The organism is Mesorhizobium sp. P2_B11 (assembly GCF_056404855.1).
Genome location: NZ_JBFUDF010000005.1, coordinates 57154 through 165830, shown reverse-complemented (window position 1 = coordinate 165830; position 108677 = coordinate 57154). Strand labels below are relative to the sequence as shown.

Sequence of the window (108677 nt, the reverse complement as noted above, 5' to 3'; positions counted from 1 at the left end):
CCGCAGCCAGGCTGAGATGCGCCAGGTCGATGCCGATGGACGCCAGGATGCGGTCGTACTTCCGTTCGATGTCGGCGTCGAACAGAAGCTCCGGCGTGGCCGGGCAGGTCAGCCAGCCATTCTCGGCGATCTCGGTTTCCAGCTGGCCGGCGCCCCAGCCGGAATAGCCGAGCGCCATCAGCGCGCGGCGCGGGCCGCGGCCGGACGAGATGGCGCGCAAGATGTCGACGGTGGCGGTCAGGCAGATGTCGTCAGAGACGGTAAGCGAGGATTCCACGCGGTAGTCGCCCGAATGCAGGACGAAGCCGCGGCTGCGGTCGACCGGGCCGCCATTGCGCACGACGAAGTCGCGGGCCTGCGCCGGCAGACGGATCGCTTCCTGCTCGTTCATGATGCCGAGTTGCACCAGAAGATCGGGAAACAGCATCTGCTGCGTCTGGTTGATGATCAGGCCCATGGCGCCTTCATCGCTGTGCGCGCAGATGTAGATGACCGAGCGCGTGAAGCGGTCGTCCTTCATGCCAGGCATGGCAATCAGGAACTGGTCGTCGAGAAAGCCGCGTCCGCCGGCCGTCTTCTTGTGGCGCAACAAGTCCATGGAGGGAGCGTAACGCGTTTCCGGGACGCCGAAAAGATGCGCCGCGCGCGATTCGCCGAAAGCCCAATGGCTGGCGCAAACGATTCTTCAGCTCAAATCGACCCTGGCGGAATGCTTGAACGCGACTGTTCCTCGCCCAAAGGTCACGCAAATATGATACGCAGAGCGCCATGAAAACATTGCGCGGCCATGAACGGACGATCAAATCACCGCCATGCAAAGCTTGAAAATCCTGCTGCTCGCCGCCGCCATCGGATGCGGAGCAACCCTGCCCGCCGCAGCCTCCTCTTCCGACTGGTACAACAGCGAAGGCGGCAAGGTGCGGCTGGTGACATCAGGCAAGGCCGACGAGGCCGGCCGCATCCACGGCGTGCTCGATATTGCGCTCAAGCCCGGCTGGAAGACCTATTGGCGCGATCCGGGCGATGCCGGCGTGCCGCCGCAGATCGATGTCTCGGCCAGCACCAACATCACCGATGCGGCGTTTTCCTTCCCGCCGCCGCAGCGCCATGACGACGGCTACGGCAAATGGGCCGGCTACAACCATCCGGTCTCGCTGCCGGTGACATTCACCGTGTCGTCGCCTGGGGATGCGGCCGTCATCGATGCCGATATCTTTCTCGGCATCTGCGAGACGATTTGCATCCCGGTCCAGACGCGGCTGAGCGTCGATCCCGCCGCCGATCCCGACAATGCCGAGGATGCGGCGCTGGTGAAGGCGGCCCTTGCCACCCTACCCGCCCCTGCCAAGGCCGATTTCGGCATCAAGGTCCTGCCCGGCGACCACGAGACGCTGGTCGTCGAGGCGACCTTTCCCGGCGATCCGGAGGCAGCGGATTTCTTCGTCGCCGGTGAACGCGACTACATGTTCGGGGCGCCGTCGCGCAGCGAAAAGGACGGCCGGCTGGTGTTTACCATCCCGATCCTCGACCGGCCGTCGGCAACACCGACCGATGGCGGGTTGTATTACACCCTGACAAGTGCGCAAGGCGCGGTCGAGGGCGTTCTGCCGTTCCCCTGATACACGTCCCGATCCAGGCTTTCCCTTGATCCAGGTCTTGTCGGCGGTTGCGGGAGATGCCTGATTTCGCTATCGCAAGGAACCTTCCCTGCTTTGACACGAGGACCATCATGACCATTGCCGTTGGCGACAAGCTGCCCGATGCGACCTTCAAGGAAATGACCGCCGACGGCGCCAAGGTGATCACCTCGGCCGAGATCTTTGCGGGCAAGAAGGTCGTGCTGTTCGGCGTTCCCGGCGCCTTCACGCCGACCTGCAGCAACAACCATCTGCCGGGCTATCTCGAGAACCACGACGCCATCCTGGCGCGCGGCGTCGACACCATCGCCGTCGTCTCGGTCAACGATGCCCACGTCATGGGCGCCTGGGCCAATTTCACCGGCGGTCAAGGCAAGATCCTCTATCTCGCCGACGGCAATGGCGATTTCGCCAAGTCGGTCGGCCTCGATTTCGTAAGCAACGATATGGGGTTACGCGCGAGACGCTTTTCGATGATCGTCGACAATGGCAAGGTCACCGCGCTCAATGTCGAGACCAAGCCCGGCGTCGACACATCGGGTGCGGCTCACATTCTGAGCCAGCTCTAATCCCGGATTGCCATAACCTGGCGATCGCGCCCGCCCGGCGCGATGGCCTGCTTTTGGGGGATATCGACGATGTTCGACATCATCTGGCGCAGTGTTGCGATCGGCATCGGTGCCACGGTGCTGATGGATCTCTGGGCGCTGTTCCTGCATCTGGCGCTCGGCCAGCCGCGGCCGAATTGGGGGCCGCCCGGCCGCTGGGTCTGGCATCTCAGGGACGGCAAGGTCTTCCACGACGACATCGCCCATGCCGCGCCGTACGCGCATGAGACGGCGCTGGGCTGGGCCTTCCACTATTTCACCGGCATCGTCTACGGCGTCATCCTGGTGGCGCTGGTGGGCAAAGCTTGGCTGGACGCGCCGACCTTCCTGCCGGCCTTCATCCTCGGCATGGTCACCATCGGCGCCGGCTGGTTCCTGCTGGCGCCGGGCATGGGTGCCGGCTGGGCCGCTTCAAAGCGCCCCAACCCGATGCAGATCCGCGCCTTCAACGTGATCTCGCACACGGTGTTCGCGCTCGGCCTCTATGGCACCGCCCTGCTGATCCGCTGAGGATTTATTCGCTGACCACGCGCGGCTTCATCGCGGCGACGGTGTCGATGATCTCCCGACGCAGCGCGTCTTTCTCCGCCTCGAATTGCTCGCGCGTGATGCTGCGGCCGCCGGTGGCGGTGACGCCGAATTCCTCCAGCGTCGATTCATAGCGCGCCTTCCAACGGAGCACGTGACCGGTCATGGCCTGGGAGAGTGCCGGGACTGAACCCGGATGCGTCGGCAGGCCGCAGGATTGCGTCGTCCGCGCATCCGCCGCCAGCATGACGACGTTCCAATCGTCGAAGCCGATGAGATCCATCTGGGCATAGAGGAACGCGCCGTGCTCGCCGTCCCAGATCGACTGGTCGATGACCAGAAAGGGCATGGCGCGGCAATAGCCATGGCGCGCCGCCATCTCAGCGTTGAAGGTCTCGGTGCGCACCTGAAGCCGGTACCTGGCCGCGGCGAAAAGAGCGATGTAATCATCCGCCGTGCGCATGATGTTGCGCTGATCGTCCGGCGCGAAGCCGGCCTCGCGCAGGAATGAACCGATCTTCGGATCGTCCCAGAGCTCCTTTGAGAAAACGCGCGTCACGCCATCGGCATCCGGCGTCGGACGCATCATTTTCTTGAGATCGGCAAAGCTGTGCTGCTGCTTGCCGAAAGTCCTGCGTCCGAACATCGCCACGCCTCATCGCCAAGATCGATTGCGCCGTTCTATCACCCGGGGATGAAATCGACTTTAAGCCAAAGCCTAAATTGCTGGCTTCCGGCCATCAATTGCCGTGGCGTGGCTTGTCGATCGGCCGCCATCCGTGGAGGATGCTGTGCGCGCCGACATCATAGGCGAAATAGTTGCCGCCGCCGGCCGGCTGGTCCGCCTCGCGGCTGATCTCGCGGCCGCTGAGCGACAGCAATAGGAGCGTTCCGACGCCGCCATGACCGACGAAGGCAATGTCGCTGCTGTCGGCGGCACCGAGCACGGCCTCGGCCTCGCTCAGGATGCGTTGCTGGGCATCGATGGCGCGCTCCCAGCCGCGAATGCTTTTGTGCGGGTTTGCGAAGAATTGGTCGGCGACCGCCTCGAACTCCGGCGGCGGCAGGAAGCCTGTCGCGGACCGGTCGTTCTCATGCATGCGTTCGCGCACCTCAACCGTGAGGCCAAGATGCCTCGCCAGTATCTCGGCGGTTTCGATCGCCTTGCGCTCGGCCGACGAGACGATACGGCGGACCGAGCCGACCCATGGCTGCTCGAGCATGGCCAACGCCCGCGCCCGTCCGATCTCGGACAGTCCCCACTCCGGCACGGGAACGTTGGCATCGATCCGGACCTGCGGATGGGTGATGTAGTATGCAGTCGGCACGGGTGAGGTTTTCCTGCCGAGAAGCCTAAACTCAATAGCTCTGGGTCGAGCGCCGTGCCCTTGGCGCCGCAGGCTGCTTCTGGGATGCTGCCGGCTTCAACGCCGCTGCAGGCTTCGGTGCCGCAGGCGTGGCCGAGCCCTTCTTGAACGGCGCCATGCCTTCGCGTGCGAGTTCGTCGGCGCGTTCGTTCTCGGTGTGGCCGGCATGGCCCTTGACCCAGTTCCAGGTCACCTTGTGACGCCGGTTGGCCTCGTCCAGCGCCTGCCACAGTTCGCCGTTCTTGACCGGCTTCTTGTCGGCGGTCTTCCAGCCGTTTTTCTTCCAGCCGTGGATCCACTTGGAGATGCCGTCCATGACATATTTGCTGTCGGTGTGAAGCTCGACCGTGCACGGCTCCTTCAGCGCGTTCAGCGCCGAGATGGCGGCGAGCAATTCCATGCGGTTGTTGGTGGTCTCGGCCTCGCCGCCCGACAATTCCTTGGTCTTGCCGTTGAAGCGCAGGATGGCGCCCCAGCCGCCAGGGCCGGGATTGCCCGAGCAGGCGCCGTCGGTGAAGATCTCAACCTGCTTGGTCATGTCAGTCCATATTCCGAAGGGGACCTGATGGCGCGATGGAAGCGCATGCGGCGGATATATTCGGTCGGATCGCGCTTCATGACCAGCCCGCCATCGGGAACGGTCAGCCAGTCATAGAGCCTGGTCAGCATGAAGCGCAGCGCCGAACCGCGCGCCAGCATCGGCAGCGCCGCTTTCTCATCGTCGCTTAGCGGCCGCACGCTCTGATAGCCGGCCAGCAGCGCCGTGCCCTTGGTCAGGTTGAAGGAGAAATCCTTCTCGAAACACCAGGCGTTGAGGCAAGTGGCGACGTCATAGGCGTAGAGGTCGTTGCAGGCGAAATAGAAGTCGATGAGGCCGGATAGTTTTTCGCCGAGGAAGAAGACATTGTCGGGGAACAGGTCGGCATGGATGATGCCTGCCGGCAGGCCCTGCGGCCAATGGCGTTCGAAATCGGAGAAATCGGCGTCGACCTCGGCCGCCAGTCCAGGCTCGACCTCGTCGGCGCGGTCGCGCGCGGCGTTCCAGAGCTTGCGCCAGCCGTCGATGGCCAGCGCATTGTCGCGGGTCATCGCAAAATCCTGGCCGGCGAGATGTAGGGCGGCCAGCGCCTTGCCGACCTCCGCGCAATGCGCAGCTGTCGGCCGCCGCAGCGACAGGCCTTCGAGGAAGGTGATGATGACCGCCGGGCGGCCGGCCAGCGTGCCGATGACGGTACCGTCATGCGCGGTTACCGGCAGCGGACAGGAAATGCCTTTCCTGGCGAGATGGCCCATCAGGCCGAGGAAGAACGGCAGGTCGGCCTTGTCGACACGCTTTTCGTAGAGCGTGAGGATGTAAGACCCGCTCGATGTGTGCAGCAGAAAGTTGGAATTCTCGGTGCCCTCGGCAATCCCCTTGTAGGACAAGAGTTCGCCGACCGGATAGGCCCTGAGGAACGCGCCGAGTTCGCCCTCATTGACATCGGTGTAGACCGCCATGGGCTGTTCACGCGGCTCCGTTGACGAAGGCCATGTCGGCCCGCGTCAGTTCGACATCGCGCAGAACCCGCATGACTGGAAAATCCTCCGTTTCGGTCGCCGTGATCGCGAGATCGATGGTCACCTCGAAGCGCTGGCGGAAAGCGTCGATGATCTCGTCGACGATGATCTCCGGCGCCGACGCGCCAGCCGACAGGCCGAGCGTCGAGATGTCAGCGATGTCATTCCATGGAATTTCGGCAGCGCGCTGTACGAGAAGCGACATGGTGGCGCCGGCGCGCTCCGCCACTTCGACAAGACGGCGCGAATTGGAGGAATTCGGCGCGCCGACGATCAGATAGAGATCAGCGCCCGCGGCGGTTTCCTTGACCGCTTCCTGGCGGTTGGTGGTGGCGTAGCAGATCGATTCGGCGGCCGGCGCATGCAATTGCGGGAAGCGCTCCTGCAGCGCCCGGATGATGCCGGCGGTGTCCTCGACCGACAGCGTCGTCTGGGTAACGAAGCCGAGCGCTTCGGCGTTGGCGGGCGCAAAGGTTGCGGCGTCGGCTTCGGTCTCGATCAGCGTCACGGCGCCTTCCGCGAGCTGGCCCATGGTGCCGATCACTTCCGGGTGGCCGGCATGGCCGATCAACAGCACATGGCGGCCGAGCCGCTGATGGCGCATCGCCTGCTTGTGCACCTTGGAGACCAGCGGACAGGTGGCGTCGAGATAAAAGAGTTCGCGCGCCTGGGCGTCGGCGGGAACCGATTTCGGCACGCCATGGGCGGAAAACACCACCGGCGACTTGCGATGCTCGGGCGGGATCTCCGACAGTTCCTCGATGAACACCGCGCCAAGGCTTTGCAGGCCCTCGACGACATAGCGGTTGTGCACGATCTCGTGGCGGACATAGACCGGCTTGCCGTATTTCTTCAACGCCAGCACGACGATCTGGATGGCGCGATCGACGCCGGCGCAAAAGCCGCGCGGCTGGCAGAGCCGGATCGTCAAAGGAGGCTTGGTCTTGGTGTGAAGCATCTAATCCGGCCGGTTGTTCAGAGGCGAAATGAGGTGTGCACCCCCGCCCTGTCAAGGGCAGGTCTCTGTTGGAGCATGATCTTGTCCGAAAACCGGTTCCCACTTTTCGGGATCATGCTCGGGATCATTCCGGTTTTGCCGGACGGCGCAGCCTGATGATCAGCACCGCTGCAAGGGCGGCTGCCAGGCCATACCAGGTGAAGGCATATTGCAGATGAGAATTCGGCAGGTCGATGATGGTGACGCCGCCGACCGGCAGCCCGCCGGGGTTCGGCGCCTTGTCGGCGTCGATGAAGATCGGCACCAGCACGGCACCGGCGGGCAGGCCCGCGCTTGTCGCCATGGCGTCGCGGTCCTTCCAGTAGAAGATGTTCTTGGCCACATCATTGTCGGGCAGCATCATCGACGGCTTGGCCGGCAGCGGATTGCGCGCCAGCCCGGTGACCGTGACCTTGCCCGCCACTTGCCCTTGCGGACGCTTGGCAGCGTCCTTGAGATCATAGGGCACGAAGCCGCGGTTGATCAGCACGAAGCGGCCATCGTCGAGCGCCAGCGGCGTGTAGACATTGAAGCCGGCGTCACCGTCCCAGGTCGCGTAGAAATGCCGCTCGCCCGAATGCAGGAACGTGCCGCTGACGGTGACCGGCGTGTAGTCGACATCGCCGGTGGCGGCGAATTCCTTCTCGACTTCCGCCAGTGGCCTTGGCGCCGAATGGGTGCGCTGGTCGATCGTCGCCAGCAGCCCTTCCTTCCAGTGCAGGCGCTGCACCTGCCAGGTGCCAAGCCCGAGCAGGATCACGAACAGCACCAGGCCAAGGCCGAGCAGCAAAGCCGTCTTCGGCCGCGAACGGCCGGTGGTTTTCGCCAACGCCTCGCTCATTGTCCTTGGTCCAGCCGGCCTTCAGCCGCCTTGTTGGCGTATTGCAGCGTCAGCAGCACGCCCTTGATCAGCCTGAGTGCCGTCAGGCAAAGCGCCACCGCCAGCGGTATCCAGATGATGAAATGCAGCCAGAGCGGCGGGCTCAGCGTCACCTCCACCCACAGCGCCAGCCCGACGATGATGAAGCCGATGATCAGGATGACGAACACCGCCGGGCCGTCGCCGGCATCGGCGTAGGAATAGTCGAGGCCGCAATTCATGCAGCGCTTGCCGACGGTCAGGAAGCCGGAAAACAGCCGCCCCTCGCCGCAGCGCGGACAGCGGCCGTGCAGGCCGGCCGAGATCGGCTCGATGGGTGGCCAGATAGCCTTGTCTTCGCTCATGCTCTACGGCTCGATTTCAATCGGCGTTCCATCCGGCACCATGGTCCAGATTTCATCCATGTCGGAGTCGGTAACCCCAATGCAGCCGTCGGTCCAGTCGACCAATTGAAGCAGCCAGCCCAATGGGCGCCAGAAAGAAGAAAGGCGGCCGCGTTGCCGCAACCGCCTTCCTGATTCTTCGGGGTCGTTTCGCCGGCGAAAGCTGTCAGTGGCCTTCGATCAGCGCGCCGGACGATCCCCAGACATAGATCGCGCTGAACAGGAACAGCCAGACGACGTCGACGAAGTGCCAGTACCAGGCAGCCGCCTCGAAGCCGAAATGCTGCTTCGGCGTGAAGTCGCCCTTCATCGCACGGATCAGGCAAACGAAGAGGAAGATGGTGCCGATGATCACATGGAAGCCGTGGAAGCCGGTCGCCATGAAGAAGGTGGCGCCATAGATGGAATCCTTGAAGCCGAATGGCGCGTGAATGTACTCGTAGGCCTGCACCATGGTGAACAGCATGCCGAGGCCGACGGTCAGCACCAGGCCGTTGATCAGCCCTTTGCGATCGCCATGGATCAGCGAGTGGTGCGCCCAGGTCACCGTGGTGCCGGACAGCAGCAGGATGATGGTGTTGTAGAGCGGCAGGTGGAAGGGATCGAGGACCTCGAGGCCCTTCGGCGGCCAGACGCCACCGGTAAAGGCGGTGCGGGCATATTGCTGCGCTTCACTCGGGAACAGGCTGGCGTCGAAATAGGCCCAGAACCAGGCGACGAAGAACATCACTTCCGAAGCGATGAACATGATCATGCCGTAGCGCAGATGCAGCGACACGACGCGCGTGTGGTGGCCCTCATGCGCTTCCTTGATCGTATCCGACCACCAGGCGAACATGGTGTAGAGGACGATGACCAGGCCGACGAAGAACAGCCATGGATTGGCGATGTTATGGCCGAAGATCGGGAAATCGCCGTTCTTGAGATACTGCATCCAGGCGACGCCGCCGACGGCGGTGACCAGCGCGCCGATGGACCCCAGGAAGGGCCATGGGCTCGGGTTGACGAGATGGTAGTCGTGTTGTGGTTTTGCGTGCGCGTCTGCCATATCAACCCCCGAGATTTGCTTCGGTATCGGAAACTTTGGTGGTGCTGTCCGGCGCCGATGAAGCGACCGGTTTGTTCTTTTCGACCGGGAACATGGTGTAGGACAGGGTGATCGTCTTCAAGTCCTTCAGTTCCGGCACGTTGACGATGTCTGGATCGACATAGAACACGACCGGCATGTCCAGCGTCTCGCCGGGCTTCAGTGTCGTGTCGGTGAAGCAGAAACACTCGACCTTGTTGAAGTAGGGGCCCGCCAGTTCCGGCTGCACGTTGAAGGTGGCGCGGCCGGTGACGGGGCGGTCGAACTTGTTGGTGGCGCTGTAGTGCGCCTGCGTCGTCTCGCCGATCTTGATGGTGACCGAGCGGGCGACCGGCTGGAACTGCCAGGGAATGCCATTGGTGTTGGCGTCGAAACGCACGGTGATGTCGCGATCCAGGATGCGGCCGGCATATTGCTTCTCGGCGCGCTGCGTGGTGCCGCCATAGCCGGTGGCCTGGCAAAACATCTTGTAGAGCGGCACCGCGGCGTAGGCCATGCCGATCATGCCGCCGAAGAAGGCGACGCAGAGGGCGGCGACAACGCGGTTGGTGTTCTTCTTCCTGGGGTCGGTCACGGTCGGGCGGGTCATCATCGGCCTCACATCGATCCGCTATGGCCGAATTTGACGATGGTGATGACGTAGAAGACGACAACCAGCGCCGCCAGCGCCAGGCCGATGGCCGCCGAACGGTTGCGCTGCGCCTTCTTCTGGCTTTCGGTCAGCGTGACCAGTTCAAGCTTCTTGTCGATCATGGTCATGCCCCACCGATGGCCAGAGCGCGACCGACGACACAGTCGGCCAGATAGATGGCGAAGATGGCGAAGAGGTAGAGCAGCGAATAGGCAAACAGCGCCTTGGCCGGCTTCATGGCGCGGTCGGCGTCGGTCATGCGCAGCACCTTCCAGGCATACCAGACAAAGCCGGCGCCGAGCGCCAGCGACGCGATGCCGTAGCCGGCGCTGGTGAAACCGAGCACCCAGGGCAGCACGCCGATCGGGGCGAGGATCAGCGCATAGGCAAAGATCTGGCGGCGGGTCGAGGCCTGGCCGGCGACATTGGGCATCATCGGGATGCCGGCCTTGGCGTAGTCGTCGGACTTGAACAGCGCCAGCGCCCAGAAATGCGGCGGCGTCCACAGGAAGATGATCAGGAACAGGACGAGGCTTTCGAGGCTGACCGTTCCGGTCACCGCCGCCCAGCCGATCACCGGCGGAATGGCGCCGGCGGCACCGCCAATGACGATGTTCTGCGGCGTCGAGCGCTTCAGCCACATCGTGTAGACGACGGCGTAGAAGAAGATGGTGAAGGCGAGCAGCGCCGCCGACAGCCAGTTCACCAGCACGCCAAGCGTCATCACCGACAGCACCGACAGCACAAGGCCGAAACTCAGGGCTTCGCCGGGCAGGATGCGGCCGGACGGAACCGGGCGGCCGGCGGTCCGGCTCATCACGGCATCGATGTCGGCGTCGTACCACATGTTGAGCGCGCCCGAGGCGCCGGCGCCGATGGCGATGGCCAGGATGGCGACCATCGCGATCAGCGGGTTGACGGTCACAGGTGCCGCCACCATGCCGACAAAGGCCGTGAACACCACCAGCGACATGACGCGCGGCTTCAGCAGGGCGAAAAAATCGCCCGCCGTGGCTTCCGAAATTCGAAAGCCCGCTTCGTCAATCAATGGGTCGTTGACCAGGGCCATGCGTAGTTGAGTCCAATCATTCCGTTGGCCGAAACCGCCGGCGGGCCGGCGGTTTCGTATTCAGGCTGCCTTACTTGATCTTCGGCAGCTGTTCCCACTGGTGGAAGGGCGGCGGCGAAGGCAGCTGCCATTCGAGCGTCGTCGCACCCTCGCCCCATGGATTGGCGCCGGCCACCCGCTTCTTCTGGAAGGCTTCGAAGACGCCATAGAGGAAGATCACCACGCCGACGGCCGAAATATACGAGCCGTAGGACGACACCATGTTCCAGCCGGCAAACGCGTCGGGATAGTCGATGGTGCGGCGCGGCATGCCGGCGAGGCCGAGGAAATGCTGCGGGAAGAAGATCAGATTGACGCCGACGAAGGTGACCCAGAAATGGGTGTTGGCGATCACCGGCGAGTACATGTAGCCGGTCATCTTCGGGAACCAGTAGTACCAGCCGGCGAAGATGGCGAAGACCGCGCCCAGCGACAGCACGTAGTGGAAGTGGGCGATGACGAAATAGGTGTCATGCAGCGACCGGTCGAGGCCGGCATTGGCGAGCTGGACGCCGGTGACGCCGCCGACCGTGAACAGGAAGATGAAGCCCAGCGCCCACAGCATCGGCGTCTTGAACGAGATCGACCCGCCCCACATCGTCGCGATCCAGGAGAAGATCTTCACGCCTGTCGGCACCGCGATGACCATGGTGGCGAAGACGAAGTAGCGCTGCGTGTCGAGCGACAGGCCGGTCGTGTACATGTGGTGCGCCCAGACGATGAAGCCGACGGCGCCGATGGCGACCATGGCGTAGGCCATGCCGAGATAACCGAACACCGGCTTCTTCGAGAAGGTCGAGACGATGTGGCTGATGATGCCGAAGCCCGGCAGGATCAGAATGTACACTTCAGGATGACCGAAGAACCAGAACAGGTGCTGGAACAGCAGCGGGTCGCCGCCGCCATCCGGGGTGAAGAATGTGGTGCCGAAATTACGGTCGGTGAGCAGCATGGTGATGCCGCCGGCCAGAACCGGAAGCGACAACAGCAGCAGGAAGGCGGTGACCAGCACGGACCAGGCAAACAGCGGCATCTTGTGCAGCGTCATGCCGGGCGCGCGCATGTTGAAGATGGTGGTGATGAAGTTGATGGCGCCGAGGATCGACGAGGCGCCGGCAATGTGGATCGACAGGATCGCCAGATCCATCGCCGGCCCGGGCTGGCCGGAGGTCGACAGCGGCGGATAGAGCGTCCAGCCGCCGCCAACGCCGTAGGCGCCGGGCGCGCTCGGCATGAACGCCGAAGCGATGAGCAGGATGAAGGCCGGCGGCAGCAGCCAGAACGAGATGTTGTTCATGCGCGGGAAAGCCATATCCGGCGCACCGATCATGATCGGCACCATCCAGTTGGCGAAGCCGCCGATGAGCGCCGGCATGACCATGAAGAAGATCATGATCAGCGCGTGCGCGGTGCCGAAGGCGTTGTACATGCTCTTGCCGCCGTCGATGGCGGCATCGCCGTTCATGCCATAGACCATCTGCGCCAGACCGGTGAAGATCTGGATGCCGGGCTCCTGCAGCTCCATGCGGATGACGACCGAAAGCGCGCCGCCGACGATGCCCGCGAAGATCGCGAAGATCAGATAGAGCGTGCCGATGTCCTTGTGGTTGGTGGAGTACACCCACCGGACCCAGCCATGGTAGGGCTTGTGGTCGTGATCGTCGTGAGCTGCAGCTTCTGCCATGGTCGGCTCCGTTCCCTAAATCTTGCTAACCCGCGGCATCAATTGCCGGCGGCCGCTACCTTGTTGGTACCGTCGACCTCGGCCATCAGCGCCTTGTTGGCGCCGGGAAGGTCGGTCTTGGCTGCTGCCAGCCAGGTCTTGTACTGCGCGTCGGAGACGACGCGGATGGCGATCGGCATGAAGGCGTGGTCCTTGCCGCAGAGCTGCGAGCACTGGCCGTAATAGAGGCCTTCCTTCTCCGCCTTGAACCAGGTCTCGTTGGTGCGGCCGGGAACCGCGTCCATCTTGATGCCGAAGGCCGGCATGGCGAAGGAATGGATGACGTCGGTTGCGGTGATCAGGACACGGGTCATGGTGTTGACCGGCACCACCAGCTCGTTGTCGACGGCCAGGAGACGCGGATAGACCTTGCGGTCTTCCTTGCCGATCGCGGCGCGGTCGGCGTCCTGCAGGATGGCCGAGTTGAAGGAGAGCGTGTTCTCGGTCTGGTACTCATAGTCCCAGTTCCACTGATTGCCCGTCGCCTTGACGGTCAGCTTGGCCTCTTCCGGCGGCGTGTACTGCGCGGTCAGCAGCTGGAACGAGGGGATGGCGATGAAGAGCAGGATGACGACCGGACCGACGGTCCAGATCACCTCGATCAGCGTGTTGTGGCTGGTCTTGGACGGAACCGGATTGACGCTGGCGCGGAACCTGAAGATGCACCAGGCAAGCAGAGCCAGAACCAGGACAGTGATCGGGACGACGAACCACATCGTGTAGTTCCCGAACCACTCGATCTGCCGCATCATGTCGGTCGCCGGCGGCTGAAAGCTCATCTCCCACGGCTGCGGCTGGGCCGCATGAGCGGAGGCGCCGGCGAAAAATGCGGCTGCAGCGCCTGCTGTTGCCATCAATTTGGCGCTTGCTGGGAATTTTCTCATCGCCCTCATCATCTCCCGGTTCCTCGCGATCGCGCGCAAGAATATCGAACAATGCCGGGATGGGAATCCCGGACAGTCCCAAGGCTGGTTCAAACCATACTCTATTTCCCTCCGCAAGAAAGGAGCGGGCGAAACCGTGCGGCATTTTTGCGCGCAGCCGCGACCGCGCCGTTTCAGCGACCTTTTGCCCGGCGCGCATCATCGACAGATGAGCTATGCGGGCTTGCGGCCGGAATGCGCCCGACGGTCGCAATTCGGGCGAATTTGCTAGGGAAAAGCGCATTATTGCGCTTGTCGGGGCTGACCGGCGGTCGCCCTATCCTTTACTTGGCCTTGGCGCGGCTTAAAGTGCCGTGATTCGCTAATGGAGCCGTCATGACCTCTTGGCTTTCGAGAAACTCCTGGCATTCGAAAGGCGCTTGGCTTTCGAGAAGCGGGGCGAAGGTCATCTTTCTCGCCGCCCTGATCGGTATCGGCGCGTCCGCAGCCGGCATCGCCAATGCAGCGCAGCCGAGCGGCACGGTCAAGTCGACGCATGGCGCGTGGTCGATCATCTGCGACACCCCGGCCGGCGCGACGTCGGAACAGTGCGTGATGATGCAGAACGTCGTCGCCGAGGATCGCCCGGAAATGGGACTTTCGGTGGTCGTGCTGCGCACCGCCGACAACAAGGCCGAGATCCTGCGCGTGCTGGCGCCGCTCGGCGTGCTTTTGCCCAACGGCCTTGGCCTCAATGTCGACGGCAAGGATATCGGCCGCGCCTATTTCGTGCGCTGCTTCCAGGACGGCTGCTATGCCGAGGTCATTCTCGAAAAGCCGCTGCTCGACACGCTCAAGACCGGCACGTCGGCCACCTTCATCGTCTTCCAGACGCCTGAAGAAGGCATCGGCATCCCCGTCGACCTCAAGGGTTTTGCAGACGGTTTTGCCGCCCTGCCCTGAGCTTGATGCTTGCGAAAAGGCCGACCCTGACGCAGAATTCCCACGGGTTTGATTTTTGGCTGTGGGGGTCGTCATGCGTGCTTTTTCTCTGCTTCTGTCGACCGGTCTGATCCTGACCGGCGCCATTTCCGTCGCCTTTGCCGAGGATACCGAAATCATCACGGCGCCAGACCCGGCGGTCATTCTCGAGATTGCGAAGGGCTATGGCTCGGCCAAGATGGACAAGGACGACGGCGGCGATCCGATGATCTCCGGCCGGCTGCAAGGCATGAAATATGTCGTCTACTTCTATGGCTGCGAAAACCACGAGAAGTGCAAGTCACTCCAGTTTTCCTCCGGCTATACCGATCCCTTCACGGCCGACCAGGCCAATGAATGGAACAAGAAGTATCGCTGGGTGAAGGCCTTCTCCGGTGACGGGTCGAACTTCAAGATGGATGTCATGTTCAGGGGTGGGGTTACCCGCTCCTATCTCGAGGAGCAGTTCTCGAACTGGGATTCGATGACCAGCGACATCAAAGACTTCGTGAACGAGAAGTAGGCCTGAGCGCTCCACGGTCCGGCTGCGGATTGTCATTGCGGATTGTGCAGGCGCGTCTTCGCGCCTACATCGTGGCAAACAACCATTCCTGTGAACGGACCTGCCATGAACAGCCTGATCGGCCAATTCGACATTTCAGACGATCGCATCAAGCGCATCGTCGCCGACACCCTTAACGGCGCCGATGATGGCGAGCTGTTCCTCGAATACAGCGAGAGCGAAGCGCTGATGTTCGACAATGGCAAGCTGAAGACCGCCAATTTCAACACCGACCAGGGTTTTGGCCTGCGCGCGGTGGCCGGCGAGGCCAGCGGCTATGCCCATTCCAGCGACCTGTCCGAGGCGTCACTGCTGCGCGCGGCGGACGCGGTGTCGACCGTCAAGGGCGGCTATTCCGGCACGCTTGCCGCCGCGCCCGCGCGCACCAACCGCCATCTCTACGGCGACGAGAACCCGATCCCCTCGCCTTCCTTCGAGGTCAAGGCCAAGCTATTGCAGGAAATCGACGCCTGGCTGCGGGCCGAGGATCCGCGCGTGCGCCAGGTGACGGCCTCGCTCGCCGCATCCTGGCAGCATGTCGAGATCGTGCGCGCCGACGGCCAGATGGTGCGCGATATCCGCCCGTTGGTCCGCATCAACGTTTCCGTCGTCGTCGGCGATGGCGACCGCCAGGAAAGCGGCTCCTACGGCATGGGTGGGCGCAAGGCGTTCGGCGAGTTCCTGCTCGAGGACGCCTGGAAGCATGCGGCCAAGGAGGCGCTGCGTCAGGCGCTGGTCAATCTCGAAGCCATTCCGGCGCCGGCCGGCACGTTCGACATCGTTTTGTCCAGCGGCTGGCCGGGCGTCATGCTGCACGAAGCCGTCGGCCATGGGCTGGAAGGCGATTTCAACCGCAAGAAGACGTCCGCCTTTGCCGGCCTGCTCGGCCATCAGGTGGCGGCCAAGGGCGTCACCGTGGTCGATGACGGCACCATGCCTGAGCGGCGCGGCTCGCTCACCGTCGATGATGAAGGCACGCCTTCGGCCCGCAACGTGCTGATCGAGGACGGCAAGCTGGTCGGCTACATGCAGGACCGCCAGAACGCCCGGCTGATGGGCATGAAGGCGACCGGCAACGGACGGCGCGAAGGCTATGCGCACCAGCCGATGCCGCGCATGACCAACACCTACATGACATCGGGCGACATGGAGCCGGACGAGATCATCGCCTCGGTCAAGAACGGCATCTATGCCGTCTCCTTCGGTGGCGGCCAGGTCGACATCACCTCGGGCAAATTCGTGTTCGGCTGCACCGAGGCCTACATGATCGAGAACGGCAAGGTGACGCAGCCGATCAAGGGCGCCATGCTGATCGGCAACGGGCCGGACGCCATGCACCGCGTGTCGATGATCGGCAACGACATGAAGCTCGACAATGGCATCGGCATGTGCGGCAAGGCCGGCCAGGGCGTGCCGGTCGGCGTCGGCCAGCCGCATCTGAGGATGAACCAGATGACGGTCGGCGGCACCAGGGTTTGAGGACGGCTGCGCGTTCCGGTAGCATCGCTGTCCAAACGATGTTTTCCGGGTGCCGGCGGCCGCAACCATGTCCAAGATCGTCATTCTGACAGGAGCCGGCATTTCGGCGGAATCGGGCGTCGCCACGTTCCGCGATCCCGACGGCGTCTGGGCGAAATTCAACCTCGAAGACGTTGCGACACCGCAAGGCTTTGCCCGCGACCCAGCCAAGGTGCAGGATTTCTACAATATGCGCCGGCGGCAAATGGGCAGCGTCGAGCCCAATGCCGCCCATATCGCGCTCGCCCGGCTCGAGCGGGAACTGCCTGATAGCGTCCTGCTGGTCACGCAGAACATCGACGACCTGCATGAACGCGCCGGATCGCAAAGACTGATCCACATGCATGGCGCGCTTGGCCGCGCGCTGTGCCAGGCCTGCGGGGCAAAGCAGCGCCTGGGCCGACGACATCGCCGTCCAGTCGAAATGCCCTGCCTGCGGCGCGGAGGGCCGGTTGCGACCGGACGTGGTCTGGTTCGGTGAAATGCCCTACCGCATGGAAGAGATCGGCTCAGCACTTGCCGGCTGCGACCTGTTCGCAGCGATCGGCACCAGCGGCAGCGTCTATCCGGCGGCGGGTTTTGTCGAGGAGGCGCGCGCCGCCGGGGCGCTGACGGTCGAGCTCAACCTGAAATGCGCCGGCTGGGCTTCGCGTTTCGACGAGCAGCTGGAAGGGCCGGCCACGCAAGTGGTGCCGGGGTTCGTGGAGCGGATTTTGTCAGGGACGGGCTGACGCTGGCGTTTCCAGATTGAATCCTCTGGGCACCTTGAAGTGAACACAATTCCATTAGGAAATTGGTAACTGTTCAACTGCCTGGGCTGCCGTTCCCGCACAAACGCAGTACCTGCTTCCTCGTTGCGGTGTTGGTGTTGGTGATGGCAATGCGACGTTCCCCCGGCGTCCTGACTCTCCTCCTTGGCTTCGTTTCTTTGGTCGGCGCGACAGCGCTGCAAGCCGGTCCGGCGGCAGCGCAGTCGACATGGTTCAAGGCGCGGTCGACGCAATCCGCCGCCGCTGTCGGCGCAAGCACCAGCGTTCCCTACGGTTGGGTCGATTTCTGCCACCGCCGGCCAAAAGAGTGCAAGGTGCCCGCTTTGCCGGCCGCCGACGTCAAGCTGACCGCGCAGAAGCTGAGCATCCTCAAGCGGGTCAATCTGAAGGCGAACAGGTCGATCAAGCCGGTCAGCAATTTCGATCACTGGGGCACGATGGAGGACCACTGGGACTATCCGGTGGACGGCAAAGGCGACTGCAAGATCTACGCGCTCTACAAGCGCAAGTTGCTTCTGCAGGCGGGGTTCCCCCGGCAGGCGCTGCTGATGACGGTGGTGCGCGACCTCAACAATGAAGGCCACACCATCCTGACGGTGAAGACCGACAAGGGCGATCTTGTCCTCGACAATCTGGTCGATGAGATCAGGCCGTGGAACGCCACGGGCTATTACTTCCTGAAACGCCAGTCGCAGCAGAACCCGAACACCTGGGTGTCGATCAATCAACGCGGCGGCACATCGAAGCGACTGTCGCCAAGTTAGGCTTTGTTTTTATGCATGTCGTTCTCTCAAAACCGGGGCCACTTTTGAGCGACATGCATTAAGCCTACCGCCGCCGCTTCGGCTTCTCCAGCAGCGCCACCGCCTCGACATGCGGCGACCACAGGAACTGGTCGATCGGCGTGACGCTTTTCAGCATGTAGCCGCCATCCATGAGGATGCGTAAATCCCGGGCCAGCGTCACCGGATTGCAGGAGACGGCGGCGACGAACGGCACGTCGGAGCGGGCGATCTGCTTCGACTGGTCCTCGGCGCCGGCGCGCGGCGGGTCGAAGACGACGCCGTCAAAGGCGTTCAGCTCCTTGAACGTCAGCGGGCGCCGGAACAGGTCGCGGCGTTCGCCGGTTACGCGCTTCAGACCGGTGGCGAAGCGTGATCCGCGGTCGAGCGCCGACAGGGCGGCCGCATCGCCTTCGACCGCATGGACCTCGGATTTCGCCGCCAGCCGAAGCGCAAAGCTGCCGCAACCGGCGAACAGATCCGCGACTTTCTTGGCGCGTTTGAGATGTCCGCCAACGAGGTCGGCCATCGTCTGCTCGGCGGCTTCGGTTGCCTGCAGGAAGGCGCCGGGCGGCACGGCGACAGCGACGGTGCCGAACATGACCACCGGTTTTTTCGGCTCGATGACGATCTCATCGTCGATCGAAAGCCGGGCAAAACCGTTGGCCATGACGAAGTTGGAGGCGACCCGGCGCTGGTTCTCGCCCAGCTTGCCTGACTCATAGACCGCGACATCGAGGCCCGAACCCGTCACCGTGACCGCCATTCGGAACGATTTGGTGGTGGCGCAAACCAGGTCGGCGACCGATCGCAAGCGATCGAGCGCGGCGACGATCTCCGGCAACGAGATCGGGCATTCCTCGATGGGGATGATTTCGGGCGACAGATGGCGATGGAAGCCAAGCAGCATGCCGGTGTCGGCGCGCCGGGCGGCAAGCACGACGCGGCGGCGTGTTGCCGGTGCACACGGCACCAAGGCGCCGATGTCGCCGGCAATGCCCTTCAAGGCGTGCACGACCTTGTCGCGTTTCCATTGCTGGTAAGCGTCGGCTTGCAGATGCTGGACGGCACAGCCGCCGCATTCGGTGAAATGCCGGCAGGCCGGCTCGATGCGCAGCGGCGACGTCTCCAGCACCGCCATCAGCGTGGCGCGATCTTTTTCGCGCGCTGCGGTAACGACCTCGCCCGGCAACGTGAAAGGAATGAACAGCTCGCCGGTTTCCGTCTCAGCGACGCCATCGCCCTGCGAGCCCAGTCTCTTGATGGTGAAGCGCGTGCTCATCGGTCCTTGATCCCACCGAGCAGGAATTCGCGGTTGCCGTCGCCGCCTTCGATCGGCGACATGTGCAGACCCAGTGTGCGCCAGCCAGGGACGCCTTCGAGCCATTCCTGCAGCAGGCCGGCAACGCGGGCGGCGTCATAGGGGTCTTTAAGCAAGCCACCTTTTCCGATCGCCTCACGGCCGGCCTCGAATTGCGGCTTGACCAGAAACACCGCGCGCGCTCCCGGCCTGGCGATGGCGAGCGCCGGTGGCATCGCCAGTTTCAGCGAAATGAAGCTGACGTCGGAGACGATGAAATCCGGGATCCGGCCGCCGAGATCGGCAGCCGTGAGCTCGCGGGCATTCAAGCCCTCGATCACGGTGACGCGCGGATCGGACGAGACATCGGGATGCATCTGGCCGTGGCCGACATCGATGGCCGTGACGTGGGTTGCCCCACGTTCGAGCAGCACCTGGGTGAAGCCGCCGGTCGAGGCGCCGATATCGAGTGCCTCGCTGCCCGAGGGGTCAAGGCTGAAATGGTCGAGCCCGGCGATCAGCTTAAGCGCCGCGCGGGAGACATAGCCCTGTGCGGGATCGTCGATGACTATGAGGCATTGCGGCGTAACGGTCTGGCCGGGCTTGCGGGCAACCACGCCGTCGACCGTCACGGTGCCGCGCTCGACCGCGTCGCGGGCGCGAGAGCGGCTTGCAAACAGGCCGCGCTGGACGAGCAATTCGTCGAGCCGCTGGCGTGTGCTGGCTGGCAGAGGGGAGTTCATCGGCCTTCATGGCGAAAGCCGGCCACGAAGGCAAGGACATTGGATAAGCGGGACACTGGAACCGGAGACGCAGATCAGTCCACCGGTTGAATATCGCAGCAAGTCCGGCAAGATGTAAGGGGCGCTCGGGCAATGCAGAGGAGGACGAATGCTGACGGGAACCTGCCATTGCGGCGCCGCCCACTGGACCCTGGAGGGCGACCCCGGCCCGATCACCGCTTGCAACTGCACGCTTTGCCGCCGCTACGGCACGCTGTGGGCCTATGATTTTGTCGATGAGCGCATCCGCGTTGCGGGAACCATGCAGTCCTACACCCGCGCCGGCAAGGACACGCCGTCGCTCGAAATCCTGTTCTGCCCGACCTGTGCCTGTGTGCTCGCCTGGCGCGGCCTGCGCACCGGCTCCGGCGGCCGCACGCGGATCGCCGTCAATGTCAGGCTGGCGCCGCCGGAGGCGGTCGCCGACCTGCCGATCGATCATTTCGACGGCCTCGATACTTATGACGACCTGCCACGCGATGGCCGGTGCGTACGCGATATGTGGTTCTAAGCATGATCCCGAAACGTGGGAACCGGTTTTCGGACAAGATCATGCTCAAGCAAAAGAGATAGAGCCCCATCCCGATCCCATCGGGATGGAACAGGCTCTAGAAAATCGTGCGCGAAACCTGCCGTTCGACGGCCGGCATCAGGCCGTCGCCCGCATCGCCCGAGGCCTGCTTGCGCGGCGGCTCGACGGGCGTAGCCGGTACGTCGGGCACGACGACGAGCTGCGGCACCTGCCTGTAGGAGAAGCCGCCCCTGATGTTGCCCATCTTGCCGGCGACGATCTCGACCACCGCCTGTTCGAGCTTGCGGTCATAGCGGGTTTCGGCCATGGCCGGCGCGGCGATGACGGCCAAAAAGGCCACGCCGCACAAAAGAATTCGCATTGTTTTTAACTCCCTGCCTTGGTCGGGTTCTAGCAGGGCGGCGTTGAAAAACGGCCAAAAGACACGGTAAGCGAAACGCCAAACAGAAGCGTTAACAGGACGTTACGACAGCAAGCCGGCAAACCGCTTCAAAGGCTTGAGATTTTGATTCAGGCGCGCTGGGCGCGGGCTGAATGGCCAAGCGCGACAAACACGGTGCGCACGATGCCGGCGGCATCGAGCCCGGCGTCGGCATACATTTTTTCCGGCTTGGCGTGGTCGGTGAACTCGTCCGGCAGCACCAGCGGCCGCACTTTCAGGCCGCTTTCCAGCAAGCCTTCATGGGCGAGGAACTGCAGCACATGGCTGGCGAAGCCGCCGACAGCGCCCTCTTCCACCGTCACCAGCACTTCGTGCGAACGGGCAAGCCGGCGGATCATATCCTCGTCGAGCGGCTTGGCGAAGCGAGCGTCCGCAACAGTCGTCGAAAGCCCGGCCGCACCGAGTTCCTCGGCGGCGATCAGGCAGTCCTGCAGCCGCGTGCCGAAGGACAGAAGCGCCACCTTGGTGCCTTCCTTGACAATGCGGCCCTTGCCGATTTCAAGCACCGAGCCGCGCTCCGGCATGTCGACGCCGACGCCATTGCCGCGCGGATAGCGGAAGGCGATCGGGCCTTCGTCATAGTAGGCGGCGGTGCGCACCATGTGGCGAAGCTCCGCCTCGTCGGCTGCAGCCATCACGACAAAGCCCGGCAGCGTTGCCAAAAAAGTGGTGTCGAAGGCGCCGCAATGGGTGGCGCCGTCGGCGCCGACAAAGCCGGCGCGGTCGATGGGGAAACGCACCGGCAGTTTCTGGATCGCCACATCGTGGACGACCTGGTCATAGGCGCGCTGCAGGAAGGTCGAATAGATGGCGGCGAAAGGCTTGTAACCTTCGGTGGCGAGGCCGGCGGCAAAGGTCACCGCATGCTGCTCGGCGATGCCGACATCGAAGGTTCGGGTCGGAAACGCTTCGCCGAACAGGTCGAGGCCGGTGCCGTTCGGCATGGCGGCGGTGACGGCGACGATACGGTCGTCCAGGCGGGCTTCCTGGATCAGGCTTTCGGCGAACACCTTGGTGTAGGCAGGCGCGTTGGCCGGGGCCTTTGTCTGCGCGCCGGTGATGACGTCGAACTTGTTGACGCCATGATACTTGTCGGGCGCAGCCTCGGCCGGGCCGTAGCCCTTGCCTTTCTGGGTCACGACATGGATCAGCACCGGGCCGTCGGCATGGTCGCGGACGTTCTTCAGCACCGGGATCAAATGCTCGAGATTGTGACCGTCGATCGGGCCGATATGGTAGAAGCCGAGCTCCTCGAACAGCGTGCCGCCAGTGACGTAGCCGCGCGCATGCTCGACCGCCCGCTTGATGGCGCGGTCGGCGCGCTTGCCGAGATAGGAGGTCAGTTTCTTGCCGAAATCACGCAAGCCGAGATAGGTCTTGCCGGAAGCGAGCCGCGCCAGATAGGCGCTCATGGCGCCGGTCGGCGGGGCGATCGACATGTCGTTGTCGTTGAGGATGACGATCAGGCGGGCATCGAGCGCGCCGGCATTGTTCAATGCCTCGAAGGCCATGCCCGCCGACATGGCGCCGTCGCCGATGACGGCAATTACATTGTTGTTGCCGCCTGAGAGGTCGCGCGCCATGGCCATGCCGAGGCCGGCGGAAATCGAGGTCGAGGAATGCGCGGCGCCGAACGGGTCGTATTCGCTCTCGGCGCGGCGGGTGAAGCCGGACAGGCCGCCCTCCTGGCGCAGCGTGCGAATGCGGTCGCGGCGACCGGTCAGGATCTTGTGCGGATAGGCCTGGTGGCCGACGTCCCAGATGACGCGGTCTTCCGGCGTGTTGAAGACATAGTGCACCGCCACGGTAAGTTCGACGACACCGAGGCCGGCGCCCAGATGCCCGCCCGTATGCGAGACGGCATCGATCAGCTCGGCGCGGAGCTCCGAGGCCAGCTGCGGCAGCTCGCTTTCGTCAAGCTTCTTCAGGTCGGCCGGAATGCGGACCTTGTCGAGAAGCGGCGTATGCAGCGTTGCGTTCACTGTTTAGGAGCCTGCCCAGCTATTTTCGTTCATGCACGTTGATCATGGGCGAAATATGCCTGCGCCGCCCGAATGTAAATGCGTGTCAGTGACGCGGGTGTTGCTGGCGTTAATTGTCCGGTAACGGAATGAACTCTTCCTCGTCTCCTGGAACGATGTCGAAGCGGCCCGTCTTCCATTCCTGCTTGGCCTGCTCGATGCGCTCCTTCGACGACGAGACGAAGTTCCACCAGATGTGGCGTGGCGAGCCGAGCGAAGCCCCGCCGAACAGCATGAAATGGGCACCGCGCTCGGACGAGACGACGAGTTCGTCGCCAGGCCGGAACACCAGCAGACGCTCGGCCGGAAAGCGGTCGCCCGAGATCGAGACATCGCCGTCCAGCGTGTAGATGGCGCGTTCCTCGGCGTCAGCGGGAATTTTCACGCTGGCGCCGGGCGCCAGGCGCAGATCGGCGTAAAGCGTTTCGGTATCGGCTCTGACCGGCGAGCGCAATCCCTGGAAATCGCCGATCACCACGCGCCCGGAGACGCCTTCGGCGTCGATTTCGGGCAGAAGGAGTGCTGCGGTGTTCTCGAACACCGGCGCCACTTCCTCCTTGCCGTCGGGCAGCGCCAGCCAGGTCTGCAGGCCGGAGATCGACATAGGCGCACCGCGCAATTCCTCGGGCGTGCGCTCGGAATGGACGATGCCGCGGCCGGCCGTCATCAAATTCACGTCGCCCGGCTGGATGACCATTTCGGTGCCGAGCGAATCGCGGTGCCTGATCTTGCCGTCGAACAGATAGGTGACGGTGGAAAGCCCGATATGCGGGTGCGGCCGCACATCCATCGCCTGGCCGCCGCGCAATATGGCCGGACCCATGCGGTCGAAGAAGATGAAGGGACCGACCAGGCGCCGCCTTGCCGTCGGCAGAGCGCGGCGAACCTGGAAGCCGCCAATGTCCTTGGCGTTCGGAATGACCATCAGCTCGATCTGGTCGCTGGCGAAAGCATCGCCAGGCTCAGGATCCTTGCCGGGGAAGAAGCTCATCTGGATGTCCTCATGCGAAGCGCAGCGCCGATTTGGCTTTCGCCTTGGCTGCCACCTCCTCGCGATTGCGCGGATGATGGTTGGTTTCGAGCGAATGCAGCAATTCATGCGCCGATTCAGCGATCGCCTCGACGGCACGGTCGAAGGCCGCCTGGTTGCGTTGCGAGGGGCGCGTCGTTCCGCTCAATTTGCGCACGAACTGAAGGGCCGCGTCGCGGATCTCGTCATGGGTTGCCGGCGGATCGAAATTGAACAGGGTCTTGATGTTTCTGCACATGCTTGAACTCCTTACCTGCTTTCTCTGCCCGCCCCGTTTGACAAATTATTCCGCGTCGAGCGGCTCCGTTCCCACCGGCTTGCCGTCACGCGACAACCTGATCTTCTCGACCTTGTCTTCGGCCGACTTGAGCAGCCGGTCGCAATGGGCCTTCAGCGCCTCGCCGCGTTCATAGATCTTGATCGACTGATCGAGCGGCACGTCGCCGCGTTCGAGATCATCGACGATCTTTTCCAGCGCGTCGAGTGCCTGCTCGAAGCTCATCGCCTTGACGTCTTCGTTTGCTTCGCCAGCCATACTTTATCCCTTCATCAGCCGCCCGACATGGGCGGCGACCGAAAATGCCAATCCTTGCAGATCGTAGCCGCCCTCGAGCAGGCTGACGAGCCGGTTGCCGCTGTGGCGCCCGGCGCGTTCCAGCAACTGGCCGGTCGCCCAGTCGAAATCATCCTCGCTGAGGTTGATCTCGGCCAGCGGGTCGCGATGGTGGGCGTCGAAACCGGCGGAAATGATGATCAGGTCCGGCGCAAAATTGTCGAGCGCCGGCAGGACGCGCGACAGCAAGGCGTCGCGGAACATGTCCGAGCCGGTCTGCGGCGCCAGCGGCGCGTTGACGATGTTGCCGGCGCCGGTTTCGGTCTTGGCGCCGGTGCCGGGATAGAGCGGCATCTGGTGCGTCGAACAATAGAGCACCGAGGGATCGTCCCAAAAAATGTCCTGCGTGCCGTTGCCGTGATGCACATCCCAGTCGACGATGGCGACGCGCTCGGCGCCGTGTTTCTTCTGCGCGTAACGCGCCGCGATCGCTGCAGTGTTGAACAGGCAGAAGCCCATCGCCGTGGTCTTTTCGGCGTGGTGGCCGGGCGGACGCGCGGCAACAAAGGCGTTGGCGACACGGCCCTCGAAGACATCGTCGACGGCTGCATTGGCCGCGCCGATCGCGGTGACCACCGCCTGCCAGCTTTTCGGGCTGGCGCTGGTGTCGGCGTCGATCGAGGCGATGCCGCTTTCAGGGATCGCGGCGCGGACGCGGGCGACGAAATCCTCAGGGTGGGCATAAAGAATGGTGGCCTCGTCGCCTTGCGGCGCCGTGACCCGGTCGAGCGCGGCAAAAGCCTCGTCGTCGAGCACGCGCTCGATGGCGCGCAAGCGATCTGGCCGCTCGGGATGACCGGGCGGGGTCAGATGTTCGAGAAAGATCGGATGGGTGTAGAGCCTTGTGACCATGACCCGATATAGGCGCGCCCGGCCGCTTTGACCATGGTTTGACGCCATACCACCCCGACGTTCAACAGGGATTAGGTGGTCGGCTGAGTCCAGCGCGAACCACCAAAGGAGGCCAGCGCCTTGTCCCTGAGTTCCCTGAACTTGGACGACGCCTCGGCCAACCGCTGGTCCCATTCGGCATTCGGCACCTGGCCTTCAATGGTCTTGAAATAGACCTGCATCAGGCAAGCGATGGCGAAGGGCTCGATGAAGGCCGCCTTGAAGGCCCAGGCAAGGAGGATGGCGAGCACGAAAGCCCAGCCGCCGAGCTGCCCCGGGATGAACCACATGATGGCGGCGGCCGGCGCCAGCATCAGCAGGAAGATGACGAAGGACACGCCCCACATGATGACCGCCAACCAGACGGCGTTCTTGACCATGGTCTTGCCATTCTGGGCGTAGAGCACGACGCCTTGCCTGGCGGTCTCGAAGGGCGAGGTCGAGTTGATGCGGATGTTGTAGCCGAGGATGATCTCGTCGACATAGGTTAGCGAAAGGCGGATGACCGTGTTGATGAACGAGACCAGGCCGCTCAGCCCCGGAATGGGCAGGAAGGCGGCGATGCCGCCGATCAGGCCGGTGATGGCGCGAATGGCGCCCTTGACCAGCTGGTCGACCACGAAAAGGATGTTGGCCTCGGCGAAACGCTCCTTCACCACATCCTTGGCGTAGGCGATCTGGTCCTGGCCATTGGGGATGTCGCGGCCGTCAATCAGATGGACCATGACGGCGATATGGCCGGCCTTGACGACATAGAGGATGTATTCGCGGATCCAGTAAAGCGCGATCGAAACGACGCCGATGCCGACGATGCCGCCCCAGAGCGCGAAGGACAGCGGCCCGTCCGGATCGGTGGAGATGTGGCCGACGCCATAGCCGACAGAGGCGCCGCTGCCGGTCGCCACGATATAGGCGAGCGTAATGCCGAAATAGACGATCATGCGAAAGACGATGAACGGCCATGTCCTGATCATGATGGACACCGACCTGCCGATATCGAAATCCCACATGCCCGAATCTCCCCTCAGAGAATGGACGGCGAGGATGATCCTGGACCTGGAATTGTCAACATCGGCAAATGCCGGGTCTCGGATCAGTTTGGAGTCAAAGTGTCGATCTCTGACGCAAGCCGCCTCAAAGCGGCGACAAGCATTCCGCTCTCAAAGGTCTCGGCCAGGGCACTGTCGACCCAGCGTTCATCGGCTATGGTCTCGCGAAGACGCCAGTAGATTTCATCAACGCCCATCGACGACAGGTCGTCAGGAGAATCGTTCGGCAACCAGCATTGGCGTGCCACGGGATGCGCTTCGCGAATGTGCGCCACTCGATCCGGATCCACTTGGAAAGCACCCGCGAGCGCCACAATATCCTCGTGGACTGCGTGACACTCCTGCGTTTCTTCATTGCAGAACTGAACGGGCTGCAGGGTGCAGAGAGTTGCGAGAATCTCTTTGATTTTTTGCGGCCAATCCGTCGTCATCGGACATCCCCCTATTGTCGACTGAAGGCACTATCCAGCGCCGACGCGATCCCAAACGACGTTTTAGGTATGCGTCAGCCAGGCTTTCTGAGCAGCCCTTCCAACAGCTGCTTGAAGGCCGCCACCACGGTTTTGGACGTCGCTTCGGGGTCGTTCGAATTGGCGATGCGCTGCGCCGCCTGGCTGCTGGCGCCGTTGATCAGCCGTGCGGCAGTCTCGGGGTCGACGCCGGGGACGACCACCCCCTCGTCCTGCAAACTGGTCAGATGATCGGTCATTGAACCGACGCAGGCATTGGCGTTCGGCCATTGCGCCGGGTCGCCGAGCACCGCCGGACCATCGCGGAACATGATGCGCTGGATTTCCGGCTCGAGCGCCATCTCGATATAGGTCGTGCATTCGTCGACGAAACGTTGCCAGCGGGTCGGGGCTTTCGACGCAATCTCATTGATGCGAACCGCCATTTCGCCGTCGATTTCGGCGATCACCGCCTCCAGCAGCCCCTTCTTGTCGCCGAAATGGTGATAGAGTGCGCCACGCGTCAGCCCAGCCGACGCGGTGAAATCGTCCATCGACGCCTCGGCATAGCCGATCGTGCCGAAGGCATTGCGGGCCGCCGTGATCAGCTTGGCGCGTGTCTCGGCAATCATCTCCTTGCGGGGTCTGTGCATGGCTCTGGACCTACTTACATACGCGTCGTATGCCAATTGACATACGCGACGTATGACCTATCTTACAATCATACGCATCGTATGTAATTGTCGAATTGGCCTTTGTCGAGGAACCAAGCCATGCAAAACCCCTACGCCGAAATCTTTCGCGCCCCTGGAGCCAAAGGCTTTGCCGCCGCCGGCTTCCTGGCCCGCCTGCCGATCGCCATGGCGCCGATCGGCATCGTGGCGATGCTGTCGCAAACGCGCGGCGAATACTGGCTGGCGGGTGCGGTCGCGGCGGCCTTCGCGCTGAGCAACGCTTTTGTGGCGCCGCAAATCTCACGGCTGGTGGACCGCCTTGGCCAAACGCGCGTCGTGGTGCCTACCACCATCGTTACCGTGCTGGCCTTCGCGGTGCTGATCGCGGCAGCCAATCAGGACTGGCCGGTATGGACGCTGTTCGTATCGGCGCTGGCGGCTGCGGCCATGCCCAGCATGCCGGCCATGGTGCGCGCGCGCTGGACCGAGATTTTTCGCGGCCGGCCGCAGATGAACACCGCCTTCGCCTTCGAGTCAGCGGCTGACGAGCTGGTCTATATTGCTGGGGCGTCGCTGTCGGTGGGCCTGAGTGCTGCGCTGTTCCCCGAAGCCGGTGTTCTGGTCAGCACGTTGTTCCTCGCCATCGGCTCGACAGCCTTCATCCTGCAGCGTTCGACTGAACCGCAAGTGCGGCCGGTGGACCACGGCTCGAGCGGCTCAGCAATCCGCTTGCGGCCGGTGCAGATCATCACCTTCGCCCTGATCTTCATCGGCGCGACCTTTGCCACGACGGAGGTGAGCACGGTGGCGATCACCAAGGAGCTCGGCCAGCCCGGTGCCGCCAGCCTCGTCATCGGCGTCTATGCGCTGGGATCGTTCGTGCTCGGTCTCGTTGTCGGCGCGCTCAATTTGACGGCGCCGCTGCAGCGTCAGTTGGCCATCGCGGTCGCCCTCGTCGCGCTCGGCACGCTGCTTCCGCTCACCGCCGGCACGGTGCCGCTGCTGGCGCTGACCGTGTTCATCAGCGGCGTGGCGATCTCGCCGACCTTCATCACCGCCTTCGGCCTAATCGAACGCCACGTGCCGGAAGCGATGCTCACCGAGGGCATCACCTGGGTGATGACGGGGATCGGCATCGGCATGGCGCTCGGCTCGTTTGCCGCCGGCGCGATGGTGGATGAATTCGGCGCCCGGAACGGGTTCTGGGTCTCGGTGGCTTCAGGCACTATTGCACTGGTCACCGTGCTCGCCGGCCAGCGCAGCCTGGCCACCCATGAATGCGAGCTGGACGGATGCGACGCCGCCGCCGTTCCTGCGGAGTGATTACGGTCTGAATGGCTTAGGCCAGCGCGACTTCGTCATCCACGGGCGGAGCGACGCGAAGCGGAGCGCAGACCCGAGGATGACGAAGTCGCGGGGCTTTCAGCCAGCTAGAAAATTTCCGTCTTGGCGATGTGAATGCCAAAGCCTTCGAGACCGACATAGTGGCGCTCGCGCGAGGCGATCAAATTGATCGAGGAAATGCCGAGATCCTTCAGGATCTGCGCGCCGAGGCCGATTTCGCGCCATTCGTTCTCGCGGCGGCGGGCCTCTTCGTGATCTTCGCGGTCGCCGCTCAGCGGCCGCTTGCGCTCCTGATGGGCGACGCCGACGGAACCCTCCCTGAGATAGACGATGACGCCGCGCTTGCGCTCGCCCATCGCCTTCATGATGCCGTCGAGCCGGTGGCTGGTGCCGAACACGTCGGTGACGACATCCTCGGAATGCAGGCGCACCGGCACCTCCTCGCCGTCGCGGATATCGCCATAGACGATCGCGACGTGGTGCATCGAATCCCAGGGCAGCGTGTAGGTGAAGACCTGCGCCTTGCCGCCCGCCGTGTCGATGTCGGAACAAGCGACGCGCTCGACCAGCGTTTCCTTGCGCTGGCGGTAGGCGATGAGGTCGGCGACCGAAACCTGCTTGAGGCCATGCTCTTCGGCGAAAGCCTGCACCTGCGGGCCGCGCTTGACGGTGCCGTCGTCGTTGACCAGCTCGGAAATGACGCCGATCAGCGGTAGGCCGGCCAGCTTGCAGAGGTCGACCGCGGCCTCGGTATGGCCGGAGCGCATCAGCACGCCGCCTTCGCGGGCGATCAGCGGGAAGATGTGGCCGGGGCGGACGAAATCGGAGGCGCCGACATTGCCATTGGCAAGGTTGCGCACAGTCAGCGTGCGGTCGTCGGCCGAGATGCCGGTCGTGGTGCCGTGCTTGAAATCGACGCTGACGGTAAAGGCGGTGGTGTGGGCGGAATCATTGTCGGCGACCATCGGCTGCAAGTTGAGCCGCTTGGCCTCCTCGCGCGGCATCGGCGTGCAGACGATGCCGGAGGTGTGACGGATGATGAAGGCCATCTTTTCCGGCGTGCAATGCACGGCGGCAACGATCAGGTCGCCCTCATTTTCGCGCCCGTCATCGTCCATGACGACGACGATCTCGCCGCGCTCGAAAGCGCGCAGGGCTTCGACGATTTTCTTCTGGTCGTAAGGCATTGGCTCGCTTCGCTCGCAGGGCAGTAGGGGAATAGGGCAGTAAGGCAGTAGGGAAAAGGAAAATCTGGCTGTGTTCGGCGGGCTGCGTAACATATTGCCCTACTGCCGTACTGCCCTATTCCCCTCCCTTCCCCGTCTGTCCTCGATGCCGCAGATAGTGGTCCGCGATCGCGCAGGCAACCATCGCTTCGCCGATCGGCACCGCACGGATGCCGACGCAGGGGTCGTGGCGGCCCTTGGTCATGACATCGACGTCGTTGCCATCCTTGTCGATGGATTTGCGCGGCGTCAGGATCGAGGAGGTCGGCTTGACGGCAAAGCGGGCGATAATCGCCTGGCCGGTCGAAATGCCGCCCAGAATGCCGCCGGCATTGTTGGACAGGAACACCGGCTTGCCGTCATTGCCCATGCGCATCTCGTCGGCATTCTGTTCGCCGGTGATGCGGGCGGCTTCGAAACCATTGCCGATCTCGACACCCTTGACGGCGTTGATCGACATCAGACCGGACGCAATGTCCTGATCGAGCTTGGCGTAGATCGGCGCGCCGAGGCCGGCCGGCACGCCGTCGGCGACGATCTCGATCACCGCGCCGACCGAGGAGCCGGATTTGCGGATGCCGTCGAGATATTGGGTGAACACCGGAACCGAGGCCGGATCCGGGGTGAAAAACGGGTTTTCGGCGTCGCCAATGAAATTCCAATTCCAGTTGGCGCGGTCGATCGATTTTTCGCCCATCGAGACCAGCGCGCCGCGCACCACCATGCCGGGCACCACCTTGCGGGCGAGCGCGCCGGCAGCCACGCGCGCTGCCGTCTCACGCGCCGAGGAGCGGCCGCCGCCGCGATGGTCGCGCACGCCGTATTTGACCTCATAGGTGTAGTCGGCATGGCCGGGCCTATACTGGCGGGCGATCTCGCCATAGTCCTTGGAGCGCTGGTCGACATTCTCGATCAGCATCGAGACCGGCGTACCGGTGGTGATCATCGTCTCGCCGTCCTCGTCGAGGATGAAGCCTGACAGCACCTTCACTTCATCCGGTTCGCGGCGCTGCGTCACAAAACGTGACTGGCCAGGACGGCGCTTGTCGAGTTCGGCCTGGATTTCGGCCCGCGTGAAGCGGATGCCGGGCGGGCAGCCGTCGACGACACAGCCAAGCGCGGCGCCATGGCTTTCGCCCCAGGTGGTGACGCGGAACAGATGGCCGAATGTGTTGTGAGACATGGATTTTCGCCCTGCCCGGCATGACAGCCGGATCAAGGTCGCCTTCTATTGGCGTTTTCCACAGCGGTCAAACTGTGATCTGGCGGTTTTAGTTTTGACACATTCGGTTGGTTTCTGCTCTCTTCCATCCGCCCGTTGAAAGCTCGCCGCCACCCCGTGCAGGCGCAATGACAAAGAGGACGACGATGCGTACCCTGATTGGCGCTGCTGCCGCCATGTTGCTGATTTCCACCGCCGCCTATGCCGGCCAGACCGAAGGTCTGATCAAGAAGGTCGACAAGGACGCGCTGACACTGACGCTGGAGGACGGCAAGTCCTACAAGCTCAACGCCGAGACCGATCTCGACTCGCTGAAGCCGGGCATGGATATCGTCATCGCCTATGACGTGACGAATGGCGAGAATGTCGTCACCGACATGGAACTGCCGGATACCGAGTAAGGCCGGTACCGAGTAGGCCGACACCGAACAGGACGGCATCGAACAGGATTTTCGCCCTGCGAACAAAACAGGGCGGACGTCCTGTTTTGTTCGGCTGTTTGAAGCTTAGGCTTCCAGCCTCACAGCCACTCCAGACGTCCGCCCTGCAGCCTGAGCAGGCGGTCTTGCCATACTTCCAGGTTCGCCGCCTCGTCTTCGGAAACGCCCTCGACCATCCTGAACAGGGTCCGTATGACCCCGCCATGGGTGACGCAGACGGTCGGGCGGTCCAGCGCGTCGAACCAGGGTTTTACCCGCTCGAGCAGCATCTGGTAACTTTCGGCGCCTTCGCCCGGCGGCTGAAAATTCCATTTGTCCCGCGCGCGAGACTTTTTTGCGCCGGGAGACTGGGTCTCAAGTTCGGCAAAGGTAAAACTCTGCCAATCGCCGAAATTGACCTCGATCAGCCTGGTATCGGTTCGATAGGCGAGCGGATCGAGCTTCATCGCGGCGCGGATGCGCTCCATCGTTTCGCGCGTCCGCCGCATCGGGCTGGCCACGAAATCGAAATCCCAGACATCGTTTATCAGCTCGGCCAGCCGATGCCCGTTCGCGGTCGCCTGCTGGCGGCCAACCGCATTGAGATCGGTATCCGCCTGTCCCTGCAGGCGGGCCTCGGCGTTCCACGCCGTCTGGCCGTGGCGCGCGATATAAACCAGCGGGTACATCAGGTCTTCCGGGGTCAGGATCAAAGCGCGTCGCGCTGAAACGGATTCATGCGACGCGCTTTAAGTCTTTGTTTTGATGCATGTCGTTCTCTCAAAACCGGAGCCACTTTTGAGCGACATGCATTAATGACGGTTGGCGGGTGCTATTCCTTGACGGTCGAAATATCCGGCGCGTCGACCGCCTTCATGCCGACGACATGGTAGCCGGAATCGACATGGTGGACTTCGCCGGTGACGCCACGCGACAGGTCCGACAGGAAATAGACGCCGGAATCGCCGACTTCTTCCTGGGTGACCGTCTGCTTCAGCGGCGAATTGTACTCGTTCCACTTCAGAATGTAGCGGAAATCGCCGATACCCGAGGCAGCCAAGGTCTTGATCGGGCCGGCCGAGATGGCGTTGACGCGGATCTTCTTGCCGCCGAGATCGACGGCGAGGTAGCGCACGCTAGCTTCGAGCGCGGCCTTGGCGACGCCCATGACGTTGTAATGCGGCATCACCTTTTCGGCGCCGTAATAGGTCAGCGTCAGCAGCGAGCCGCCATCGGTCATCAGCGCCTCTGCGCGCTTGGCGATGGTGGTGAAGGAATAGACCGAAATGTCCATGGTGCGCAGGAAATTGTCGCGCGTCGTCTCAACATAGCGGCCGGTCAGCTCGTCCTTGTCGGAAAAGGCGATGGCGTGGACGAGGAAGTCGAGCTTGCCGCCCCAATGCTTGGCGACATTGGCAAAAACTTCGTCCAGGCTTGCCGGATCGGTGACGTCGCAATGGCCTGCGACAAAGGCGCCCAATTCCGTCGCCAGCGGCTCGACGCGCTTCTTAAAGGCTTCGCCCTGATAGGTCAGCGCGATCTCGGCGCCATGGTCGACGCAGGCCTTGGCGATGCCGTAGGCGATCGATCTGTTGTTGGCGACGCCCAGTATAAGCCCGCGCTTGCCGGCCATAAGGCCCTGTCCACCCGCCATGTCAGCGCTCTCCGAAAGATTTTCTGCTTTGGAGTGCCTATCGCACAGGCAGAAAGGCGCATCAAGCGCAGACGGGGTGAGAGATCAATTCAGACACTGGGCAAACAATGATTGAGGGTGTGTAACGTATTTGTGAGCTTCAAATGGCTCACGCGGCCGGCGCGCCTCCCCGGTCCAGGCCCGCGACCGACCAGCCGAATCGGCCGGTCGGAACCGGACATCGCCTTATTCCGTCACTTTGCGCCAGGGGATGAGCATTCCCACCTGCTTGCGGTAGCGGCGGTACTGATCGCCGAACATGGCGACGAGATCGCGTTCCTCGAGGAAGATGCCGAGCAGGATGTATCCGGTGCTGCCCGCCGCGAAGAGGAGATGGCCCCATGTCATGGACGGCGTCGCCCAGAAGGCCAGGAGAAAGCCGACATAGATCGGGTGCCGGACCCATTTGTAGAACAGCGGCGTCCTGAACACGGGCTCCGGCAGTTCGCTCTTGCGCAAAGCCGCGAAGACCTGGCGCAGGCCGAACAGTTCGAAATGGTTGATCAGGTAGGTGCTGATCAGCAAGACAGCCCAGCCGAGCCAGAACACGCCATGGAGGACGGCAACCCAGAACGGGTTCTCGACCGTCCAGACCGGGCCGGGGATCGGCCGCCATTGCCAGTAGAGCAGCAGCAGGATGAGGCTGGCCAGTAGCACATAGGTGCTGCGTTCGGCCGCGTGCGGGACAATCCGCGTCCACCAGCGTTTGAACACCGGCCGCGCCATGATGCTGTGCTGGGCGGCGAAAAGGCCGAGCAGAAGCGCGTTGACGATGACGGCTTCGACCGGACTTCCTGCGATCCCTGAATCGATCGATTTCGGCACGGCAATGTTCCCAACGAAACCAACCGCATAGAGAAACGAACCGAGAAATGTCAGGTATGCGGCAACGCCGTAGATAAGGGTGACTACGCCCGCCATGACTGCCCCTCCTGCCAAGCACCAAGATTCGGTCGGTCGACCGAATTCGACGCCAAAAACCATAAATTTCATGACGAGTCAACTTGATCGGTCGCTCGACCGAGATAGAGTGGGGAGACGTCCAGCCCGGACAGGAGAGTTCATGACCCGCCCAGATTGTGCCGCTACGACCGGTAAGCACGCCGCATGACGAACGCTGCCGAAGCCGTCGCCCCACCCCAGAACAAGCCAAAGCGCGACACGCGCGCCGAATTGATTTCGGCGGCCGAGCTATGCCTCTACAGAGGCGGCTATGCCGATTTGTCGACGCGCCGTGTTGCCGAGATCGCCGGCGTTCCGCTCAGCCAGATCCACTATCATTTCGGTTCCAAGGAGCGGCTGTTCCTGGCCCTGCTCGACCATCTGAACGAGGGCCTGTTGAAACGGCAGGCGGAAACCTTTGCAGCACCCATGCCGCTCTGGCAGCGTTGGGAGCGCGCCTGCGATTTCCTCGATGACGATCTCGCCTCCGGCTATGTCCGGATCCTGCACGAGATGATCGCGGCAAGCCTGTCGAGCCCCGAAATCGCCAAGGCGGTGCGCCGCGACCTACGCGGCTGGTTCGAACTGTTGGCTGGGCTGGCGCAAGAGGCGGAACAGCGGTTCGGCGGCCTTGGGCCATTCTCCGCCGCCGAAGTGACCAGCCTGGTCAGCGCTGCCTTTCTTGGCAGCGAGACGATGATCCTGCTGGAGATCGAGAGCCCGCACGTTCCGGTGCGGCAGGCGTTGCGCCGCTTCGGCGAGACCATCCGGCGGCTGGAGGAAGTCGCGACCTAGCTGGCGGCCGCGTCAGCCTTTGCGGCCGCGCATCAGCGCTTCTAGCTCGCTGTCGCCGCCTTCCGGCAGCATGATGCGGACATGGGCGTAGAGATCGCCATGGCCGCCGGCTTTTTCCGGCAAGCCCCTGCCCTTGAGACGCAGAACCTTGTCCGAGCTCGACCAGGCCGGGACATTGACCGCCAGCCTTCCGGTCGGCGTGTCGACCGGCACCTTGGCGCCCAGCACCGCATCGGCCAACGCTACCTCCAGATCGGCATGCAGGTCGCGGCCCTCGATGCGATAGCGCGGATGCCTGCGGATATGAAGCTTGACCAGCGCATCGCCCGGCTGTCCCGGGCCTTGCTCGCCCTGGCCCTTCAGCCGGATGGTCTGGCCTTCCTCGACATAGGCCGGCAGCTTGACCGCCATCTTGCGGCCGTCGGGGAACATGGCGGTCACCTTCTCGGCGGTCGCGATCTCCTCGATGGTGACGTCGAGCGTCACGTTGAGGTCCGCTGCCTGCGCCGGCTGGCGGCGGTCGCCGGCACCAGCGCCGCGCGCACCGGAAAAGGCGTCGCCAAAGATCTGGCTGAAGATGTCGCTGTTGCCATCGAACGGATCGCCGCCCGGACGCCCCGAGCGGAATTCGAAGCGCGAGCCGCCGGCGCCCTGCTGGCGGCGAAAGCCGCCGAACGGGTCGCCACCGGCAGCACCTTCAAAACCCTGGAATTTCGGCTTGCCATCGGCGTCGATCTCGCCGCGGTCGAACGCCGCACGGTTCTTCTCGTCGCCGATCACCTCGTAAGCCTGGTTGGCGGCGGCAAAGCGGTCCTTCGCCTTGGGATCATTCGGGTTCTGGTCCGGATGATGCTTCTTGGCGAGTTTGCGGTAGGCCGATTTTATGTCCTTGGCCGATGCGTTCTTGGCAACGCCCAGCACCTCATAGGGGTCGCGCATGCGTCCTGCCCTGGAAAAAGAGTTAAATCCACGTTGCCCCCTATATGCGCTCGCATAGGAAGAAATTCCAGTGGCGCAGAGGCTTATCGACGGCTGAAATTACGGCGCCTGCAATGCCCTGAAATCAGAGCGGTTTGAAGTCCTGCATGTGCCAGCCGCCGGCGCCGGCCATGCACAATTCACCCCTAAACAAGGCGACGCCGTCGAAGCTTTCGCGCGAGGCGGTGAAGCTGCGGCAGGTCTGGCCGTTGTCCTGCAACTCGGCCAGTTCGGTGATCGAGCCGCGCGAGCCGGTATCGGCATTCGCCCATGGCACGGCCTGGCCACGCAACTCCTCGATGTCGGCTGAAGAGACCGCATTGCCAATCGTGGTCTGGTCTGAGGCACTGTCGGCATCGCTTGACGTCACTTTGGCCGGCGCGCTCGAGGTGACGATGGAACGGTCGACCTCGGCCTTTTCCAGGCTGAAACCGCCGGCGCCGCAGGCGGCAAGCGGCAAGGCGACGATCACGATCGCGGCTTTCGAACTGGCCGAAGCGATAGCGCTCCATTGCCCGCTGTCAAAAGCTTGCGCGATACGCGACAATCGGCAACCTCCTGAGATTCGAGACAATTTGAGAAAAACTATGAGTGACACTGAGTTAACAACTGGTGACTTTACCGAGGCTGCCGAGCCGTTCCGCCTCTTTGCCGGCTGGCTGGAGGATGCGACCAAGAGCGAGATCAACGACGCCAACGGCGTTGCGCTGGCAACCGTCGATGCCGACGGCATGCCGGATGTGCGGATGGTTCTGCTCAAGGGGTTCGATGAAAGCGGCTTTGTCTTCTACACGAATTTCGAGAGCGCCAAGGGCCGCGAGATTCTTGGCAGCATGAAGGCGGCGATGTGCTTTCACTGGAAATCGCTGCGCCGCCAGGTGCGCATTCGCGGTCCGGTGGAGATCGTCAGCGACGCTGAAGCCGACGCCTATTACGCGACGCGGCCGCGCGGCAGCCGCATCGGCGCCTGGGCCTCGAAACAGTCACGCCCGCTGGAAAGCCGCTTCGCCCTGGAAAAGGCGGTGGCCGAGTACACGGCGCGCTACCCGATCGGCGAAATTCCCAGGCCAAAGCACTGGTCGGGCTTCCGCATCGTGCCGCAGGCGATCGAGTTCTGGCACGACCGGCCGTTCCGACTGCACGACCGCCTGGTCTTTTCACGCAACGCCGAAGGCGGCTGGGACAAGACGCGGCTTTACCCCTGACGGGTTGTGAAATGGCGCGGGCATCCTAGCTGATCTGGCTGCAAAGGGAGAATCCAATGAGCCTGTTCCTGGCCTTTCTCGGTGTCTCTTTCATCGTGCTTGCGACGCCCGGTCCAGACACTGCCATCACCATCCGCAACACGCTGCTTGGCGGGCGTGCGGCCGGCGTCTTCACCGCGCTCGGCATCTCCAGCGGCCAGACGATCTGGGCGCTGGCCACCAGCGCCGGTATCGTCGCCCTGCTGGTTGCATCAGAGCCGCTGTTTCTTACGGTCAAATATGCGGGTGCCGCCTATCTCGTCTATCTCGGCTTCAGGGCGCTGCAGGAGGCGCTATGGCCGTCCCACCAGCAAGACATGGCTGATGTCACGAAGCCGGCACGGCGGCTGACGGCGGCGACCGCCTACCGCCAGGGGCTGATCAGCGATCTCGGCAATCCCAAAATGGCAGTGTTCTTTGCCAGCCTGCTGCCGCAATTCGTACCGCCCGGCGGGGAAAGCTTTGCGGCGCTGCTCGGTCTCGGCGTGGTGTTCGCCGTCATGACCTTCACCTGGCTGGCGCTCTATGCAACGGTCGTCGCCAAAGCGGGGGATTTCCTGCGCCGGCCATCGATCCGCCGCGCCATCGAAGGCGTGACCGGAATTGTGCTGATCGGCTTGGGCATCCGTATCGCGACCGAACACCGGTAGCGGCTCATCCCGTCCAGGCGGCATCAGTGACAGTGTGGGAGATCAATCCTTTTCCAGCTGGAACAGCAGGAAATGCGGTCGTTCGCTGCCGAGCCCGAGCGCCGGCCGTATCGTCTTGGTCGCCGCCTTCGGCACCAAAAAAGTTTCGCGCAGATTGAGCGTGTCGCCGGTCTTGGCGCCGGAGAAGATCGCCGAAATGCAGGTCTGCACATCATCCGGCGTTCTCAGCGAGACAATGGACGTCGGCGACCAGCGCCGTCCCTCGGCATCGATCAGCATGACCTTGCAGCCAAGCCATAGCTTCTGCAGATCGGGATCACCGACGGTCACCGAAAAATCGGCCAGCACCGGTACGGAATCAGGCGGCAGGTTCTTCATGCCGAAGGCGCCGCGCAGATCGGTCAGTTTCCAGTCGCTGCCGCCGAAATGCGCGCTCTGGCCCCAGGCGACGCGGCGCTCAAGCAAATCATTGTCGGCCAGCAACGCCTTGACGCTGTCATAGGCCTCCACGGCCAGGGTCAGAGGGACCAGCACAAGCAGCGCCCAAAGGCTGCGGCGCCGCCACTTTTTCTCGCCAACGCCACTGTCCGGAACCATACTCTGCGCTGTCATTTCGGTTGCCCATCAATCGGCTGCGACAGATCGAGCGTGTCGACGGTGCCGGCAGGCATGCCGTCGGCCGAGGCAGCGACCGGCCCGAGCGAAATCTCGGCCTGCGAATCGAGCGCCGCCAGCAGCTTGCTCGAGATGAGTAGCGTCGCGTTGCCGACCTCCTCCGGGCTCACTTCGAAGACCAGCCTGGCCTTCCTTGGCAGACCGGGATCGACAGTGACCGGGAGAAAGCCGTTGTTGATGAAGGACAGCCGCTCGGTGTGGTCGTAAGTCAGCCCCGACGATCCGCGCCAGGACGCGACCGCGACGGATGTCGATCTGTCCGTGGCCGCGAACGCCACCGTGACCACCGCCCACACGCCGCCGGTGGTCAGCACCTTCGTCTCGCCGAACCGATCCGTCTTGAGCTTGCGCGCAAACTCCAGCTTTTCAACGCGCACCTCGAAGCTGCTGCCGACGATGGTCTCTCCTACCTTGCCGCGTATCGGGACAGGAGCGATCAGCTCGGCATAATGCGGCTTCGAAACCTGCAAGCCGTAGCAGAATGCTACGGCGACAAGCAGCAAAACGAGGTTGGCCAGTCTGCGCATCATGGCTGGCCTCCCGTATCGGCTGCGACAGGAATGGTCAGTGTGCCGACCGGGCTCGGATTGAACCAGCCGGGCAGGCCGTAGAGGTTGTCGCGCTGTTTGTAGATCTTGCTCATGACCTTGAGGTCGAGGCTTGCCGGGGCGGCAGCACCTTCCGGCAGATCCCAGATATAGGCCATGCGCTCCGGCATGCCGGGGTGCAGTTCCGGCGACAGCGTCTCGTCGCGCGTCAGCACGATGTAGGGTTTTGTCGCCGGGTCGAGCGGCGGCCGGGTTGCCTGAAGAAGAAGAAAGTAGTCCTTGGTGGATTTCGCGGTTCGGTTGGTCAGGTCGACCTCGAAGACCAGCGCTTTCGTGCCGGGTTTGCGCAACGTGCCATAGACGTATTTCTCGCCGCTGACATAGGCTTTCACCGGCCGGAGCAGCCATTGTCCGGTTTCGATCGGGCCAGTTGGAGCCAGAACCGGCACTTGCGTATGCCTTGCCCCGAAGGCGCCGAGCACACCGGCAACGGCAATCGCCGCCGCCGTGCCGATGCCGGCGGCGAGCCATGCTTTCAGCTTGGAGCGAGCGGTCTCAAGCATCTTGCGCCGCTCCCGCCGGGCCGACCGGCTGCGCCATCTCGCCGGTCTGGCGCTTGGGCAGCGCGAAGGCGGTTTCGAGGATCGCGGCGAGGAAGCAGATGCGCAGCGGCTCGACCAGAATGCCGGTGGAAGAGTCCTGGAAGGCGCTGCCGAACAGCAGCGAGACGCCCTGCGACAGCACCTGCCAGGTATCGAGGTCGTGCGGGCCGATGAGGCGGGTCGCGCCGAGCCACGCCCAGGCCGCCAGCCAGTCGATCAGCCGGTAGCCAACGATCAGCGTGACGATGAGCATGAGGCCGGAGCTCAGCGTCAAGCGCACGCCATTGGCGATCGGCAGATAGCGCGAGCGATAGCCCGAGATGAAGTGCTCGACGAAGTCGCGCATGAACTTCGGAATGGTGCGGTAGCGGGCGCCGAGACGCTCGACCCGTTCGTGCACGCGCATCAGTTCCTTGTCGTCGCGCACGTCATAGCCATAGATCAGCGCCGTCATGACCAGCCAGATCACCGGCAGCAACATGAAGAAGAACAGCGCGATGAGCTTTGTCGACGTATCGATGGAGGTGACCTCGACCGGAACCATCGGATCGGCAAAGGCTTTTGCGACAGGGTGGGCCACGCCGTCGGCCGCGGCCTGCAGGACGGAAAAAATGTTGCGGCTCATGATCCAGCCGACGATGTCGTCCTTCCAGCGCGAGATGACGTAGAGACCGACGAAGATCCAGTTGGTTTCGCAGATCACCACGACAATCTGCCAGAAGGATTTTGCGCCGCCGCGTTTCTGCATGGCCTGGGCCAGACGCCTGACCAGCCAGGAGATGACGACCGAAAATACCAGCCAGCGCGAATCCAAGACATCGAGCACATTGCCGGCCCCTTCGCCGAACGGCGCCATGTCGAGGGTGACGCGCGAATATTGCCGCACCGTGTCGCCGAGAAAACCCCAGGCGGCGTAGTAGGCGAAGAAGGGTAAGAGCGCGACGGTGACCATACGTGCCAGCCGCGTGGCGCCGCTGCTCGTTTCGGCAGACGATTTATCGGATGCTTTGTCCCGCGCCGCCTGTTGCGCGGCGCGAATCGCCGGCAGGCCGGGAAGCAGCGTCTGGAACATGGCGACGGTGACGATGAGCTGCGTCAGCGCCACAAGGGTCAGCAGTGCCAAGCCCGCCATATGATTGAGCAAGGCGGTGCGCGCGGCGATCTGCATGAACAGATCGCTGCCCACAATGCCCAGCAGCACTGTGGCGACCAGTTGCGGCCAGAAACGCCACCAGAGCCTGAACGTCAGGCCGAGCGGCTTCACAACATCGGCAAGCATCGAACGCTCAATCCGTCAATGCAGGCCTCTTGGCATTTCGGAAGGTTGCTTTGCTGGCAGCGACGTTGCGGGCCATGTCTTCTCCCCGACCAAGCCCCCGCCCGCCGGACTTGTGAGATAGGATGTGAAAACTGCCGTGTACAGGTCAAAAACACGCACCTGACGTGTGTTTCGCTCGCACCTGACACACCCTGCCAGTGTCGAGGTATCGGCTACGCTTTCTTGCGTGTCATGAATGCGGTCAGCGCGGCGCGCGCTTCATCGGACTTCAACCGCTCAAAGAAATGCTCGCTCTCCACCTTGATGCGGGCGAGAAGTTCGTCGCGCGGCGCGCGCATAAGGTCACGGGCGATCTTCAGCGCCTGCGGCGGCTTGGCGGCGATTGCACCGGCGGCAGCCAGCACAGCGGCTTCCAGCGCGTCCTCCTCGACCACCTCGTAGATCAGGCCGGCGGCCTTGGCGCGTTCGGCTGAAAAGCCTTCGCCCAGGCCAAGCAGGGCGAAGGCGCCCTGACGGCCGAGGATGAGCGGCGCCAGCAGGCTGGAGCCTGCTTCCGGCACCAGGCCGAGGTCGACGAAGGGCGTACGGAACACCGTGCGCGGCGTGGCGAAGGTGAGGTCGCAATGCAGGTTAAGCGTGGTGCCGATGCCGACCGCAATGCCGTCGACGCCCGAGACCATCGGCTTCTCGGTCTTGGCCAGCGCCATCAGGAAGTCCCAGACTTCGTTGCCGCCCTCGCCGCCGGTGGCGATAACGAGGAAATCGGCGAGGTCGTTGCCGGACGAGAAGGCGCCTGAAACACCGAGGAAGACATGGACGCGGATCGCCGGGTCGGCGTCGCCTTCGGCCAACGCCCTGGACATCGTCGCGTACATGGCGCGCGTCAGCGCGTTCTTCTTGTCGGGGCGGTTCATGCGGATGATCTTAATGGCGCCCTGGCGCTCGACGAGAATATGGTCTGTCACGGTCATTTTTCCCTGGTAAGCGCTTTTAAGTATTCAGGCTGAGATCAGCGTCTTGCCGGCGGCAGCGAGGCTTTCGGCGCCATCGATCACGCGGTCCTTCAAGGCGCTGACTTCGCCAAGCAGGTTTTCGGCGAAGAAGCGGCAAAGGGCGATGCGGTTTTGCTCGGCAAGCCCGCCGCGCGCCAGATAGGCGCCGCCGGCGGCAAGCGAGATCAGCCTGAGATAGGGCGTCGCGCCCGCCTGCGCTTCGTCCAGCCGGCCTTCGACCAGCAGCTTCTGCAGGAAGCGCGTCGCTTCGATGAGATCATCGAACGCGCGGTCGAGGGTCTCGGCGGTGCGGCCGAACCCTTGCAGGTTCGAGGTCCGCACCTCATCGGCGACCGCCTTCAGTTCGGCGATGTAGCCACGCACATGCTCGCCGCCGCCGAGCGGCAATTTGCGCGCCACGAGATCGATCGCCTGGATGCCGTTGGTGCCTTCATAGATTGGTGCAATGCGCGCATCGCGATAAAGCGCCGCCGCCCCGGTCTCCTCGATGAAACCCATGCCGCCATGCACCTGGACGCCGAGCGACGCGACATCGACACCGACATCGGTGGAGAAGGCCTTGGCCAACGGCGTCAGGAGATTGGCGCGGTCGCGCCAATGCGCGGCTTGATCGCCCGCCGAGACCCGCGCAAGGTCGATGGCGTGTGCGCAGGAGTAGGATATGGCGCGGGCGATCTGGGTCAGCGCCTTCATGGTGAGCAGATTGCGCTGCACGTCGGGGTGGTGGACGATCGGGGCCATGCCGGCGCCCGAATAATCCGACGCCTTGCCCTGGCGGCGCTCATTGGCATAGGCGATCGCCTTCTGCGTCGCGGCTTCGGCCACCGCCACGCCCTGCATGCCAACGCAAAGCCTGGCGTTGTTCATCATGGTGAACATGCAGGCGAGACCCTTGTTCTCCTCGCCGATCAGCCAGCCTATGGCGCCGGGCGTCGCACCCTGAAAGCCATCGCCATAGATCATGGTGCAGGTCGGCGAGGCATGGATGCCGAGCTTGTGCTCGAGGCCCGAACAGAAGACGTCGTTGCGGGCGCCGAGCGACCCGTCATCATTGACCAGGAATTTCGGCACCAGGAACAGCGAGATGCCGCGCGTGCCGGCCGGCGCATCCGGCAGCCGCGCCAGCACCAGATGGACGATGTTGTCGGTGAAATCGTGCTCGCCATAGGTGATGAAGATTTTCTGGCCGAAGATGCGGTAGGTGCCGTCGCCGGCAGGTTCGGCGCGGGTGCGGAGTGCTGCGAGGTCGGAACCGGCCTGCGGCTCGGTCAGGTTCATCGTCCCCATCCATTCGCCGGAGACGAGTTTTGCCAGATACGTTGCCTTGAGCGCCTCCGAGGCGTGCTTGTCGAGCGCCTCTACCGCGCCCATGGTCAGCGTCGGGCCGATGCCGAAAGCCATGGCGGCGGAGTTCCACATTTCGAGCGCGGCGACGCCGAGCATGGTCGGCAGGGCCTGGCCGCCGAATTCCTCTGGCCCCGACAGCGCGTTCCAGCCGCCGTCGATCCAGCTGCGGTAAAGCGCCTTCCAGCCGGGCGGCGTGGTGACGGCTGCATCCTTCAGCACCGCACCATGCTGGTCGCCTATTCTGTAGAGCGGCGCCACTTCCTCGCTGGCGAAACGACCAGCCTCGGCCAGGATAGCGTCGACAAGGTCTTCGCCGAGATCGCCGAACGCGCCGCTGTCGAGCGCCGGCTTGAGACCGGCAACATGCTTCAGCGTAAACGAAATGTCGTCGACCGGCGCCTTGTACATGCCGCTTTCTCCTCCGCTGCTCGCCCGCCTCGATCCTAGGACCCGGGACGACGCAAAACCATCCGCCTTTGGGCGGCCTCCGACCTTCTTTTTACGTAAACGTCAAACTTTGTCACGCGGATTTTACGCTGACGGTACCCGACTTCGTCATCCACGGGCGGAGCGGGAGCGAAGCGGACGCGCAGACCCGAGGATCCATGCCGCGACCTAGCGCGCAGGGTGCAGCGGTGCAGAATTCTGAACCGTAGCGACGCTTCGAGGTCACGGAATGGATTCTATGGTCTGCGCCGCGTCGCTTCGCTCCTTGCTTCGCCATAGAATGACGAAATCGCGAGGGCGACAGCCCGTTTGCAAGGCCGCCTATCAAATTTCTGCAGCAAGGAATGACATCCTGCTGTTATGATCGGTCGAACCGACAGACCATAGCAGATTGGACCGGGGCAACATGCTTGCCAGACCCGACACCTACCGTTGCATCGAATGCGGCCTGCCGTATCAGGCAAGCGGCTTTTCGTATTATCACGGAGAGCTCGAACAGGGGCCCGCCTACTGGACCGATCGCGGCATATTGTGCTCGCCCAAATGCTCGCTTACCCATTACCGCAAACGCGCCGCCGAAGGCACGCTGCAGCAGGAGCCGGCGCCGGACCCGTTCGAAGTGCCGCCGGTCGGGCGGCGCTGACGGAGCAGCGGAGTTGGCGATCTCCCCCCTCGTGGGGGAGATGCCCGGCAGGGCAGAGGGGGGCGTGAAGGAACGCCAACCTTGCTACTTTGCACCAATCGAAGACAAGCCTCTGGTCGCAACTGCAATCAATTGAGAGGTCAGCGGGACAGCGCCCCCCTCTGTCCTGCCGGACATCTCCCCCACGAGGGGGGAGATCAGCTCTCAACCTGAAAGCACTTCCTTAACCATACCGGTTCACCCTCGGTGTTTGGTCAGCGGGGATTCCCTGTTTGAAAACGCCGGCGCATCTTCTTCGCCGCTCAGCGATCGCTCTTGCGGCGATGATGGCGCTGATATCTGCGGCACAAGCTTCCGATTTCTCGGAGCCGTGGCGGGACGGCGACCGCGCGCTGGTGATCGACGCCTATGAATACAATTCCATCGACTGGGCGCAGCTAGCCACCGACAAGCGCATTGTCGGGTTCATCAACAAGGCCTCGGACGGGCTGCCGCCGCCCTATTTCTGTTACGGCGACGAGATTGCGGTCAAACTCTGCAAGACGCTGTGGAAACGCTTTGCGGTGACGCGCGAGCTGTTCCAGACGCGCAAGGTGGTGGCCAAGGCGCTCGGCCTGAAATGGGGCGCCTATCATCTTGCCCGGCCCGGAAATCCGGTCGAGCAGGCCAACAATTTCATCGATTTCGCCGAACCGGCGCCGGACGATCTCTTGGCCCTCGACCTCGAAGGCAACGATCCGACACAGTGGATGTCGCTGGAGGATGCCGAGGAATTCGTGCGCCAGGTGCACCGCCGGCTCGGCCGTTTCCCGATCCTCTACACCAACGGTAAAACCGCCCAGTTCATCGCCGACAACCGCTATCAATATCGGCTCCTGTCGCGGCTGCCGCTCTGGTATGCGCGCTACAAGCCCGACATCGACGTGCATTTTCCGATGGGCAACTGGCAAGGCTATGCGCTGTGGCAGTTTTCGGCGCAGGCCAATTGCGGGCGCGTACACTGTCCGTACCGCGTCGCCGGCACGCCCAACGACATCGATGTCAACGTCGCGCCGATGGATGCGGTGGCACTGCGCCAGCAATGGCCATTCGGCGGCCTAATCAATGTGCCGGCCGACTACCTCGCCTCGATCCCGGTGCCGGTTTCGCGCGCGGCGGGGCTGGCCGGCAAAGTCACCATCACATATGCCGATGTGGCGACACCGCCGACGGTCGAGGAAATGGTGACGGTGCTCGGCGCGCGCTGGCAGACATTTCGCGCCGCTTTCCGCATGCCGGTGGTCAAGACGGTGCCGCGCCGCGCCCGCTTCGGCATTGCCGAATATGTCGCCTGGAAGCGGACCGCGTATCGCTCGGAGGCCCTGCTCGAGGCCGCCTTATCGCAGGCCGCCGATCCGGTCAGCACCGCTTCGACGCAACTCGTTCGCGAGCGCTGAGGTTTAGCCGGCGCCTGCTTTTTCCCGCGCCACCGCTTGCCAGCCTATGTCGCGGCGGCAAAAGCCTTGCGGCCAGTCGATGCGGTCGAGCGCGGCGTAGGCGCGGGCCTGCGCTTCGCCGACCGTCTTGCCGGACGCGGTGACGTTGAGCACACGGCCGCCATTGGCGACCAGCGCGCCGCCATTGATGGCGGTGCCGGCGTGGAAAATCTGGACACCGTCGCCGGCCGCCTCATCGAGGCCACGGATGACCGAGCCCTTTTCCGGCGTGCCGGGATAACCCCGCGCCGCCATCACCACGGTGAGTGCGACCTCGTCGCGCCAGCGCACTGAGCTGTGCGCCAACTGGCCATCGACGGCGGCGTTGAGCAGCACCAGCAGATCGTCCTTCAGCCGCATCATCAGCACCTGGCATTCGGGATCGCCGAAGCGGGTGTTGTATTCGATCAGTTTTGGCCCCTTGTCGGTGATCATCAGCCCGGCAAACAGAATGCCGGCGAAGGGCGCGCCAAGCTCGGCCATGCCGCGCATGGTCGGCTCGATAATTTCGCGCATGGTGCGCTCGACCATGTCGGGGCTCATCACCGGCGCCGGCGAATAGGCGCCCATGCCGCCGGTGTTGGGGCCGATATCGCCGTCGCCGACGCGCTTGTGGTCCTGTGCGGTGCCGAAGGGCAGCGCGGTCGTGCCGTCGCACAGGCAGAAGAAACTGGCCTCCTCGCCGGTCATGAATTCCTCGACCACCACTTCGGCGCCGGCATCGCCAAAGGCGCCGTCGAAACAGGCGTCGAGCGCGGCTAGCGCTTCATCCAGCGTCATGGCGATGGTGACGCCCTTGCCTGCGGCAAGCCCATCGGCCTTGATGACGATCGGCGCGCCGACCTTCTCGACATAGGCTTTGGCGGCGGCCAGATCCGTGAAGCGGCCATAGGCGGCGGTCGGAATGCCATATTTGGCGCACAGGTCCTTGGTGAAACCTTTCGAGCCTTCGAGCCGTGCCGCCCGCTTCGACGGACCGAAGACGCGGATGCCCTGATCGCGCAGATCATCGGCAATGCCGGCCACCAGCGGCCCTTCCGGCCCGACGACCACGAGGTCGATCGCATTGTTCTTGCAGAATGTGGCGACAGCGGCATGATCGGCAATGTCGAGCTTGACCAGTTCGGCCTCTTTGGCGACGCCTGGATTGCCGGGCGCGGCATAGAGCTTGGTCAGAAGCGGCGAGGCCGCGATCTTCCAGGCCAGGGCATGTTCGCGGCCGCCGGAGCCGATCAACAAAACGCGCATGCCGATGTCCCTTGCCATTTCACGACAGGGACTGCGCTATTGCGCTAGGCGGCGCGGGTCAAGACTTTTGGTAGGGCGTATTGATATTCAGGTGAGGCCGGCCTGCAAACGGCGACTTTCTGCGCTTCCGGTGCTCACGGACCCAAATGTCCGCTCCGCTCCGGTTCTCGAAAGCCACCATTTTCGGCGCGGCCTGACCTGAATCTCAACACACCCTACGGCATTGCCGGTTGCGCACGGGAACGTCGCGCAGAGGGCACAACGTTCCCGGCCCGGATCAGCTCTGGTAGATGACGGGGAACCAGTCCTCGCGCAGTTTCTGGCCGGGCTTCATGTCATGGCCGGGATAGGGCGGCGAGGTGCGGCCGGGTCGCTCGACATAGCGCGCATCGTCACCCACCCAGCGCAGCGACAGCGCCCGGCGCCGCGCCGAGGTCAGATTGCCGCGCGCGCCATGGGCGGTGCGGAAGTCGAACAAGATCGCGTCGCCCGGCTCCATCTCCCATTCCAGCACCTTCAGCGACGGGTCGTTGTCGGGATCGGGCACCGGCCGATAGTCGCCCTCGCCGGCGTAGAAATTGTCATCGTTCAGCCAGCGCACCGGCAGAACCATCTTCTCCCATTTGTGCGAGCCGGCGATCAGCCGCAGCGTCGCTTCCTTGACCGGATCGATCGGGATCCAGAAGCTGACGGTCTGGCTGCCGTCGACGAAATAATACGGGATGTCCTGATGCCAGGGCGTCGGCTTCTGCGTGCCGGGCTCCTTGACCAGCACATGGTCGTGGAAAAACTGGGCGCTGCGCGATTGCATCGCTGCCGCTGCCAGTTCGGCGGCCGGCGAATTGCGCACGACATCGATGAATTCCGGGATGCGCTCCCAATTGCAGTAATCGTCGAAGAAGCTGCCCTTGCCATTGGCGATGTCGGACGCGGTCGCGCTGCGGTTCTGCATGTTGCGCTCTATGCCGGTGGCGATGGTGTCGACCCAGTCCTTGAAGACGCCGCGGACGCAGACCGCGCCATCGCGCTGGTAATCGGCAATCGCTGCGGCGTCGATATGTGTGGCGGCCATCTCATGTCTCCCCTGTTGGATGGCCGACTATCGCAGCCGCCGCGCATCGCGTAAAATAATAACTTCTCATCTCTCTTATAGTCTTGTCCTATGAACCTGACTCTCACCCAACTGCGCTATCTCGTTGCTGTCGCCCGCCACGGCAGCGTCACCGCGGCCGCCCGGATGCTGAACGTCTCACAGCCCTCGATCTCGGTGGCGATCGACAATGTCGAAGCGACGCTTGGCCAGAAATTGTTCGTGCGCCAGCGCGGCAGCGGCATCGCGCTGACCTCGTTCGGCCGCGGCGCGGTGGCGAAGGCAAAGCAGGTGCTGGCCGAGGCGGACGAACTGGTTGGGCTGGGTTCGCGCGACGCCGATGTCGGCGGCGAGCTGGTGCTCGGCTGTTTCGAGGATCTGGCGCCCTATTTCGCGCCGGCGTTGATCCGCTCGTTTGCGCAACGCTGCCCGGCGGTCACTGTGGTCGTGCGCGACGAGACCTTCGAGACGCTGGGCCGGCGGCTCGGCGATGCGGCAATAGATCTCGGCCTGACCTACGATCTCGGCCTGCCCGTGCACTTCGCCCGCATCCTGCTGCATGAGCTGCGGCCGCACGCGCTTTTGCCGCAAGGCCACGCGCTGGCCAGCCAGGCCAGCGTCAGCCTGGCGGAACTGGCGACCCAGCCTCTCATCACCACCGACCAGCCGCACAGCTGGCAGCATATGCTGGACCTGTTCCTCAGCCGCGGCCTGTCGCCGGTCTCGCAGTCGACGACCAGTTCGTTCGAACTGCAGCGCAGCATGGTCGCCAACGGCTTCGGCGTCGCGGTGAGCTACACAAGGCCCTATGGCGACAGGAGCTATGACGGCCTGCCGCTGGTCTGCAAGCCGCTGTCGGATCCGCTGCCGATGCAGCGCATCATCCTCACTCACGACACAAGGCAAAGGCTGTCGAAGGCGGCACTGGCCTTCATCGAGGTGGCGAAGGAATGGTTTGCCAACCACGATGTTTTCACCGCCTGAGCGACAATGCGGCCGCTTGACGGCGCTTGGCTGTGCTGCCACTCCAGCAGGATGGAAACCATCCAGTCGAAAGCGGCCCAGGGCCGCGTCGCCGACGCGCCGAGCGGGCATTGGGTCTACAAGATACTGCCGCGCTGGCTGTGGCCTTATGCGCAGCTTGCGCGCTGGGACCGGCCGATCGGCTGGCAATTGCTGCTGTGGCCCTGCTGGTGGTCGGCAGCGCTTGCGGCCAGCGCCTATCCGCGCCCCACCGACCCGCTGCTGACATTGCTGCCGTCGCCGTGGTTCCTGTTCCTGTTCTTCGTCGGCGCCGTTGCCATGCGTGGCGCCGGCTGCACGTATAACGACATTGTCGACCAGGACATCGACAACAAGGTCGAGCGCACCCGTTCGCGGCCGCTGCCGGCCGGCAAGGTGACGCGCCGCCAGGCCTGGGCATTCCTGGTCATCCAGGCGTTGCTGGGCCTCGTCGTGCTGTTGCAGTTCAACGACTTCGCCATTCCGCTCGGCATCGTCTCTTTGGTGATCGTTGCCGTCTATCCCTTCATGAAGCGCTTCACCAACTGGCCGCAATTCGTGCTTGGGCTGGCCTTCTCCTGGGGCGCGCTGATGGGCTGGGCGGTCGAGTTCGGCGATCTCGATGGCCCAGCCATCATGCTCTATATCGGCTCGATCCTGTGGGTGATCGGCTACGACACGATCTATGCGCATCAGGACAAGGAAGACGACGCCATTGTCGGCGTGCGCTCGACCGCGCGACTGTTCGGCGACAACACCAAGACCTGGCTGGTCGGGCTCTATGGAGGCACGCTGGTCTGCTTCGCCATCGCCTTTGCCGCGGCGCAGGCGCCGGTGGTGGCGCTGGCCGGGCTGATCGCCGCCGGCGCGCATATGGCGCGGCAGATAGCGGTTCTGGATATCAACGATCCCGACCAATGCCTGCGGCTGTTCAAATCGAACAACCAGGTCGGCTGGCTGATCTTCCTCGGCCTGATCGGCGGATCGCTGTGGGTGGCGCTGAAGCCGCTGGTTTAGGCTCCCTCTTCCTTCTCCCCTTGTGGGAGAAGGTGGATCGGCGCGTTAGCGCCGAGACGGATGAGGGGTGTTCCAGCGGAGTGAGGCGTTGGCGTTCCCTGGAACACCCCTCATCCGACCTCGCTTCGCGAGGCCACCTTCTCCCACAAGGGGAGAAGGGGAGACCTGAGCTACTCTCTGGAAATGATCTCTTCGCCATCAATAACCAGCCTCAACCCGAGATCGCCGGCCCTGCGGCGGGCGAGGAAGCGTGGGCGGCGCGTGGTCGAGACCCGGCCTTTGCGGCGATCCTTGGCCGGCAGCGCCTTGATTGCGGCGCCCAGCGATTCTTCCAGCGTACGGGCAACGCCGTCGGATTCGATCAGCAGCATCTGCAGCCGGTAGGCATCGGCCCAGGCGCGCCAGTCGGCGGCGACGTCGTCGAGATCGTCGGCCACCAGCAGCGGCACCGACAGCATCGGATCGTTGTGCAGCAGTTCCAGGGTTACCGTGACATTGCCTTGCGCATCCTCCATCGCGCGGGCGGCGACGCCGCGAAACGCGTTGGCGGGCAGCGCGATGATCGCCGGCACGCCGCTCATCTCGAGCGTGCGGCGGATGACGGCGCCACGTTGATCGATGGTGAAGGTCACGTCGCCATAGTCGTCGCGCGTGGCATAGCTCACCACTTGCGGCAGGCGGAATGGGTCAAGGCGCATGTTGCGCCCAGCCCAGACGGGCTTCAGTACACTGTTCATCTACTGCCTTCCTGTGTTTCTCCTGAGAGCCCGCTTTCACGGATCCCACCGGGCCAGTTTTCCCGGCCTCGTTGTGTGAAACAGTAGCGCGGGCTCCTTACCGCCCGGCTTAAGAAAGTCAGTTAAATTTTGCTGATCTCAGTGGATGGTTATCGGAATAAGACCAGCCACAATATTTCGAAAGGATCAGATAACCTTACCGGGATTCATGATCCCTGCCGGATCGAAGGCGGCCTTCACCCGGCGCATCAGGTCGATCGCCATTGGCGGCGCGGTGGCGATCAGCTCGTCGCGCTTCAACTGGCCGATGCCGTGCTCGGCCGAGATCGAGCCGTGGAAGGAGCGTACGACATCATGCACGGCATGGTTCATGGCGTGGTAGAGGCCGAGAAAGGCTTCATCGTCACCCGCCTCCGGCCGCGAGATATTGTAGTGGAGATTGCCGTCGCCCATGTGGCCGAAGCAGACCACGCGCGCCTGCGGACTGACAGAGGCGACAGCGCCCGCAGCCTTGGCGATGAACGCCGGGATGGATGCCACCGGCACCGAAATGTCATGCTTGATCGAGGCTCCCTCGGGTTTCTGCGAATCCGGCAGGACCTCGCGAAAATTCCAGAAGGCGTCGCCCTGCGCCAGGCTGGCCGCGATCACCGCGTCGCCGACGATGCCTTGCTCGAGACCTTCTGAAAGCACTTCCTCGATCAGCCCCCTGGCATCCTCGGCCGAGCGGCCGGAAGACACCTGCATCAGCACATACCAAGGCCAGTCCTCGGCCAGCGGCCGGGTGACGCCCTGCGCGTGGTGCAACGTGAAATCATAAGGACGCTGGCCGATCAGCTCGAAGGCGGTGAGTGCCGCCCCTGCCCGGTCCATCGCCAGGCTGAACAGCGAAAGCGCCGCCTCAGGCGACGACAGGCCGGCAAAGGCGACTTCGCGCCCCTTGGGCTTGGGAAACAGTTTTAGCACCGCCGCGGTGATGATGCCGAGCGTGCCTTCGGCGCCGACGAACAGGTTCTTCAGATCGTAGCCGGTGTTGTCCTTCTTCAATTTGCGCAGATCGTCGAACACCTCGCCGGTCGGCAGCACCACTTCGACGCCGAGGCAGAGTTCGCGCGCATTGCCATAGGCAAGCACCCCGGTGCCGCCGGCATTGGAAGAGAGATTGCCGCCGATCTGGCAGGATCCCTGCGCGGCAAGCGACAGTGGAAACAGACGGTCGGCGGCGTCGGCCGCTTCCTGCAGCGTCTGCAGGATGACGCCGGCCTCGACCGTCACGGTGTTGGAGAAGATGTCGATCTCGCGGATGCGGTTCAGCCTCGACAGCGACAGCACGATCTCGCGGCCGGAGGCATCAGGCACCTGCGCGCCGACCAGCCCGGTGTTGCCGCTCTGCGGCACGACCGGCGTTCCCGTCTCGCTGGCCAGCCGCATGATCTGGCTGACCTCGTCGACGCTGCCGGGACGCAACACCAGACCGGTCCTGCCATGCCACAGGCCGCGCCGCTCGGTGAGGTAGGGCGCGATATCGGCCTGGTCACGCAGCGCATATTTGTCGCCGACAATTGCCGCGAAGCGGTCGATGAGGGCGGGATCGAGATCGAAGGGTGCGTCGTTCATGGGCGCAAACTATGGCGCTCAGTCGAGCTTGTCACGTGGGGCGGCGGCACGAAACAGCCGGTCATTGATCGCCTCGCCCAGCCCATCGACCGGGATCGGCTCGACGGCGATGATTGCCGCACCGCTGCGGTCGAGCTCCTGCAAATAGGCAAACAGGTTGCTGGCGGCTTCGCGCAGGTCACCCGATGCGGACAAGTTGCGCAAGGCGACGGCTGCCTGCCAGCCTTCGGCGCGTTCACCACCAAAGGCCAGTAAGGCTTCGCCTTCGGCCACACTTTGCGCATTGAGGCGAACACCGGCGCCTGGCGCATAATGCGAGGCCAGCATGCCCGGCGCCTCAATGCCATCCGTAGCGCCGCGCAGCAGCTTGGTGCCGACGGCCGCCTCGATGTCGGCCGCGGCAATGCCACCCGGCCGCAGCAGCCGCACAGTGTTGCCTTCGACCTTGACGATGGTCGATTCCAGCCCGACCGGAGTGGCGCCGCCATCGACCACCAGCCGGATTTTGGCGCCGAGATCGGCCGCCACAGCCTCGGCCGTCGTGGCACTGATCTTGCCCGAAGAGTTGGCGCTGGGTGCGGCCAAGGGACGGCCGAGCCTTGCGATCAGCTCACCACCGAACCCCCTGGGCATGCGCAGCGCGATCGTGTCCAGCCCGGCGGTGACCAGCGGATGGATGCCGTTGCCGGGTCGTAACGGCAGCACCAGCGTCAGCGGGCCTGGCCAGAACGCCTCGGCCAATCGTTCCGACAACGGATCGAAGATCGCAATGCGCTCGGCCATCGCCAGGTCGGCGACATGAGCGATCAGCGGGTTGAAGCGCGGCCGGCCCTTGGCTTCGAAGATGCGGGCGACGCCGACGCCATTGGTGGCATCGCCGGCCAGTCCGTAGACGGTCTCCGTCGGGATGGCGACGACATCGCCGCCCTCGAGCAGCGCCAGCGCCCGCTCCATCGCTTCGCCGACGGGTAGTATCTCAGCCACTCTGTTCACCTCACAAGCGCCGGACCTAGTACGGCGTTGATTTTCGGGCAAGCCGGCGTTGGTGAATTATCAATGCCTAAAATGTTATGTTTCCCTGCAAGCCGGCATCAATCCACTGGGATTAAGGCTACCGGCTTGTTGGGCAAGGGGACGGTTTCGATGTCGATGCGTGTGCTTGGAGTGCTGGGTTTCACCCTGGCGGCGATGGCTGGTGGGGCACATGCCTCGTCGATCGTCTTTCTCGGCGTCTCGAAATCCACGCCATCGGTCATCAAGGTTGGCACACCCGAACCGATGAAGATTGCCTCGTCGCCATCGATCGTGGCGCTCGGCGATCCGCAGCCCGACGTGACCTATGAAAAGGTCGCGGCGATCCCGGAGAAGCCCAGGCATGGCAACCAGAACCCGATGATCATTCGCGGCGGTGTCGTCGGCGGCGCTTTCGCCGCGCCGGCGCCGGCCAAGCCGACCGCCACCGCTACCGCGGCACCCACAGCAGATACCAAGCCTGGGGCAGAGACCGCACCGGCAGGAACTGCGACGGCGTCGAACGGCAAGCCCCAATCGCAGCCGGCGGCGCCACAGCCGGCGGCAACCCCGCAGCCGCCGATCCCCGGTGTCGACAAAGTCAAGTAAGCCATTGCGCCAATCCATTGCGCTTGACGCCGATCGGCGCTCCGACGCACGATCGTCTTGTCGGCGGCGCCCCCAATTTTGCCCATCGGGTTTGGCATGAGCGCGCCGGGTTTTATGTGAGCAAGGGGGTTATCATGAACAAGGCGAAATCATTGACCGTGGCCGGCCTGTTGCTGGCGTCCTTTCTGGGCATCGGCAGCGCGCAGGCCGGTGACGACATGCTGGGCTCGTACGTCGCGCGGATTTCCGATCGCGACCATCATGCCAGCGACGGCTATGAATTGAGCAGCGCGGCGCAGATGGTGCGGCAGGACCGCGCCAACTGGCACAAGTTTCACCGCCGCGACGCCGACGACCAGGGCGACGACTGGTTCGGCAGCAATGACGACCGCGCCTATCTGGAGCGCATGCTGAAGCACAGCGGCGCCATGAGTTCCTCGACACGGAACGCCATCGTCAATGGCGAGCCGCTGATCCAGGTCGACGTCTATTCAGACAGCGTGCATGTCAGCATTTTGGAGGACTGACTTCGTCAGCCTCGAAACAAAAAGGGCGGCGTGTGGACGCCGCCCTTTTCGTTTGATGTCAGTCGCTTGAAAGCTCAGGCCGCTTCTTCCTTGTCGTCATCCGACTCTTCTTTGTCGTCGTCCTCGTCGTCGGATTCCTCGGTCTCGTCAGCGCCGCCGGCTTCGGCCTTCACGCTGTCGTCGTCTTCATCTTCGTCGTCTTCCTCGTCCTCATCGTCGTCGGAAGAAGCGGTGGTTTCGTCACCTTCTTCCTCACCCGATTCGTCGCTGTCTTCGTCATCGCCTTCCTCGTCGTCCGACAGGTCGGCGGCCTCGACCGCCGTGGCAGCGGCATGGTCGAGAATGTTTTCGGAAGCGGATTCAAGCGCCTCGGGAGTGCCCGAGGTTTCTTCTGTCACTTCGATGTCGTGAGCGGAATTCATGGAAGCCTCCGTGGGGGTTGGGAACATGTCCTTTTTGCCACAGAGAGATCATCGCCATATGACTGTAAGCCGGCTCGAATGGCCGGCCGGGCAGAATTTTTTCGGCGCTTCGCTCGCCCTTTAGCCAGCTATTCTGGAGAAATCCGCGACCTGGTCGGTGGCGGCACGGATCCGAGCCAGCAGCGCCAGGCGGTTGGCGCGCACGGCCTGATCCTCATCATTCACGAGAACGCGTTCAAAGAATGAATCAACTGGTTCACGCAACACGCTAAGCGCCAGCATGGCAGCTGAAAAGTCTTCGTTTTGAATCGCTTCGCCGGCTTGCTTCTCAGCCTGATTCACCGCCGCAAACAGCGACTTCTCGGCGTCCTCGCGAAACAGCGCCGGCTCAACAGTCTCGGCGACGAGCGTTTTCTTCTTCTCCTCGGCCGCCAGAATGTTGGCCGCGCGCTTGGTGCCGGCGAGCAGATTCTTGCCGTCCTCGGTATCGAGGAAGGAGCCAAGCGCTTCGACGCGGCGAACGATCTGCAGCAGATCATCGGACTGCGGCGTGATGACCGCATCGATGAGATCGTGGCGCGCGCCCTGATCGCGGAGATAGACTTTCAGGCGGTCGTGGAAGAAGGCGAGGAGGTCAGCGATGAATGGCGACAGTGATGCCTCCAGTTCCATCATGCGCTGGCCGTCGAAGAACTCTTGTTCCTGATCGGCGGAGCCAAACGTGTCTGAGTATGCCTTGGCCAGCCCACCCTTCAGCAAGTCGGAAATCAGGCTCGCTTCCGACAACAGCTGACTTGTTCCCCGGTAATCACGAATGCGGGAATCGAGCATCGCGACCACTCCGCGGCTTTCAGCCCCTTCGCCTTTTTGGTCGTATGCGGCGAGTGCCGAGGAGACTGCGGCTGCAATGGCGACGCCTAGGGAAAGCTTGAGCTTGTTTTCCAGGATGATCCTCACCACGCCGAGTGCGGCCCTTCTCAGCGCGTAGGGGTCTTTTGATCCTGTCGGCTTTTCATCGATCGCCCAGAAGCCGACCAGCGTGTCGAGCTTGTCGGCCAGCGCGACGGCAATCGACACCGGATCGGTCGGCACGCGATCGGACGGACCTTGCGGCTTGTAGTGCTCCTCGATGGCCGCGGCCACGGACGGATGCTCGCCTTGCAGCAATGCATATTTGCGGCCCATGGCGCCTTGCAGTTCCGGAAACTCGCCCACGGCTTCCGTGGTGAGATCAGCCTTGCCAAGCACGGAAGCACGCCCGGCGCGCTCGCGAAGATATTTCTGCTCGGCGCTCAGATCATCAGCCGACAGAAGCTTGCCGTCGAAGAATTTCGGCTGCTTCGACAAGGTGTCGGCGATCTCTTCTGCCAACCGCTTGATCCGCTCCACCCGCTCGCCTTGCGTTCCGAGCTTGGCGTGGAAGGTCACGTTGAGATGGTCGAGGCGGGCCATGCGCTGGTCGAGCGGCTTCTTCAGATCGAGCCCGAACTTTTTCGCCGATGCCTCGAGCTGTTCCAGATCGGGCAGATCGCCCTGGTCGGTCTTCCAGAAATACAGCGCATCCGACAGGCGCGCGCGCACCACCTTGCCGTTGCCGTGCGCAATCTCCTTGCCGCCATCCTTGGCCTCGATGTTGGCGGTGAGGATGAAGCGGTTGGAGAGGTTTTCGCCATCGCCCTGCGGGCGGGTGACAAAGCATTTCTGGTTGGCGCGGATGGTCAGCCGGACCACTTCAGGCGGAATGGCAAGAAAGGCCTGCTCGAATTCGCCCATCAGCACCACCGGCCATTCGACAAGGCCCGACACTTCTTCCAGCAGCCCTTCGTCCTCGACCAGATCGAGCCCGTTGGCGAAGGCGAGATTGCGGGCGTCGGCCAGGATGATCTCCTTGCGGCGATCGCCATCGAGCACGACCTTGGCCGCCTCCAGCTTGGTCACGTAATCGTCAAAGCGGCGCACCGTGATTTCATCTGGCGCCATGAAACGATGGCCGTAGGTAACATTGCCGGAGCGGATGCCGTCGATCTCGAAATCGACCACGACCGGCTCCTCGGTCTCCGGGCCGAAGGTGCACAGGATCGTCTGCAGCGGCCGCACCCAGCGCAGCGACCCGGGCTTTGCCGAAGCCGGCCCCCAACGCATCGATGTCGGCCAGGGGAAGCTGCGGATGATGGCCGGCACCAGTTCGGCGATGATCGCTTCCGCCGCCCTGCCCGGCTTCGAAATATGGGCGACGTAGAAATCGCCCTTCTTCGGATCGGAATGGACATGCGCCTCGGCAACAGAGGCAAGGCCTGCCTTGCGCAGAAAGCCCTGCACCGCCTGTTCCGGCGCCGTCGTCGACGGCCCCTTGATCTCCTCGTGGATGTCCTTCGAGCGCGCGGTCAGGCCCCTGATGTCGAGCGCCAGCCGCCGCGGCGTCCAATATTCGCGCGCGGCGTCATAGGTCAGACCCGCCTCGACCAGACCGTCGGTCAGCATCTTCCTGAGATCGCCCGCCGCCTTGCGCTGCATGCGGGCCGGTATTTCCTCGGAGCGAAGTTCTAGAAGCAGGTCAGGCATGGTTGGGCTCGCGCGACAATGGTCCGGGCGGGGCATAGCAACTCGGCTGGCCCGTGTCACCCTTTGCAGAAATTTTGAGCGCCCTGTCGGGTCCCGCCCACCCCGCCCGTCCTTGGATCAAAGATTTCCATGAACCAAACGCAGCGCTGAAGCGACCAACGCTCAGGCAGGGAACTATTGGCTGAACGACCATGAAAACGGCATCGAGACTTCTCCAGATCATCGCGCTCAGCGCCTGTTTTGCCGCGCAGGCCCATGGCGCCTTCTCGATGCCGGGCGTGCGGCAAGCCATGCGGACCATGGCAGGATCGACCGGCCAGAGCACGCCTGACGTAAGTTACACCGTTTCCCTTTCCGCCTAGGCGAGATCCGGCTGCTCCGGAACTTCCTCCCGGGCTGCCGCGGGCGGGGCCATCTGCCGCCGCGAGATATCCTTGACGACCTCCATAAAGGCCAGGCTCAAGAACACGCTGATGACATCGGAGGCCATCAGCGCCAGACTGGCATCCTGCAGTTCCGGAATTTCCTCCGCTTTCCTGGTCAGCTGAAATGCCAGACGGCCGAATATATTGGAGGCCAGCCAGACGAACCACCAGATCACCAGAATGCCGGGCGCCGACTCTGTCTTCCAGCTTTTCGATCCGCCGCTCGCCTGCCATATCTCCGCCATCGCCTGATACGGTTTCCAGAGATTGGCGACCGGGATGAAGTACCAGCCGATCGCCCAGTTCGGCGTGAACTCCATGTCGGTGGCGCCCAGCGCCCTGGCGTTCTTGTTGGCCAGCCTTATCCAGGCAAGGATGCTTATTGCCGCCACAAGCCAGAGAGCTATCTGGATGATGGCGACGATCCTCTGCCGGTTGTCGCTCGATTCAGCGGCCGCAGAGATATCGTAGTCAAGGTTTCCAATTCCAGCGCCGAAGTCGACCAGAAGCTGGAACTCGAAATAGCCCGACACGACAGCAATAACATCGACCACGATAACGACCCACAAGAGGCGGATCACCCAGGTGGTGCTTGCCTGAAAATTCTTGAAGATGCTCATGTCAGCCCGCCGCCCATCCGCGCCCTGCAAATAAGCTAGACGCGCAAGGGCCGACGCTCAAGCACCCGATCGGTCAGGTCAGGCCGCCAGCCCACCGGCCTGGGTCATCAGGAACGCCTCACCGCAGGCTTTCGCCAGGTTGCGCACGCGCAGGATGTAGCTCTGCCGCTCGGTCACCGAAATCACGCCGCGCGCGTCGAGCAGGTTGAAGACGTGGCTGGCCTTGATGCACTGGTCATAGGCCGGGAAGACCATGCGGTGCATCGGCAGATTGTCGTTCGAGGCCGGGGCGCCGGCGGCGAGCAGCGCCTTGCACTCGGCTTCGGCATCCTCGAAATGCCGCAGCAGCATGGCGGTGTTGGCATATTCGAAATTATGCCGGGAATATTCCTGCTCGGCCTGCAGGAAGACCTCGCCATAGGTGACTTTTTCATCACCTTCGCGGCCGTTGAAGTTGAGGTCGTAGACATTGTCGACGCCCTGCACATACATCGCCAGCCGCTCCAGGCCGTAGGTCAGTTCGCCCGCCACCGGCGCGCATTCAATGCCGCAGACCTGCTGGAAATAGGTGAATTGCGAGACTTCCATGCCGTCGCACCAGCACTCCCAGCCAAGTCCCCAGGCGCCCAGCGTCGGGCTTGCCCAGTCGTCCTCGACGAAGCGGATATCATGCAGCAGCGGATCGACGCCGATCGCCTTGAGCGAGCCGAGATAGAGCTCCTGCAGGTTGGGCGGGTTGGGCTTCAGGATCACCTGGTACTGGTAATAATGCTGCAGCCGGTTGGGATTCTCGCCATAGCGGCCGTCCTTAGGCCGGCGCGAGGGCTGGACATAGGCGGCGTTCCAGCCCCGGGGACCGAGCGCGCGCAGCGTGGTTGCCGGATGGAAGGTTCCGGCACCGACCTCCATGTCGTAGGGCTGCAGGATGACGCAACCATAGGCGGCCCAGTAATTGTGCAGGGTCAGGATCAGCCCCTGGAACGAGCGGCTGGGATGCATATGGTCTGACGTCACGGCGGCCTCGCAAAGCGCGAAAAAGAAGGACATTCCCTAGTTCCCGGTCCGGCTAGCGTCAAGGCAGCGTCTTGTCGCCAGGCATTTCCCGGGAGGTTGAACGCTTTGCTTGCGGCTGGCCCATTGCCGGACGGCGCTTGCGGCCGTCTGCTCGCCTGAGTTCCAACGACAAAGGTTCAGCCATGCAAGGCCAGCTCACCGTACGCCCCGTCACCCGGCAGGATTACGAGCAATGGCTGCCGCTGTGGGACGGATACAACGCCTTTTACGGTCGCTCGGGTGAAACCGCCCTGCCCGGCGACATCACCGCAATGACCTGGTCGCGCTTTTTCGACGCCTATGAGCCGATGCATGCGCTGGTCGCCGAGAGCGAGGGCAAGCTTCTCGGTCTCGTCCACTATCTCTACCACCGCACCACCACGGCGATTTCGCCGAACTGCTATCTGCAGGACCTTTTCACCACCGAGGCGTCGCGCGGCAAAGGCGTCGGCCGGGCGCTGATCGAAGGCGTGTACGAGCGGGCGCAAGCCGCAGGATCGGGCCGCGTGTACTGGCTGACGCACGAGACCAACCACACGGCGATGAAACTTTACGACAAGATAGGCGAGCTTTCGGGGTTTGTCGTCTATCGAAAAATGTTCTGAAAATAAAAACGGGGCTCAGCGAGCCCCGTTTGATTAGAAGTATGGCCGTTTACCCTTTCGGCGCAGGCGTCGGAGCGACCGGCTTGACCTTCGGGGTTTCCTGCGCGGTGTTGGATTCGATCGGCGGCAGGCCCTTCATCAGCTTCTGCTGCAAGGTGGCAAGCACATCGGGATCGGGCTTCAGGTCGCGCGCCTGGTTCCACTGGAAGGTGGCTTCGAGCTTGCGGCCGACGCGCCAGTAGGCATCGCCGAGATGGTCGTTGAGCACCGGATCTTCCGGCTTGAGCGACACGGCGCGCTCCATTTCGCGCACGGCGTCGTCGAACCGGCCCATGCGGAAATAGGCCCAACCCAGCGAATCGACGATGTAGCCATCGCTTGGCCTGAGATCCACGGCCTTCTGGATCATCGCCAGGCCTTCCTTGAGGTTCATGTTCATGTCGACCCAGGAATAGCCGAGATAGTTCAGCACCTGCGGCTGGTCGGGGAACAGTTCCAGCGCCTTGCGGAAATTCGGTTCGGCCTTCGGCCATTCCTTCAGCCGCTCATAGGCGATGCCGCGCTGGTAAAAGATGTTCCAGTTGGCATTGGTCGGCGTCTTCAGCACCTCGACCGCCTTGTCGTAGAGGGTGGCGGCGGAGCGGAAATCCTCCTTCGAGGCATAGACCCCGCCCAGCGCCAGATAGGCGCGCATGTCGTCGGGGTGGGCGTCGACGAAGGCCTTCAGATGGGCGATCGCCTCATCGTGACGGTTCAGATCGGCAAGGTTGAGGCCAAGCTGCAGGTCGGAAAGCTCCTTCAGCGGCGAGGAAGCTGGAATGCGGCGGTAAAGCGCAATGGCGCCTTCGCCGTCCTTCAGCTGCTCCGCAACGGCGGCAAGCTGCACCAAAGCGGCGTCGCTGTCGGGCTTCAGCGCCAGCGCATATTGCAGATAGAGGCGCACGAACGGCTCGCCGCCGCCGCGATTGAGCGCGATGGCGAGGTCGAGCAGGATTTCGGAGGCGCCTTCCGAGGGGCTTGCGACGAAGGGCTCGACCTTGTCGCCCTTGCTGATCTTGTCGCGCAGCGCCTGGATGTCGAGCTTGCCCGGCGCGAAGGCCTCGGCCTTGTCGAGCACGTAGAGCGCCTTGTTCTTGTCGCCCTTGCGGGCCAGGAACGACGCATAGGCCTGGGCGTTGCGCATCCATGTTTCGGGCGCGGCACCGCCGGCCGTGGTGTCGGTCAGGGTCGCGTCATAGAGCGCATCGGCCTTGTCCGACAGGCCCGAGGCATCGGCGATCAGCGCGCGGTGGAAGGACTTGAACAGGCCGAACCAGTCGGGGCCTTGCAGCTTGTCGATCGAGGCCATCGCCCCGGCGGCATCGCCCGCGCCCTCTTGTGCCCAGCCGGACATGACACCGGAAATCAGCCGGTCGAGATCGGATTCGAGCGACAGCTTGAGCCAGTATTGCGCCTTGGTGAAATCCTTCTTGTGGAAGGAATCGACCGCCAGCGCCAGCCGCGAGAAGCGCTCGACATCGGGAACTTCCTTGAGCTTGTCGGCATAGACAAGCGATTCCTCGAAGCGCCCCTGCGCGATCAGCGACAGCATCAGGCTTTGCTGCAGCGAGGTGTCGCCGGGATTGAAGGCCAGCGCCTGCTTGTAATAGGCGATGGCATTGTCGAGGTCGTTGTCGCCTTCGGCGATGCGGGCGGCGAGATAGGCGCCCGAGAAGGATGTGATCTTGACCGGGTCGGTCGATTCCTTGGCGTAGGCGGGCAGCGGAGAAATCGCCATCCCTGCCACAATTGCCAGCCCTGCGAGCCAGCGCGCACGTCCTTGCCGCATCGTATCCCTTTCAGCCAAGCGCCATCCCGCATCGGCGCGGAGAAGCCACAGACTCGATGTTTCCGGACAAAGCATGGCCTTTTTGGGGTCAGGCTTCAATCCGGGCCGAATTCACAATCGGGTCACCTGACTAACAAACCATGGCGACGCACACACTGTCGGTTCGGGATAATAGCAGATCGGGGTTGGGAGCTACAGCCTGACATCGCGATATCCGCCTGCCGCGACAGTGGTGCACAGGCCGGCCCACTCGCAGCCCTGGCAGGCCTCGCGCGTCACACCGGCCGAAAAAGCTGCACGCAGGCCGGCAAGCGTCGTCGCGTCGAGGCTGAAGCGGGCGCCGGCCTGGATCGGCCGGGCCAACTGTTTGCCGACATCGCGTGCCGCCAGTTCATCCCGCCCGGCCGCACTTTCGCGGCCTGACGAGCCTCAGCTCACCCGGCTGATGCAGAAATCGATGACATCGATCAACGCCGATTTCTGCGGCGTCGCCTCCAGCGGCGCCAGTGCGTCGCGGGCGATCTCGCCGAAATGGCGGGCGCGGCCGATCGTGTCGGCAATGGCGCCATGGCGGGTCATCAGGCCGATCGCCTTTTCCAGCCCGGCATCGTCGGTGACATTGTCCTCGATGGCGCGCTTCCAGAAGGTGCGCTCGGCCTTGGTGCCGCGCCGGTAGGCGAGGATGACCGGCAGCGTCACCTTGCCCTCACGGAAATCGTCGCCGACATTTTTGCCCAGCTCCTGGCTGGAGCCGCCATAATCCAGCGCATCGTCGATGAGCTGGAAGGCAAGGCCGAGATTCATGCCGTAGGAGCGCAACGCCGCGCGATCGTTGCGCGTGGCCAGCGCAATGACCGGGCCAACCTCGGCGGCGGCCGAGAAGAGTGCCGCGGTCTTGGCTTTGATGACGGCGAAATGCTCGTCCTCGGTGGTGTCGAGGTTCTTGGCGGCGGCAAGCTGCATCACCTCGCCCTCGGCGATGATCGAAGCCGCACTGGACAGGATGTCGAGCGCTTCCAGCGAGCCGACATCGACCATCATGCGAAAAGCCTGGCCGAGCAGGAAATCGCCGACCAGCACGCTCGCCTGGTTGCCCCAGATCATGCGGGCGGTCTTCTTGCCGCGGCGCATGCCGCTCTCGTCGACGACATCGTCGTGCAGCAGTGTGGCGGTGTGCATGAATTCGACCGAGGTGGCGAGCTTGACGTGGCCTTCGCCGGAATAGCCGAACATCTGGGCGGCGGCGAGTGTCAGCATCGGCCGCAGCCTCTTGCCGCCCGACGAAATCAGATGGTTGGCGACCTCCGGGATCATCTCGACGTCGGAGCCGGCCTTGGACAGGATCAATTCGTTGACGCGGCCCATATCGGCGGATGTCAGATCGATGAGATCCTTGATGGAAGCGGGTTCCCGCTTCCCGTTTTCGATGTTGAGAACGACACCCACCAACAAACACTCCCGTCTTTGATCACGCGTGCGACGGCACCCTGGTCCCTGCAAGGACTCTAGGGCGGCACATACGGGCACGGCAAGAGGCGAATTGGCGCGGCTGCGGTGACGGCGTGTCAACTGGTTCTGGGTAAAAGAGATAGAGCATGGCAGCCTGGACAAAACGGTGAACCGTTTGTCCGGGAAAATCGCTTCACACTTTTCGGCGCCATGCTCCAGCGTTTACATCAACGGCGCAACCTGCGAACTTCGTCCGATGATAGAACTCGTCCGCACCAACGATGCCGTGATCATCTCCTTTGTCGAATCGCTGATGCGCGATGCCGGGATCGCTTGCTTCGTCGCCGATCAGAACATGAGCATTCTCGAAGGGTCGATCGGTCTTTTGCAGAAGCGGGTCATGGTCGACGCCGACCAGGCCGATCAGGCGCGGCGCATCCTGAAAGACGCCGGCATCGAGAACGAAATCCGCCAGAAATAATGGCTGAAGCGAGCGCCTTCGCCAGCGATACGCCGGCTCACACGGTCGATGCCTTCCATCGCGGCCGCTTCTGGCTGGTGCAGCCGAGGACCGGGCATCGCGCCGGCATGGACGCCATGATGCTGGCGGCGGCGGTGCCGTCCGCCTTTGCCGGGCGGCTTGCCGATTTCGGCGCCGGCGCGGGTGCGGCGGGCCTTGCGGTGCTGTCTCGCTGCCAAGCGGCCGAGGTCGTGCTTGTCGAACGCTCGGCCGAGATGGCGGGGTTCGCCGCGACCACACTCGCCCATCCCGGCAATGCGCATCTCGGCAACCGCGCCTCGGTGCTGACCGCCGACGTCACGCTGTCTGGCCGGGCGCGCACGCAGGCCGGCCTTGCCGACAATTCCTTCGACTTCGTCATCATGAACCCGCCCTTCAACGCGGCAGAGGACCGCGCCACACCCGATCCGCTGCGCCGGCAGGCGCATGTCATGGAAGACGGGCTGTTCGAAAGCTGGATCCGAAGCGCGGCCGCGGTCGCCAAGCCGCGCGGCGGCCTGGCCGTCATTGCGCGGCCTGAACAGCTCCGCGATCTCCTCGATGCCTTATCGGGCCGCTTCGGCGACGCCGAGATGCTGGCCGTCCACCCCCGCCCGGAAGCAGCCGCGATCCGCATTGTGGTCAGGGCAACGCTCGGCGCGCGTGGAAAATTGTCGATCCGCCCGCCGCTGATGCTGCATGCCGAGACGGGCGATGGCCCGTCGGAACGGACCGAGATGATCAACAACGGACTGGCATCGCTGTTCGGCGATTGATTTGGTTTCGTGCCGCAAAACCGGCACACAGCTGAGCGACATGGATTGCAGCATTGCCGTTGACCGGCAAATCCCTACATGCGTTGAAAGCCATCGACCGGAGACAGCCACCTCGTGAAACGCCTTTTCAACCGCCTGCTGCCGAAATCCTGGCGATCCAGCGTCGTCACCATTCCCGTCATCAGGCTGCACGGCACCATCATGGCCGGTGGCGGGCAGTTCCGGCCGAGCCTGTCGCTCGCCTCCACGGCCGCCCTCATCGAAAAGGCGTTCCTGTTCGACGCGCCGGCGGTCGCGATCTCGATCAATTCGCCCGGCGGCTCGCCGGTGCAGTCGCGGCTGATCTTCAAGCGCATCCGCGACCTGGCGGTGGAGAAGAACAAGAAGGTCCTGGTCTTCGTCGAGGATGTGGCGGCCTCGGGCGGCTACATGATCGCGGTCGCCGGCGACGAGATCTTTGCCGATCCGTCCTCCATCGTCGGCTCGATCGGCGTCGTCTCGGCCTCGTTCGGTTTTCCCGAGCTGATGAAGAAGATCGGCGTCGAGCGCCGCGTCCACACTGCCGGCCAGAACAAGGCGGTGCTTGACCCGTTCAAACCGGAGAAGAAGGAAGATGTCGAACGGCTGAAGGCGCTGCAGCTGGAAGTGCACGAGACCTTCATCGACCTGGTCAAGGAGCGCCGCGGCTCGAAGCTGAAGGACGATCCGGACCTGTTCACCGGCCTGTTCTGGACCGGCAAGAAGGGACTGGAGCTTGGTCTCGTCGACGCCTTGAGCGACATGCGCACGGTGCTGAAGACCCGGTTCGGCGCGAAAACCCAGCTTCGGCTGGTCACTGCGCCGCGTGGCCTGTTTGGCCGCATCGGCCTGTTCGGCTCAAGCTTTTCAGCGCCCGATATTGCCGCCGCTGCCGCCAGCGGCGTGATCGATGCGGCGGAAGAGCGCGCATTGTGGGCGCGCTTCGGGCTTTGAAAAAGCGGGGAAAGCGTCTAGCATAACTGCCGACCAACCCGACCCGGCCGCCTTTGCCGCCTTGCGAGGGAGGAGTTTTGAAATGCCGCAGATCATTTTCTTCGCGATTGTCGGCGCGGCCGCCTATTTCGGCTACCGCACCTTCGTGCGCGAAGCCGAGCGCGTGACCGCCAAGGTGCGGCGCACCGAAAAGCAGGCAGCCAACGGCGCCAACGGCACGCTGGTCAAGGATCCCAAGACCGGCGAATACCGCCTGGCCAAGGACTGAACCCATCCCGCTTGCAGCCGACACAGTGGATGCGGTAGCCCGGACGTGGCTGGCACCTGCCAAGATAAATCTGGCGCTGCATGTCACCGGCAGGCGTGCCGACGGCTATCATCTGCTTGAGAGCCTGGTCGTTTTCACACGCTTCGGCGACAGGGTCGAGATCGAGCCTGCCGACAGCGACCGGTTCTCCGTAGCGGGCCGCTACGCGACTTCCGTGCCGATAGACGACAGCAATCTGGTGGTGAAGGCGCGCGAAGCGCTGCGTAGGCAGGCAGGCCAGCAGAGCACGCCGCCGGTTGCCATCCGGCTGGAAAAGAACCTGCCGGTCGCCTCCGGCGTCGGCGGCGGTTCGAGTGACGCCGCGGCGGTGCTGCGCGGCCTTGTCCGGACCTGGGGGCTCGATATCGGCGAAGCCGATCTGGCGCGGATCGGTCTCACGCTCGGCGCCGATGTGCCGATGTGTCTTTCGGCAAAACCACTGGTCGCGCGCGGTGTCGGCGACGAATTGTCATTGGTGCCGGATTTTCCCGCGCTGGCCCTCGTGCTGGTCAATCCCGGCGTCGCCGTCTCCACGCCCGACGTATTCAAGGCGCTCGAGAAACGCGACAATGAAGCGCTGCCGCCGCTGCCCCGCACATTCGACTTCCACAGCGTCCGCAACTGGCTGGAGGTCAGCCGAAACGATCTCCAGGCCGCGGCGCAGGCGATCCAGCCGCCCATCGGCCGGGCGCTGTCCCTGCTGAATCGGGCCGGGTCCGGATTCTCGCGCATGTCGGGATCCGGCCCGACCTGCTTCGGGCTGTTCGAGACCGGCAATGTCGCCAAGCGCGCCGCCGCCGAGATCCGCAGCCGCGAGCCGGAATGGTTTGTCGCCGCGACGCGCAACATCGCTTCGGAGGGCACCGATGGCCAAAATTGACGAGAGCCGCCCCTTCATCCCGGTGCGCATCGCGGTGCTGACGGTTTCCGATACGCGCAGCCTCGCCGACGACAAATCCGGCCAGACGCTGGCCGACCGCATCACCGAAGCCGGCCATGTGCTGGCCGCGCGCGACATCGTCACCGACGACCGCGAGAAAATCCGCGACAAGGTGCTGGCGTGGTCGCGCGACAAGGAGATCGATGTCGTCATCACCACCGGCGGCACCGGCTTTACCGGCCGCGACGTGACGCCGGAGGCGCTGGAGCCGATCTTCGAAAAGCGCATGGACGGCTTTTCCGAAGTGTTTCATCGCATTTCCTACGACAAGATCGGCACCTCGACGGTGCAGAGCCGCGCCACCGGCGGCGTCGTCAACGCCACATTCGTCTTCGTGCTGCCGGGCTCCCCCGGCGCCTGCAAGGATGCCTGGGACGGTATATTGAAGCCGCAGCTCGACTACCGCCACATGCCCTGCAACTTCGTCGAGATCATGCCGCGCCTGGACGAGCATTTGCGGCGCGGCAAGGCCGCTTCTTAAAGCAAGGCAGATCGCGGCCGATCGCTGCCTTTGTCAGGCAGAACGGCATGTGCGCCTTCGAAGGGTCATTTCCTGCGAGCGACCCAAGGCGTAATCTGCCGCGAGATCTTCAAGGCGGAAAGACACAATGAACGCACATCGCGGCGGCTGCCATTGCGGCAACGTTCACCTGACATTCGAAACCGACATCGAGCCAGCCGAGATGGAAATCCGCGCCTGCCAATGCGCTTTTTGCGTCCGGCATGGCTCGCGCGCTGCCGCTGACCCGCAGGGACGACTGATCGTCTCGGTCGAAGAGGAGGCGAAGCTGCACCGATACCGGTTCGGCTTGCGCACCGCCGACTATCTCATCTGCCGGGATTGTGGCGTCTATGTCGCTGCGGTCACCACCGACGGCGATGAGCCAAGAGCGATCGTCATCGTCAATGCGCTGGACGACCGGCCGCGGTTCAGCCGCGAGCCGGTCCCGATGGACTACGATGCCGAAAACCGCGAGGGCCGCATCGCCCGGCGGCAGGCACGCTGGATGCCGGTGGAGATCCGGATCAGCGGATGACCGGTTCGCCGTGGAAGCGGCGGCGCGAGGGCGGCGACACGCCGAAACCGACCTCCATCATCAGCCGCGGCGTGCGCGACGGCACGGTGCCCATGTGGAAGCCGAACGGGTCCTCGACAAAGCCGAGACCGGCCTCGCCGGTCAGCGTGACCGGGCTGTCGTCGCCATAGACCTTGAGCACCTCTTCGGCCGGATGGCCGACCAGCAGTGTCAGTTGATGCTTGAGGCTGCGCCTGTCGTGGCTGCCCCTGACGTACACGTGCGGGCCGGTCCCGGCGTCGCAAGGCTTCAGGTAGAAGAAGAATTTCAGCATCCGCCAGTCGTCGAGGTCGAAATGGTATTTGCCGAGCGAGGCGAGGTTCTTGTCGGCGTCTGAGGCCTCGCCGGTCGGAAAACTCCACCAGACGCGGGTGGTGATCAGCTTTGCCTGGCCGCCGAGATAATGCTGGGCGATGTCGAGCAGCAACGGATCGTTCTGGATGGCGAGTGCTGCCTTGCAGCCGAGGATGCGCTCGAAATAATGGCCGCTGAGCAGCGAGCGGCCGAAACGCTTCTCGGCCTCGGCATGATCCCCAGGCATGAATTCGAGCCGGCGGTCGAAATTGCCGAAGCATGGCGTGCTCTCAGCAAAGCTCGCGATCTCCTCATGGATTGCCTGCGGCAGGACCAGGCCTGAGAACAACCCATCGGTGCGCAGCGTTTCGACGATCGACTTGAGCTCGACGCCTCGGAACATCGTCGCCCCGCCACTCTGTGCCGGGCGGGTGGCGCCCAGCCAGTGCAGCTTGCGCGCCGGCATGGTGCGGGCGAGCATGAACATCGGCAGCCAGGCCGGGTTCTCGCGCAGGTCGGACAGATAGGTCGGGATGCGCGCGGCGATGCGGCGAAACAGGCTGCCATTGCGGGCAATGGCTTCCAGGCTGGCGGCGCCGGATTTGTCGGGGGTCGAAAGGTTCATCGGGGTCCTCAGGTATGAACGGCAGCCGACGAAAAGTCGGTTTCTACCGCTCCCGCATTACCCAAACCCTGATATCCCGCATCGAGGGAATGCTAACCCCGCGTCAGTTTTTGTGCAATGCACAATAGCGGGATTGCGGTGAATTTTCCCACATCGCCTTCCCTCACCCAACTACGAGGGTAGCTCGCCAGCGAAGCATGGCGAGGCTTGGGCGACTATCGGAAAGGTCGGCGCCGCCCCTCATCCGCCTGCCGGCACCTTCTCCCGTAGAGCGGGGAGAAGGGAGAAATCACTTCTTCGGCGCCACCCAGATTTCGGCGTCCAGCCGCCTGGAGGCAAGACCACGCGCAAGCGCTTCGGCGCTTTGCGCGTTCTTCGACAGGGAAGCGGCCTGCCGCTTGCTGATCACCAGTCCCTCGGCCAGCGCCCGGTTGCCCTGGAGCACCCGCGCCAGGAATGGCGTGCGGCTGCCGCGGGCGCGGGAAAAGCGCGCCGGCATGGTTTGCCGGCCGGTGTGGGCGACAACGTCGTCGATCCAGCCTTCCGAAAGCCGCGCGCCGGGTTCCAGAAACAGCAGCCAGTCGCCCTTCGCCTGCCTGATCCCGGCGGCAATGCCGCCGGCGACGAAGTGACAGCCGGCATGGTCGGCGACCCGATGCGTCTGGTCGGTCGATCCGGTGTCGCAGACGATGACATCGCGCACCACGCCCTCCACCGCGCCGCCGATCAGCGAGGCGAGCGTGCGGGCAAGGCCTTCTTCGTCATCACGGGTTTCGATGAGAACGCTGAGCATTTTAGCCGAATAGCGGAAAGCCTCGCGAAGCGCCAGTTTTGCATTGCACAACAAAAAAGTTCTTGCTTTGTTCTCATCGGCAAAATAGGATTATTTTCATGAACAGACCGAATCGACAGCCGGCAGACAGTCCCTGGGAGAGGGCCAAGATGGAACATATCGTGCGTGCGGACATTGCAGCCTTCGGAGCAGGTCGAGCCGAGATGGCCAATGCAATGATCGAACAGAGCGGCATGCGCGTCCGTCCGGACCGCAACCGCGGCCGTTCGGCCGGGATCAACCCGTCCGGCCGCTTCGAGCCTGTCAGCCGGCATGTGTTCGACGATGGCTGGAATTCGCTGGAGGAGTTGCCGCCATTCAAGACCGAGGTGCAGGTCGAGAAGCCCCGCACCATCATCACACGCAACGAATCGCCCGACATTTCCTTCGACCGTTCGATCAATCCCTATCGCGGCTGCGAACATGGCTGCGTCTATTGTTTTGCCCGACCGTCGCATTCCTTTATGGGCCTGTCGCCGGGGCTGGATTTCGAATCGAAGCTGTTTGCCAAGCCGGATGCGGCGCGGCTGCTCGACAAGGAACTGTCAAAGGACGGTTATCAGCCGCGTACCATCGCCATCGGCACCAACACCGATCCCTACCAGCCGATCGAAAAACAGTACCGGATCATGCGCGAGATCCTCGAAGTGCTGGAGGCGCGCGGCCATCCGGTCGGCATCGTCACCAAATCCGCTCTGGTGACGCGCGACATCGACATTCTGTCGCGCATGGCCGAGCGCGGGCTGGCCAAGGTGGCGCTGTCGGTGACGACGATGGACCGCATGCTGGCGCGCACCATGGAGCCGCGCGCGTCGACGCCCACCAAGCGGCTGGAGGCGATAAGGCAGCTTTCGGATGCAGGCATTCCGACCTCGGTGATGGTGGCGCCGATCATTCCCGGCCTGACCGACCAGGAGATGGAGCGCATCCTCGATTCGGCCTGCGCCGCCGGCGCCCGCGAGGCCGGCTACGTCATCCTGCGCCTGCCGCTCGAAGTGGCGCCGATCTTCAAGGACTGGCTGCTGCGCCACTATCCCGACCGCTACCGGCACGTGATGTCGCTGATCCGTTCGATGCGCGACGGCAAGGATTACGATTCGGAGTGGGGCAAGCGCATGAAAGGCGCCGGACCCTATGCCTGGCAGATCGGCCGGCGCTTCGAGATCACGGCCAAGCGGCTCGGCCTCAATGCCGAACGGCGCACGCTCAGGACCGACCGGTTCGTCGCCGCCGCCAATGCGACCGAGCAGCTGATGCTGCTGTGAAGATCATACCTGCCCCGCCGTCGTTGGCTGGGCAGGCGAAGAAATCCCGTCCGGCCTGTCCCCCGGCCTGCAGACGGTGCCCTCCCGGTCTTGCCCCACTCGACCCTGGAGGGACTTGCGGAGAATCGGAGCCGATGCGAACCTCGCCGCAACATGGCTCGCGCGCGTTCCGATTCTCCGCTTCTTTTCGAAATCGTCGAGAAGCCCGACTTCTCCTTCGAGACGAAGGCGATGGCCGAAGGCCTGTGGCCGGTCGCAGGCATGGACGAGGCCGGCCGCGGTCCGCTGGCCGGGCCGGTGGTGGCGGCGGCCGTGATCCTCGATCCCGCCAACATCCCCGACGGGCTCGACGATTCCAAACGGCTCAACCATTTGCAGCGCGAGGCGCTGTTCCTGAAAATCCTGGGGTCGGCGCTCGGCGTGTCGATGGCCTCGGTGAGTGCCGAAGGCATTGACGGCTCCAACATCCTCAAGGCCAGTCTCGAAGCGATGCGCCGTGCCCTTGCCGGGCTGCCGATCCAGGCAAAGCTGGCGCTGGCCGATGGCCGCGACGTGCCGCCGGGTCTGCTGTGCGAAGGCCGCGCGCTGATCAAGGGCGACCAGCGCTCGCAATCGATCGCCGCCGCCTCGATTGTGGCCAAGGTGATGCGCGACCGCATGATGTGCGGCTGCGGCAGCCACCATGAGAATTACGGGTTCGAGGTGCATATGGGCTACGCCACGGTGCGGCATCGCACGGCGATCGAAGCGCATGGTCCGGTGGCGAGGTTGCACAGGGCTTCGTTCGCGCCGTTTAGGCTGGGCGGTACGGAAGTAGCGGAAGAAGAGAGCTTCGCCGGGCTGGAGTAGCCGACGGCGGCACAGCTGATCTCCCCCCTTGTGGGGGAGATGTCCGGCAGGACAGAGGGGGGCGCTGTCCCGCCAGCATGTCGGTCTCGCGAACCAGATTCCCTAGACAATTAGCGGTCGCCGCGACGTACGAGAGCGGAGCACCGCGATCCGTCGCGCCCCCCTCTGCCCTGCCGGGCATCTCCCCCACGAGGGGGGAGATCAGCAGCTTCAGCGTCTCGCTCACCATGCAAACAAAAAAGCCGCCAGGTCACCCAGGCGGCTTCGTGTCAGCGGTTTTAACCCCGCTCAGTTCAGCTTGGCCTTCACATCCTGCAGCGCGGATTTGAACAGGTCGGCGCCGGCCTTGGCATCGACCTTGACTGCCAGCAGCGCACGCGCTGCTTCGACGGCGATGTCGACGGCGCTGGCGCGCACTTCGGCGACGGCCTCGCGCTCGGCCTGGCCGATCTTCTGCTCGGCAAGCGCGGTGCGGCGGGTGACGTAATCCTCGGTCTTCTTGTGCGCCTCGGCGGCAAGCATCTCGGCCTCGCGCTTGGCGGCGGCGACGATTGCCGCGGCCTCCTGCTCGGCTTCCTTGCGCTTCTTCTGGTACTGGCCGAGCAACTGCTGGGCCTCCTCGCGCAGCTTGCGGGCTTCATCAAGCTCATTGCTGATCTTGGCGGCACGAGCGTCGAGCGCCTTGGCGATCAGCCCCGGTACCTTGATGTAGACGGCAACGCCGAGGAAGATGATCAGGGCGACGGTGGCCCAGAGCGTTGCGAGAGATGTGGCGTCCATGATGCGCTCCTCACCGGGCCACGGATTTGACGGCAGCCGCGATCTCGGCCTTGCTGGCCTTGCCGCCGACAAGCGCATCGACGATTGCCGAAGCGGTGTCCTCGGCGATCGTGCCGACTTCCTTCATGGCGTTGGCCTTGATGGAAGCGATGCTGGCCTCGGCCTCGCCGAGCTTCTTGTCGAGCGCGGCTTCGACCTTCTTGCGTGCAGCTTCGGCTTCAGCCTTGGCCGCGTCGTTGGCCTGCTGGCCGATCGCATTGGCCTTGGTCTTGGCTTCCGCCAGTTCCTGCTCGTAAGCAGCAACGGCAGCGTCAGCCTCGCCCTTCAGCCTGGCGGCCTGGTCGAGGTCCTGCGTGATGCGATCGCTGCGCACGTCGATGATGCCGCCAAGGCGCGGCATCACCACCTTCTTCAGGAACAGGTAGAACAGCCCGAACGTGATCGCCAGCCACAAAAGCTGCGACGGGAACGTCGCCGGATCGAATGGCGGGAACGCACCGTGTGCCTCGGCAGGCACGCCGGTGCCGGAATGCGTGTCGCCTTCCGTGCCGGTGTGGGCGCCTTCAGCGGCGGGTGCGGACTCTTGCGCAAAGGCAGATGTCACGAACATGGACTATCCCCTGATATCAGGCATGGCCGCAGGATAGCGGCCGGCCTGTCCAATCTTCTCGAGTGCTCAGCCGAACAGGGCGAGGAGCGCGATGAGAAGCGAGAAGATGCCCAGAGCTTCGGTCACGGCGAAGCCGAAAATCAGGCGGCCGAACTGGCCATCGGCGGCCGACGGATTGCGCAGCGCGCCCGCCAGGTAGCTGCCGAAGATGTTGCCGAGGCCAATGCCCGCGCCGCCCATGCCCAGGCAAGCGATACCAGCGCCGATGTACTTTGCTGCTTCTGCGTCCATTTTAAACTCCTTTGGATCTGTAATTCCGTTGCAATTCCATCCGGCGAAGATGCCGGAAACTCTAAGGTCAGTGCCCGGGATGCAGGGCGTCGTTCAGATACATGCAGGTCAGCACGGCAAAGACGTAGGCCTGCAGGAAGGCGACCAGCAATTCCAGGGCGGTCAGCGCGACGGCCATGGCCAGCGGCAGCACCGAACCGGCGACGCCGACGGCGCCCAGCGCGCTCAGGCTGACGACGAAGCCCGAAAACACCTTCAGCGTGATGTGGCCGGCCAGCATGTTGGCGAACAGACGAACCGAGAGGCTGACCGGGCGCGAGACGAAGGAAATGACTTCGATCAGCACCACCAGCGGCAGCAGGAAGACCGGAACGCCATGCGGCACGAACAGCTTCAGGAAGCCGAGGCCGTGCTTCGTGAAGCCGTAGACAACGACGGTTCCGATCACCAGGGCCGCAAGGCCGAAGGTGACGATGATGTGGCTGGTGACGGTGAAGAAGTAGGGGAACAGGCCAAGCAGGTTGGCAACCAGCACGAACATGAACAGCGAGAACACAAAGGGGAAGAACTTCATGCCCTGGTTGCCGGCAGCGTCGCGCAGCATGTTGGCGACGAATTCATAGCCCATTTCCGAAACCGACTGCAGGCGCCCCGGGATGAGGCTGCGGCTGGACGTCGAGAGGTAAAGAAACGCCGATGCGACGAGCACAGTGGCGACCATGAACAGTGCGGAATTGGTGAAGGATACGTCATAGCCGCCGATGTTGATCGGAATCAGCTTGACGATATGGAACTGGTGGATCGGATCGACCTTGTCAGCAGCCATTTACATCCCCGTCAAAGCCGCGAACGGCCTTAAGTGTCCTTGTGCGCCATTGGCGGCGCCAGTTCATTCTTTCGGATCGCGCGACTTCTCGCTTTTTCCGAATTCCGCCACAACGCCCGACGAACGCAGGACATTGAGCACGCCGGCGCCAAAGCCCAGCAACAAGCCGACGATCAGACCCCATGGCGAGGTTCCCGCCACACGATCCAGAAACCAGCCAAGGCCCACACCCACCACTATCCCAGCGATGAACTCGCTGGACAGCTTGAGCGCCTGGCCATATCCGGCCGTCGCTTTCGCGCCGTCATTCCCCTCTAGCCGATCCGGCCGTCTTGTCGCAAGCGATGCTTCAAGGTTGCGCCGGCGGCGCTCAAGGTCTTCGTCGCGGATGTCGGCTTCATGCTTGCTGCCGCGGCCGGTTTCTCCGGTTCCGTGTGGCCCATTCTTGTCGGCCATCGAACCCCCCTGCCCGGTCAGACCGTCACCGTCCGTCCGCTTCTAAAGTCGCCGGCAACATAGTTAGAGGGTCCGCGCCCGTCAAGCCACGGGCGGGACTTCAAAGCCATGTATTTTTTCTATTAAAATCAATAAGTTGGAGAGGTGCGACATCGTGCCCGGCAGAGCGGCGGGGACGCAGACCCCGAATCCTCCCGGCAACGGCTCTTTGATTGCCGGGGCCAACGGGAAAAGAAGCGACGCTCGCCGGAGGCTCAGCTCCAGCCGCCGCCATAGGTGCGGTAGAAGATATGCAGGCCGATCTTGGTCATCTTCTGCATGGTGCGCGCCCAGCCCGGATGGACGTAGTTGGCGTAGTAATGGGTCGATGAGCCGACTTCCGGAATGAAGATCTTGCCGGCGGTGACGGCCATGGCGACATCCTGCGCCACCTTGTAGTTGGCAGGGCTCTCGATGCGCTTCTTGCGGCCATCGCAGGCGAAGGAGAACTGGCAGCGGTTCAGCCAGTTGTCGTTCTGGTAGACGACGCCGCAGATCGAGTTCGGATAGGCCGGATTGCGGACGCGGTTGAGGATGACCTGGGCGACGGCGGCCTGGCCGCGTACCGATTCGCCGCGCGCCTCGAAATAGATGCCATTGGCAAGGCAGGCCTGCTCCTTCTTGGAGAAGACGCTGGCCGGCAGCGGATTCTGGATCCACGAGTGATCACCCTTGGCCATCGGCGGAATGAATCGCCCGCTGTTGGGCTCCTCGTCCTGCAGCAGCGCCTCGAAGGGCGAGGCCTTGGCGTAGTCGGGCTCGGCCTGGGCATAGGCGGTGGCCAGCACGTCAGGCTTGTCATTGTTGACGAGCGCCGCAAGCATCGCGGGCACGCCCGGATCGGGCTTCTTGTCTTCCCTGGTGTGGAAGGCCTGGGCGATCTGGATTTCCTTGCCCTTGATGCCGGGCTTGGCGAAGGCCAGCTTCAGGCCGCTGTCCATGCTCGGCCGCAGCAGCGAGGAAGTGCGCTGGAAGATCGAGCCGGCGTTGAAGTTCTTTGGCGGCGCCACCGGCGAGACCTGGATGATGCGGCCCTTCTTGTCGCCGCGCATGATGCGGTCCTCGTCGGGCGTAACGCCGGCGACATTGCCCTTGCCGCGAAACGAGACCTTGCCGACGCCGGCAATTTGCACGCCCGAGCCCGAGAGCGAACCGGTGGTGACGGAATCGATGAAAGGCATTTCGGCGGCATGAACCGAGCCGGCGACGGAGCGTTCGACATAAGAATTCCAGCGGGTGCCCGACGCTTCGAGGCCGGAAATCAGGCTGCCCATGTCCTGGTAGGCGACGACGGTCGGAAAGCCGATCCAGATGCCGAGCCCAATGATCAATGGCGATACGAAGGAACGTTTTTTCTCACCGGCGGCGGCAGCCAGCCGCTTCAAAACACGTCGATGCACGGGGAACTCTCCAGAAACGCCACTGAGCCACTGGAGAGCCAAAGTGAAGCATTAACCTTGATGCGGAGTTAACGCTAATGATGGTGTTTTTGCGAACCGGCCTGCAACGGGATGCCGATCCGGCGCGATAAAACCGTCAGTTCGGCCGCAGCAAGATCGGCCAGGCGATAACTGCGCAGAGCGCTCCGACCAGCCAAACGCCAGGCCACGACCAGATGAGCAGCAATGCCGGAATGGCCGTCGGCACGACGAAGAAGGCGATGAAGACGAAACTGTTGGCAAGCCCAAGTGCTGTTCCGGCACGGCTGGCGCCGGCCAGCGTGGCAAGTTCGGTGTAGGCGACGCCATGCCAGGCGGAGACCGAGATGCCGGCGACGACCAGCAGCACTGCGATCGCCGGCATCAGCGCGGCATGCGAACCCGGCGTGGCGGCAGCCGCCAGGACCAGCAGGCCAAGAGCCGCGAAACCGAAGGCGCTCGTCATGCTGCAGAGACGCAGGAACCAGCGGCGGTTGCCATGGCGGTCAGTATAGCGGCCGCTCCAGACGCGCATGACCATGGCGCCGGTCTGCACGGCGGCGAGGCTGGCGCTGATCGTGAGCGTGCCCATGCCGGCGAAATCGTGCAGGAAGACGGAGGCGAAGGTCAGGACCGCCACTTGCGGAAAGCAGAGCAGGCCAATGGCGGTGGCGATGCGCCAGACCTCGGCATTGCGCAGCGGCGCCGGTCCGGCCGGCTTGGCCATGGCCGTGCTGCCGGCATTGTCGGTTTCGGGTGGCTGATGCAGCCAGCGCCAGGCAAACAGCGCCGAGACGGCGTTGACGGCAGCCAGCAGCCCGAAGACCGCGGCGAAGCCATGCGCTGATGCCAGCGACGGCAGGACCAGCGCGCCTAACCCGCCGCCGAGCGGCACCGCCGTCTGCCTGATGCTCATGGCAAAGCCACGCTCGCCTTCTTGGAACCAGGCCATGATGGCGCGGCCGCTGGAGCCATTGACGCTGCCGCCGAGCAGGCCGGTGACCAGAAGGCATGCCGCCAGCAGCGCAACGCCAGGCACATAGATCGCCGACGGGACGATGAACACCGCCATCAGCGCAAGCCACGTCGCCGTCGCGCCGAGGCCGGTCAACAGCACGCCGCGATCGCCCCAGCGGTCGGTGAGCAGGCCCCATGGCAGTTCGCTCAAGGCAACGCCCAGCCCAAGCAGGCCAAGGACAATGCCGAGATTGCCGTTGGAGAGCTGATAGCCCGAACGCAGAAACACCGCTGCTGCCGGTATGCCGGCGAAGGTGGCGGAGAAACTGGCATTGGCGGCAACGCCGATGCCAAGCACCTTCCAGCGATGATTGGTGGGAAGGTTTTTCGCGCCCGAGATGGCACTGACTGGTTCGCGCCTGGCCCGGCCCTGTTCGCAGTTTGCTTCGGTGGCGGCAATCGACACGGCACAGCTCCTGTGAGCGATCGGGCTCGACCCGACCCTTGACGCCTTGTTCCTACCGCCATAACTTCATCCCGAATATCGGGAAGTTTTTGACTGTTATTCCCAAAAAACAGGATTGTTTCGATGCGGCGCGTAACCTTCGACCTCGATGTCCTCAGAAGCTTCGTCACCGGCATGGAGCTCGGCAGCTTCGCCAAGGCGGCCGACCGGCTTGGACGCTCGACCTCGGCGGTCAGCGCGCAATTGAAGAAGCTGGAGGAACAGGCGGCGACGCCGATCTTCCGCAAATCGGGGCGCGGCCTGGCGCTGACCGAAGCAGGCGAAACCATGCTCGGCTATGCCAGGCGGCTACTCGAGTTGAATGACGAGGCGGCTTCCGCCATCCACGATGTCGAACTGGAAGGCTGGGTCAGGCTCGGCCTGCAGGAGGATTTCGGCGAGGCGGTGCTGCCGGAGGTGCTCGGGCGCTTCGCCCGCGCGCACCCCAAGGTCAAGATCGAGGCCAGGATCGGACGCAGTTACGAACTTGCCGAGCGGATCACATCAGGCACTCTCGACATTGCGCTGGCCTGGGACAGCGGCCAGGCACTGCCCTACAGCCGGCATGTCGGCGAAGCGCAGTTGCGCTGGATCGGTCCGGCAAAGCTGATCGAGACCAGCCTGCGCGAGGGCGAGGCGCTGCCGCTGGTGGCGCTTGAGGCGCCATGCCTGTTGCGCACGGTGACAACGGAAACGCTCGACCGCGCCGGCCTGCCGTGGCGGATGGCTTTTTCCAGCCCCAGCCTTGGCGGCATCTGGGCGGCGGTCGCCGCCGGGCTCGGCTTGACCATCCGCACCGATATCGGCCTGCCGGCCAATGTCAGGGCAATGGCGCCGCAGGCGCTGGGTCTGCCCGCACTGCCGACCATGGCGCTGGTGCTGCACCAGAAGGATGCTGAACTGGATCCGGTGGCGGCGCGGCTGGCGGATATATTGCTGCAGGCGGCACTGCAGGCGCTGCCAAGGGGCGCGCGGGGGAATGAGGGGCTGAGGGCGGTCGCTTAGATTCTTGGCGACGCCCTTTCAGCTTCGTCATCCTAGGGCGAAGCAGGAGCGAAGCTCCGTCGCGGAGACCCTAGGATGACGACCGGAGGGGTTGCCGCAATCCCTTGCGCCGCCTCACTTGCGCTTGTTCGCTCTCCCCGCGAACGGATTATCCGAAGTTCGCAGCGCTATCCTGATCGGCACGCCCGGCATGTCGAAGGCTTCGCGCAGGCTGTTGGAGAGGTAGCGGACATAGGATTGCGGCATCGCATCGGGCCGCGAGCACTGGACGACGAAACCCGGCGGCCGCGTCTTGGCTTGCGTCACATATTTGACCTTGAGCCGGCGCCCGGCAACGGCGGGCGGCGGATGATGCGCCAGAATGCTTTCCAGCCAGCGGTTGAGCTTGCCGGTGGAGACGCGGCTGTTCCACACCTTGTGCGTCTTGATGACGGCGTCCATCAGCTTGTCGAGGCCGCGGCCGGTCTCGGCCGAAACCGTCACCGCCTGGATGCCGCGCACCTGCGGCAACAGCCGTCCGGTCTTTTCGCGCAACTCGGCCAAGAGCTCCTGCGGATTGTCGATCAAATCCCATTTGTTGAAAGCGATGACCGGCGCCCTGCCCTCGCGGATGATCAGGTCGGCGATCTGCAAATCCTGCTTCTCGAACGGGATGGTGGCGTCGAGCACGATGATGACGATCTCGGCGAAGCGGATGGCGCGCAGGCCGTCCTGCACCGACATCACTTCCAGCTTTTCGTGGATCCTGGCCTTGCGGCGCATGCCGGCAGTGTCGAACAGTTTTAGGCGGCGGCCATGCCAGTCCCAGTCGACGGAGATGGAATCTCGGGTGATGCCGGCTTCCGGGCCGGTCAGCAGCCGCTCCTCGCCGATCAGCGCGTTGATCAGCGTCGACTTGCCGGCATTGGGACGGCCGACGACGGCGATGCGCATCGGCTTGGTGTCGTCATAGGCGGGTTCGGCGTCGGGATCGGTGATGTCCTCGCCGATCAGCACCTCGCTGGCGGCGATTTCTTCCTCGGCGTCGTCCTCTTCCTCGTCGAAGGCGCGCTTCTCGCCAAGGGCCTCGATGACAGCGTCGCGCAAATCGGGCATGCCCTGGCCGTGTTCGGCCGAGACCGGGATCGGTTCGCCGAGACCCAGTTCCCAGGCCTCCAGCATGCCACCTTGCGCGCCCTTGGCCTCAGCCTTGTTGGCGACCAGCACAACCGGCTTGCCGGACTTGCGCACGATTTCGGCAAAGGTGCGGTCGTCAGGCAAAAGGCCGGACTTGGCGTCGATGGTGAAGAAGATCAGGTCGGCTTCGCGGATGGCGATCTCGGTCTGCGCGCGCATGCGGCCGGGCAGCGTCGAGGCAGCCGCGTCCTCGAAGCCGGCGGTGTCGATGACGTCGAAATGCAGGTCGTAGAGTTTGGCCGCGTGGACGCGACGGTCGCGGGTGACGCCCGGCGTGTCGTCGACAAGCGCCAGCTTCCTTCCGACCAGCCGGTTGAAAAGCGTCGATTTGCCGACATTGGGACGGCCGATAATGGCGACTTTGAAGCTCATCCGGCCCTCGTCATCGATATCGCCCAAACCGCAGCGCACCCTTGGGTCAGGCCCGAGGGCATGCTTTGGGCGATGCGTATCATGACGCGCCAGAACCGCGGATCAGTTCCGACATCAGCGTCGCCCGCTGGCGCGCATTGCGCGGGGCGCCGTCATCGGCGGCGATCTGGTCGAACAGTTTCAGCGCATCCTGGGTCTTGCCTTCCTTCCAGGCGGCAAGGCCAAGGGCTTCGCGCGCCGTGTGGCGCAGCGTGTTGTTGTCGGCGGTCAGCGCCTCGACGCGGCTGGAGACGTCGGCGAAAGAGCCGTGGTCGACGAGCAGCAGGGCTGCCCGCAGGCGCGCCATGTCGCGAATGCCCTGGGGAATGGCGGTGTCGGCGGCGACGCCATCGAAATCCGCGACAGCGGCGGCAAAGTCGCCCTTGTCGGCCTTGACCGTTGCCGCGCGCATGCGGGCGAGCAGCGGATAGGCGCCGTAGCCGTCCTTTTCCAGCTGCTGAAGGGCGGTCAGCGCATCGTCGCTCTTGCCGTCATTGGCAAGCTTCAGCGCCTGCGAGAAAGCATCGCCCGAGCGGTTGGCGCGGCTCTCGTCCCAATAGCGGTAGCCGACGAAGGCAGCCGTGCCGAGCACCACCAGGATGGCAAGGCCGAGGATCGCCGGACCGAAACGGTCCCACAGCGCCTGCGCCTGCTCGCGACGGATCTCGTCGTTGACTTCGCGGATAAAACTGTCGTCGGACATCAATCAAAACCATTGCTGCCCCAACAGGGGCGCTTCTTGAGCCCGCGTTTTAGCGAAATTTTGTCGGCATGGAAGGGGCTGGGCAGGAAAATCGGCTAATCGCCGGGCAGAGGTGCCAAGCCCAGCAGCCAGGAGTGACCGCACCCACGCCACATTTTGCCGATAGCCGGCTTGGACTGCCTCCGGATCAAGCCCAGATTGTCGATGCCTCTTCTGTCCCGCGTTGTCGCGTTTTCCACAGCCGTGCTTGCCACGGCGGGCGCAGCTTACGCCGACCCGCCGGCGCCGCCTGCCCCGGCAAAGCCGAAGCAGATCGTCATCATCTCGTTCGACAGCGCCCGCGAGATCTCACAGTGGCAGCGCAGCCGGGCGCTGGCCAAGCGCACCGGCGCGCATTTCACCTATTTTCTGTCTTGCGTCTTCCTTTTGTCGCAGCAGACACGCGCCGACTACACCGCGCCCGGCAAATCTGCCGGCAAATCCAACATCGGCTTTGCCGCCTCGAAACAGGAGGTCGCGGACCGGCTGGACCAGATCGGGCTTGCCGCGGCGGAAGGCCATGACATTGCCAGCCATGGCTGCGGCCATTTCGACGGCAAGGGCTGGAGCAAGGCTGACTGGCTGAAGGAATTCGCCTCGTTCGAGCGCATTCTGGAGAACGCCTATACGATCAACGGCATTACGCCTGAGCCCGCCGGCTGGCGCAATCTTGCCCATGCGGTTGTCGGCTTTCGCGCGCCGTATCTCTCGACCAGCAAGGGACTCTACGAAGCCCTGCCTCAGGCCGGCTATCACTATGATGTCAGCGGCGTTTCAAGAGGCCCGGTCGAACCGCCGACCAGCGGCGGCCTCACCCGCTTTTCATTGCCCCAGATCCCGGAAGGCCCGAGTTCAAGGCCGGTGATCGCCATGGACTACAATCTCTATGTCCGCCATTCCGGCGGCTTCGAGCGGCCGAGCCAGGCGGCCGAGTTCAGCGAGCGGACCTACCAGGCCTTCCGCACCGCCTTCGACAGGCAATATCAGGGCAAGCGCATTCCGCTGGTGCTGAGCTTCCACTTCACGCTGATGAACAACGGCGCCTACTGGACCGCGCTGGAGCGCTTTGCCGGCGAGGCCTGCGTCATGTCAGATGTCGAGTGCATCAGTTTTCGCGATTACGTCGCACGGCAGCGTGGCGCCGAACGGCAGGCGCTGGTGGGCGGCTAAGCCGCCCATTCTCCCTAGCCACAATGGTCAGGCCGAATCCGAAACCTGTGCCTGACGCTCAATGAAGCGCTGATCGATGTCTGGTAGCGGCTCGCCATTGATTATGGCTTCGAATGCACGCAGGCGCTTGTGAACTGACAAGAGTTCAACGATCGTCGACCAGGAATTCACTAGATACTGAAATGAGTTTGTCACTTGGCTGAACGCCGAGTTGACCTGGTTTATAAGACCCAATGTCAGGGTTCCGGCGATCATGGAAGGAACCATCAGAAAAAGAGCAAATATGGTGTTCAACTGCAAATATAGGTAACGAACCACGTTGAAATAGACATAGTGAAAGTAAAGTCTGAAGTAATTTTGGCGAACCTTTCCGAACAACTCAGAAACAGTGAGCGGCTGTGCCCGAGCCGGATCGTCCTCTCCGTAGACAAGTTCCTTGCGGTAGGCGGCTTCGACGCGCTGATTGCGGAATTGCAAGCCAGGAAGCTTTATGCCGGCCCCGGCAATGCATACAGTGCCGAATATTGCCCAGAATATTGCTGCGACCACTAGCGGCTGAGACACTTGGCCTATGAATGGTAACGCCGTAATGTGTTTCGAATAAGCCAGCAAAATCGGCATGAAAGCGATCAATGTCATGATCGAGTCAATAAACGAAGTTCCAAGATCTTCCATGATTTTAGAGAATCGCATCGTGTCTTCTTGGACACGTTGGGAAGCTCCCTCAATATTACGCAGCTTAGGCCAATAGGACATGTAGTAGTCGTTCATCGCCGTGCGCCAGCGAAACACCCAGTGGCTCACAAAGAAATTGGTCAGAACGTAAACCGTAACAGCTACAAGGGCGATGCCGAGGAAGGTTATTATTTGGGCGTAAACATCCCACTCTGTGGCCTTCACACTTTTGCTGACAATTCCCTGAATGAGGTCCCAGAACGGTCCGTACCAGGCATTGATTGCCACGCTGACCTGAACCTGAAAATAGGTCGTGAACAGGATTAGCGAACTGCCAAGGATCGACCAGCCGTCCCACGGGTGCGGAGCATACCAATGCCAGAAGGCGTAGAACAGCAGAGCGCCAGCGGCAAAGTAGAGGTAGAACCAAAGGAATGGAGGCGACCAGAACACAGAAACACCGATGATAGGCGCCGCGTCTGCTGCTGCAGGGGGCAACCCGAACAGAGCGCCAAATTGCTCGCCGCCCAGAAACCACGCGGCCACCATGACCGCGCACCACAAGACCGCCGAAGTGAAGAAAACTTTGGGCTGYGGAAAAAACGATACGAACACTGTGGTGAAATCCTCGGTCGATGCGCAAATCAGCGGGGTTCAGCGGGCATAAAGTCACACATTAGGTGGAAAGCAAATGCCCGTGCCTAATGCCCGGCATCGAGCAAGACCACAATCATGGCGATTTTGGCGCGGCGGACCAGGTGATCCCTGCAGATACCAGCAATACGCCAGCCGCTACGATCGAGGCGAGGAAGAAGTTGCCCGACGCTTGCGCCAGCAGGCCGGCGACGATGGGCCCGACGATCTGGCCGATACCGAAGGACGCGGTCATCAACGCAAAGATGCGGCGCGGCGCCTGCGGCACGAGCTGCCTTGCCGTCTGCAGGCCGAGTGCGGTGATGGCGATGAAGGTGCCGCCGAGCAGGACGCCCGCCAGCAACGGGCCGACGGTGCCGCCCATGGCGACGCTGGCGGTGACGCCGACCACCTCGACCAGGCAACCCAGGGCATAGGCTGCGTAGAGGCCGATCCGTGCCGATATCTTCTGCCAGAGCCAGACCGAGGGAAAGCCGGCAAGGCCGGTGACCATCCAGACGGTTGCCTCGAACACACGGCCGCCGCCGCCCTGGCGCACGATGGCGACGAGGAAGGTCGCCGTCACAACATAACCGAAGCCGAACAGGCCGTAGGCGACGATGACTTTTACCAGCGAGCGGTCCTTCGGCAGCGCCGGCTCGCGGCCGGCAACGCCGCCGGCTGGCGCGGTGCCGCCGGCGAGCCAGGCGACAAGCGCGAGGCCGCAAACGGAGATTGCCGCCGACCACAGCCAGCCCGCCGGCCAACCGGCATGTTCGGTGACCAGAAGAGCCATCAGCGCCGAGGAAGCCGCGATGCCGAGGCCGACGCCGCCGAAATGCAGCGCCTGCAGGTCGCTTCTGTTGGCGGCGGCCAGATGACCAAAGACGATGCTGGCCATGAACACCATGACGAAGGCGCTGGCGAGGCCGGCAAGGAAGCGGATGACGACAAAGGCCGTCATCGTGTCGGTCAGGCCCATCAGGGCGGCGAGCACGGCACTGGCGGCAAGGCCGCAATACATCAACTGGCGCTCGCGCCCATGCGCCCAGCCGCCGGCCGCGGCGAGCGCGCCGACGAGATAGCCGAGATAGTTGGCCGATGCGATCCAGCCGGCATCGGCCGGCGACAGATGCAGCTCCTCCATCATGCCGGGCAGGATCGGCGTGTAGACGAAGCGGCCAATGCCCATGGCGACGGCCATGGCGATCATGCCGGCGAGAGCGAGGCGAAGGGGTGACGGCGCGGCGTTCATTGCAGCGCACAATAGATTTGGCCGGCGCCGAAACAATCCGCTTTGTGTTGGGCCAGCGGGCCGCGCACGGCCATGGCCCCGCGGCTAACGCCTCAACCGCAGCCGACCGCGCCCGTCTCATAGGCGGTGCGGCGCGCCGTCAGCCGGAACGGCATGTCGCCGAGTTCGCGCTCCGACATGGTGTCGAGCACCGGATGCGACAGCGGATCGGTCACCCAGTTGAGGGCATCGCCGTCAGCGCGCCGCCGCGTGTAGCCGGCGGCAAAGACTTTGAGCAATGATACGATCGTCACCATCCTCGCCTCCTCGATCTGATTGTCTTCGCTAAAATCTGCCTTCCCGCGCCGTCTTTCAATTGAGATTTCAGCCGTACCAGTTTAGAAAAACTGAAATGGCTATGCTGAACCGTGTCCATCTCAACGGCTTGCGCGCCGTCGAAACCGTCGCCCGCCTTGGCTCGCTTGCAGCTGCGGCGAGTGAACTCAACGTCTCGGTGAGCGCCGTCAGCCAGCAGATCAACCGCACCGAAAAGCAGCTCGGACAGGCGCTGTTCGAACGAACCGCGAGCGGGCTGGTACTGACCGAGTTCGGCACGGTTTTTTCCGCCCGGCTCGGCGCCGGGTTTCGCGAACTGGCGCAAGCGGTGGCGCTGGCCGACGAGGCAAACCAGTGCACGCTGGTGGTTTCGGTGGCGCCGGCCTTCGCCTCGAAATGGCTGCTGCCCAGGCTGTCGCGGCATTTCGATCGGCATCCCAACGTGCTGCTGCGCATCGACGCCTCGGTGCGGCTCGCCGATCTCGAGCGCTCGGATATCGACATCGCCATCCGGCTCGGCGACGGAAAATGGCCGGGCGGGCGGGCAGAGCTGCTTCTGGCGCAGGAAGTGTTTCCGGTCTGCGCGCCGGTGATCGCCAAAAAGCTGAAGTCGATCGGCGACCTTGCGCAGACCTGCGCCATCACCGACGAGAGGGCGATGATCAATTGGGAGAGCTGGTTTGCCGCCGCCGGGGTCGAGCCGGTTACCTTCCGCAAGGGCGCGCGCTTCACCGATCCGATGCTGTGCCTGGAATCGGCGATCGCCGGCCATGGCGTCATGCTCGGCTGGCAGTTGCTGGCTGCCGATGCGCTGGCCGACGGCCGCCTTGTCGCCCCTTTCGGCGTGCGGGCACAGAGTGGCCTCGGCTACTGGCTGGTGACCTCGGCGACCAAGACCGAAAACCGCAAGGTCCGCGATTTCAAGATCTGGATCCGCGAAGAGATCGCGGCCACCGTGGCGCAGTTTCGGTCGCTCGATAGCGCTGCGTAAACGCCGGCCATCGCGACGATGCTGGAAAGCACAGCCGCGCCGCTCTATGTTGAAGCTTCACCCCCAGGACCAAGGCAGGCAGGATCATGACCACACATTCGCGCGGCGTTTCCGCAACGATCGACCCGGTGAAGCTCGACAGGCTGGCGGAAGTCGCCATCAAGGTCGGGCTGCAGTTGCAGCCGGGGCAGGATCTGGTGCTGACCTCGTCGATCGCGGCGCTGCCGTTGACCAGGCGCATCGTCGAACATGCCTACAAGGCCGGCGCCGGCCTGGTGACGCCGATCTTCAACGATGACGAAATCACGCTGGCGCGCTTCCGCTATGGCGCGGACGCGGGCTTCGACCGCGCCGCCGGCTGGATGTATGAGGGCATGGCGAAAGCCTTTGCCAACAATGCGGCGCGGCTTGCGGTGCGCGGCGAAGACCCGTCGCTGTTGTCGGCGCAAGATCCTTCAAAGGTGGCACGGGCCAACAAGGCGAACTCGATGGCCTACCAGCCGGCGCTGGAAAAGATCACCGGCTTCGACATCAACTGGAACATCGTCGCCTATCCCGATCTGGCCTGGGCCAAGCAGGTGTTTCCGGAGGATGCCGACGATGTCGCCGTGGCGAAGCTCGCCGACGCCATCTTTTCGGCATCGCGGGTCGATGTCGAAGACCCGATCGCAAACTGGACGGCGCACAATGCAGCGCTGCGCAGCCGCACGAAGTGGCTGAACGAGCACACTTTCCATGCGCTGCATTTCACCGGGCCGGGCACCGACCTCACCGTCGGGCTGGCCGACGGCCATGAATGGATGGGCGGCGCTTCGACCGCCAAGAACGGCGTCACCTGCAACCCCAACATCCCGACCGAGGAAGTCTTCACCACGCCGCATGCAAGGCGCGTCTCCGGCCATGTCTCCTCGACCAAGCCGCTGTCCTACCAGGGCACGCTGATCGACGAGATTTCGGTGCGCTTCGAGGACGGCCGGATCGTCGAGGCCAAGGCGTCGAAGGGCGAGGATGTGCTGAAGAAGGTGCTCGACACCGACGAAGGTTCGCGGCGGCTCGGCGAAGTGGCGCTGGTGCCGCACTCCTCGCCGATCTCGGCCAGCGGGTTGCTGTTCTTCAACACGCTGTTCGACGAGAACGCCGCCTGCCACATCGCGCTCGGGCAGTGCTATTCGAAGTGCTTCGTCAATGGCGCCTCGCTCAGCCAGGACGAGATCGCGGCGCGTGGCGGCAACAAGAGCTTCATCCACATCGACTGGATGATCGGCTCGGACAAGATCGACATTGACGGCGTCCATAAGGATGGCCGCAAGGTGCCGGTGATGCGCAAGGGCGAGTGGGCCTGAGACTGCGGAGGGTCGGATGACCGTCGACCTGACGGTCAAGCGGATCTACGAGCCACCCGCGCCCGATGACGGGCAGCGGGTGCTGGTCGACCGCATCTGGCCACGTGGTATCAGCAAGGAGGATGCCGCGCTGACGCTGTGGCTGAGGGAGATCGCGCCGAGCGACGAATTGCGCAAATGGTTCGGGCACGAGCCGGCGCGGTGGGCTGAGTTCCGGGAGCGGTATGCGGCCGAGCTGGATGGGAACGGCGAGGCGGTGGCTCAGCTGCGTGGCCTGCTCGGCAAGGGTCGCGTGACGCTGCTCTACGGCGCGCATGATGAGGCGCATAACAATGCAGTGGCGCTGGCGGGGTATTTGCGCGGGAGGAAGTGAGGCGTCCGCAACGTTGGCGATTGGCGAAAGCCGCGACGACATCTGATCTCCCCCCTTGCGGGGGAGATGCCCGGCAGGGCAGAGAGGGGTGTGAAGGAACGCCAACCTTTGACGAATTGTTCCGGCCCATGCTGCGGTTGCTAGGCTGGCGGGACAGCACCCCTCTCTGGCCTGCCGGCCATCTCCCCCGCAAGGGGGGAGATCAGCTGCTTCGCCGTTGGCGCCCTACTTCACCGTCGCCTCATAAACATCAGCCTTGAACCCCACCAAAATCGTATCCCCCACCTCCAGCACCGGCCGCTTGATCATCGTCGAGTTGGCCAGCATCAGCGTCTTGGCCTTCTTCTCGTCGAGCCCGGCCTTGTCCTTGTCCGGCAGCTCGCGGAAGGTCGTGCTGCCCTTGTTGAGCAGCCTTTCCCAGCCGACCTTGCCGACCCAGCCGTCCAGCTTGCCCGCGTCGATCCCCTCGGCGCGATAATCATGGAAACGGTAGGGCACGTCGCGGCTCTCCAGCCAGGTGCGCGCCTTCCTGATCGTGTCGCAGGTGGTGATGCCGTACATGGTGATGGTCAAAACGCGCTTCCCTTGGGCTGACAGTCGAATCCGCCAGACAGCCTAAAACCGCCCTTCCCGCTTTGCCAGCATCGCGAGCGCCACCAGCGCATTTTTAGGGGCTTGCCAATACTAAGGAAATTTCCTAAGTATTTGCGAAATCGGTAGAGGAAAAGCCATGGCAAGGATCGTTGTGTCGGAATTGATGTCCATCGATGGTGTGACGGAAGCGCCTGGCGGCGAGCCAGGCTTCCGCCACACCAACTGGGTCGGCAAGCGGCATGAGGCCGGCATGATCGAATACAAGTTCCAGGAGGTGCTGGACCACGAAGCGCTGCTCATCGGCCGGGTGACCTATGAAAGCTTTGCCAGCGGCTGGCCGACCTACAAGGGGCCATTCGCCGACCGGATGAACGGCATGGCGAAATATGTCGTCTCCTCGACGCTGAAAAATCCGTCGTGGAACAACACCACCGTGCTGCAGGGCGAGCCGATCGCCGCGATCCGCAAACTCAAATGGGAGATGAAGGGCGATATCGTGGTTGGCGGCAGCCGCAGGCTGATCAATGCGCTGAAGCAGCACGATCTCGTCGACGAATACCGGCTGGTGGTGTTCCCCATCATCCTGGGCAGCGGCGCACAGCTTTTCGACCGGACAGAGGATGCGACCGACCTTAGGCTTGTCGACACGCGGTCCTTCGGCAACGGCGCCGTTGTGCTCACCTATCATGTGGAGCGGGTATCATGATGGCCAGCCTGCAAACCGCAACGCCCCCGCCGATCGACGGCATTTTCCGCGCGCTGGCCGACCCGACGCGGCGGCGTGTGGTCGAGCGGTTGAACCGCAGCCCGGCCTCGGTCAGCGAGTTGGCGCAACCTTTCGAGATGGCGCTGCCTTCCTTCATCGAGCACCTCAAGGTGCTGGAAGGCTGCGGGCTGGTGCGTTCGGAAAAGATCGGCCGCACCAGGACCTATCAGCTGGCCCCCGAACCGCTGCAACTGGCCGAAAACTGGCTGGCTGAACAGCGCGCGCTGTGGGAGCGCCGCCTCGATCAGTTCGACGCCTATGTGATGAGCCTCAAGGAGCAGGAAAAGTGAGCTATCCCTTCAAGCCCGACCCGAGACTGGATCTGACGCTGGAGCGCACGCTCGACGCGCCTTGCGAACTCTTGTGGCGCGCCATGACGGTGCCGGAGCACGTCAAACAATGGTTCACGCCAAAGCCGTGGCTGATCACCGATTGCGAAATCGATCTCAGGCCCGGCGGGCTGTTCCGCACGCGCATGCAGTCGCCCGACGGCACAGAGGTCAACGACCGTCGTTGCTGCTATCTCGATATCGTGGAGAACGAGCGACTGGTGTGGACGGATGCGCTGCTGCCGGGCTACCGGCCGTCAGGCGAGCCCTTCATCACCGCGGTGATTTCGCTTAAGCCGGACGGCAAGGGCACGCGCTACACCGCCACCGCCATCCACCGTGACGCGCCCACCCGCAACAACCATGAAGAGATGGGCTTCTTCGACGGCTGGGGCACGGTGGCCGGTCAGCTGGCGCAGTATGTGAAGACGATGTGAGTCTTCCGCTCACATCAGGCAAGGCTTGGGCTTCTTCGACTGCTGGAGCACGGCAATCGACCAGCTGGCGCAGCATATGAAGACCGATGTGAGTCTTTCGCTCACATCGGGCAAGGCATGAGCGTCTTCGACAACTGGGGCACGGTGGCCGACCAGTTCGCGCGGTATGTGAAGGCGATGTGAGTCTTTCGCTCACATCAGGCAAAGCATGAGCGTCTTCGACAGCTGGGGCACGGTGGCCGACCAGTTCGCGCGGTATGTGAAGACGATGTGAGTTTCGCGAAGTGGCCAGGACATCGTCCTGGCCACCGATTTATTTTGGGTCGTCAGCGCGTGAGCCCGAAAGCCTTCCGGCCTCAGTAGTAAAAGCGCTCTTCGGTGATCTTGCCGTTCTTGACCGTGTACACGCCAACCTCGTCCATGGTGACACGCTCGCCTGTCTCCTTGGGCGTTATGTCGAACTTGAAGCGCAGCGCGAACTGGTCGCCGTTGACATAGGGGCCTTCGATCGAGCCGCCATGCACTTCATTGTTGGCTTGCCACCATTCGCCCTTTTGCTTGATAGCCTCCTTGCCATGGACGATTGCCATTGGCCCCTCCATGGCTTCGTAGCTGGCGATGTCGTCGGCATTGTATTTTTCACCAGCACCCAGGTGATCGCCCTGCTGGAGCAGCTCGGTGAAATTCTTGGCAATATCCGCGATGGTCATTTGTGTTCCTCCTGTTCAGACGCATTGCAAGTAGGGCAGCCCTGGCTGGCCCGCCACCTTTGCCCGCACGGCAGCTGACAGACCGTGTCAGGACGATGGATATTGCACAGCTATGTGACGATGATTCTCACATGCCGGCCAGAAGCTGGCCCGGAACCAGATAAAGGAACTGGTTCGGCAAAAGCGTGGACAAGGGATGATCTTTACCTGCCCGCGCAAAAATAGGCGCCGATGTGTTCCGCACCGGCGCCTGCATGTAGACCCTTTGAGACTGGAGCTCTGGCCCGCCGCCTACGCGCCGTAGCCGATAATGCCCTTGACCTCGAGGAAATCGTGGATCGCCCAGTCGGCGTATTCGCGGCCGTTGCCGGACTGCTTGTAGCCGCCGAACGGTGCGAACGTGTCCCATTCCGGATAGTTGATCGAGACCTGCCCGGCGCGCAGCTGGCCTGCGACCTTGCGGGCGTGATCAATGTCACCGGACTGCACATAGGCGGCGAGACCGTAGACGGTGTCGTTGGCGATCTTCACGGCGTCAGCGTCGTCATCATAGGAGATGACCGACAGCACCGGCCCAAAAATTTCTTCCTTTTCGATGGTCATGCCCGGCTTCACGTGGCCGAACACGGTCGGGCGGACATAGTAGCCGCGGTTGAGGTGTTCCGGCCGGCCGGGACCGCCGGTGACGAGCGTCGCACCCTCCTTGATGCCGGCTTCGATCAGCCGCTGGATCTTGTCGTACTGGATGTTGGAGACGACCGGGCCGAGCCTGGTGTCTTCCGAACGCGGATCGCCGACATTGTGGGCTTCGGCGGCCTTCTTGGCGATGGCCAGCGCCTCGTCATGGCGGGCGGCCGGCACCAGCATGCGGGTCGGCGCATCGCAGGATTGGCCGCTGTTGCCGAAGCAGCCTTCGACGCCCTTGCGCACCGCGGTTTCGAAATCGGCATCCGCCAGCACGATGTTGGCCGACTTGCCGCCAAGCTCCTGCGCCACGCGCTTGACCGTCTCGGCCGCCGTCTTGGCGACGATGATGCCGGCGCGGGTAGAGCCGGTGAAGGAGACCATGTCGACATCCGGATGGCCGGCCATGATCTGGCCGACATCCGGGCCGTTGCCGTTGACCATGTTGTAGACGCCCTTCGGCACGCCTGCGGTCTCCATCACTTCGGAAAAGACGATGCCGCTGATCGGCGCAATCTCGGACGGCTTCAGCACCACGGTGCAGCCGGCAGCGATGGCCGGCGCCACCTTGCAGACGATCTGGTTGAGCGGCCAGTTCCACGGCGTGATCAGCGCGCAGACGCCGATCGCTTCCTTGACCACCATGGTGCCGCCGCGCTTCTCCTGGAATTCATAATCCTCCAGCGCCTTGATGGTCGCTTCCATGTGCGCGCGGCCGGCCCAGGCTTGCGCCTCACGCGCCCAGGTGATCGGCGCGCCCATTTCCTGGCTGACGGCCTGGGCGATGTCCTCGTAGCGCTCATTGTAGACTTCGAGGATGCGCTTCAAAAGCGTCAGACGCTCGGCCTTGCTGGTCTGCGAGAAGGATGGGAAGGCTGCCTTGGCGGCGGCGACCGCCTTGTCGACATCGGCCTTCGAGCCCAGAGAAATTTTGGTGTAGGCCTCTTCGGTCGATGGGTCGATGACGTCAAGCGTCGCAGTCACCACGGGCGCCACCCATTTGCCGTCGATGAAGAAATTGAGATGATTGCTCAAGAGGTATGCTCCGATTGTGGGGACAGGATTGGGTGGATCAGCTTGGCAGCATAGGGCAGTTGGCGCCGCGCCGCAGACTGATATGCGCCACGTCGCCGACGCTGAATTGAAAGCCTTCGGCCTGGCGCGGGGCGTCGATCACCACCGGCAACCCCTGCCCGAGTTCAGCGTGCAGCCGCAGCGTGCGGCCGTGGAAGACGATGCTGTTGACGCGGGCAGGCGCGGTGCCAGCGGCGGCTGCGGTGGTGGCGAGCAGATCCTCGGGGCGGACGCCGATGGTGCGTTCGGCACCCTCGGCGGGCGTGTCGCCGGTTTCGGATGTTGCCTCCAGCGAAAGCCCACCGGCGGCGAAACGCAGACGGTCGCCATCACGGCCGAGGAAGCGCGATTGAAGCAAGTTCATCGTGCCGATGAAGCTCGCAACGAATTTCGTCGCAGGCCGGTCGTAGAGCGTCGCCGGCGGCGCGATCTGTTCGATGCGGCCCTTGTTCATGACGACGATGCGGTCGGAGATCGACAGCGCCTCGGTCTGGTCGTGGGTGACCATGACGAAGGTGGTGCCGAGCCGCGACTGCAGCCGCTTCAGCTCGACCTGCATCTGTTCGCGCAGATGCGCGTCGAGCGCCGACAGCGGTTCGTCGAGCAACAGCACGCGCGGCTCGCAGACAATGGCGCGGGCAAGCGCGACGCGCTGACGCTGGCCGCCCGACAGTTCTGAGACGCGGGCGCCGAGCTTGTCGGCGAGACCGACCATGTCGAGCGCGTCGCGGACGCGCTTGGCCTGTTCGGCTCCGGAAAGCTTGCGCAGCGACAGGCCGAAGCCGACATTTTCGGCAACATTCATATGCGGAAACAGCGCGTAGTCCTGGAACACGGTGTTGACGGGACGGTTGAAGGGCCTGAGCGGAGTGATGTCGCGGCCTTCGAGCAGCACCTTGCCGCTCGACGGGCTTTCGAAGCCGGCGATGACGCGCAGGCTGGTGGTCTTGCCGCAACCTGACGGACCGAGCAGGGTGATGAACTCGCCGCTTATAATGTCGAGATCGACGGCGTCGAGCCCGACAATGCCGCCGGGAAAAACCTTCGAGACCTTGTCCAAGCGCACCAGAGCATCAAGCGCCATCACGAACCTCGGACGGCTTGGTGGTGTTGACCCAGAGGATTTCACAAGGCTCGGTGCCGGGATTGCGGAAGGCATGCAGCAGCGTGCTCTTGAAGGCAAAGGAGTCGCCGCCCTTCAGCACATATTTGGTCGAATCCACCACCAGCTCGACCTCGCCCGACAGCACGTAGCCGAATTCGTGACCGATATGCGCATAGGCTTCCGCCGTGCCGCCATCGGCTTCGACCGTCACCAGGAGCCCTGTCAGCGTCGCGCCCGGCGGCGACAGCAGCGCCTTGGCAATGCCCTCCGATTTGACCGGGATCTGCCGTCGTTTGTCTGCACGCACGCAATAGAGATCGTTGCCGGCATCGTTGCCGTCGGTGATCAGCGCCGACGGCTCGATGTCGAGCGCGGCGGCGAGCGGCCAGATCACCTTGACGCGCAACGAAGACAGGCCGCGCTCGATCTGGCTCAGCGCTCCGATCGACACGCCGGCCTTTGCCGCAAGCTCAGCCAGCGACAGATTGCGCTCCAGCCTGAGCGCCCGCACGCGCCGGCCGACGCGGATGTCGGCATCGTCCTTTGGCTTTTCGGTTGTGTCGTCGAGCATGTCCATGCGTGGGTCCTTACATCCTTGTTGGCGCGGCGCAGCGCCGAAGAGCTCCCCTTCTCCCCCTGTGGGAGAAGGTGTCGCCGAAGGCGACGGATGAGGGGTGTTCCAGCGGAGTGAGACGTTAGCGTTCCCTGGAACACTCCTCATTTGTGTCGGCGCTTCGCGGTCACGCCCGGCCCTTCGCAGGCTCAGGGCGTTCGAAGCTCGAAAAGCCAAGCAATTGGCTTTTCGTCCGCTAAAGCGGACCGCTTCTCACCCCCCCGCCTTCACCTTCTCGAACATCTTCGCCATATCGTCATTCTGCTTCATCGGGCCGGTGAAGATGGTCGTCTTCAGCATCACTTCCGGATCCGCCGGCAATTGCAGCTTATCTAGTTCGTCCTTCGCCACGCCGGCGAAGGCGGTGCTGAGCGAGCTGCCATAGCCATAGGCCTGGATCAGGTACTTACCTGAGTCGGCGTCGAGCCGGCTGTTGATGAAGTCATAGGCGAGGTCGACATTCTTGGCGTCCTTCAGCATCACGAAGCCGCAAGACCAGGTCAGCATGCCCTCCTTTGGTTTCATGAACTCGACCGGCACGCCCTGCTTCTTCAGCGAGGTGGCCGACGCGTTCCAGGTCATGGCGGCGACCAGCTGGCCGCTGGCCAGCGCCTGTTCGACCGAGGTCATGTCGGTGGTGTAGTTGGACAGCAGCGGCCGCTGCTCGCGCAGTTTTTCCGCGACCTTGTCCATTTGCTCCGGCGTCATGTCGAACGGGTTCACACCGGCCAGAAGTGCGGCAACGATCGGCGTGTCGTGGACGGCATCGATGGTCGCCATGCGGCCGGCATATTGCTTGTCCCACAAAAGGTTCCAGCTCGCTTCCGGGTTCTTGACCAGATCGGTGCGGTAGAGGATCGAGGTGTTGCCCCAGTCCCACGGCACCATCCAGACCTTGCCGTCGCCGGCCTGGATGTCGGGCAGGTTCTTGAACACCGGGAAGATCGAATCCCAGTTCTTGATGCGCTTGGTGTCGATCGGCTGCAGCAGGCCTTCCTTGTTCCAGCGCGCCACCTTGTCGTAGCAGGGGTGCGCGATGTCGGGGCGGAAGCCGGCCTTGACCTTGGTGAAGGCGTCGTCGTCGTCGCCGAAGATCGAGGCTTCGACGCCATCGGGATGCGCCGCCAGGAAGCTCTTGTTGAAGTCGGGCAATTCATAGCCCGACCAGGTGAAATATTGCAGCTTGTCGGCGGCGAAGGCGACGGTCGACGACAGCACGATTGCCAGTGCGGCAAGCCCGGTGCGGGCTGTCTTTCCAGTGATCGATTTCAGGCCGGTGATTGATTTCAGGTCGAATGCCATTTCGGTTCTCCTCTCTTGTTATGGTTTCAGGCTGGATTGGCAGGCGCCGGCCGCCGGGCTGCATTGAGGCCGCGATGGCGCAGGATTTCGGCGAGGCCGGCGATGATGAAAGACACAGTGAGGATCGCAGTCCCCAGCGCCATCACGGTCGGCAGCGAGCGGGGAAAGCGCAGCTGGCTCCAGATGTAGAGCGGCAGCGTCGGCTCGGTGCCGGCGAGGAAGAAGACAACGATGAACTCGTCGAAGGAAATCAGAAACGCCAGCATGAAGGCCGAGATGATGGCCGGCAAAGACAGCGGCAGCATCACCCGCCGGAAGGTCGTCCAGTCGGAAGCGCCGAGATCGAGTGCTGCCTCGCGAATGGTTTTCGGAATGGCGGCGAAGCGGCTGCGCATGATCACCACCGTCGTCGGCAGTGCCACCAGTACGTGGCCGAGCACGATGGCAATGCGCGACGGGCCGAGGCCGATGAGGTTGACCAGGATCAACAGCGATATGCCGATGATGACGCCGGGGATCAGGATCGGCAGCCGGGCAATGGCGCTGATGGTGGCAGCCAGCGGCGAGCGGCCATAGAGGTCCATGTAGGACACGGTGATGCCGCAGAGCGTGGCACCGGTGGCGGCCACGACGCCGATGACGAGGCTGTTCACAAGCGCGCCGGACAGCGCCGGATTGCCGTAGAGCGTGGCATACCATTCGAGCGTAAAGCCCTGCAGCGGAAACGCTGCCTGGATCGAATTGTTGAAGGAAAACAGCGGGATCAACAGAACCGGCAGATAAAGGAACACCAGGTAGGCGATGACGTAGACGCCAAGCCAGCGGCCGCCATTTTCTGTCCGCGCCACGCTCATGTGCGGCTGCCGAATCTGCGGTCAGCGCCGCGCGCGACCAGCACCACACACAGGATCACCAGCATGACGCAGACCGAGAGAGCGGCGCCGAACGGCCAGTCATTGGCCTTGCCGAATTGCGACTGGATCAGCGAGCCGATCATGGTGCTGGCCGGGCCGCCGACCATTGCCGGGGTGACATAGTCGCCGACCGTCGGCACGAAGACGACGAGGGCCGCCGCCAGCACGCCCGGCATTGAATTCGGCAGCACCACCCGGCGGAACGCCGTGAACGGTTTGGCGCCAAGATCGGACGCGGCTTCGAGCAGTGATTTCGGAATGGTGTCGAGCGCCACATAGATCGGCAGGATGGCAAACGGCGCATAAGCATGCGCCAGCGTGACCACCACGGCGGCCGGCGTGTTGAGGAAGGCCAGCGTCGGTTCCGACCAGATGCCGCTTTCGATCAGGGCCGAGTTCAACACGCCATTGTAGGCGAGCACGATCTTCCAGGCGAAAACGCGCAAGAGATAGCTGGTCCAGAACGGCAGCGTCACCAGGAACAGCAGCAGGCTGCGCCGGCGCCCGGCATGGAAGGCGAGGTAATAGGCGACGGGATAGGCGGTGACGACGGTGGCCAGCGTCACCAGACCGGCAATGACCAACGAGCGCAGCGTCACGGTCCAGTAGAGCGGATCGGAGACCACGGTGATGAAATTGTCTGCCGTGAAGCCAACGCCCAGCAGCGAACCGTCATTGCCGCGAAAGGCGAGGAACAGAACCAGACCGAGAGCGAACAGGATCAGGAAGAAAGTGACCAGCCCGCCCGGCAGCAACATGGCGAAGCGGAATCCCGAAGGGGATCGGGGCTGTGCCGGTGCTTCAGACGCAACGATGGTCGACATCGAACTGTTCAACCGAATTATGAAATCGACCTAACTTTTTTCATATTCATGAAACTGTCAAGCTGAATTAGCTGGCGCTAACCGGCCAGCATGCGTTCAGCGCTCGAAGGCATCCAGCATCCTGTACCAGGCGATGGTCGCGGCGACGCCGACCTGGCGGAAGGCGTGGAACGGGATCGGCCGGATCGGCGACAGCGGGAACGGCAATTGCGCAGCATCCCCATTGGCCAAATAGCCGGCCATGCGCTTTCCCAGCGCGCTCATCAGGCCGACGCCCCTGCCCTGGCAACCGACCACGGCAAGCAGACCTTTTTCTGGCTCGTGGATGTGCGGCAGATGATCCGGCGTCATCGCCACGCGGCCGAACCAGCGCTTCTCGATCGGGATATCGGAGAGCGTGGGATAGAGCCGCACCAGCGCACGCTGCAGGTGCGCCCAGTCAGCCTCGCTCCTAGGCAGCGCCATGCGACCGCGGCCGCCAAGAACCAGCCGGCCGTCGGCTGTCTTGCGGTAGTAGACGAGGATGCGCCTGGAGTCCGATACCGCTTGCCCTTCCGGCAGGATCGCTGCTGCAAGGTTGGACGACAGCGGCGCGGTCGCGACCTGGAAGGAATGCAGCGGCACGATCGTCTCGGCGAGGCCCGGCAGCAGTCCATCGGTATAGGCGTTGGTCGCCAGCACCACCGCCTTGGCCCGCACCTCCACGCCGTTCGCGGTCGAAACACGCCAAAGACCGGCCTCCTTGGCGAGTTTCACCACCTTCTGCCGTTCGGCGATGCTGGCGCCGGCAGCGGCAGCAATGCGCGCCAGTTCCAGCGTATAGGCGAGCGGATCGATGATGCCGGCGCGGCGGTCGAGCCAACCGCCGAGATAGCCTTGCGCGCCGGTCTTCGCGGCGATCTCGCTTCCACTCAGAAGCCGGACGTCGGCGCCTCGCGCCCGCCATTGGCGATCGCGGTTGGCTGCCGCTTTCAAAGCGGTCTCGGTGTGCGCGGCCTGGATCCAGCCATTGCGGGTGAACGCCACCGCCAGTTCTTCGTCGCGGATGAGATCGAACACCGCATCGGCTGTCGAGGCGGCGAAATCGACCAGTGCCTGGCCGCGCTCGGGACCGAAATGCTCGAGCAGCCATTCGGGATCGTATTTCAGGCCGGGAATGACCTGGCCGCCATTGAGGCCCGAAGCGCCCTGCCCGATCTCGCCTGCATCCAGCACCTGAACGCCAAGACCGAGCCGGGCGGCATGCAAAGCCGTCGACAGGCCCATGAAGCCGCCGCCGACGATGGTGACATCGACCGGCGCCGGGACGAGCGACTGGAATGCGGATGCGGTCTTCGGCTTTCGCCAGATCGGGACGGAAAACGGTGCGGGCAAGGCTTCACCTGATGTGATGCATAAAATGAAAATGCTATTGGCTATTTCATTTTTTTGAAAGAGCGGGCTTCATGTCAGCGCCGACAATTGGCTGCGCCACGGGATAGACCTTTGGCGTGAATCCGGTGAAAGTGCCGCGCCCTTCAGGCCAGCCCCATTCGCGATCATTCAAAGGACCGTAAGCCATGACGAACCCAACGCAGCTTCCCGCCGACGGGCTCTTCATCGGCCGCGCCAAGACGAGCGATGCCTCGCATCCGCTGGTGGTCACGGTGCGCGACGGCACGGTCTTCGACATCACATCGAGCGCAGCACCGACCGTGCGCGACATCTGCGAGATGGCCGATCCGGCGGGATATGTGCGCTCGACCAAGGGCAAATCGATCGGCGCGCTCGACGCGATTGCCGCCAACAGTTTTCAGGCCACCCGTGATCCGGCAAGACCATATCTGCTCTCCCCCGTCGACCTGCAGGCGGTGAAGGCGTCGGGCGTCACCTTCGTCGTCAGTCTGCTCGAACGCGTCATCGAGGAGCAGGCGCGCGGCTCGGCGGAAAAGGCCGACGCGATCCGCGCCGACATTGCCGCGCTGATCGGCCACGATTTGTCGAAGCTGAAGCCCGGTTCGCCCGAAGCGATGGAGATCAAGGCCAAGCTGATCGAGCGCGGCGCCTGGTCGCAATATCTGGAAGTCGGCATCGGTCCCGACGCCGAGATCTTCACCAAATGCCAGCCGATGGCGTCCGTCGGCTTCGGCGCCGATGTCGGGCTGCATCCGGTGTCGACCTGGAACAATCCGGAGCCGGAGATCGCCATGATCGCGGCGAGCACCGGCAGGATCGTCGGCGCCACCATCGGCAACGACGTCAATCTGCGCGACGTCGAGGGTCGCTCGGCGCTGCTGCTCGGCAAGGCCAAGGACAACAACGCATCGGCTTCGCTCGGGCCCTTCATCCGGCTGTTCGACGCTAGCTTCTCCATCGACGACGTGAAGCAGGCCATCGTGCGGCTGAAGGTCGAGGGCGAAGACGGGTTTTCGCTGGAGGGCGCGAGTTCGATGGCCGAGATCAGCCGCTCGCCGGAAGAGCTGGTTGCGGCCGCCATGGGGCCGCATCACCAATATCCCGACGGGCTGGCGCTTTATCTCGGCACCATGTTCGTGCCGTCGAAGGACCGCGGCGAAAAGGGCAAGGGGTTCACCCACAAGGTCGGCGACATCGTAACCATCTCGTCGGAGAAATTCGGCGCGCTGGTCAATCGCGTGCTCCTGTCGCCGGACTGCCCGCACTGGACCTACGGCGCCAGCCATCTCATGCGCGACCTCGCCAAGGCCGATCTGATCTAATTCGCGACCGTCTGGACGAACGGGCTGCCGGCAAACGTTGCTGTCCGGAACCGTAAGCCGTTTGTTAGCGGAATCCGGGTGACTGTTTCGCAAATTCGCTCCAAGATCGGGGCGCGGTCTGAGGGGGCCGAATCGCATGCTCGGTTCACCGATAGTGTCGGTGCGCAATCTCGCTATGCGTTATGGCGGTGTTGTCGCGCTAAGGGATATGAACCTGTCCGTCGGACCGGGGACGATTCATGCCGTGATCGGTGAAAGCGGCGCCGGCAAGTCGACGCTGGTGAAGGTGCTTGCCGGGGTGGTCAAGCCCGACAGCGGAACCATCCGCATTGGCGACCAGCTAGTCACCATCGACAGTCCCGTCATTGCCAAAAAGCACGGCATCGGCGTCGTCCATCAGGGGCTCAGCCTGTTTGCCGACCACTCGGTGCTGGCCAATCTGTTCGTCAACCGCGAACCGCTGCACAACGGTCTGATCTCCAGGCGCGAGATGGAGGCGCGCAGCCGCACCTTGTTGCGGCAGCTCGATCTCGACATCGATGTCCGCGCGCCGGTGGGCCAACTCGACATGGGCGAGCGTCAGCTTGTCGAACTCGCTCGCGAGCTTCTGCAAGGCCCGCGGCTGCTGATCCTCGACGACCCCAATTCGGCGCTTGATCGACGCGAGACCGAACACCTGTTCAGAGTGCTGCGCGAGCTCAAGGCCAAGGGCATGAGCGTGCTCTATGTCTCGCACCGGCTGGAGGACGTGTTTGCCATCGCCGACCATGTCACCGTCATGCGCAACGGCCGCGATGTGCTGTCCAAGGACCGCTTGGCGTTGAGCGAAGCCGATGTCATCGACGCCATGATCGGCCAGAAACGCGACAGCCTGTTCCCACCTGCCCTGCCGGCCAATTCCAGCACGATCAGGCCGCAGATCACGGTGGAGGGTCTGAGCGGCGGCCGGATTTCCGGCGTGAGCTTCACCGCCCGCTCCGGCGAGGTCCTCGGCTTTGCCGGGCTTGAGGGATCGGGCGTTGAAGACCTGTTCGAGATGCTGTTTGGCCTGCGCAAGGCGCAAGGCGGCGCGGTGCGGTTTCCCGATGGCCATGGCTTGCCGAAAAACCCGACCGAAGCTGCAAGGCGCGGCATCGGTCTGGTGCCAGCGGACCGCCGATGCAGCGGCCTGATGCCCGACCGGTCGCTGGCCTTCAACATCGGCAACATCGTCGCCGGCGCCCGCAACTGGGGGTCGCGCCGCTATTCGCCCAAGGCCGCGATCGCCGGCGCGGCAAGGCAGATCGAGGCGCTGCGCATCAAGGGCCTGCCGGACGCGCCGGCGAATTCGCTGCTGGCCGGCGACCAGCAGAAAATCGTCATCGCCAAATGGCTGGAGACCGCGCCGCAAGTGCTGCTCCTCGACAATCCGGCTGGCGGTATCGAGGCAGCCGCCAAGCGCAGGATCTATGTGCTGATCCGGCAGCTGGCGGCGAATGGCTGCATCGTTTTGTTGCGGTCGGCCGAGCCATCCGAACTGACCAACCTCAGCAACCGCGTCCTCGTCTTCCATCGCGGCCGGGTCGCCGGCGAACTGTTCGGCTCCGAGATGAAGAGACGGACGGTGCTGCAACTGATCGCCACCGGCGAGATGCCTGAGGTAGAACGGCCGAAAAAGAAGCTTGTGGGAAGCATGGCATGACACGATTGGATCCCATGCCGCAGCTTGCCGGCTCGGTCGCTCGCCCGAAGCGCAGCCTTCGTCTGCCGGTGGAGCTCGGTCCCTTCATCGGGCTTGTCGTCCTGGTGGCGATCATCGGTTTTGCCCGGCCGGGGTTCTTCGATCAGGCCAATGTGCTGTCGCTGCTGGAAGCCGCCGCCTATCCCGGCATGCTGGCGATCGGCATGGTGTTCGTGCTCGCCTTGCGCGAGATCGATCTTTCCGTCGGCTGGATGTTTCATCTGGCGGCCCTTCTCACCGCGTTCCTTCTGGCCGTCGGCATTAACCCGTGGCTTGCCGCCCTTGCCGGCGTGCTGCTCGGCGCCGGGCTCGGCCTCGTCAACGGCCTGTTGGTGGTGGCGCTGCGCCTGCCGGTCATCGTCGTCACGCTCGGCACTTTCGCCATGTTCCGGGGCCTGGCGGCGGTGGCCGTCAAGATGCAAGCCACCGCTCCGGCCAATCCGAGCGGCGAACTGTTTGAGATCGTTCACGGCAAACTTTTCGGCGTTGTGCCGACGGCCGTTTTCGTCTTCGCCGCAATGGCGATGGTGATGCAGCTCGTGCTCCAGCGCAGCCGCTTTGGCTACCGGGTCCAGGCTGTCGGCAGCAACCCGCAGGCAGCACTGTATGCCGGTATCCCGACAGGCACCGTAAGACTGCAGGCGCTGGTGCTGATGGGCACCGTCTCGGGGCTGGCGGGCGCGCTGTGGCTTGGCTCTCCCGTCACCGACGTCGACCAAGGCGGCGGCTTCGTGCTGATGGCGATTGCCGCCGCACTCGTCGGCGGCACCTCGCTTTCGGGCGGCCGCGGCACCGTCATCGGCGCGGTGATGGGCATGCTGATCGTCCAGGTGATCCTGAGCGGTGTGACCCTGTTCGGCATCGACGCGGCATGGAACCCCTTCGTGATCGGTGCCGTGATGGTGTTGGCCCTGGCGCTCGACCGGCTGGTCAAGCTGCTGCGCAACCTCCGCGCCGAGCGCATTCCGGAAAATCTGCACGCCTGAGTTCCCGCACCGCCTGCGCACCGGGAAATATCCTCGAACTGATGCGATCTGATGGGATCGCTGATGGCATGTTGCATCGCGCCACCATCCACTGGTGGATGGAGGCTTGCCAATGCCCGGAAAGAAGATGCTCTGTTCCGCATCCAGATCCGCGCTGGCAGGAGGATATGATCGGGGCATGGCCTGGATCATCGCCGGACGTGGAGGTCGTTTTTCAACATGGGAGGAAAGCAAATGCTGACGAGGCTACGATTACTCGTGCTTGGCTTGATTGTGGCGCTGGCCATTCCGGCCGCGGCACAAGCCAAGACGTTCTACTGGATTTCGCATGGCGGCCCGGCCGATCCGGTCTGGACCTACTTCCTGGCCGGCGCCAAGCAGTGGGCGAAGGACACAGGCAACACCGTCAACACCTCGTTCCACAATGGTGATGTCGCCTCGCAGCAGGAGGCGGTGCGCGCCGCGATCTCGGCCAAGGCCGACGGCATCGTCACCACCAGCCCGGATCCGGGCAGCCTGATCGAGATCGCCAAGGAGGCCAACACCGCGAAAATCCCGATCATCAACTTCAACACGCCCGATCCCAAGGCGAGCTTCAACGCCTATGTCGGCGGCGACAACGTCACCTTCGGCAAGCACTGGGCGCAATATCTGGTCGACAAGGGCCTGGTGAAGAAGGGCGACTTCGTCTGGATGCCGGTCGAAATCCCCGGCGCCACCTATGGCGTGCAGGAAGAGGAAGGCATCAAGAGCGTCTTCGAACCGCTGGGGATCACCTATGAGATAACCGAAGCGACGCTCGACCAGGCCGAAGCCATCAACCGCATGGTCGACTACCTCACCGCCAACAAGGCCAAGGTCAAGGCGATCATCGGCCTCGGCGATCTGGTCACCGGCTCGATCAAGCGGGTGTTCGACCAGGCCGGCATCAAGCCGGGCGAAATCCCTGTTGTCGGCTGGGGCAACTCGCTCGACACCACGCAGGAAGTGCTGACCGGATACGTCAACGCCGGCCAGTGGCAGGACCCGCAGGCGACCAGCTATGTCGCGCTGTCGCTGGCCAACATGGCAGCATCGGGCATTCCTCCGGGCTTCAACGTCATCACCGGCGCGCTCTACGAAAAGGACACCGCGCAGGTCTACGACGACATCCTGTCCGGCAAATAAGCCAGGACCCTTCAACAGTCGCGGCCGCAGCCGCGGTCGCGACTGTCTTTTTCCTTTCGCCGAGCCTTGTCGCATGACGTGCGGGGTTCAGCCTTTCCCTTCCTGTCGCGGGTTATCAGTGGAAAACCGTTCGCTCATCCAACGCCTGATCGCGAGGCCGGAATTCGGGCCCTTCGTGCTGCTCATCATCGAAATCGCGGTGTTCTGGAGCATCAACCACGATTTCCTGTCGCCGCAGAACATCTCCAACACGCTGGCCTTCACCGTCGAGCTCGGCCTGATCGCGCTGGCGATGACGCTGCTGATGACATCGGGGGAATTCGACCTGTCGGTCGGCTCGCTGTTCGGCTTCTCGCCGGTGTTGATGTGGACGCTGTTCAACAGCGGCCTGACCTCGCTGGAAGTCGGCTTCCTTGCCGCCCTGCTGGTCGCCGCTCTCATTGGGCTCGTCAATGGCTGGTTCGTCACCCAGCTCAAGATCCCATCCTTCCTGGTGACGCTGGGCATGCTGCTGGTGGTGCGCGGTACGGCACTGTTCGTCACCGACGGCTTTCCGCAGCGCACCTGGAGCGCCGAAGGCAGCTGGCTCGCCGATATTCTGGTCGGTGACTTCTTCATCGGGCCGTTCCGCATCTACGCGTCGCTATTCTGGTTCATCGCAGCAGCAATAGCCCTCGGCTATGTCCTGACGCAAAGCCGTACCGGCAACTGGATCCAGGCTGCCGGCGGCAACCCGAATGCCGCGCGTGCCCGAGGCGTCAACGTCAACGGCGTCAAGATCGGCTTGTTCATCCTGTCGTCGCTGATGGCATCGCTTGCCGGCGTCATCTCCTCGCTGCGCACATCGGCCGCCAACCCCAACAGCGGCACTGGTTACGAGCTGGAAGTCATCGCCATGGTGGTGATCGGCGGCACGGCGCTGACCGGCGGACGCGGCACCATCATCGGCACCGTGCTCGGCATCCTGATCCTGCGCGTCATGCGCAACGGCATCGTGCTGATCGGCGTGCCCGGCCTGGCCTATAACATCTTCATCGGCGCCATCATCCTCGGCATGATGGCGCTCCACTCATGGCTGGAACGCCGGCATCAGGCGGGGACTTGAGATGACGGCTGAACCGCTCATCCGCATGACCAATATCAAAAAGTCCTACGGGCGCGTGCAGGCGCTCGAGGACGCCAATTTCCATGTCAATGAAAGGGAGATCGTCGGCCTGCTCGGCGACAATGGCGCGGGGAAGTCGACGCTGATCAAGGTACTGTCGGGTGCGGTGCCACTGACCAGCGGCGACATCTTCATTCGGGGCAAGAAGGTCAATCTGCGCAGCACCAGCGACGCCATCGCGCATGGCATCGAGACAATCTACCAGGACTCCGCACTGGTGACGCAGCTGTCGATCGCGCGCAATCTGTTTCTCGGGCGCGAGCCGATCAAACCGCCGCGCTTCTTGAACCGCATGGACCAGGAGGCCATGAACGTGGTCGCCCGCGACCTGTTGAAACAGGTCGGCATCTCGAAAAACATCCCGCCGACGACGCCGATCGGCTCGCTGTCCGGCGGCGAGCGGCAGGCCGTCGCCATCGCACGCGCCATGCATTTCGACAGCGATCTCATCATCCTCGACGAGCCGACCAACAATCTCGGCGTCGCCGAGACGCAAGGCGTGCTGAGCTTCGTGCGCAGCGCCCGCGATTCCGGGCATTCGTGCATCTTCATCGCCCACAACATCCATCACGTCTTCCAGGTGGTCGACCGGATCGTCGTCATGCGCCGCGGCAAGGTGGTGGCCGATGACATCGACCCGAAGAAGACAAACGTCGCCGAGGTCGAACGCATCATCACCGGGATGTCGGACAAGGAAATCCGCGACGCCATCGTCGAAGGCAAGCCATCGCACGGCTGAGCGGCCGTCGGCCTTGCGGAGAACCGGTTCCCACTTTTCGGGATCATGCTCTATGACTACAGCCATGAAAGCCACCGTTGCTGACATAGCCAGGAGCTGCGGCCTGTCGACGGCGACCGTCGACAGGGTGCTGAACAACCGGGCCGGCGCCAGCGCCGCGAACCGGCAGCGGGTGATGGAAGCGGCCAAGCAGCTTGGCTATTTGCCGGTGGTCGACCAGGTGACGCTGCCGTCGCGGCCGGCGCATCTGGAATTCTTCCTGCCGATCGGCGCCAACGGCTTCATGGTCGATCTGGCCGGGCATATCGAGGACTATGCGGCGCGCCTGCCGCTGGTCGCCTCGTGCCGCATCCACAATCTGGGCGGCATCTCGCCGGCGGCGCTGCAGGCGGCGGTCGAAAACCTGTCGCTGAAGGCCAATGGCGTCGGTGTCATCGCCGTCGACCATCCGCGAACGCGCAACATTTTACGCGACGTGGTCGAGGCCGGCATCCGACTCGTCACACTGGTCTCCGACGTCCCGGCAGCCCCGCGCTCGGCCTATGTCGGCATCGACAACCGGGTCGCCGGGCGCACGGCGGCGCTGCTGATGGGGCGCTTCCTCAACGGCCATAGGGGCCATCTGGCGATGGTCGTCGGCTCGCGCTCCTATCGCGGGCATGAGGAGCGTGAAATGGGCTTCCGCTCGGTGCTGTCGGAAGAGTTCCCCAACCTCACGGTCTCAAGCGCCGTCGAGATCAATGACGAGCCGGAGGGCAGCTATACCGCCACGATGCAGGCGCTGCACAACGAGCCGGACCTGCTCGGCATCTACTGCGTCGGCGCCGGACGCTCAGGCGTGGCCAGAGCGCTGCTCGAAACCAGGCCGAAGAAGAAGCCCGTCTTCATCTGCCACGACCTGACGAAGGAAACGCGCGGCTATCTTGTCGACGATCTTGCCGATGTCGTCATCGACCAGAATGCGCGGCTGATCGCCGAGCAATCGGTGATCCGCCTGCTCGGCTCGATCGCGTCATCTGCGCCCTACCTGACCAAGAAGTTCATCGAGCCGCGGCTGATCTTCAAGGAGAACGTGCCGGTACAGTGAAGACTTGATCTACAGGCAGACGGGCCCATTGGGACTGGCCTGGCAGGTCAGCGAACAGCAGGCACCGGGATCCTGGAAATCGCATGGAGCGCCGGTCGGAGCGCAGGATGCCGCGTGCGCCATCGACGGCAGCACGATAGTCGTCACGGCAGGAATGGCTGCCGCTGTGCCCAGTCCGATCGCCCGCAACGCGCCGCGCCGGCTCGTCCGGTTGTCCGCGAAGGTCGGCGCGGTGACAGGCTGATCCAACAGATTGGAGTTGCTCAGCCGCTCAAGCGCCTCCCATACAGCGCTTTCTTCAGCCGCAATCGCCGCGGCAATGGCCGAAACCGAAGTCTCTCCGTCGCAACGTTCCCAGACGTCGGCGGCCAAAGAATTCAGGCAGCTTGCCTGAAGAGTTTTGCGGTCATAGACAAGCGTTTCGTCGGCCAGCTTGCGAACGACGATATCCTGCGTACGGCTCTTTGGCAGTTGCATGGATGTTCCCCCTGTATAAAGTGGAACTAATAGAACCTGCATTGCATGGAAAGGCAAGCGGGCGCCCCTCCAAGAACCGGCTTCGATGATCGTTTCGCAGAAGAACTCCAGCCCTCGCCTCCATGACGGCGCTTTGCTGGCAACGGTTCTTGCAGGCGTGTGGCGTGAAGAGCCGCCTTTGCCGGCCATTTCCGGCGAACAATTGTCGCGATTGGTGCCGTTGCTGGTCGGTTCGGGCACGGCGGGTTTCGCGTGGCGCAGCATATCGCGCGATGCGGATCTGAAAGCAGCCAAAGGCGCGTCCGAACTGCGCAATACCCACCACCATTTCGCCATCCAGGCGTCGGTCAAGGGCGAATCGCTCGACGCGCTGGCCAGGGAGTTTTCGGCCGCGGGGCTTGAACCTCTGGTCTTCAAGGGCTGGGCCATCGCCCGGTATTACGCCGCACCGCATTTGCGGCCGTTCGGCGACCTGGATCTGTGCGCGCCGCCCGGCCGTCATGCCGAAGCGGCCGCGTTGCTGGGCAAGCACGTTTCCGGCACCTTGCACCACGACAGCCAGGGCCTTGTGCACCTGCCCAACAATTTTCAGATCGAGATGTCGCCCGGTCTCACTGCAACGGTCGACCTGCATGCGGACCTCAAGAAATATCGTTGCCCTTCGCTTGAGGCACTTTTCGAGCGTTCAGTCCCGGTCAGGCTTTCGGGCGGCACGGTGCGTGTGCCGGCGCT

General features: G+C 63.5%; 121 protein-coding genes and 2 pseudogenes (2 of these 123 only partly in view). 47 read left to right on the top strand and 76 right to left on the bottom strand.

Annotated elements, in window-relative coordinates:
* Positions 1–598, bottom strand: partial view of a YqgE/AlgH family protein gene (locus AC1DYJ_RS17460; RefSeq protein WP_023668405.1) — the 5' portion only. 11 nt of this gene lie to the left of the window's left edge; 598 of the gene's 609 nt are visible here — the first part of the coding sequence; the start codon lies at positions 596–598; its stop codon lies off the left edge, out of view.
* Between the two features lie 214 nt (positions 599–812).
* On the opposite strand from AC1DYJ_RS17460, the gene AC1DYJ_RS17455 reads away from it, so the two are divergent.
* The 3 genes from AC1DYJ_RS17455 (at position 813) to AC1DYJ_RS17445 (ending at position 2755) form a co-directional block, all read left to right on the top strand.
* Positions 813–1619: a protein-disulfide reductase DsbD domain-containing protein gene (locus AC1DYJ_RS17455; RefSeq protein ID WP_477289321.1), complete on the top strand. Its 807-nt coding sequence runs from the start codon at positions 813–815 to the stop codon at positions 1617–1619.
* 110 nt (positions 1620–1729) lie between these two features.
* On the top strand, positions 1730–2206 hold the full coding sequence (locus tag AC1DYJ_RS17450; RefSeq protein WP_477289319.1) for a redoxin family protein: 477 nt from the start codon (positions 1730–1732) through the stop codon (positions 2204–2206).
* 69 nt (positions 2207–2275) lie between these two features.
* Positions 2276–2755 carry a DUF2938 domain-containing protein gene (locus AC1DYJ_RS17445; protein WP_477289317.1) on the top strand — a complete coding sequence of 160 codons (480 nt, stop codon included), beginning with the start codon at positions 2276–2278 and terminating at the stop codon, positions 2753–2755.
* A 4-nt stretch (positions 2756–2759) separates the two neighbouring features.
* On the opposite strand, the gene AC1DYJ_RS17440 is transcribed toward AC1DYJ_RS17445, so the two are convergent.
* The 14 genes and pseudogenes from AC1DYJ_RS17440 to coxB all read right to left on the bottom strand — a co-directional run bounded on the left by AC1DYJ_RS17440 (position 2760) and on the right by coxB (position 13390).
* A complete protein-coding gene (locus AC1DYJ_RS17440) occupies positions 2760–3419 on the bottom strand; it encodes a hypothetical protein (RefSeq protein WP_477289315.1) in 660 nt (219 codons plus the stop codon).
* 94 nt (positions 3420–3513) lie between these two features.
* Positions 3514–4101: a histidine phosphatase family protein gene (locus AC1DYJ_RS17435; protein ID WP_477289313.1), complete on the bottom strand. Its 588-nt coding sequence runs from the start codon at positions 4099–4101 to the stop codon at positions 3514–3516.
* Between the two features lie 31 nt (positions 4102–4132).
* Positions 4133–4678 (bottom strand): ribonuclease HI, encoded by a 546-nt coding sequence (gene rnhA / locus AC1DYJ_RS17430; RefSeq protein WP_477289311.1) that lies wholly within the window; start codon positions 4676–4678, stop codon positions 4133–4135.
* Entirely contained in the window at positions 4675–5637 is a 963-nt protein-coding gene (locus AC1DYJ_RS17425) for a homoserine kinase (protein WP_477289309.1), read from the bottom strand. The genes rnhA and AC1DYJ_RS17425 overlap by 4 nt, the downstream gene beginning before the upstream one ends.
* Positions 5638–5644: 7 nt before the next feature.
* Positions 5645–6655 carry a 4-hydroxy-3-methylbut-2-enyl diphosphate reductase gene (gene ispH, locus AC1DYJ_RS17420; RefSeq protein ID WP_477289307.1) on the bottom strand — a complete coding sequence of 337 codons (1011 nt, stop codon included), beginning with the start codon at positions 6653–6655 and terminating at the stop codon, positions 5645–5647.
* Positions 6656–6779: 124 nt separating this feature from the next.
* Positions 6780–7535 (bottom strand): SURF1 family protein, encoded by a 756-nt coding sequence (locus AC1DYJ_RS17415; protein ID WP_477289305.1) that lies wholly within the window; start codon positions 7533–7535, stop codon positions 6780–6782.
* Positions 7532–7918 carry a DUF983 domain-containing protein gene (locus AC1DYJ_RS17410; RefSeq protein WP_477289303.1) on the bottom strand — a complete coding sequence of 129 codons (387 nt, stop codon included), beginning with the start codon at positions 7916–7918 and terminating at the stop codon, positions 7532–7534. The genes AC1DYJ_RS17415 and AC1DYJ_RS17410 overlap by 4 nt, the downstream gene beginning before the upstream one ends.
* A 3-nt stretch (positions 7919–7921) precedes the next feature.
* Positions 7922–8038: pseudogene (locus tag AC1DYJ_RS17405) on the bottom strand (L,D-transpeptidase family protein); the annotation flags it as partial.
* 85 nt (positions 8039–8123) lie between these two features.
* Positions 8124–9005 (bottom strand): cytochrome c oxidase subunit 3, encoded by an 882-nt coding sequence (locus AC1DYJ_RS17400; RefSeq protein WP_477289300.1) that lies wholly within the window; start codon positions 9003–9005, stop codon positions 8124–8126.
* 1 nt (position 9006) lies between these two features.
* Entirely contained in the window at positions 9007–9633 is a 627-nt protein-coding gene (locus AC1DYJ_RS17395; RefSeq protein WP_477289298.1) for a cytochrome c oxidase assembly protein, read from the bottom strand.
* 8 nt (positions 9634–9641) lie between these two features.
* Positions 9642–9797 (bottom strand): hypothetical protein, encoded by a 156-nt coding sequence (locus tag AC1DYJ_RS17390; RefSeq protein WP_477289353.1) that lies wholly within the window; start codon positions 9795–9797, stop codon positions 9642–9644.
* A gap of 2 nt (positions 9798–9799) precedes the next feature.
* Positions 9800–10744, bottom strand: coding sequence for a heme o synthase (locus AC1DYJ_RS17385; RefSeq protein ID WP_477289296.1), 945 nt, complete (start codon positions 10742–10744; stop codon positions 9800–9802).
* 70 nt (positions 10745–10814) lie between these two features.
* A complete protein-coding gene (gene ctaD, locus AC1DYJ_RS17380) occupies positions 10815–12467 on the bottom strand; it encodes a cytochrome c oxidase subunit I (protein WP_352584617.1) in 1653 nt (550 codons plus the stop codon).
* 38 nt (positions 12468–12505) lie between these two features.
* Positions 12506–13390 carry a cytochrome c oxidase subunit II gene (gene coxB, locus AC1DYJ_RS17375; RefSeq protein ID WP_477426171.1) on the bottom strand — a complete coding sequence of 295 codons (885 nt, stop codon included), beginning with the start codon at positions 13388–13390 and terminating at the stop codon, positions 12506–12508.
* 375 nt (positions 13391–13765) lie between these two features.
* Here coxB and AC1DYJ_RS17370 point away from each other — a divergent pair, with 375 nt between their 5' ends.
* The 5 genes and pseudogenes from AC1DYJ_RS17370 (at position 13766) to AC1DYJ_RS17350 (ending at position 17964) form a co-directional block, all read left to right on the top strand.
* The gene (locus AC1DYJ_RS17370) at positions 13766–14332 is read left to right on the top strand and encodes an invasion associated locus B family protein (protein ID WP_477289292.1); all 567 of its coding nucleotides are present in this window, start codon (positions 13766–13768) and stop codon (positions 14330–14332) included.
* A gap of 73 nt (positions 14333–14405) precedes the next feature.
* Complete coding sequence (locus tag AC1DYJ_RS17365) at positions 14406–14873, top strand: YbjN domain-containing protein (RefSeq protein WP_477289290.1); 468 nt, start codon at positions 14406–14408, stop codon at positions 14871–14873.
* A 105-nt stretch (positions 14874–14978) separates the two neighbouring features.
* Positions 14979–16391 carry a metalloprotease TldD gene (gene tldD / locus AC1DYJ_RS17360; RefSeq protein WP_477426169.1) on the top strand — a complete coding sequence of 471 codons (1413 nt, stop codon included), beginning with the start codon at positions 14979–14981 and terminating at the stop codon, positions 16389–16391.
* 67 nt (positions 16392–16458) lie between these two features.
* Positions 16459–17161: pseudogene (locus tag AC1DYJ_RS17355) on the top strand (NAD-dependent deacylase).
* 149 nt (positions 17162–17310) lie between these two features.
* Positions 17311–17964: a transglutaminase-like cysteine peptidase gene (locus tag AC1DYJ_RS17350; protein ID WP_477289286.1), complete on the top strand. Its 654-nt coding sequence runs from the start codon at positions 17311–17313 to the stop codon at positions 17962–17964.
* Between the two features lie 64 nt (positions 17965–18028).
* Here the strand turns inward: AC1DYJ_RS17350 and AC1DYJ_RS17345 are convergent, their stop codons facing one another.
* Together AC1DYJ_RS17345 and AC1DYJ_RS17340 are read right to left on the bottom strand one after the other, a co-directional pair.
* Positions 18029–19264: a class I SAM-dependent RNA methyltransferase gene (locus tag AC1DYJ_RS17345; protein ID WP_477289284.1), complete on the bottom strand. Its 1236-nt coding sequence runs from the start codon at positions 19262–19264 to the stop codon at positions 18029–18031.
* Entirely contained in the window at positions 19261–20025 is a 765-nt protein-coding gene (locus tag AC1DYJ_RS17340; RefSeq protein WP_477289282.1) for a TlyA family RNA methyltransferase, read from the bottom strand. The genes AC1DYJ_RS17345 and AC1DYJ_RS17340 overlap by 4 nt, the downstream gene beginning before the upstream one ends.
* Positions 20026–20173: 148 nt before the next feature.
* Between AC1DYJ_RS17340 and AC1DYJ_RS17335 the strand changes: the two genes are divergently transcribed.
* A complete protein-coding gene (locus AC1DYJ_RS17335) occupies positions 20174–20575 on the top strand; it encodes a GFA family protein (RefSeq protein ID WP_477426167.1) in 402 nt (133 codons plus the stop codon).
* A gap of 97 nt (positions 20576–20672) precedes the next feature.
* Here AC1DYJ_RS17335 and AC1DYJ_RS17330 read toward each other — a convergent pair whose 3' ends face one another.
* The 9 genes from AC1DYJ_RS17330 to AC1DYJ_RS17290 all read right to left on the bottom strand — a co-directional run bounded on the left by AC1DYJ_RS17330 (position 20673) and on the right by AC1DYJ_RS17290 (position 27744).
* Positions 20673–20957 (bottom strand): hypothetical protein, encoded by a 285-nt coding sequence (locus tag AC1DYJ_RS17330; protein WP_477286948.1) that lies wholly within the window; start codon positions 20955–20957, stop codon positions 20673–20675.
* Between the two features lie 149 nt (positions 20958–21106).
* Entirely contained in the window at positions 21107–23020 is a 1914-nt protein-coding gene (gene dxs, locus AC1DYJ_RS17325; RefSeq protein ID WP_477286946.1) for a 1-deoxy-D-xylulose-5-phosphate synthase, read from the bottom strand.
* A gap of 109 nt (positions 23021–23129) precedes the next feature.
* Complete coding sequence (locus AC1DYJ_RS17320) at positions 23130–24050, bottom strand: pirin family protein (protein WP_477286944.1); 921 nt, start codon at positions 24048–24050, stop codon at positions 23130–23132.
* Between the two features lie 10 nt (positions 24051–24060).
* Positions 24061–24327, bottom strand: a complete 267-nt coding sequence (locus tag AC1DYJ_RS17315; protein ID WP_112563862.1) for a DUF2277 domain-containing protein — start codon at positions 24325–24327, stop codon at positions 24061–24063.
* A 45-nt stretch (positions 24328–24372) separates the two neighbouring features.
* Entirely contained in the window at positions 24373–24624 is a 252-nt protein-coding gene (locus AC1DYJ_RS17310) for an exodeoxyribonuclease VII small subunit (RefSeq protein ID WP_112396785.1), read from the bottom strand.
* A 3-nt stretch (positions 24625–24627) separates the two neighbouring features.
* Positions 24628–25554, bottom strand: a complete 927-nt coding sequence (locus tag AC1DYJ_RS17305) for a histone deacetylase family protein (RefSeq protein ID WP_477286943.1) — start codon at positions 25552–25554, stop codon at positions 24628–24630.
* A gap of 71 nt (positions 25555–25625) precedes the next feature.
* Positions 25626–26603 carry a hypothetical protein gene (locus tag AC1DYJ_RS17300; protein WP_477286941.1) on the bottom strand — a complete coding sequence of 326 codons (978 nt, stop codon included), beginning with the start codon at positions 26601–26603 and terminating at the stop codon, positions 25626–25628.
* 83 nt (positions 26604–26686) lie between these two features.
* Positions 26687–27073: a hypothetical protein gene (locus tag AC1DYJ_RS17295; RefSeq protein WP_477286939.1), complete on the bottom strand. Its 387-nt coding sequence runs from the start codon at positions 27071–27073 to the stop codon at positions 26687–26689.
* A gap of 74 nt (positions 27074–27147) precedes the next feature.
* Positions 27148–27744: a TetR/AcrR family transcriptional regulator gene (locus AC1DYJ_RS17290; RefSeq protein WP_477286937.1), complete on the bottom strand. Its 597-nt coding sequence runs from the start codon at positions 27742–27744 to the stop codon at positions 27148–27150.
* A gap of 120 nt (positions 27745–27864) precedes the next feature.
* Here AC1DYJ_RS17290 and AC1DYJ_RS17285 point away from each other — a divergent pair, with 120 nt between their 5' ends.
* Entirely contained in the window at positions 27865–29088 is a 1224-nt protein-coding gene (locus AC1DYJ_RS17285; RefSeq protein WP_477286935.1) for an MFS transporter, read from the top strand.
* Positions 29089–29195: 107 nt separating this feature from the next.
* On the opposite strand, the gene ribB is transcribed toward AC1DYJ_RS17285, so the two are convergent.
* Both ribB and aroC read right to left on the bottom strand, forming a co-directional pair.
* The gene (ribB, locus tag AC1DYJ_RS17280; RefSeq protein ID WP_477286933.1) at positions 29196–30296 is read right to left on the bottom strand and encodes a 3,4-dihydroxy-2-butanone-4-phosphate synthase; all 1101 of its coding nucleotides are present in this window, start codon (positions 30294–30296) and stop codon (positions 29196–29198) included.
* A 115-nt stretch (positions 30297–30411) separates the two neighbouring features.
* Positions 30412–31518: a chorismate synthase gene (gene aroC, locus AC1DYJ_RS17275; protein ID WP_477286931.1), complete on the bottom strand. Its 1107-nt coding sequence runs from the start codon at positions 31516–31518 to the stop codon at positions 30412–30414.
* A gap of 185 nt (positions 31519–31703) precedes the next feature.
* Here aroC and AC1DYJ_RS17270 point away from each other — a divergent pair, with 185 nt between their 5' ends.
* Complete coding sequence (locus tag AC1DYJ_RS17270; RefSeq protein ID WP_023747552.1) at positions 31704–31958, top strand: DUF1344 domain-containing protein; 255 nt, start codon at positions 31704–31706, stop codon at positions 31956–31958.
* 119 nt (positions 31959–32077) lie between these two features.
* On the opposite strand, the gene AC1DYJ_RS17265 is transcribed toward AC1DYJ_RS17270, so the two are convergent.
* The 3 genes from AC1DYJ_RS17265 to mddA all read right to left on the bottom strand — a co-directional run bounded on the left by AC1DYJ_RS17265 (position 32078) and on the right by mddA (position 34590).
* A complete protein-coding gene (locus AC1DYJ_RS17265) occupies positions 32078–32665 on the bottom strand; it encodes a histidine phosphatase family protein (protein ID WP_477286929.1) in 588 nt (195 codons plus the stop codon).
* Between the two features lie 143 nt (positions 32666–32808).
* Positions 32809–33630: an enoyl-ACP reductase FabI gene (gene fabI / locus AC1DYJ_RS17260; RefSeq protein WP_477286927.1), complete on the bottom strand. Its 822-nt coding sequence runs from the start codon at positions 33628–33630 to the stop codon at positions 32809–32811.
* Positions 33631–33855: 225 nt separating this feature from the next.
* The gene (mddA, locus tag AC1DYJ_RS17255; protein WP_477286925.1) at positions 33856–34590 is read right to left on the bottom strand and encodes a methanethiol S-methyltransferase; all 735 of its coding nucleotides are present in this window, start codon (positions 34588–34590) and stop codon (positions 33856–33858) included.
* 186 nt (positions 34591–34776) lie between these two features.
* On the opposite strand from mddA, the gene AC1DYJ_RS17250 reads away from it, so the two are divergent.
* Positions 34777–35406 (top strand): TetR/AcrR family transcriptional regulator, encoded by a 630-nt coding sequence (locus AC1DYJ_RS17250; RefSeq protein WP_477286923.1) that lies wholly within the window; start codon positions 34777–34779, stop codon positions 35404–35406.
* 12 nt (positions 35407–35418) lie between these two features.
* Here the strand turns inward: AC1DYJ_RS17250 and AC1DYJ_RS17245 are convergent, their stop codons facing one another.
* Positions 35419–36345, bottom strand: a complete 927-nt coding sequence (locus tag AC1DYJ_RS17245; protein ID WP_477426165.1) for a DnaJ C-terminal domain-containing protein — start codon at positions 36343–36345, stop codon at positions 35419–35421.
* Between the two features lie 124 nt (positions 36346–36469).
* Positions 36470–36931 (bottom strand): RT0821/Lpp0805 family surface protein, encoded by a 462-nt coding sequence (locus tag AC1DYJ_RS17240; RefSeq protein WP_477286919.1) that lies wholly within the window; start codon positions 36929–36931, stop codon positions 36470–36472.
* Positions 36932–36971: 40 nt separating this feature from the next.
* Between AC1DYJ_RS17240 and pdxH the strand changes: the two genes are divergently transcribed.
* A complete protein-coding gene (pdxH, locus tag AC1DYJ_RS17235; protein ID WP_477286917.1) occupies positions 36972–37589 on the top strand; it encodes a pyridoxamine 5'-phosphate oxidase in 618 nt (205 codons plus the stop codon).
* 56 nt (positions 37590–37645) lie between these two features.
* Entirely contained in the window at positions 37646–38278 is a 633-nt protein-coding gene (locus AC1DYJ_RS17230; RefSeq protein ID WP_477286915.1) for a LysE family translocator, read from the top strand.
* Positions 38279–38320: 42 nt separating this feature from the next.
* Here the strand turns inward: AC1DYJ_RS17230 and AC1DYJ_RS17225 are convergent, their stop codons facing one another.
* From AC1DYJ_RS17225 to AC1DYJ_RS17200, 6 genes are all read right to left on the bottom strand, one after another.
* Complete coding sequence (locus AC1DYJ_RS17225) at positions 38321–38890, bottom strand: hypothetical protein (RefSeq protein ID WP_477286913.1); 570 nt, start codon at positions 38888–38890, stop codon at positions 38321–38323.
* On the bottom strand, positions 38887–39483 hold the full coding sequence (locus tag AC1DYJ_RS17220; protein WP_477286911.1) for a hypothetical protein: 597 nt from the start codon (positions 39481–39483) through the stop codon (positions 38887–38889). The genes AC1DYJ_RS17225 and AC1DYJ_RS17220 overlap by 4 nt, the downstream gene beginning before the upstream one ends.
* The gene (locus AC1DYJ_RS17215) at positions 39480–40064 is read right to left on the bottom strand and encodes a hypothetical protein (RefSeq protein WP_477286909.1); all 585 of its coding nucleotides are present in this window, start codon (positions 40062–40064) and stop codon (positions 39480–39482) included. Before AC1DYJ_RS17215 ends, AC1DYJ_RS17220 begins: the two co-directional genes overlap by 4 nt.
* Positions 40057–41382 carry a hypothetical protein gene (locus AC1DYJ_RS17210; protein ID WP_477286907.1) on the bottom strand — a complete coding sequence of 442 codons (1326 nt, stop codon included), beginning with the start codon at positions 41380–41382 and terminating at the stop codon, positions 40057–40059. The genes AC1DYJ_RS17215 and AC1DYJ_RS17210 overlap by 8 nt, the downstream gene beginning before the upstream one ends.
* A 212-nt stretch (positions 41383–41594) precedes the next feature.
* The gene (locus AC1DYJ_RS17205; RefSeq protein ID WP_477286962.1) at positions 41595–42347 is read right to left on the bottom strand and encodes a crotonase/enoyl-CoA hydratase family protein; all 753 of its coding nucleotides are present in this window, start codon (positions 42345–42347) and stop codon (positions 41595–41597) included.
* Positions 42348–42380: 33 nt separating this feature from the next.
* On the bottom strand, positions 42381–44150 hold the full coding sequence (locus tag AC1DYJ_RS17200) for an acyl-CoA dehydrogenase family protein (protein ID WP_477286905.1): 1770 nt from the start codon (positions 44148–44150) through the stop codon (positions 42381–42383).
* Positions 44151–44595: 445 nt separating this feature from the next.
* Here AC1DYJ_RS17200 and AC1DYJ_RS17195 point away from each other — a divergent pair, with 445 nt between their 5' ends.
* Together AC1DYJ_RS17195 and AC1DYJ_RS17190 are read left to right on the top strand one after the other, a co-directional pair.
* Entirely contained in the window at positions 44596–44832 is a 237-nt protein-coding gene (locus AC1DYJ_RS17195) for a hypothetical protein (RefSeq protein WP_477286903.1), read from the top strand.
* A gap of 323 nt (positions 44833–45155) precedes the next feature.
* Positions 45156–46268, top strand: coding sequence for a glycoside hydrolase family 25 protein (locus AC1DYJ_RS17190; protein ID WP_477286960.1), 1113 nt, complete (start codon positions 45156–45158; stop codon positions 46266–46268).
* 3 nt (positions 46269–46271) lie between these two features.
* On the opposite strand, the gene purD is transcribed toward AC1DYJ_RS17190, so the two are convergent.
* Both purD and AC1DYJ_RS17180 read right to left on the bottom strand, forming a co-directional pair.
* The gene (gene purD / locus AC1DYJ_RS17185; RefSeq protein WP_477286901.1) at positions 46272–47555 is read right to left on the bottom strand and encodes a phosphoribosylamine--glycine ligase; all 1284 of its coding nucleotides are present in this window, start codon (positions 47553–47555) and stop codon (positions 46272–46274) included.
* 277 nt (positions 47556–47832) lie between these two features.
* Positions 47833–48627, bottom strand: coding sequence for a phytanoyl-CoA dioxygenase family protein (locus AC1DYJ_RS17180; protein ID WP_477286899.1), 795 nt, complete (start codon positions 48625–48627; stop codon positions 47833–47835).
* 90 nt (positions 48628–48717) lie between these two features.
* On the opposite strand from AC1DYJ_RS17180, the gene AC1DYJ_RS17175 reads away from it, so the two are divergent.
* Both AC1DYJ_RS17175 and ubiA read left to right on the top strand, forming a co-directional pair.
* The gene (locus AC1DYJ_RS17175) at positions 48718–49629 is read left to right on the top strand and encodes a LysR family transcriptional regulator (RefSeq protein ID WP_477286897.1); all 912 of its coding nucleotides are present in this window, start codon (positions 48718–48720) and stop codon (positions 49627–49629) included.
* Positions 49630–49680: 51 nt separating this feature from the next.
* Positions 49681–50664: a 4-hydroxybenzoate octaprenyltransferase gene (gene ubiA / locus AC1DYJ_RS17170; protein ID WP_477286958.1), complete on the top strand. Its 984-nt coding sequence runs from the start codon at positions 49681–49683 to the stop codon at positions 50662–50664.
* Positions 50665–50834: 170 nt separating this feature from the next.
* Here the strand turns inward: ubiA and AC1DYJ_RS17165 are convergent, their stop codons facing one another.
* From AC1DYJ_RS17165 to AC1DYJ_RS17155, 3 genes are all read right to left on the bottom strand, one after another.
* Entirely contained in the window at positions 50835–51401 is a 567-nt protein-coding gene (locus tag AC1DYJ_RS17165) for a DUF6101 family protein (protein ID WP_477286895.1), read from the bottom strand.
* Positions 51402–51587: 186 nt separating this feature from the next.
* The gene (locus AC1DYJ_RS17160) at positions 51588–53018 is read right to left on the bottom strand and encodes an FAD-binding oxidoreductase (RefSeq protein ID WP_477286893.1); all 1431 of its coding nucleotides are present in this window, start codon (positions 53016–53018) and stop codon (positions 51588–51590) included.
* A gap of 18 nt (positions 53019–53036) precedes the next feature.
* Positions 53037–54002: an L-threonylcarbamoyladenylate synthase gene (locus tag AC1DYJ_RS17155; protein WP_477286891.1), complete on the bottom strand. Its 966-nt coding sequence runs from the start codon at positions 54000–54002 to the stop codon at positions 53037–53039.
* Positions 54003–54161: 159 nt separating this feature from the next.
* On the opposite strand from AC1DYJ_RS17155, the gene AC1DYJ_RS17150 reads away from it, so the two are divergent.
* The gene (locus AC1DYJ_RS17150; protein WP_477286889.1) at positions 54162–54638 is read left to right on the top strand and encodes a hypothetical protein; all 477 of its coding nucleotides are present in this window, start codon (positions 54162–54164) and stop codon (positions 54636–54638) included.
* 134 nt (positions 54639–54772) lie between these two features.
* Positions 54773–55165, top strand: coding sequence for a hypothetical protein (locus tag AC1DYJ_RS17145; protein ID WP_477286887.1), 393 nt, complete (start codon positions 54773–54775; stop codon positions 55163–55165).
* Positions 55166–55239: 74 nt separating this feature from the next.
* On the opposite strand, the gene AC1DYJ_RS17140 is transcribed toward AC1DYJ_RS17145, so the two are convergent.
* Positions 55240–55587, bottom strand: a complete 348-nt coding sequence (locus AC1DYJ_RS17140; protein ID WP_477286885.1) for a hypothetical protein — start codon at positions 55585–55587, stop codon at positions 55240–55242.
* 120 nt (positions 55588–55707) lie between these two features.
* Positions 55708–58149: a glycine--tRNA ligase subunit beta gene (glyS, locus tag AC1DYJ_RS17135; protein WP_477286883.1), complete on the bottom strand. Its 2442-nt coding sequence runs from the start codon at positions 58147–58149 to the stop codon at positions 55708–55710.
* A 191-nt stretch (positions 58150–58340) separates the two neighbouring features.
* Between glyS and AC1DYJ_RS17130 the strand changes: the two genes are divergently transcribed.
* Complete coding sequence (locus tag AC1DYJ_RS17130; RefSeq protein WP_477286881.1) at positions 58341–58511, top strand: hypothetical protein; 171 nt, start codon at positions 58341–58343, stop codon at positions 58509–58511.
* Here AC1DYJ_RS17130 and AC1DYJ_RS17125 read toward each other — a convergent pair.
* Complete coding sequence (locus AC1DYJ_RS17125) at positions 58508–59194, bottom strand: DUF4328 domain-containing protein (RefSeq protein ID WP_477286880.1); 687 nt, start codon at positions 59192–59194, stop codon at positions 58508–58510. The genes AC1DYJ_RS17130 and AC1DYJ_RS17125 overlap by 4 nt on opposite strands.
* A gap of 78 nt (positions 59195–59272) precedes the next feature.
* The gene (locus tag AC1DYJ_RS17120; protein ID WP_477286878.1) at positions 59273–60241 is read right to left on the bottom strand and encodes a glycine--tRNA ligase subunit alpha; all 969 of its coding nucleotides are present in this window, start codon (positions 60239–60241) and stop codon (positions 59273–59275) included.
* A 149-nt stretch (positions 60242–60390) separates the two neighbouring features.
* Here AC1DYJ_RS17120 and AC1DYJ_RS17115 point away from each other — a divergent pair, with 149 nt between their 5' ends.
* The gene (locus tag AC1DYJ_RS17115; protein ID WP_477286876.1) at positions 60391–60852 is read left to right on the top strand and encodes an N-acetyltransferase family protein; all 462 of its coding nucleotides are present in this window, start codon (positions 60391–60393) and stop codon (positions 60850–60852) included.
* A 49-nt stretch (positions 60853–60901) separates the two neighbouring features.
* Here AC1DYJ_RS17115 and AC1DYJ_RS17110 read toward each other — a convergent pair whose 3' ends face one another.
* The 3 genes from AC1DYJ_RS17110 to AC1DYJ_RS17100 all read right to left on the bottom strand — a co-directional run bounded on the left by AC1DYJ_RS17110 (position 60902) and on the right by AC1DYJ_RS17100 (position 64126).
* Positions 60902–62680, bottom strand: a complete 1779-nt coding sequence (locus AC1DYJ_RS17110) for a tetratricopeptide repeat protein (protein WP_477286956.1) — start codon at positions 62678–62680, stop codon at positions 60902–60904.
* A gap of 192 nt (positions 62681–62872) precedes the next feature.
* Positions 62873–63043, bottom strand: coding sequence for a hypothetical protein (locus AC1DYJ_RS17105; protein WP_477286874.1), 171 nt, complete (start codon positions 63041–63043; stop codon positions 62873–62875).
* Between the two features lie 66 nt (positions 63044–63109).
* The gene (locus AC1DYJ_RS17100) at positions 63110–64126 is read right to left on the bottom strand and encodes a polyprenyl synthetase family protein (protein WP_477266248.1); all 1017 of its coding nucleotides are present in this window, start codon (positions 64124–64126) and stop codon (positions 63110–63112) included.
* Positions 64127–64385: 259 nt separating this feature from the next.
* On the opposite strand from AC1DYJ_RS17100, the gene AC1DYJ_RS17095 reads away from it, so the two are divergent.
* The 7 genes from AC1DYJ_RS17095 (at position 64386) to AC1DYJ_RS17065 (ending at position 68660) form a co-directional block, all read left to right on the top strand.
* Complete coding sequence (locus tag AC1DYJ_RS17095; RefSeq protein ID WP_112567065.1) at positions 64386–64610, top strand: putative signal transducing protein; 225 nt, start codon at positions 64386–64388, stop codon at positions 64608–64610.
* Positions 64610–65404 carry a tRNA1(Val) (adenine(37)-N6)-methyltransferase gene (locus AC1DYJ_RS17090; protein ID WP_477286873.1) on the top strand — a complete coding sequence of 265 codons (795 nt, stop codon included), beginning with the start codon at positions 64610–64612 and terminating at the stop codon, positions 65402–65404. The genes AC1DYJ_RS17095 and AC1DYJ_RS17090 overlap by 1 nt, the downstream gene beginning before the upstream one ends.
* Before the next feature lie 114 nt (positions 65405–65518).
* A complete protein-coding gene (locus AC1DYJ_RS17085; protein WP_477286871.1) occupies positions 65519–66376 on the top strand; it encodes a S49 family peptidase in 858 nt (285 codons plus the stop codon).
* 82 nt (positions 66377–66458) lie between these two features.
* Entirely contained in the window at positions 66459–66644 is a 186-nt protein-coding gene (locus AC1DYJ_RS17080; RefSeq protein WP_477237075.1) for a hypothetical protein, read from the top strand.
* Between the two features lie 25 nt (positions 66645–66669).
* The gene (locus tag AC1DYJ_RS17075) at positions 66670–67563 is read left to right on the top strand and encodes a 4-(cytidine 5'-diphospho)-2-C-methyl-D-erythritol kinase (RefSeq protein WP_477286869.1); all 894 of its coding nucleotides are present in this window, start codon (positions 66670–66672) and stop codon (positions 67561–67563) included.
* Entirely contained in the window at positions 67550–68104 is a 555-nt protein-coding gene (gene moaB / locus AC1DYJ_RS17070; protein ID WP_477286867.1) for a molybdenum cofactor biosynthesis protein B, read from the top strand. The genes AC1DYJ_RS17075 and moaB overlap by 14 nt, the downstream gene beginning before the upstream one ends.
* Positions 68105–68231: 127 nt before the next feature.
* Positions 68232–68660, top strand: coding sequence for a GFA family protein (locus tag AC1DYJ_RS17065; protein WP_477286865.1), 429 nt, complete (start codon positions 68232–68234; stop codon positions 68658–68660).
* On the opposite strand, the gene AC1DYJ_RS17060 is transcribed toward AC1DYJ_RS17065, so the two are convergent.
* Positions 68650–69618 (bottom strand): hypothetical protein, encoded by a 969-nt coding sequence (locus AC1DYJ_RS17060; RefSeq protein WP_477286863.1) that lies wholly within the window; start codon positions 69616–69618, stop codon positions 68650–68652. The two genes, AC1DYJ_RS17065 and AC1DYJ_RS17060, sit on opposite strands and share 11 nt — an antisense overlap.
* A gap of 289 nt (positions 69619–69907) precedes the next feature.
* Positions 69908–70411 (bottom strand): glycosyltransferase, encoded by a 504-nt coding sequence (locus tag AC1DYJ_RS17055; protein ID WP_477286954.1) that lies wholly within the window; start codon positions 70409–70411, stop codon positions 69908–69910.
* 149 nt (positions 70412–70560) lie between these two features.
* On the opposite strand from AC1DYJ_RS17055, the gene AC1DYJ_RS17050 reads away from it, so the two are divergent.
* Positions 70561–71715 (top strand): PA0069 family radical SAM protein, encoded by a 1155-nt coding sequence (locus AC1DYJ_RS17050; protein ID WP_477286861.1) that lies wholly within the window; start codon positions 70561–70563, stop codon positions 71713–71715.
* Between the two features lie 153 nt (positions 71716–71868).
* A complete protein-coding gene (locus tag AC1DYJ_RS17045) occupies positions 71869–72564 on the top strand; it encodes a ribonuclease HII (RefSeq protein WP_477286859.1) in 696 nt (231 codons plus the stop codon).
* Positions 72565–72852: 288 nt separating this feature from the next.
* Here AC1DYJ_RS17045 and AC1DYJ_RS17040 read toward each other — a convergent pair whose 3' ends face one another.
* From AC1DYJ_RS17040 to AC1DYJ_RS17010, 7 genes are all read right to left on the bottom strand, one after another.
* On the bottom strand, positions 72853–73344 hold the full coding sequence (locus tag AC1DYJ_RS17040) for a F0F1 ATP synthase subunit B (protein ID WP_477286857.1): 492 nt from the start codon (positions 73342–73344) through the stop codon (positions 72853–72855).
* A 10-nt stretch (positions 73345–73354) separates the two neighbouring features.
* Entirely contained in the window at positions 73355–73954 is a 600-nt protein-coding gene (locus tag AC1DYJ_RS17035; RefSeq protein ID WP_477286855.1) for a F0F1 ATP synthase subunit B, read from the bottom strand.
* Positions 73955–74020: 66 nt separating this feature from the next.
* A complete protein-coding gene (locus tag AC1DYJ_RS17030) occupies positions 74021–74245 on the bottom strand; it encodes a F0F1 ATP synthase subunit C (protein WP_006206606.1) in 225 nt (74 codons plus the stop codon).
* Between the two features lie 67 nt (positions 74246–74312).
* On the bottom strand, positions 74313–75071 hold the full coding sequence (locus AC1DYJ_RS17025; RefSeq protein ID WP_477286853.1) for a F0F1 ATP synthase subunit A: 759 nt from the start codon (positions 75069–75071) through the stop codon (positions 74313–74315).
* Between the two features lie 63 nt (positions 75072–75134).
* Positions 75135–75527 (bottom strand): AtpZ/AtpI family protein, encoded by a 393-nt coding sequence (locus AC1DYJ_RS17020; protein ID WP_477286851.1) that lies wholly within the window; start codon positions 75525–75527, stop codon positions 75135–75137.
* A gap of 254 nt (positions 75528–75781) precedes the next feature.
* Positions 75782–76966, bottom strand: coding sequence for a cell wall hydrolase (locus AC1DYJ_RS17015; protein ID WP_477286849.1), 1185 nt, complete (start codon positions 76964–76966; stop codon positions 75782–75784).
* 136 nt (positions 76967–77102) lie between these two features.
* On the bottom strand, positions 77103–78407 hold the full coding sequence (locus tag AC1DYJ_RS17010) for an MFS transporter (RefSeq protein ID WP_477286847.1): 1305 nt from the start codon (positions 78405–78407) through the stop codon (positions 77103–77105).
* 123 nt (positions 78408–78530) lie between these two features.
* Between AC1DYJ_RS17010 and AC1DYJ_RS17005 the strand changes: the two genes are divergently transcribed.
* On the top strand, positions 78531–79451 hold the full coding sequence (locus tag AC1DYJ_RS17005; RefSeq protein WP_477286845.1) for a LysR substrate-binding domain-containing protein: 921 nt from the start codon (positions 78531–78533) through the stop codon (positions 79449–79451).
* A 114-nt stretch (positions 79452–79565) separates the two neighbouring features.
* On the opposite strand, the gene der is transcribed toward AC1DYJ_RS17005, so the two are convergent.
* Complete coding sequence (gene der / locus AC1DYJ_RS17000) at positions 79566–80999, bottom strand: ribosome biogenesis GTPase Der (RefSeq protein ID WP_477286843.1); 1434 nt, start codon at positions 80997–80999, stop codon at positions 79566–79568.
* A 79-nt stretch (positions 81000–81078) separates the two neighbouring features.
* Positions 81079–81741, bottom strand: coding sequence for a tetratricopeptide repeat protein (locus AC1DYJ_RS16995; protein WP_192256206.1), 663 nt, complete (start codon positions 81739–81741; stop codon positions 81079–81081).
* Positions 81742–81945: 204 nt separating this feature from the next.
* Between AC1DYJ_RS16995 and AC1DYJ_RS16990 the strand changes: the two genes are divergently transcribed.
* Entirely contained in the window at positions 81946–82950 is a 1005-nt protein-coding gene (locus tag AC1DYJ_RS16990) for a polysaccharide deacetylase family protein (protein WP_477286841.1), read from the top strand.
* 27 nt (positions 82951–82977) lie between these two features.
* On the opposite strand, the gene sbmA is transcribed toward AC1DYJ_RS16990, so the two are convergent.
* From sbmA to AC1DYJ_RS16975, 3 genes are all read right to left on the bottom strand, one after another.
* Positions 82978–84240 carry a peptide antibiotic transporter SbmA gene (sbmA, locus tag AC1DYJ_RS16985; RefSeq protein WP_477286839.1) on the bottom strand — a complete coding sequence of 421 codons (1263 nt, stop codon included), beginning with the start codon at positions 84238–84240 and terminating at the stop codon, positions 82978–82980.
* 115 nt (positions 84241–84355) lie between these two features.
* Positions 84356–85513, bottom strand: coding sequence for a YbfB/YjiJ family MFS transporter (locus AC1DYJ_RS16980; protein ID WP_477286837.1), 1158 nt, complete (start codon positions 85511–85513; stop codon positions 84356–84358).
* A gap of 92 nt (positions 85514–85605) precedes the next feature.
* Positions 85606–85809: a hypothetical protein gene (locus AC1DYJ_RS16975; RefSeq protein ID WP_477286835.1), complete on the bottom strand. Its 204-nt coding sequence runs from the start codon at positions 85807–85809 to the stop codon at positions 85606–85608.
* A 95-nt stretch (positions 85810–85904) separates the two neighbouring features.
* On the opposite strand from AC1DYJ_RS16975, the gene AC1DYJ_RS16970 reads away from it, so the two are divergent.
* The 3 genes from AC1DYJ_RS16970 (at position 85905) to AC1DYJ_RS16960 (ending at position 88535) form a co-directional block, all read left to right on the top strand.
* Positions 85905–86819 carry a LysR substrate-binding domain-containing protein gene (locus AC1DYJ_RS16970; RefSeq protein WP_477286833.1) on the top strand — a complete coding sequence of 305 codons (915 nt, stop codon included), beginning with the start codon at positions 85905–85907 and terminating at the stop codon, positions 86817–86819.
* A gap of 86 nt (positions 86820–86905) precedes the next feature.
* Complete coding sequence (locus tag AC1DYJ_RS16965; protein WP_477286831.1) at positions 86906–88162, top strand: aminopeptidase; 1257 nt, start codon at positions 86906–86908, stop codon at positions 88160–88162.
* A gap of 16 nt (positions 88163–88178) precedes the next feature.
* The gene (locus AC1DYJ_RS16960; protein ID WP_477286829.1) at positions 88179–88535 is read left to right on the top strand and encodes a DUF488 domain-containing protein; all 357 of its coding nucleotides are present in this window, start codon (positions 88179–88181) and stop codon (positions 88533–88535) included.
* A 225-nt stretch (positions 88536–88760) separates the two neighbouring features.
* Here AC1DYJ_RS16960 and AC1DYJ_RS16955 read toward each other — a convergent pair whose 3' ends face one another.
* The gene (locus AC1DYJ_RS16955; RefSeq protein WP_477286827.1) at positions 88761–89108 is read right to left on the bottom strand and encodes an ArsC family reductase; all 348 of its coding nucleotides are present in this window, start codon (positions 89106–89108) and stop codon (positions 88761–88763) included.
* A 157-nt stretch (positions 89109–89265) separates the two neighbouring features.
* Between AC1DYJ_RS16955 and AC1DYJ_RS16950 the strand changes: the two genes are divergently transcribed.
* From AC1DYJ_RS16950 to AC1DYJ_RS16940, 3 genes are read left to right on the top strand one after another with little or no spacing between them, the layout of a single operon-like run.
* On the top strand, positions 89266–89835 hold the full coding sequence (locus AC1DYJ_RS16950; RefSeq protein WP_477286825.1) for a dihydrofolate reductase family protein: 570 nt from the start codon (positions 89266–89268) through the stop codon (positions 89833–89835).
* Positions 89832–90185, top strand: a complete 354-nt coding sequence (locus AC1DYJ_RS16945) for an ArsR/SmtB family transcription factor (protein WP_477286823.1) — start codon at positions 89832–89834, stop codon at positions 90183–90185. The genes AC1DYJ_RS16950 and AC1DYJ_RS16945 overlap by 4 nt, the downstream gene beginning before the upstream one ends.
* Complete coding sequence (locus tag AC1DYJ_RS16940) at positions 90182–90661, top strand: SRPBCC family protein (RefSeq protein ID WP_477286821.1); 480 nt, start codon at positions 90182–90184, stop codon at positions 90659–90661. Before AC1DYJ_RS16945 ends, AC1DYJ_RS16940 begins: the two co-directional genes overlap by 4 nt.
* Positions 90662–91017: 356 nt before the next feature.
* Here AC1DYJ_RS16940 and AC1DYJ_RS16935 read toward each other — a convergent pair whose 3' ends face one another.
* The 9 genes from AC1DYJ_RS16935 to AC1DYJ_RS16895 all read right to left on the bottom strand — a co-directional run bounded on the left by AC1DYJ_RS16935 (position 91018) and on the right by AC1DYJ_RS16895 (position 99448).
* Positions 91018–91371 carry a SnoaL-like domain-containing protein gene (locus AC1DYJ_RS16935; protein ID WP_477286819.1) on the bottom strand — a complete coding sequence of 118 codons (354 nt, stop codon included), beginning with the start codon at positions 91369–91371 and terminating at the stop codon, positions 91018–91020.
* A gap of 291 nt (positions 91372–91662) precedes the next feature.
* Positions 91663–93090: an aldehyde dehydrogenase family protein gene (locus AC1DYJ_RS16930; RefSeq protein ID WP_477286817.1), complete on the bottom strand. Its 1428-nt coding sequence runs from the start codon at positions 93088–93090 to the stop codon at positions 91663–91665.
* Between the two features lie 37 nt (positions 93091–93127).
* Positions 93128–94213 carry an ABC transporter ATP-binding protein gene (locus tag AC1DYJ_RS16925; RefSeq protein ID WP_477286815.1) on the bottom strand — a complete coding sequence of 362 codons (1086 nt, stop codon included), beginning with the start codon at positions 94211–94213 and terminating at the stop codon, positions 93128–93130.
* Positions 94203–94811: a helix-turn-helix domain-containing protein gene (locus tag AC1DYJ_RS16920; RefSeq protein WP_477286813.1), complete on the bottom strand. Its 609-nt coding sequence runs from the start codon at positions 94809–94811 to the stop codon at positions 94203–94205. Before AC1DYJ_RS16920 ends, AC1DYJ_RS16925 begins: the two co-directional genes overlap by 11 nt.
* A 249-nt stretch (positions 94812–95060) precedes the next feature.
* Positions 95061–96149 carry an ABC transporter substrate-binding protein gene (locus AC1DYJ_RS16915; RefSeq protein ID WP_477286811.1) on the bottom strand — a complete coding sequence of 363 codons (1089 nt, stop codon included), beginning with the start codon at positions 96147–96149 and terminating at the stop codon, positions 95061–95063.
* A 26-nt stretch (positions 96150–96175) separates the two neighbouring features.
* A complete protein-coding gene (locus AC1DYJ_RS16910; protein WP_477286809.1) occupies positions 96176–97003 on the bottom strand; it encodes an ABC transporter permease in 828 nt (275 codons plus the stop codon).
* Positions 97000–97887 carry an ABC transporter permease gene (locus tag AC1DYJ_RS16905; protein ID WP_477286807.1) on the bottom strand — a complete coding sequence of 296 codons (888 nt, stop codon included), beginning with the start codon at positions 97885–97887 and terminating at the stop codon, positions 97000–97002. The genes AC1DYJ_RS16910 and AC1DYJ_RS16905 overlap by 4 nt, the downstream gene beginning before the upstream one ends.
* 96 nt (positions 97888–97983) lie before the next feature.
* Entirely contained in the window at positions 97984–99261 is a 1278-nt protein-coding gene (locus AC1DYJ_RS16900) for an NAD(P)/FAD-dependent oxidoreductase (protein WP_477286805.1), read from the bottom strand.
* Positions 99262–99307: 46 nt separating this feature from the next.
* Positions 99308–99448 (bottom strand): hypothetical protein, encoded by a 141-nt coding sequence (locus AC1DYJ_RS16895; RefSeq protein ID WP_477426163.1) that lies wholly within the window; start codon positions 99446–99448, stop codon positions 99308–99310.
* On the opposite strand from AC1DYJ_RS16895, the gene AC1DYJ_RS16890 reads away from it, so the two are divergent.
* From AC1DYJ_RS16890 to AC1DYJ_RS16860, 7 genes are all read left to right on the top strand, one after another.
* The gene (locus AC1DYJ_RS16890; RefSeq protein ID WP_477286803.1) at positions 99447–100604 is read left to right on the top strand and encodes a fumarylacetoacetate hydrolase family protein; all 1158 of its coding nucleotides are present in this window, start codon (positions 99447–99449) and stop codon (positions 100602–100604) included. The two genes, AC1DYJ_RS16895 and AC1DYJ_RS16890, sit on opposite strands and share 2 nt — an antisense overlap.
* Before the next feature lie 136 nt (positions 100605–100740).
* Positions 100741–102285, top strand: coding sequence for a sugar ABC transporter ATP-binding protein (locus AC1DYJ_RS16885; RefSeq protein WP_477286801.1), 1545 nt, complete (start codon positions 100741–100743; stop codon positions 102283–102285).
* The gene (locus AC1DYJ_RS16880) at positions 102282–103310 is read left to right on the top strand and encodes an ABC transporter permease (RefSeq protein WP_477286799.1); all 1029 of its coding nucleotides are present in this window, start codon (positions 102282–102284) and stop codon (positions 103308–103310) included. Before AC1DYJ_RS16885 ends, AC1DYJ_RS16880 begins: the two co-directional genes overlap by 4 nt.
* 234 nt (positions 103311–103544) lie before the next feature.
* Positions 103545–104477, top strand: coding sequence for a substrate-binding domain-containing protein (locus tag AC1DYJ_RS16875; protein WP_112565674.1), 933 nt, complete (start codon positions 103545–103547; stop codon positions 104475–104477).
* A gap of 118 nt (positions 104478–104595) precedes the next feature.
* Positions 104596–105582 (top strand): ABC transporter permease, encoded by a 987-nt coding sequence (locus tag AC1DYJ_RS16870; protein ID WP_477286796.1) that lies wholly within the window; start codon positions 104596–104598, stop codon positions 105580–105582.
* A 1-nt stretch (position 105583) separates the two neighbouring features.
* Positions 105584–106381 (top strand): ATP-binding cassette domain-containing protein, encoded by a 798-nt coding sequence (locus AC1DYJ_RS16865; RefSeq protein WP_477286794.1) that lies wholly within the window; start codon positions 105584–105586, stop codon positions 106379–106381.
* Positions 106382–106445: 64 nt separating this feature from the next.
* The gene (locus AC1DYJ_RS16860) at positions 106446–107468 is read left to right on the top strand and encodes a LacI family DNA-binding transcriptional regulator (protein ID WP_477286792.1); all 1023 of its coding nucleotides are present in this window, start codon (positions 106446–106448) and stop codon (positions 107466–107468) included.
* Between the two features lie 9 nt (positions 107469–107477).
* Here AC1DYJ_RS16860 and AC1DYJ_RS16855 read toward each other — a convergent pair whose 3' ends face one another.
* Entirely contained in the window at positions 107478–107945 is a 468-nt protein-coding gene (locus AC1DYJ_RS16855; RefSeq protein ID WP_477286790.1) for a PqqD family peptide modification chaperone, read from the bottom strand.
* 85 nt (positions 107946–108030) lie between these two features.
* Here AC1DYJ_RS16855 and AC1DYJ_RS16850 point away from each other — a divergent pair, with 85 nt between their 5' ends.
* Positions 108031–108677, top strand: the 5' portion of a protein-coding gene (locus AC1DYJ_RS16850) for a nucleotidyltransferase family protein (RefSeq protein ID WP_477286789.1). The gene runs 529 nt beyond the window's last position; 647 of the gene's 1176 nt are visible here — the first part of the coding sequence; its start codon is at positions 108031–108033; its stop codon lies off the right edge, out of view.

Coding starts and splice junctions, on each gene's coding strand:
- AC1DYJ_RS17285 (WP_477286935.1), top strand. CDS start 27,865: ATGCAAAACCCCTACGCCGAAATCTTTCGCGCCCCTGGAGCCAAAGGC.
- AC1DYJ_RS17330 (WP_477286948.1), bottom strand. CDS start 20,957: ATGCGAATTCTTTTGTGCGGCGTGGCCTTTTTGGCCGTCATCGCCGCG.
- AC1DYJ_RS16890 (WP_477286803.1), top strand. CDS start 99,447: ATGACGAACCCAACGCAGCTTCCCGCCGACGGGCTCTTCATCGGCCGC.
- AC1DYJ_RS16990 (WP_477286841.1), top strand. CDS start 81,946: ATGCCTCTTCTGTCCCGCGTTGTCGCGTTTTCCACAGCCGTGCTTGCC.
- AC1DYJ_RS16995 (WP_192256206.1), bottom strand. CDS start 81,741: ATGTCCGACGACAGTTTTATCCGCGAAGTCAACGACGAGATCCGTCGC.
- AC1DYJ_RS17150 (WP_477286889.1), top strand. CDS start 54,162: ATGTCGATGCGTGTGCTTGGAGTGCTGGGTTTCACCCTGGCGGCGATG.
- aroC (WP_477286931.1), bottom strand. CDS start 31,518: ATGTCTCACAACACATTCGGCCATCTGTTCCGCGTCACCACCTGGGGC.
- rnhA (WP_477289311.1), bottom strand. CDS start 4,678: ATGACCAAGCAGGTTGAGATCTTCACCGACGGCGCCTGCTCGGGCAAT.
- AC1DYJ_RS17455 (WP_477289321.1), top strand. CDS start 813: ATGCAAAGCTTGAAAATCCTGCTGCTCGCCGCCGCCATCGGATGCGGA.
- AC1DYJ_RS17350 (WP_477289286.1), top strand. CDS start 17,311: ATGCGACGTTCCCCCGGCGTCCTGACTCTCCTCCTTGGCTTCGTTTCT.
- fabI (WP_477286927.1), bottom strand. CDS start 33,630: ATGGCGGGTGGACAGGGCCTTATGGCCGGCAAGCGCGGGCTTATACTG.
- AC1DYJ_RS16945 (WP_477286823.1), top strand. CDS start 89,832: ATGATGGCCAGCCTGCAAACCGCAACGCCCCCGCCGATCGACGGCATT.
- AC1DYJ_RS16925 (WP_477286815.1), bottom strand. CDS start 94,213: ATGGCGCTTGATGCTCTGGTGCGCTTGGACAAGGTCTCGAAGGTTTTT.
- purD (WP_477286901.1), bottom strand. CDS start 47,555: ATGCGCGTTTTGTTGATCGGCTCCGGCGGCCGCGAACATGCCCTGGCC.
- ubiA (WP_477286958.1), top strand. CDS start 49,681: ATGGAAACCATCCAGTCGAAAGCGGCCCAGGGCCGCGTCGCCGACGCG.
- AC1DYJ_RS16935 (WP_477286819.1), bottom strand. CDS start 91,371: ATGACCATCGCGGATATTGCCAAGAATTTCACCGAGCTGCTCCAGCAG.
- AC1DYJ_RS16905 (WP_477286807.1), bottom strand. CDS start 97,887: ATGTCGACCATCGTTGCGTCTGAAGCACCGGCACAGCCCCGATCCCCT.
- AC1DYJ_RS17120 (WP_477286878.1), bottom strand. CDS start 60,241: ATGTCCTTCTTTTTCGCGCTTTGCGAGGCCGCCGTGACGTCAGACCAT.
- AC1DYJ_RS17065 (WP_477286865.1), top strand. CDS start 68,232: ATGAACGCACATCGCGGCGGCTGCCATTGCGGCAACGTTCACCTGACA.
- AC1DYJ_RS16975 (WP_477286835.1), bottom strand. CDS start 85,809: ATGGTGACGATCGTATCATTGCTCAAAGTCTTTGCCGCCGGCTACACG.
- AC1DYJ_RS17215 (WP_477286909.1), bottom strand. CDS start 40,064: ATGCTTGAGACCGCTCGCTCCAAGCTGAAAGCATGGCTCGCCGCCGGC.
- AC1DYJ_RS17390 (WP_477289353.1), bottom strand. CDS start 9,797: ATGATCGACAAGAAGCTTGAACTGGTCACGCTGACCGAAAGCCAGAAG.
- AC1DYJ_RS16965 (WP_477286831.1), top strand. CDS start 86,906: ATGACCACACATTCGCGCGGCGTTTCCGCAACGATCGACCCGGTGAAG.
- AC1DYJ_RS16980 (WP_477286837.1), bottom strand. CDS start 85,513: ATGAACGCCGCGCCGTCACCCCTTCGCCTCGCTCTCGCCGGCATGATC.
- mddA (WP_477286925.1), bottom strand. CDS start 34,590: ATGGCGGGCGTAGTCACCCTTATCTACGGCGTTGCCGCATACCTGACA.
- ctaD (WP_352584617.1), bottom strand. CDS start 12,467: ATGGCAGAAGCTGCAGCTCACGACGATCACGACCACAAGCCCTACCAT.
- AC1DYJ_RS17165 (WP_477286895.1), bottom strand. CDS start 51,401: ATGAACAGTGTACTGAAGCCCGTCTGGGCTGGGCGCAACATGCGCCTT.
- AC1DYJ_RS16855 (WP_477286790.1), bottom strand. CDS start 107,945: ATGCAACTGCCAAAGAGCCGTACGCAGGATATCGTCGTTCGCAAGCTG.
- AC1DYJ_RS17385 (WP_477289296.1), bottom strand. CDS start 10,744: ATGGCCCTGGTCAACGACCCATTGATTGACGAAGCGGGCTTTCGAATT.
- AC1DYJ_RS16875 (WP_112565674.1), top strand. CDS start 103,545: ATGCTGACGAGGCTACGATTACTCGTGCTTGGCTTGATTGTGGCGCTG.
- der (WP_477286843.1), bottom strand. CDS start 80,999: ATGAGCTTCAAAGTCGCCATTATCGGCCGTCCCAATGTCGGCAAATCG.
- AC1DYJ_RS17025 (WP_477286853.1), bottom strand. CDS start 75,071: ATGGCTGCTGACAAGGTCGATCCGATCCACCAGTTCCATATCGTCAAG.
- AC1DYJ_RS17395 (WP_477289298.1), bottom strand. CDS start 9,633: ATGACCCGCCCGACCGTGACCGACCCCAGGAAGAAGAACACCAACCGC.
- AC1DYJ_RS17365 (WP_477289290.1), top strand. CDS start 14,406: ATGCGTGCTTTTTCTCTGCTTCTGTCGACCGGTCTGATCCTGACCGGC.
- AC1DYJ_RS16950 (WP_477286825.1), top strand. CDS start 89,266: ATGGCAAGGATCGTTGTGTCGGAATTGATGTCCATCGATGGTGTGACG.
- AC1DYJ_RS17250 (WP_477286923.1), top strand. CDS start 34,777: ATGACGAACGCTGCCGAAGCCGTCGCCCCACCCCAGAACAAGCCAAAG.
- AC1DYJ_RS17340 (WP_477289282.1), bottom strand. CDS start 20,025: ATGAACTCCCCTCTGCCAGCCAGCACACGCCAGCGGCTCGACGAATTG.
- AC1DYJ_RS17145 (WP_477286887.1), top strand. CDS start 54,773: ATGAACAAGGCGAAATCATTGACCGTGGCCGGCCTGTTGCTGGCGTCC.
- AC1DYJ_RS17210 (WP_477286907.1), bottom strand. CDS start 41,382: ATGCTTGCCGATGTTGTGAAGCCGCTCGGCCTGACGTTCAGGCTCTGG.
- AC1DYJ_RS16895 (WP_477426163.1), bottom strand. CDS start 99,448: ATGGCTTACGGTCCTTTGAATGATCGCGAATGGGGCTGGCCTGAAGGG.
- pdxH (WP_477286917.1), top strand. CDS start 36,972: ATGAGTGACACTGAGTTAACAACTGGTGACTTTACCGAGGCTGCCGAG.
- AC1DYJ_RS17090 (WP_477286873.1), top strand. CDS start 64,610: ATGGCTGAAGCGAGCGCCTTCGCCAGCGATACGCCGGCTCACACGGTC.
- AC1DYJ_RS17310 (WP_112396785.1), bottom strand. CDS start 24,624: ATGGCTGGCGAAGCAAACGAAGACGTCAAGGCGATGAGCTTCGAGCAG.
- AC1DYJ_RS16920 (WP_477286813.1), bottom strand. CDS start 94,811: ATGGACATGCTCGACGACACAACCGAAAAGCCAAAGGACGATGCCGAC.
- moaB (WP_477286867.1), top strand. CDS start 67,550: ATGGCCAAAATTGACGAGAGCCGCCCCTTCATCCCGGTGCGCATCGCG.
- AC1DYJ_RS16970 (WP_477286833.1), top strand. CDS start 85,905: ATGGCTATGCTGAACCGTGTCCATCTCAACGGCTTGCGCGCCGTCGAA.
- AC1DYJ_RS17140 (WP_477286885.1), bottom strand. CDS start 55,587: ATGAATTCCGCTCACGACATCGAAGTGACAGAAGAAACCTCGGGCACT.
- AC1DYJ_RS17200 (WP_477286905.1), bottom strand. CDS start 44,150: ATGTACAAGGCGCCGGTCGACGACATTTCGTTTACGCTGAAGCATGTT.
- AC1DYJ_RS17055 (WP_477286954.1), bottom strand. CDS start 70,411: ATGCTCAGCGTTCTCATCGAAACCCGTGATGACGAAGAAGGCCTTGCC.
- AC1DYJ_RS16880 (WP_477286799.1), top strand. CDS start 102,282: ATGACACGATTGGATCCCATGCCGCAGCTTGCCGGCTCGGTCGCTCGC.
- AC1DYJ_RS17410 (WP_477289303.1), bottom strand. CDS start 7,918: ATGAGCGAAGACAAGGCTATCTGGCCACCCATCGAGCCGATCTCGGCC.
- glyS (WP_477286883.1), bottom strand. CDS start 58,149: ATGCCTGACCTGCTTCTAGAACTTCGCTCCGAGGAAATACCGGCCCGC.
- AC1DYJ_RS17175 (WP_477286897.1), top strand. CDS start 48,718: ATGAACCTGACTCTCACCCAACTGCGCTATCTCGTTGCTGTCGCCCGC.
- AC1DYJ_RS17220 (WP_477286911.1), bottom strand. CDS start 39,483: ATGATGCGCAGACTGGCCAACCTCGTTTTGCTGCTTGTCGCCGTAGCA.
- AC1DYJ_RS17040 (WP_477286857.1), bottom strand. CDS start 73,344: ATGGACGCCACATCTCTCGCAACGCTCTGGGCCACCGTCGCCCTGATC.
- AC1DYJ_RS17445 (WP_477289317.1), top strand. CDS start 2,276: ATGTTCGACATCATCTGGCGCAGTGTTGCGATCGGCATCGGTGCCACG.
- AC1DYJ_RS17180 (WP_477286899.1), bottom strand. CDS start 48,627: ATGGCCGCCACACATATCGACGCCGCAGCGATTGCCGATTACCAGCGC.
- AC1DYJ_RS17370 (WP_477289292.1), top strand. CDS start 13,766: ATGACCTCTTGGCTTTCGAGAAACTCCTGGCATTCGAAAGGCGCTTGG.
- AC1DYJ_RS17440 (WP_477289315.1), bottom strand. CDS start 3,419: ATGTTCGGACGCAGGACTTTCGGCAAGCAGCAGCACAGCTTTGCCGAT.
- AC1DYJ_RS16960 (WP_477286829.1), top strand. CDS start 88,179: ATGACCGTCGACCTGACGGTCAAGCGGATCTACGAGCCACCCGCGCCC.
- AC1DYJ_RS16885 (WP_477286801.1), top strand. CDS start 100,741: ATGCTCGGTTCACCGATAGTGTCGGTGCGCAATCTCGCTATGCGTTAT.
- AC1DYJ_RS17020 (WP_477286851.1), bottom strand. CDS start 75,527: ATGGCCGACAAGAATGGGCCACACGGAACCGGAGAAACCGGCCGCGGC.
- coxB (WP_477426171.1), bottom strand. CDS start 13,390: ATGAGAAAATTCCCAGCAAGCGCCAAATTGATGGCAACAGCAGGCGCT.
- AC1DYJ_RS16860 (WP_477286792.1), top strand. CDS start 106,446: ATGAAAGCCACCGTTGCTGACATAGCCAGGAGCTGCGGCCTGTCGACG.
- AC1DYJ_RS17245 (WP_477426165.1), bottom strand. CDS start 36,345: ATGCGCGACCCCTATGAGGTGCTGGGCGTTGCCAAGAACGCATCGGCC.
- AC1DYJ_RS16915 (WP_477286811.1), bottom strand. CDS start 96,149: ATGGCATTCGACCTGAAATCAATCACCGGCCTGAAATCGATCACTGGA.
- AC1DYJ_RS17315 (WP_112563862.1), bottom strand. CDS start 24,327: ATGTGCAGAAACATCAAGACCCTGTTCAATTTCGATCCGCCGGCAACC.
- AC1DYJ_RS17400 (WP_477289300.1), bottom strand. CDS start 9,005: ATGGCAGACGCGCACGCAAAACCACAACACGACTACCATCTCGTCAAC.
- AC1DYJ_RS17425 (WP_477289309.1), bottom strand. CDS start 5,637: ATGGCGGTCTACACCGATGTCAATGAGGGCGAACTCGGCGCGTTCCTC.
- AC1DYJ_RS17305 (WP_477286943.1), bottom strand. CDS start 25,554: ATGGTCACAAGGCTCTACACCCATCCGATCTTTCTCGAACATCTGACC.
- AC1DYJ_RS17195 (WP_477286903.1), top strand. CDS start 44,596: ATGCTTGCCAGACCCGACACCTACCGTTGCATCGAATGCGGCCTGCCG.
- AC1DYJ_RS17265 (WP_477286929.1), bottom strand. CDS start 32,665: ATGTACCCGCTGGTTTATATCGCGCGCCACGGCCAGACGGCGTGGAAC.
- ribB (WP_477286933.1), bottom strand. CDS start 30,296: ATGCCTTACGACCAGAAGAAAATCGTCGAAGCCCTGCGCGCTTTCGAG.
- AC1DYJ_RS17115 (WP_477286876.1), top strand. CDS start 60,391: ATGCAAGGCCAGCTCACCGTACGCCCCGTCACCCGGCAGGATTACGAG.
- AC1DYJ_RS17125 (WP_477286880.1), bottom strand. CDS start 59,194: ATGAGCATCTTCAAGAATTTTCAGGCAAGCACCACCTGGGTGATCCGC.
- AC1DYJ_RS17035 (WP_477286855.1), bottom strand. CDS start 73,954: ATGTTCGTGACATCTGCCTTTGCGCAAGAGTCCGCACCCGCCGCTGAA.
- tldD (WP_477426169.1), top strand. CDS start 14,979: ATGAACAGCCTGATCGGCCAATTCGACATTTCAGACGATCGCATCAAG.
- AC1DYJ_RS17095 (WP_112567065.1), top strand. CDS start 64,386: ATGATAGAACTCGTCCGCACCAACGATGCCGTGATCATCTCCTTTGTC.
- ispH (WP_477289307.1), bottom strand. CDS start 6,655: ATGCTTCACACCAAGACCAAGCCTCCTTTGACGATCCGGCTCTGCCAG.
- AC1DYJ_RS17060 (WP_477286863.1), bottom strand. CDS start 69,618: ATGAACCTTTCGACCCCCGACAAATCCGGCGCCGCCAGCCTGGAAGCC.
- AC1DYJ_RS17270 (WP_023747552.1), top strand. CDS start 31,704: ATGCGTACCCTGATTGGCGCTGCTGCCGCCATGTTGCTGATTTCCACC.
- AC1DYJ_RS17045 (WP_477286859.1), top strand. CDS start 71,869: ATGGCTCGCGCGCGTTCCGATTCTCCGCTTCTTTTCGAAATCGTCGAG.
- AC1DYJ_RS17230 (WP_477286915.1), top strand. CDS start 37,646: ATGAGCCTGTTCCTGGCCTTTCTCGGTGTCTCTTTCATCGTGCTTGCG.
- AC1DYJ_RS17300 (WP_477286941.1), bottom strand. CDS start 26,603: ATGTGGGATTTCGATATCGGCAGGTCGGTGTCCATCATGATCAGGACA.
- AC1DYJ_RS17415 (WP_477289305.1), bottom strand. CDS start 7,535: ATGAGCGAGGCGTTGGCGAAAACCACCGGCCGTTCGCGGCCGAAGACG.
- AC1DYJ_RS17225 (WP_477286913.1), bottom strand. CDS start 38,890: ATGACAGCGCAGAGTATGGTTCCGGACAGTGGCGTTGGCGAGAAAAAG.
- AC1DYJ_RS16865 (WP_477286794.1), top strand. CDS start 105,584: ATGACGGCTGAACCGCTCATCCGCATGACCAATATCAAAAAGTCCTAC.
- AC1DYJ_RS17335 (WP_477426167.1), top strand. CDS start 20,174: ATGCTGACGGGAACCTGCCATTGCGGCGCCGCCCACTGGACCCTGGAG.
- AC1DYJ_RS17110 (WP_477286956.1), bottom strand. CDS start 62,680: ATGCGGCAAGGACGTGCGCGCTGGCTCGCAGGGCTGGCAATTGTGGCA.
- AC1DYJ_RS17190 (WP_477286960.1), top strand. CDS start 45,156: ATGATGGCGCTGATATCTGCGGCACAAGCTTCCGATTTCTCGGAGCCG.
- AC1DYJ_RS17080 (WP_477237075.1), top strand. CDS start 66,459: ATGCCGCAGATCATTTTCTTCGCGATTGTCGGCGCGGCCGCCTATTTC.
- AC1DYJ_RS17050 (WP_477286861.1), top strand. CDS start 70,561: ATGGAACATATCGTGCGTGCGGACATTGCAGCCTTCGGAGCAGGTCGA.
- AC1DYJ_RS17290 (WP_477286937.1), bottom strand. CDS start 27,744: ATGCACAGACCCCGCAAGGAGATGATTGCCGAGACACGCGCCAAGCTG.
- AC1DYJ_RS17320 (WP_477286944.1), bottom strand. CDS start 24,050: ATGAGCTTCTTCCCCGGCAAGGATCCTGAGCCTGGCGATGCTTTCGCC.
- AC1DYJ_RS17160 (WP_477286893.1), bottom strand. CDS start 53,018: ATGAACGACGCACCCTTCGATCTCGATCCCGCCCTCATCGACCGCTTC.
- AC1DYJ_RS17345 (WP_477289284.1), bottom strand. CDS start 19,264: ATGAGCACGCGCTTCACCATCAAGAGACTGGGCTCGCAGGGCGATGGC.
- AC1DYJ_RS17295 (WP_477286939.1), bottom strand. CDS start 27,073: ATGACGACGGATTGGCCGCAAAAAATCAAAGAGATTCTCGCAACTCTC.
- AC1DYJ_RS16910 (WP_477286809.1), bottom strand. CDS start 97,003: ATGAGCGTGGCGCGGACAGAAAATGGCGGCCGCTGGCTTGGCGTCTAC.
- AC1DYJ_RS17005 (WP_477286845.1), top strand. CDS start 78,531: ATGCGGCGCGTAACCTTCGACCTCGATGTCCTCAGAAGCTTCGTCACC.
- AC1DYJ_RS17030 (WP_006206606.1), bottom strand. CDS start 74,245: ATGGACGCAGAAGCAGCAAAGTACATCGGCGCTGGTATCGCTTGCCTG.
- AC1DYJ_RS17450 (WP_477289319.1), top strand. CDS start 1,730: ATGACCATTGCCGTTGGCGACAAGCTGCCCGATGCGACCTTCAAGGAA.
- AC1DYJ_RS17130 (WP_477286881.1), top strand. CDS start 58,341: ATGAAAACGGCATCGAGACTTCTCCAGATCATCGCGCTCAGCGCCTGT.